This window comes from Nonomuraea sp. SYSU D8015 (genome assembly GCF_008065375.1).
GTDB lineage: Bacteria > Actinomycetota > Actinomycetes > Streptosporangiales > Streptosporangiaceae > Nonomuraea.
In genome coordinates this window covers 508,273-622,433 of record NZ_VJYI01000004.1, presented here as the reverse complement: position 1 = coordinate 622,433, position 114,161 = coordinate 508,273, and the positions used below count along the sequence as shown (strand labels likewise).

Annotated in this window: 111 protein-coding genes and 1 pseudogene (2 of these 112 only partly in view); 42 read left to right on the top strand and 70 right to left on the bottom strand. The window is 69.0% G+C overall.

What is annotated here, in order from left to right:
• On the top strand, positions 1-229 hold the 3' portion of the coding sequence (locus ID574_RS22215; RefSeq protein ID WP_188190832.1) for an AfsR/SARP family transcriptional regulator. It extends 2,591 nt beyond the left edge of the window; 229 of the gene's 2,820 nt are visible here — the last part of the coding sequence; its start codon lies off the left edge, out of view; its stop codon occupies positions 227-229.
• Between the two features lie 35 nt (positions 230-264).
• On the top strand, positions 265-1,773 hold the full coding sequence (locus ID574_RS22210) for an MFS transporter (protein ID WP_188190831.1): 1,509 nt from the start codon (positions 265-267) through the stop codon (positions 1,771-1,773).
• A gap of 30 nt (positions 1,774-1,803) precedes the next feature.
• Here ID574_RS22210 and ID574_RS22205 read toward each other — a convergent pair whose 3' ends face one another.
• Positions 1,804-2,592: a TetR/AcrR family transcriptional regulator gene (locus ID574_RS22205; RefSeq protein ID WP_188190830.1), complete on the bottom strand. Its 789-nt coding sequence runs from the start codon at positions 2,590-2,592 to the stop codon at positions 1,804-1,806.
• Between the two features lie 101 nt (positions 2,593-2,693).
• Here ID574_RS22205 and ID574_RS22200 point away from each other — a divergent pair, with 101 nt between their 5' ends.
• Both ID574_RS22200 and ID574_RS22195 read left to right on the top strand, forming a co-directional pair.
• Positions 2,694-3,869 carry a DUF418 domain-containing protein gene (locus ID574_RS22200; protein ID WP_188190829.1) on the top strand — a complete coding sequence of 392 codons (1,176 nt, stop codon included), beginning with the start codon at positions 2,694-2,696 and terminating at the stop codon, positions 3,867-3,869.
• Positions 3,870-4,362: 493 nt separating this feature from the next.
• Positions 4,363-4,695, top strand: coding sequence for a hypothetical protein (locus ID574_RS22195; RefSeq protein ID WP_188190828.1), 333 nt, complete (start codon positions 4,363-4,365; stop codon positions 4,693-4,695).
• 550 nt (positions 4,696-5,245) lie between these two features.
• Here ID574_RS22195 and ID574_RS22190 read toward each other — a convergent pair.
• Together ID574_RS22190 and ID574_RS22185 are read right to left on the bottom strand one after the other, a co-directional pair.
• Positions 5,246-5,827: a hypothetical protein gene (locus tag ID574_RS22190; protein ID WP_188190827.1), complete on the bottom strand. Its 582-nt coding sequence runs from the start codon at positions 5,825-5,827 to the stop codon at positions 5,246-5,248.
• Positions 5,828-5,888: 61 nt separating this feature from the next.
• A complete protein-coding gene (locus ID574_RS22185) occupies positions 5,889-6,839 on the bottom strand; it encodes a NucA/NucB deoxyribonuclease domain-containing protein (protein ID WP_188190826.1) in 951 nt (316 codons plus the stop codon).
• A 64-nt stretch (positions 6,840-6,903) separates the two neighbouring features.
• Here ID574_RS22185 and ID574_RS22180 point away from each other — a divergent pair, with 64 nt between their 5' ends.
• A complete protein-coding gene (locus ID574_RS22180) occupies positions 6,904-7,575 on the top strand; it encodes a hypothetical protein (protein ID WP_188190825.1) in 672 nt (223 codons plus the stop codon).
• A gap of 522 nt (positions 7,576-8,097) precedes the next feature.
• Here ID574_RS22180 and ID574_RS22175 read toward each other — a convergent pair.
• From ID574_RS22175 to ID574_RS22160, 4 genes are all read right to left on the bottom strand, one after another.
• The gene (locus tag ID574_RS22175) at positions 8,098-8,805 is read right to left on the bottom strand and encodes a GIY-YIG domain-containing protein (RefSeq protein ID WP_223166945.1); all 708 of its coding nucleotides are present in this window, start codon (positions 8,803-8,805) and stop codon (positions 8,098-8,100) included.
• On the bottom strand, positions 8,802-9,755 hold the full coding sequence (locus ID574_RS59955; RefSeq protein ID WP_223166944.1) for a DUF7662 domain-containing protein: 954 nt from the start codon (positions 9,753-9,755) through the stop codon (positions 8,802-8,804). Before ID574_RS59955 ends, ID574_RS22175 begins: the two co-directional genes overlap by 4 nt.
• A complete protein-coding gene (locus ID574_RS22165) occupies positions 9,745-10,911 on the bottom strand; it encodes a zinc ribbon domain-containing protein (RefSeq protein ID WP_188190824.1) in 1,167 nt (388 codons plus the stop codon). Before ID574_RS22165 ends, ID574_RS59955 begins: the two co-directional genes overlap by 11 nt.
• 163 nt (positions 10,912-11,074) lie before the next feature.
• A complete protein-coding gene (locus ID574_RS22160; RefSeq protein WP_188190823.1) occupies positions 11,075-12,007 on the bottom strand; it encodes an HNH endonuclease in 933 nt (310 codons plus the stop codon).
• 528 nt (positions 12,008-12,535) lie between these two features.
• Between ID574_RS22160 and ID574_RS22155 the strand changes: the two genes are divergently transcribed.
• Both ID574_RS22155 and ID574_RS22150 read left to right on the top strand, forming a co-directional pair.
• Complete coding sequence (locus ID574_RS22155) at positions 12,536-12,793, top strand: CopG family transcriptional regulator (RefSeq protein WP_223166943.1); 258 nt, start codon at positions 12,536-12,538, stop codon at positions 12,791-12,793.
• A complete protein-coding gene (locus ID574_RS22150) occupies positions 12,790-13,215 on the top strand; it encodes a type II toxin-antitoxin system VapC family toxin (RefSeq protein WP_188190821.1) in 426 nt (141 codons plus the stop codon). Before ID574_RS22155 ends, ID574_RS22150 begins: the two co-directional genes overlap by 4 nt.
• 58 nt (positions 13,216-13,273) lie before the next feature.
• Here ID574_RS22150 and ID574_RS22145 read toward each other — a convergent pair whose 3' ends face one another.
• From ID574_RS22145 to ID574_RS22115, 7 genes are read right to left on the bottom strand one after another with little or no spacing between them, the layout of a single operon-like run.
• Entirely contained in the window at positions 13,274-14,185 is a 912-nt protein-coding gene (locus tag ID574_RS22145) for a serine hydrolase (RefSeq protein WP_188190820.1), read from the bottom strand.
• A gap of 51 nt (positions 14,186-14,236) precedes the next feature.
• On the bottom strand, positions 14,237-15,631 hold the full coding sequence (locus ID574_RS22140; protein WP_188190819.1) for an NAD(P)/FAD-dependent oxidoreductase: 1,395 nt from the start codon (positions 15,629-15,631) through the stop codon (positions 14,237-14,239).
• Between the two features lie 24 nt (positions 15,632-15,655).
• On the bottom strand, positions 15,656-16,441 hold the full coding sequence (locus ID574_RS22135; protein ID WP_188190818.1) for an ABC transporter permease: 786 nt from the start codon (positions 16,439-16,441) through the stop codon (positions 15,656-15,658).
• The gene (locus tag ID574_RS22130) at positions 16,438-17,289 is read right to left on the bottom strand and encodes an ABC transporter permease (protein ID WP_188190817.1); all 852 of its coding nucleotides are present in this window, start codon (positions 17,287-17,289) and stop codon (positions 16,438-16,440) included. The genes ID574_RS22135 and ID574_RS22130 overlap by 4 nt, the downstream gene beginning before the upstream one ends.
• A 2-nt stretch (positions 17,290-17,291) precedes the next feature.
• Positions 17,292-18,491 carry an ABC transporter substrate-binding protein gene (locus ID574_RS22125; RefSeq protein ID WP_188190816.1) on the bottom strand — a complete coding sequence of 400 codons (1,200 nt, stop codon included), beginning with the start codon at positions 18,489-18,491 and terminating at the stop codon, positions 17,292-17,294.
• A 9-nt stretch (positions 18,492-18,500) separates the two neighbouring features.
• Positions 18,501-19,562 (bottom strand): ABC transporter ATP-binding protein, encoded by a 1,062-nt coding sequence (locus tag ID574_RS22120; protein WP_188190912.1) that lies wholly within the window; start codon positions 19,560-19,562, stop codon positions 18,501-18,503.
• A 7-nt stretch (positions 19,563-19,569) separates the two neighbouring features.
• Positions 19,570-21,003 (bottom strand): gamma-aminobutyraldehyde dehydrogenase, encoded by a 1,434-nt coding sequence (locus ID574_RS22115; protein ID WP_188190815.1) that lies wholly within the window; start codon positions 21,001-21,003, stop codon positions 19,570-19,572.
• A gap of 199 nt (positions 21,004-21,202) precedes the next feature.
• On the opposite strand from ID574_RS22115, the gene ID574_RS22110 reads away from it, so the two are divergent.
• A complete protein-coding gene (locus ID574_RS22110) occupies positions 21,203-21,694 on the top strand; it encodes an Lrp/AsnC family transcriptional regulator (RefSeq protein WP_188190814.1) in 492 nt (163 codons plus the stop codon).
• Positions 21,695-21,755: 61 nt separating this feature from the next.
• On the opposite strand, the gene ID574_RS22105 is transcribed toward ID574_RS22110, so the two are convergent.
• From ID574_RS22105 to ID574_RS22075, 7 genes are all read right to left on the bottom strand, one after another.
• Entirely contained in the window at positions 21,756-23,267 is a 1,512-nt protein-coding gene (locus tag ID574_RS22105) for a purine-cytosine permease family protein (protein ID WP_188190813.1), read from the bottom strand.
• Positions 23,264-24,202 (bottom strand): agmatinase, encoded by a 939-nt coding sequence (speB, locus tag ID574_RS22100; RefSeq protein ID WP_188190812.1) that lies wholly within the window; start codon positions 24,200-24,202, stop codon positions 23,264-23,266. Before speB ends, ID574_RS22105 begins: the two co-directional genes overlap by 4 nt.
• A gap of 301 nt (positions 24,203-24,503) precedes the next feature.
• Positions 24,504-24,671, bottom strand: coding sequence for a hypothetical protein (locus tag ID574_RS22095; RefSeq protein WP_188190811.1), 168 nt, complete (start codon positions 24,669-24,671; stop codon positions 24,504-24,506).
• Between the two features lie 189 nt (positions 24,672-24,860).
• Positions 24,861-27,629 (bottom strand): glycoside hydrolase family 38 N-terminal domain-containing protein, encoded by a 2,769-nt coding sequence (locus tag ID574_RS22090; RefSeq protein WP_188190810.1) that lies wholly within the window; start codon positions 27,627-27,629, stop codon positions 24,861-24,863.
• The gene (locus ID574_RS22085; protein ID WP_188190809.1) at positions 27,626-28,699 is read right to left on the bottom strand and encodes a Gfo/Idh/MocA family protein; all 1,074 of its coding nucleotides are present in this window, start codon (positions 28,697-28,699) and stop codon (positions 27,626-27,628) included. The genes ID574_RS22090 and ID574_RS22085 overlap by 4 nt, the downstream gene beginning before the upstream one ends.
• The gene (locus ID574_RS22080) at positions 28,696-29,568 is read right to left on the bottom strand and encodes a TIM barrel protein (protein ID WP_223166942.1); all 873 of its coding nucleotides are present in this window, start codon (positions 29,566-29,568) and stop codon (positions 28,696-28,698) included. The genes ID574_RS22085 and ID574_RS22080 overlap by 4 nt, the downstream gene beginning before the upstream one ends.
• The gene (locus ID574_RS22075; RefSeq protein WP_223166941.1) at positions 29,559-30,737 is read right to left on the bottom strand and encodes a CehA/McbA family metallohydrolase; all 1,179 of its coding nucleotides are present in this window, start codon (positions 30,735-30,737) and stop codon (positions 29,559-29,561) included. Before ID574_RS22075 ends, ID574_RS22080 begins: the two co-directional genes overlap by 10 nt.
• 331 nt (positions 30,738-31,068) lie before the next feature.
• Here ID574_RS22075 and iolD point away from each other — a divergent pair, with 331 nt between their 5' ends.
• The 3 genes from iolD (at position 31,069) to ID574_RS22060 (ending at position 33,963) form a co-directional block, all read left to right on the top strand.
• On the top strand, positions 31,069-32,913 hold the full coding sequence (gene iolD / locus ID574_RS22070; RefSeq protein ID WP_188190910.1) for a 3D-(3,5/4)-trihydroxycyclohexane-1,2-dione acylhydrolase (decyclizing): 1,845 nt from the start codon (positions 31,069-31,071) through the stop codon (positions 32,911-32,913).
• A 182-nt stretch (positions 32,914-33,095) separates the two neighbouring features.
• Complete coding sequence (locus tag ID574_RS22065) at positions 33,096-33,335, top strand: hypothetical protein (RefSeq protein ID WP_188190807.1); 240 nt, start codon at positions 33,096-33,098, stop codon at positions 33,333-33,335.
• Positions 33,316-33,963, top strand: coding sequence for an HAD family hydrolase (locus ID574_RS22060; RefSeq protein ID WP_223166940.1), 648 nt, complete (start codon positions 33,316-33,318; stop codon positions 33,961-33,963). The genes ID574_RS22065 and ID574_RS22060 overlap by 20 nt, the downstream gene beginning before the upstream one ends.
• On the opposite strand, the gene ID574_RS22055 is transcribed toward ID574_RS22060, so the two are convergent.
• Entirely contained in the window at positions 33,960-34,460 is a 501-nt protein-coding gene (locus tag ID574_RS22055) for a DivIVA domain-containing protein (RefSeq protein WP_188190806.1), read from the bottom strand. The two genes, ID574_RS22060 and ID574_RS22055, sit on opposite strands and share 4 nt — an antisense overlap.
• Before the next feature lie 139 nt (positions 34,461-34,599).
• On the opposite strand from ID574_RS22055, the gene ID574_RS61670 reads away from it, so the two are divergent.
• Positions 34,600-35,706 (top strand): ABC transporter ATP-binding protein, encoded by a 1,107-nt coding sequence (locus ID574_RS61670; protein ID WP_262496032.1) that lies wholly within the window; start codon positions 34,600-34,602, stop codon positions 35,704-35,706.
• Entirely contained in the window at positions 35,703-36,371 is a 669-nt protein-coding gene (locus ID574_RS22045) for a hypothetical protein (RefSeq protein ID WP_188190805.1), read from the top strand. Before ID574_RS61670 ends, ID574_RS22045 begins: the two co-directional genes overlap by 4 nt.
• A gap of 14 nt (positions 36,372-36,385) precedes the next feature.
• Here the strand turns inward: ID574_RS22045 and rlmN are convergent, their stop codons facing one another.
• Complete coding sequence (rlmN, locus tag ID574_RS22040) at positions 36,386-37,486, bottom strand: dual-specificity RNA methyltransferase RlmN (protein WP_188190804.1); 1,101 nt, start codon at positions 37,484-37,486, stop codon at positions 36,386-36,388.
• A gap of 141 nt (positions 37,487-37,627) precedes the next feature.
• Between rlmN and ID574_RS22035 the strand changes: the two genes are divergently transcribed.
• On the top strand, positions 37,628-38,650 hold the full coding sequence (locus ID574_RS22035) for a suppressor of fused domain protein (protein WP_188190803.1): 1,023 nt from the start codon (positions 37,628-37,630) through the stop codon (positions 38,648-38,650).
• Here ID574_RS22035 and ID574_RS22030 read toward each other — a convergent pair.
• From ID574_RS22030 to ID574_RS22005, 6 genes are all read right to left on the bottom strand, one after another.
• Positions 38,647-39,486, bottom strand: coding sequence for a phosphatidate cytidylyltransferase (locus ID574_RS22030; RefSeq protein ID WP_188190802.1), 840 nt, complete (start codon positions 39,484-39,486; stop codon positions 38,647-38,649). The genes ID574_RS22035 and ID574_RS22030 overlap by 4 nt on opposite strands.
• A 59-nt stretch (positions 39,487-39,545) precedes the next feature.
• The gene (gene frr, locus ID574_RS22025) at positions 39,546-40,103 is read right to left on the bottom strand and encodes a ribosome recycling factor (protein ID WP_188190801.1); all 558 of its coding nucleotides are present in this window, start codon (positions 40,101-40,103) and stop codon (positions 39,546-39,548) included.
• A gap of 46 nt (positions 40,104-40,149) precedes the next feature.
• On the bottom strand, positions 40,150-40,848 hold the full coding sequence (gene pyrH / locus ID574_RS22020) for a UMP kinase (RefSeq protein WP_223166967.1): 699 nt from the start codon (positions 40,846-40,848) through the stop codon (positions 40,150-40,152).
• A 145-nt stretch (positions 40,849-40,993) separates the two neighbouring features.
• The gene (gene tsf, locus ID574_RS22015) at positions 40,994-41,827 is read right to left on the bottom strand and encodes a translation elongation factor Ts (protein ID WP_188190800.1); all 834 of its coding nucleotides are present in this window, start codon (positions 41,825-41,827) and stop codon (positions 40,994-40,996) included.
• Between the two features lie 568 nt (positions 41,828-42,395).
• Positions 42,396-43,325: a 30S ribosomal protein S2 gene (gene rpsB / locus ID574_RS22010; protein ID WP_188190799.1), complete on the bottom strand. Its 930-nt coding sequence runs from the start codon at positions 43,323-43,325 to the stop codon at positions 42,396-42,398.
• Between the two features lie 573 nt (positions 43,326-43,898).
• Complete coding sequence (locus tag ID574_RS22005; RefSeq protein WP_188190798.1) at positions 43,899-44,516, bottom strand: helix-turn-helix domain-containing protein; 618 nt, start codon at positions 44,514-44,516, stop codon at positions 43,899-43,901.
• Positions 44,517-44,583: 67 nt separating this feature from the next.
• On the opposite strand from ID574_RS22005, the gene ID574_RS22000 reads away from it, so the two are divergent.
• The 3 genes and pseudogenes from ID574_RS22000 (at position 44,584) to ID574_RS59940 (ending at position 47,118) form a co-directional block, all read left to right on the top strand.
• The gene (locus ID574_RS22000; RefSeq protein WP_188190797.1) at positions 44,584-45,942 is read left to right on the top strand and encodes an MFS transporter; all 1,359 of its coding nucleotides are present in this window, start codon (positions 44,584-44,586) and stop codon (positions 45,940-45,942) included.
• A 100-nt stretch (positions 45,943-46,042) separates the two neighbouring features.
• A pseudogene (locus ID574_RS62850) lies at positions 46,043-46,474 on the top strand (murein hydrolase activator EnvC family protein); the annotation flags it as partial.
• A gap of 104 nt (positions 46,475-46,578) precedes the next feature.
• Positions 46,579-47,118, top strand: a complete 540-nt coding sequence (locus ID574_RS59940) for a hypothetical protein (protein WP_223166969.1) — start codon at positions 46,579-46,581, stop codon at positions 47,116-47,118.
• A 188-nt stretch (positions 47,119-47,306) separates the two neighbouring features.
• Here the strand turns inward: ID574_RS59940 and ID574_RS21990 are convergent, their stop codons facing one another.
• From ID574_RS21990 to ID574_RS21905, 18 genes are all read right to left on the bottom strand, one after another.
• Positions 47,307-48,188 carry a tyrosine recombinase XerC gene (locus ID574_RS21990; RefSeq protein ID WP_223166939.1) on the bottom strand — a complete coding sequence of 294 codons (882 nt, stop codon included), beginning with the start codon at positions 48,186-48,188 and terminating at the stop codon, positions 47,307-47,309.
• Between the two features lie 584 nt (positions 48,189-48,772).
• Positions 48,773-50,188, bottom strand: coding sequence for a DNA-processing protein DprA (gene dprA, locus ID574_RS21985; protein WP_223166938.1), 1,416 nt, complete (start codon positions 50,186-50,188; stop codon positions 48,773-48,775).
• A gap of 638 nt (positions 50,189-50,826) precedes the next feature.
• Entirely contained in the window at positions 50,827-52,362 is a 1,536-nt protein-coding gene (locus ID574_RS21980) for a YifB family Mg chelatase-like AAA ATPase (protein ID WP_188190794.1), read from the bottom strand.
• A complete protein-coding gene (locus tag ID574_RS21975; RefSeq protein WP_188190793.1) occupies positions 52,363-52,716 on the bottom strand; it encodes a YraN family protein in 354 nt (117 codons plus the stop codon).
• 829 nt (positions 52,717-53,545) lie between these two features.
• Positions 53,546-53,869 carry a DUF2469 domain-containing protein gene (locus tag ID574_RS21970; protein WP_026215037.1) on the bottom strand — a complete coding sequence of 108 codons (324 nt, stop codon included), beginning with the start codon at positions 53,867-53,869 and terminating at the stop codon, positions 53,546-53,548.
• A 39-nt stretch (positions 53,870-53,908) separates the two neighbouring features.
• Positions 53,909-54,577 (bottom strand): ribonuclease HII, encoded by a 669-nt coding sequence (locus tag ID574_RS21965; RefSeq protein WP_188190792.1) that lies wholly within the window; start codon positions 54,575-54,577, stop codon positions 53,909-53,911.
• 52 nt (positions 54,578-54,629) lie between these two features.
• Positions 54,630-55,223 carry a signal peptidase I gene (lepB, locus tag ID574_RS21960; protein ID WP_188190791.1) on the bottom strand — a complete coding sequence of 198 codons (594 nt, stop codon included), beginning with the start codon at positions 55,221-55,223 and terminating at the stop codon, positions 54,630-54,632.
• A complete protein-coding gene (lepB, locus tag ID574_RS21955; RefSeq protein WP_188190790.1) occupies positions 55,223-56,092 on the bottom strand; it encodes a signal peptidase I in 870 nt (289 codons plus the stop codon). The genes lepB (ID574_RS21960) and lepB (ID574_RS21955) overlap by 1 nt, the downstream gene beginning before the upstream one ends.
• Positions 56,093-56,233: 141 nt before the next feature.
• Positions 56,234-56,596, bottom strand: coding sequence for a 50S ribosomal protein L19 (rplS, locus tag ID574_RS21950; protein ID WP_188190789.1), 363 nt, complete (start codon positions 56,594-56,596; stop codon positions 56,234-56,236).
• Positions 56,597-56,733: 137 nt separating this feature from the next.
• Positions 56,734-57,513 (bottom strand): tRNA (guanosine(37)-N1)-methyltransferase TrmD, encoded by a 780-nt coding sequence (trmD, locus tag ID574_RS21945; protein ID WP_188190788.1) that lies wholly within the window; start codon positions 57,511-57,513, stop codon positions 56,734-56,736.
• Positions 57,513-58,013 (bottom strand): ribosome maturation factor RimM, encoded by a 501-nt coding sequence (rimM, locus tag ID574_RS21940; protein WP_188190787.1) that lies wholly within the window; start codon positions 58,011-58,013, stop codon positions 57,513-57,515. The genes trmD and rimM overlap by 1 nt, the downstream gene beginning before the upstream one ends.
• Before the next feature lie 70 nt (positions 58,014-58,083).
• A complete protein-coding gene (locus tag ID574_RS21935) occupies positions 58,084-58,329 on the bottom strand; it encodes an RNA-binding protein (RefSeq protein ID WP_043634919.1) in 246 nt (81 codons plus the stop codon).
• A gap of 1 nt (position 58,330) precedes the next feature.
• Positions 58,331-58,771 carry a 30S ribosomal protein S16 gene (gene rpsP, locus ID574_RS21930; protein ID WP_188190786.1) on the bottom strand — a complete coding sequence of 147 codons (441 nt, stop codon included), beginning with the start codon at positions 58,769-58,771 and terminating at the stop codon, positions 58,331-58,333.
• Positions 58,772-59,279: 508 nt separating this feature from the next.
• Positions 59,280-60,830 (bottom strand): signal recognition particle protein, encoded by a 1,551-nt coding sequence (gene ffh, locus ID574_RS21925; protein ID WP_188190785.1) that lies wholly within the window; start codon positions 60,828-60,830, stop codon positions 59,280-59,282.
• Positions 60,831-60,887: 57 nt separating this feature from the next.
• Positions 60,888-61,475 (bottom strand): GTP-binding protein, encoded by a 588-nt coding sequence (locus tag ID574_RS21920; protein ID WP_188190784.1) that lies wholly within the window; start codon positions 61,473-61,475, stop codon positions 60,888-60,890.
• Positions 61,456-61,881, bottom strand: a complete 426-nt coding sequence (locus tag ID574_RS21915) for a DUF742 domain-containing protein (RefSeq protein ID WP_442939316.1) — start codon at positions 61,879-61,881, stop codon at positions 61,456-61,458. Before ID574_RS21915 ends, ID574_RS21920 begins: the two co-directional genes overlap by 20 nt.
• 5 nt (positions 61,882-61,886) lie before the next feature.
• Entirely contained in the window at positions 61,887-62,309 is a 423-nt protein-coding gene (locus ID574_RS21910) for a roadblock/LC7 domain-containing protein (RefSeq protein WP_188190783.1), read from the bottom strand.
• Positions 62,306-65,167: a sensor histidine kinase gene (locus ID574_RS21905; RefSeq protein ID WP_223166937.1), complete on the bottom strand. Its 2,862-nt coding sequence runs from the start codon at positions 65,165-65,167 to the stop codon at positions 62,306-62,308. Before ID574_RS21905 ends, ID574_RS21910 begins: the two co-directional genes overlap by 4 nt.
• A 436-nt stretch (positions 65,168-65,603) precedes the next feature.
• Between ID574_RS21905 and ID574_RS21900 the strand changes: the two genes are divergently transcribed.
• The 6 genes from ID574_RS21900 to ID574_RS21875 all read left to right on the top strand — a co-directional run bounded on the left by ID574_RS21900 (position 65,604) and on the right by ID574_RS21875 (position 71,852).
• Complete coding sequence (locus ID574_RS21900; protein ID WP_223166936.1) at positions 65,604-66,593, top strand: ABC transporter substrate-binding protein; 990 nt, start codon at positions 65,604-65,606, stop codon at positions 66,591-66,593.
• A complete protein-coding gene (locus tag ID574_RS21895; protein WP_188190782.1) occupies positions 66,590-67,366 on the top strand; it encodes an ABC transporter permease in 777 nt (258 codons plus the stop codon). The genes ID574_RS21900 and ID574_RS21895 overlap by 4 nt, the downstream gene beginning before the upstream one ends.
• Positions 67,363-68,154: an ABC transporter permease gene (locus tag ID574_RS21890; protein WP_223166935.1), complete on the top strand. Its 792-nt coding sequence runs from the start codon at positions 67,363-67,365 to the stop codon at positions 68,152-68,154. The genes ID574_RS21895 and ID574_RS21890 overlap by 4 nt, the downstream gene beginning before the upstream one ends.
• A 17-nt stretch (positions 68,155-68,171) precedes the next feature.
• A complete protein-coding gene (locus ID574_RS21885) occupies positions 68,172-69,176 on the top strand; it encodes a methyltransferase (RefSeq protein WP_188190781.1) in 1,005 nt (334 codons plus the stop codon).
• Between the two features lie 200 nt (positions 69,177-69,376).
• A complete protein-coding gene (locus ID574_RS21880; RefSeq protein WP_188190780.1) occupies positions 69,377-70,825 on the top strand; it encodes a dihydroorotase in 1,449 nt (482 codons plus the stop codon).
• Positions 70,826-70,841: 16 nt separating this feature from the next.
• Positions 70,842-71,852 (top strand): ABC transporter substrate-binding protein, encoded by a 1,011-nt coding sequence (locus ID574_RS21875; RefSeq protein ID WP_188190779.1) that lies wholly within the window; start codon positions 70,842-70,844, stop codon positions 71,850-71,852.
• Here the strand turns inward: ID574_RS21875 and ID574_RS21870 are convergent.
• From ID574_RS21870 to ID574_RS21845, 6 genes are all read right to left on the bottom strand, one after another.
• The gene (locus tag ID574_RS21870) at positions 71,791-73,251 is read right to left on the bottom strand and encodes an MmgE/PrpD family protein (RefSeq protein WP_188190778.1); all 1,461 of its coding nucleotides are present in this window, start codon (positions 73,249-73,251) and stop codon (positions 71,791-71,793) included. The two genes, ID574_RS21875 and ID574_RS21870, sit on opposite strands and share 62 nt — an antisense overlap.
• A gap of 4 nt (positions 73,252-73,255) precedes the next feature.
• Entirely contained in the window at positions 73,256-74,050 is a 795-nt protein-coding gene (locus ID574_RS21865) for a cyclase family protein (protein WP_188190777.1), read from the bottom strand.
• Between the two features lie 125 nt (positions 74,051-74,175).
• Entirely contained in the window at positions 74,176-74,763 is a 588-nt protein-coding gene (locus ID574_RS21860) for a GTP-binding protein (RefSeq protein ID WP_188190776.1), read from the bottom strand.
• Entirely contained in the window at positions 74,744-75,163 is a 420-nt protein-coding gene (locus ID574_RS21855) for a DUF742 domain-containing protein (RefSeq protein ID WP_442939318.1), read from the bottom strand. The genes ID574_RS21860 and ID574_RS21855 overlap by 20 nt, the downstream gene beginning before the upstream one ends.
• Positions 75,163-75,585 (bottom strand): roadblock/LC7 domain-containing protein, encoded by a 423-nt coding sequence (locus tag ID574_RS21850; RefSeq protein WP_188190775.1) that lies wholly within the window; start codon positions 75,583-75,585, stop codon positions 75,163-75,165. Before ID574_RS21850 ends, ID574_RS21855 begins: the two co-directional genes overlap by 1 nt.
• Positions 75,582-78,362, bottom strand: coding sequence for a sensor histidine kinase (locus ID574_RS21845; protein ID WP_188190774.1), 2,781 nt, complete (start codon positions 78,360-78,362; stop codon positions 75,582-75,584). The genes ID574_RS21850 and ID574_RS21845 overlap by 4 nt, the downstream gene beginning before the upstream one ends.
• A gap of 633 nt (positions 78,363-78,995) precedes the next feature.
• Here ID574_RS21845 and ID574_RS21840 point away from each other — a divergent pair.
• From ID574_RS21840 to ID574_RS21820, 5 genes are all read left to right on the top strand, one after another.
• Positions 78,996-79,991, top strand: a complete 996-nt coding sequence (locus ID574_RS21840) for an ABC transporter substrate-binding protein (RefSeq protein WP_188190773.1) — start codon at positions 78,996-78,998, stop codon at positions 79,989-79,991.
• Complete coding sequence (locus ID574_RS21835; RefSeq protein ID WP_188190772.1) at positions 79,988-80,803, top strand: ABC transporter permease; 816 nt, start codon at positions 79,988-79,990, stop codon at positions 80,801-80,803. Before ID574_RS21840 ends, ID574_RS21835 begins: the two co-directional genes overlap by 4 nt.
• Positions 80,804-80,819: 16 nt before the next feature.
• Positions 80,820-81,659, top strand: a complete 840-nt coding sequence (locus ID574_RS21830; protein WP_188190771.1) for an ABC transporter permease — start codon at positions 80,820-80,822, stop codon at positions 81,657-81,659.
• 99 nt (positions 81,660-81,758) lie between these two features.
• Entirely contained in the window at positions 81,759-82,529 is a 771-nt protein-coding gene (locus tag ID574_RS21825; protein WP_188190770.1) for an ABC transporter ATP-binding protein, read from the top strand.
• A 183-nt stretch (positions 82,530-82,712) separates the two neighbouring features.
• Positions 82,713-83,549, top strand: a complete 837-nt coding sequence (locus ID574_RS21820; protein WP_188190769.1) for a DUF4429 domain-containing protein — start codon at positions 82,713-82,715, stop codon at positions 83,547-83,549.
• 12 nt (positions 83,550-83,561) lie between these two features.
• Here ID574_RS21820 and ID574_RS21815 read toward each other — a convergent pair whose 3' ends face one another.
• Positions 83,562-84,038 (bottom strand): NUDIX hydrolase, encoded by a 477-nt coding sequence (locus ID574_RS21815; protein ID WP_223166934.1) that lies wholly within the window; start codon positions 84,036-84,038, stop codon positions 83,562-83,564.
• Positions 84,039-84,310: 272 nt separating this feature from the next.
• Between ID574_RS21815 and ID574_RS21810 the strand changes: the two genes are divergently transcribed.
• Positions 84,311-84,925: an SAM-dependent methyltransferase gene (locus ID574_RS21810; protein ID WP_262496031.1), complete on the top strand. Its 615-nt coding sequence runs from the start codon at positions 84,311-84,313 to the stop codon at positions 84,923-84,925.
• Between the two features lie 36 nt (positions 84,926-84,961).
• On the opposite strand, the gene ID574_RS21805 is transcribed toward ID574_RS21810, so the two are convergent.
• Positions 84,962-86,569, bottom strand: coding sequence for an OmpA family protein (locus ID574_RS21805; protein WP_188190767.1), 1,608 nt, complete (start codon positions 86,567-86,569; stop codon positions 84,962-84,964).
• Positions 86,570-86,677: 108 nt separating this feature from the next.
• Here ID574_RS21805 and ID574_RS21800 point away from each other — a divergent pair, with 108 nt between their 5' ends.
• The 4 genes from ID574_RS21800 to ID574_RS21785 are packed head-to-tail and all read left to right on the top strand — an operon-like array spanning position 86,678 to position 88,440.
• On the top strand, positions 86,678-87,019 hold the full coding sequence (locus ID574_RS21800; RefSeq protein ID WP_188190766.1) for an ArsR/SmtB family transcription factor: 342 nt from the start codon (positions 86,678-86,680) through the stop codon (positions 87,017-87,019).
• The gene (locus ID574_RS21795) at positions 87,009-87,605 is read left to right on the top strand and encodes a TIGR03086 family metal-binding protein (RefSeq protein WP_188190765.1); all 597 of its coding nucleotides are present in this window, start codon (positions 87,009-87,011) and stop codon (positions 87,603-87,605) included. Before ID574_RS21800 ends, ID574_RS21795 begins: the two co-directional genes overlap by 11 nt.
• Positions 87,593-88,084 carry an SRPBCC family protein gene (locus ID574_RS21790; RefSeq protein ID WP_223166933.1) on the top strand — a complete coding sequence of 164 codons (492 nt, stop codon included), beginning with the start codon at positions 87,593-87,595 and terminating at the stop codon, positions 88,082-88,084. The genes ID574_RS21795 and ID574_RS21790 overlap by 13 nt, the downstream gene beginning before the upstream one ends.
• Positions 88,081-88,440 (top strand): YciI family protein, encoded by a 360-nt coding sequence (locus ID574_RS21785; protein WP_188190764.1) that lies wholly within the window; start codon positions 88,081-88,083, stop codon positions 88,438-88,440. The genes ID574_RS21790 and ID574_RS21785 overlap by 4 nt, the downstream gene beginning before the upstream one ends.
• 13 nt (positions 88,441-88,453) lie before the next feature.
• Here ID574_RS21785 and ID574_RS21780 read toward each other — a convergent pair whose 3' ends face one another.
• Positions 88,454-89,143, bottom strand: coding sequence for a GNAT family N-acetyltransferase (locus ID574_RS21780; RefSeq protein ID WP_223166932.1), 690 nt, complete (start codon positions 89,141-89,143; stop codon positions 88,454-88,456).
• Positions 89,144-89,225: 82 nt separating this feature from the next.
• On the opposite strand from ID574_RS21780, the gene ID574_RS21775 reads away from it, so the two are divergent.
• Positions 89,226-90,287, top strand: a complete 1,062-nt coding sequence (locus ID574_RS21775) for a protein kinase family protein (protein WP_188190762.1) — start codon at positions 89,226-89,228, stop codon at positions 90,285-90,287.
• A 27-nt stretch (positions 90,288-90,314) separates the two neighbouring features.
• Entirely contained in the window at positions 90,315-90,860 is a 546-nt protein-coding gene (locus ID574_RS21770; protein WP_188190761.1) for a GrpB family protein, read from the top strand.
• A 29-nt stretch (positions 90,861-90,889) separates the two neighbouring features.
• Here the strand turns inward: ID574_RS21770 and ID574_RS21765 are convergent, their stop codons facing one another.
• The 6 genes from ID574_RS21765 to ID574_RS21740 form a co-directional block, all read right to left on the bottom strand.
• On the bottom strand, positions 90,890-91,468 hold the full coding sequence (locus ID574_RS21765; protein WP_188190760.1) for a GTP-binding protein: 579 nt from the start codon (positions 91,466-91,468) through the stop codon (positions 90,890-90,892).
• A complete protein-coding gene (locus ID574_RS21760) occupies positions 91,449-91,853 on the bottom strand; it encodes a DUF742 domain-containing protein (protein WP_223166931.1) in 405 nt (134 codons plus the stop codon). The genes ID574_RS21765 and ID574_RS21760 overlap by 20 nt, the downstream gene beginning before the upstream one ends.
• Before the next feature lie 23 nt (positions 91,854-91,876).
• Positions 91,877-92,299, bottom strand: coding sequence for a roadblock/LC7 domain-containing protein (locus tag ID574_RS21755; protein ID WP_090935862.1), 423 nt, complete (start codon positions 92,297-92,299; stop codon positions 91,877-91,879).
• A complete protein-coding gene (locus ID574_RS21750) occupies positions 92,296-95,481 on the bottom strand; it encodes a sensor histidine kinase (RefSeq protein WP_188190759.1) in 3,186 nt (1,061 codons plus the stop codon). The genes ID574_RS21755 and ID574_RS21750 overlap by 4 nt, the downstream gene beginning before the upstream one ends.
• Positions 95,482-95,730: 249 nt before the next feature.
• Entirely contained in the window at positions 95,731-97,128 is a 1,398-nt protein-coding gene (locus ID574_RS21745; RefSeq protein ID WP_188190758.1) for an aminobutyraldehyde dehydrogenase, read from the bottom strand.
• Positions 97,129-97,142: 14 nt separating this feature from the next.
• Positions 97,143-98,414: a glycosyltransferase gene (locus ID574_RS21740; RefSeq protein WP_188190757.1), complete on the bottom strand. Its 1,272-nt coding sequence runs from the start codon at positions 98,412-98,414 to the stop codon at positions 97,143-97,145.
• A 125-nt stretch (positions 98,415-98,539) separates the two neighbouring features.
• Here ID574_RS21740 and ID574_RS21735 point away from each other — a divergent pair, with 125 nt between their 5' ends.
• On the top strand, positions 98,540-99,145 hold the full coding sequence (locus tag ID574_RS21735) for a TetR/AcrR family transcriptional regulator (protein WP_223166930.1): 606 nt from the start codon (positions 98,540-98,542) through the stop codon (positions 99,143-99,145).
• 8 nt (positions 99,146-99,153) lie between these two features.
• On the opposite strand, the gene ID574_RS21730 is transcribed toward ID574_RS21735, so the two are convergent.
• From ID574_RS21730 to ID574_RS21715, 4 genes are read right to left on the bottom strand one after another with little or no spacing between them, the layout of a single operon-like run.
• Positions 99,154-100,203 (bottom strand): ABC transporter ATP-binding protein, encoded by a 1,050-nt coding sequence (locus tag ID574_RS21730; protein WP_188190755.1) that lies wholly within the window; start codon positions 100,201-100,203, stop codon positions 99,154-99,156.
• Complete coding sequence (locus tag ID574_RS21725) at positions 100,190-100,969, bottom strand: ABC transporter permease (RefSeq protein ID WP_188190754.1); 780 nt, start codon at positions 100,967-100,969, stop codon at positions 100,190-100,192. Before ID574_RS21725 ends, ID574_RS21730 begins: the two co-directional genes overlap by 14 nt.
• Positions 100,962-101,816 (bottom strand): ABC transporter permease, encoded by an 855-nt coding sequence (locus ID574_RS21720; RefSeq protein ID WP_223166929.1) that lies wholly within the window; start codon positions 101,814-101,816, stop codon positions 100,962-100,964. The genes ID574_RS21725 and ID574_RS21720 overlap by 8 nt, the downstream gene beginning before the upstream one ends.
• 5 nt (positions 101,817-101,821) lie before the next feature.
• On the bottom strand, positions 101,822-102,943 hold the full coding sequence (locus ID574_RS21715) for a polyamine ABC transporter substrate-binding protein (protein ID WP_188190753.1): 1,122 nt from the start codon (positions 102,941-102,943) through the stop codon (positions 101,822-101,824).
• 231 nt (positions 102,944-103,174) lie between these two features.
• Between ID574_RS21715 and ID574_RS21710 the strand changes: the two genes are divergently transcribed.
• Together ID574_RS21710 and ID574_RS21705 are read left to right on the top strand one after the other, a co-directional pair.
• Positions 103,175-104,425, top strand: a complete 1,251-nt coding sequence (locus ID574_RS21710) for a hypothetical protein (RefSeq protein ID WP_188190752.1) — start codon at positions 103,175-103,177, stop codon at positions 104,423-104,425.
• Positions 104,422-105,378, top strand: coding sequence for an SIS domain-containing protein (locus tag ID574_RS21705; RefSeq protein WP_188190751.1), 957 nt, complete (start codon positions 104,422-104,424; stop codon positions 105,376-105,378). Before ID574_RS21710 ends, ID574_RS21705 begins: the two co-directional genes overlap by 4 nt.
• Here ID574_RS21705 and ID574_RS21700 read toward each other — a convergent pair.
• The 4 genes from ID574_RS21700 to ID574_RS21685 form a co-directional block, all read right to left on the bottom strand.
• Positions 105,372-105,938 carry a GTP-binding protein gene (locus tag ID574_RS21700; RefSeq protein WP_188190750.1) on the bottom strand — a complete coding sequence of 189 codons (567 nt, stop codon included), beginning with the start codon at positions 105,936-105,938 and terminating at the stop codon, positions 105,372-105,374. The genes ID574_RS21705 and ID574_RS21700 overlap by 7 nt on opposite strands.
• Positions 105,919-106,233 (bottom strand): DUF742 domain-containing protein, encoded by a 315-nt coding sequence (locus ID574_RS21695; protein WP_262496034.1) that lies wholly within the window; start codon positions 106,231-106,233, stop codon positions 105,919-105,921. The genes ID574_RS21700 and ID574_RS21695 overlap by 20 nt, the downstream gene beginning before the upstream one ends.
• A 111-nt stretch (positions 106,234-106,344) precedes the next feature.
• Positions 106,345-106,764 carry a roadblock/LC7 domain-containing protein gene (locus ID574_RS21690; RefSeq protein ID WP_188190748.1) on the bottom strand — a complete coding sequence of 140 codons (420 nt, stop codon included), beginning with the start codon at positions 106,762-106,764 and terminating at the stop codon, positions 106,345-106,347.
• Entirely contained in the window at positions 106,761-109,526 is a 2,766-nt protein-coding gene (locus ID574_RS21685; RefSeq protein WP_188190747.1) for a nitrate- and nitrite sensing domain-containing protein, read from the bottom strand. Before ID574_RS21685 ends, ID574_RS21690 begins: the two co-directional genes overlap by 4 nt.
• Before the next feature lie 416 nt (positions 109,527-109,942).
• Here ID574_RS21685 and ID574_RS21680 point away from each other — a divergent pair, with 416 nt between their 5' ends.
• From ID574_RS21680 to ID574_RS21665, 4 genes are all read left to right on the top strand, one after another.
• Positions 109,943-110,923, top strand: a complete 981-nt coding sequence (locus ID574_RS21680; RefSeq protein WP_336245531.1) for a quaternary amine ABC transporter ATP-binding protein — start codon at positions 109,943-109,945, stop codon at positions 110,921-110,923.
• 67 nt (positions 110,924-110,990) lie between these two features.
• Positions 110,991-112,907: an ABC transporter permease gene (locus tag ID574_RS21675; RefSeq protein WP_188190746.1), complete on the top strand. Its 1,917-nt coding sequence runs from the start codon at positions 110,991-110,993 to the stop codon at positions 112,905-112,907.
• A complete protein-coding gene (locus ID574_RS21670; protein ID WP_188190745.1) occupies positions 112,904-113,872 on the top strand; it encodes an ABC transporter substrate-binding protein in 969 nt (322 codons plus the stop codon). Before ID574_RS21675 ends, ID574_RS21670 begins: the two co-directional genes overlap by 4 nt.
• A gap of 79 nt (positions 113,873-113,951) precedes the next feature.
• A protein-coding gene (locus ID574_RS21665) for an ABC transporter substrate-binding protein (RefSeq protein WP_188190744.1) crosses the window boundary here: on the top strand, positions 113,952-114,161 show its 5' end (the start). It continues 723 nt past the right edge of the window; the window shows 210 of its 933 coding nt (coding positions 1-210); it begins with the start codon at positions 113,952-113,954; its stop codon lies beyond the right edge, outside the window.

Genomic DNA, 114,161 nt, shown 5'->3' with positions numbered 1-114,161 from the left:
CGAGCTCGCGGCCGATCTGTCCCGCCGGAACGGCTCCATGGAGACGCTGGCCTGGGCGCACCTCGGCATGGGCGAGGTCGCTCTGTCGCGCGGCGACGCCGAGGAGGCGCGCGACCTCGTGACCCAGGCCCGCGACGAATGCCCCGGCGACTGGTACAGCACGGAGGACACGCGAGTCCGCATCGCCGCCGCGCTGACGGAGGTCAGCCGGATGGTCAGCGAACGGTAGGCCGGCGGTCAGGCGCCCCGTGGACAGTGGGCGCCATGAAGAACAAATGGTCCTGCCTGGCCATCGCCTGCCTGGCCACCCTGCTGCTCTCCCTCGACCTCACGGTCCTGCACCTGGCCCTGCCCCGGCTGGTGACCGACCTCGGCGCGAGCTCCACGCAGCTGCTCTGGATCGGCGACATGTACGGCTTCGCGCTCGCCGGCCTGCTCATCACCATGGGCAACCTCGGCGACCGCATCGGCCGCAAGCGCCTGCTGCTGATCGGCGCGGCCGCGTTCGGGGCTGCCTCGGTCGTGACGGCGTACGCGCCCAACCCCGAGCTGCTGATCGCGGCCAGGGCGCTGCTCGGCGTGGCCGGCGCCACGATCATGCCCTCCACTCTGTCGATCGTCAGGAACGTGTTCACCGAGCCCGGCGAGCGGACCGCGGCCATCGGCATCTGGAGCGGCATGAGCGCCGCGGGCTTCGCCGTGGGCCCGGTGGTCGGCGGGCTGCTGCTCGACCACCTCTGGTGGGGGTCGGTGTTCCTGATCAACGTCCCGATCATGCTGCTGGTACTGGTCGGTGGGGTCCTGGTGCTGCCCGAGTCGCGCAACCCGGACGCGGGGCGCCTTGACCTGGCCAGCGTCGTCCTGTCGTGCGCCGGCGTGGTGTCCGTCGTCTACGCGGTCAAGGAGGCCGCGCACAAGGGCGTCGAGCACGCCGACGTGATCGTCGCCGGCGTGGCCGGAGTGGTGCTGCTGGCGGTGTTCGCGTGGCGGCAGACGCGGCTGGCCGAGCCGCTGATCGACGTGCGGCTCTTCGCGCGCAGGGCGTTCACCGCGTCCATCCTCACGAACCTGCTGGCGATCTTCGCGATGTCCGCCATGATGCTCATGTTCGCCTGGTATCTGCAGCTCGTCCTCGGCTGGTCGCCGCTCCAGGCGGGGCTGGCGCAACTGCCCGGCGGCCTCAGCGCCGCGGTCGGCGGGGTGCTGGCCGCCAAGCTGATCCGCCACATCGGCAGGAACGGCGTGGTCGCGCTGGGCCTGGCCATGAACGCGGGCTCGTTCCTCTACTACACCACGCTCGGCGCCGAGCTGAACTACCTCACGCTGCTGCCCGTCATGGTGATCGGCGGGGTCGGCATCGGGTTCACCTTCACGGTCAACAACGACAACGTGCTGGCCACCGCGCCCAGGGAGCGGGCCGGGGCGGCGGCCGCGGTGTCGGAGACGGCGTTCGAGCTGGGCGGGGCACTCGGCATCGCGATCCTCGGCACGGTGCTCAACACCGTCTACCGCGCCAACCTGGTGCTGCCGGCGGGGGTGCCCGGCGAATCCGCCACGGAGTCGATCGCCGGGGCGGTGGGCACGGCCGCGGCGCTGCCCGCCGAGCAGGCCGGGGCGCTGCTGCGGGCGGCGCAGATGGCGTTCCTGGAAGGGGTGCACCTGACGTCGCTGGTCACGGCGGTGCTGCTGGCCCTGGTCGCGGTGCTGGCGCTGGTGGGGCTGCGCGGCGTGCCGAAGGAGATCCCCGAGGAGGTCCTGGCGGCGCGGATGTGACGGCTTGAGATAATTCAGTCATCGTTGACTTCAGGGGGCGGTCCGGCCCGGCGGGTCGTGCGGTTGGGAGCGGGTGCGGGCGTCGAGGTAGGCCTGGATTCCGTCGAGCGCTCGTTGCAGGCCGAACTCGAACAGGTCGGCGCCGGCGCCGACGATCGCCTCGGCGATGGCCGGGTTGGTCAGCATCGGGTAGCGCTCCAGGTCGATGTGCCGCTCCCACAGCGGGATCTGCCTCTGCCACCACTGGTCGTCGCTGATCTGGGTGCGGCGTTCGGCCTGGGCGATGTCCACCGCCTCCCGGGCCTTGCCGCGAACGTAGGCGTCGATGAAGTCGATCACGGAGACCATCTCGGCCTCCGACAGCCCGATCCCCGTCACGGCGCGGAGCGATGAGGCGACGGCGGCCAAGGTGTTGGGCCCCATCACCGGACGGTGGCCGGCGATCTGCAGGACCCATGGGTGGCGGGTGTAGAGCGCCCAGTCATTCCGCGCGATCGCGGTGAGTTTCGCTCGCCAGTCGCCGTGATCGTCGTCGACCAGGGGGACTTCTCCGATCACGGTGTCGAGCATCACGTCGATGAGCTCGTGCTTGCCAGGCACATAGGTGTACAGCGACATGGTGCCGACCCCGAGCCGTTCGGCGACCCGGCGCATGGACAGCACCTCCAGCCCTTCGGAATCGGCGACCTCGATGGCGGCGTCGGCGATCTGCCGGACGGTCAGTTTGGGCCTGGGCCCCCGGCCGGCCGGCTCCTTGCCGCCCCACAGGAGCTCCAGGGTGCGCTCGGAGTCCCCGCTGCCCGCGTACTCGGTCGTCATCGTTCCTCACTGATCGGGGCTTGATCCCCATCCTAGAACTTCGTATGGTGTACGAAATAGCATCTCCGTACACCATACGAAGTAGCCTTCGGGAGGGATGCATGCCTGAAGTCGCCCCGTCCAAGGTCCGTGGCCCGGCACGCGCCGGCGAACGGGCCATAGCGCCCGATCTCGCCCGCGGGTGCATGCTGCTCCTGATCGTCTTGTCCAACACCGGGTTCTTCCTCCTGGCGGAGAGCCAGAGATCCACGGTGGACCGGGTCGTCACCACGGTCATGGGCGTCGTCCTGGACATGCGGGTCTACCCGATGTTCGCGTTCCTGATCGGCTACGGCATGGTGCAGCTGTACCGTCGTCAGCTCGAAGCCGGGGCCTCTCCGCGAGCGGGAGCCGCCCTGCTCCGCCGGCGGGGACTGTGGATGATGGTCTTCGGTCTCGGCCACGCAGCGCTGCTGCTGTCCACTGACGTCCTGGGCGCATGGGGGCTGCTCACCCTGGTCTTGAGCCGGCTGTTCCTGCGACGCGGCGACCGCACCCTCCTGGTGTGGTGCGGCATCGGCGTCGTGTTCCTCGCCTTGATGGTGGCCGGCGCCCAGATGGCCGCGGGAGAGCTGACCCTGCTCGCCGAGGACACCCCGCAGGACACCGTGTCAGCGGCCGGCACCGGCGAGAGGAGCTATTGGGCCTCCGTGCCGGTCCGGTTGCTCTTCTGGCTGGGCGTCATCTCCCTCACCGTCGCCCTTCTCACCGCGCCGATCGCGATGCTGGCGGGCATCTGGGCCGCACGGCGCCGGGTGCTGGAGGAGCCGGGCAACCACCTCCGTCTCCTGGGCTGGACGGCGGCCGGCGGGATCGCCATCGGTTGGCTCGGGGCGCTGCCGTTGGTCCTCACCCCGGGTGGCGCAGGCGAAGCGGCGTTATTTCTGCTGCACGCGGCGACGGGCCTGGCCGGTGGATTGGGATACGCCGCGATGTTCGGCCTGATCGCCCACCGGCTCCCGCGCCGCCTGCACCGATGCCGTCCCGTCGTCGCGCTGTGCGCGGTCGGGAAGCGTTCACTGTCGTGCTACCTCACCCACTCGCTGATCTTCGCGCCGCTGCTGGCCGCCTGGGGGCTCGGGCTCGGCGCGCTGATGACGAGCAGCACGATGGCGCTGTTCGCCACCGGGGTCTGGCTGGTGACCGTCTTCGCCGCCTACGCCCTCGAACGCGCGGGCCGGCGGGGGCCCGCCGAGGTCGTGCTGCGGCGCCTCGTCTATCGCAGACCGTCCCTGTGATTTCCTTGTGGCCGGCCACAACACACACCGCCGGACTTCAGGCGACTCTATGGCGTCGCGTACGGATCAACGACCCTGACGACCATCGTTGACACCGACGCTGCCGGCCCGGGTCACCGATCCACTCGGCGGCACCGCGACCGGGGCCCAGCTGGCAGGGTCTACAGTATCGGCCACGGCCATCACGCGATCTTCAGATGTCTTCACAAACTCCGAATGATCACGTGGTGGCCGCCCCTATGCGACCTCAGCCAGCAAGATCGCGAAGTGTCACTGGTGGTGGGTGGCCACGACCAGATCTCGGTAGTCCAGCCAGGGTCAGTGGAACAGATGCGACCACTCGCTATCCCGAAGGCCGCAACGCCGGCCACGTTGATTCGGTCGGAGCCCTTACCGCTCATCGTCACCACCGGGCGGACCGTTCCTCCCGGAAGATGATGGGTGGGGCGGCGACACACCGCCCCACCCCATACCGGAAGACTGGAGCAGAACGATGAGCCAGTATTTCGACGCCTACACAGACGCGCACTCCTACCTCCCCGAACAGGCGTGCCTCATCTGGATCAGGACCGACGACCTGGAACAGCTCATCCACGCGTTGGGTGCCGATCCGGCCGAGGCGTCGGAGGAAACCTGGACCGACCTGATCGACGAGGGATCCGCCGAGGACGTGCTCGCCGCGCGTTACGGCGACTGGACGCTCCTCATGGAGCCGTTCACCCACCATGGCACGAGCGAGCAGGGTCCTAAGCGCGGGCCAGGAGGTCTACAGCCTCCGGTGGACCGTCAACCACGACGTCGCCGTCTCCTACGCGCGCGCGGGTGAGATCGTCAGCGTCTTCGATCCTCTGGACCTCGAAGGCGCAGAACGGGCCTGGTCCACCAGGTGAGCGAGGACGAATGGCGGCGGGACTGGCTGGCCGCTGCGCTCGCCCTGGGGAGGAACTCTCAGGTCTCCGCTTGGACCGCGCCTGGCTGGCCCGACCGCATCTTGCCTTCACGCCCGCACCCGTCCAGAGGCGGCCGCCGCTCAGGCTGGACGCAGGCATGAGGGCTGCAGTGGGCGGGGATGCGCGGCTCGCGGCCATCGTCGCCGATCCCGCCGAGGGCATCCTGCCAGAAGTCATCGCCTATGCCGCCGATCTCGCGGTCGCCACGACAGGCCTCGACGGTCCCCTCGTCGACGAGGCCCTGCGCCTGATCGCCGAGCGCGAATGGAACTCCGAACGCGCCCGGGCAGCGGGCCTCGCCGAAGGGTGGCCAGGAGCCGTTACTGGGCGGGGAGCCAAGTGCTCAGCATGCTCGTTAACGGCTGCTGCGGTCGCGAACAGGTCCAACTGGTTCACCAATCCCGTGGACTCAGGTGCTTCACCTGATCAGCGCCTTGGGGAACGGTTGGTACGGCCGGGACTGGCAGAGTGGAGTCGTTCCCTGTAAGCGCGAACATTCGCACTCGTCAGGTTGGTTAGGTCCTCTGCCGCCTCGATGGCTGCATCTCGACCGAGCGCGAGCGGCCACGCGCAGACGAGGTATTCCTCGACCGGCTCGTCAGTTTCGGGGGTGCCGATACGGGGGCGAGTCGAAGCATGCAGCCGCAGCGTGTAGACCCCAGGCCCCTGTGGGGTGAGTGAAGGAAGATCTGGCGGAGGGGTGTCGCCCATGAAGCCGAACAGGCGCATGTCCCCGATGGAGGTGGGGAACACCACCTCCTCCACGTCGGCCCATTTCCGCACGCCCTCTAGACGGGGTGCGGAAGTGGTGGTCTGCACTGTGACGGTCACGTAGCCGGTATGCACCCCGGTGAAAATCGCAGCGGCGTCCAGGTGAGCAGCCACCAGTCCGTTAGGGGCATAACTGGGAGGATCGGTGTAGTCCACCTCGCCCAGGGCCTTGATGAGGATCGTGTTGTAGGAAACGAACACCTTGGCGGTGGCCGCCACCGATGCGTTGTCGCTCATGTGGGAATCCTAGGCGAGGATGTGGAGGTCGGCATCGGACGAAGCGTTGACGTCGAATAGGCTATGCTTCGACGTCGACGAGGAATGGGTCTTTCTCAATGACTCGATGGTATCGATAGAACCAGGCCAACTGTTCTCCCCCGTCTTGGTTTTCGGTTTCTGGGATGAGATCCGAGAAGGTGAGGTCAGGGTCGCCAGTGTGGGCACCTTGCCACGTTGAGCGGAATGGGTATTCGTCACACTCCTCGCCTGGGGGACGCGGAGACGGCCACATCTTGCACGCCTCTGTGCCGTTCTTCTTCTTCAGCGTCTCGTCCATAAGCCGTGTGAGAGGGGCGTCGCCTGGTGCGCCTGGCGCCCCACCGCTCTGGCCAGCCGTGATGACCTCGGCGTGCCCAGGAAGCTCTGCCCACACGACGACGTGTTCGGGCCAGAAATTCTGGAAAACGCATCCGTAGTGTGGAGCGTCTCCACCTGCGGCGAGGTAGTCACAGCGGATGTCCCACTCCCCCGGATCGAGCCACATCTGGTCTTCTTCCGGATCGTGTGCCGCGGCGGGTGTAGCCATAGCGATGTCGATGAACGGGGAAATGCCGTCCTGGACAGTTCCGGCAGGGACTCCAGTGAAACCGGTGGCATTGCCTTCGAATTGGATGGCGAGCCACTCGTCCGGCGAGGGGTCTTCCGGAAGTTCCGTCGGCGGCAACGGGGCAGTGTACATGGTGCATGGGCCATCACAGCCTGGTGCCATGGCAAGCCTAATGAACTCGGCTGCTCCCGTGACATCGAACGCGCCAGCCCACGACTGCCAGATGATCTTGTTCTGTGCGTTGTGGTTGCGCAGCATATTCCAGATGACGACATCCGCGCTGCCGATCTCAGTGGATCCCTGGCGAATAGTGTAAGTCCAGCCCCAATATGAGCAGGCAGTAAGTCGGTCGCCTCCCCAGACGCCTGCGGTGTACGCACCTCTCGTGGCAAGTGGGGAAAGTTTCCACGATTCGGTGTTCATTTCCGAGTCGCTAGCCTACAAGTTGGCATTCGAACTATGTGCTATGCAATGCCTGAAGCAGATCATGTTCAAAGCAGGAGAAATGAATTTGGTAGGGTTCTTCCCTTCGGGTTTGATCTGTGAGGATGGTGCTCGCCAGTTCATTATCGATACCCTCGTAAACACTACTGGGATACCGGAATTCCGACAGCGAGGCCTCATAGTCGCTGATGATTATTCCGAGAATGACCAGAGAGATGCATATGAAGAGGGCCAGCCCCGGATTTCCGGAAACCGTGATCACTATTTCAGGGTGAAGCGCAGAGAGGTTGAGTCTCTTGACTTTTCACGAATCGAACAATTTCTTGGAGGGTTAAGGGTGCATCCGATGGAGAACGTGCGAAGTGTCGAGCTGTCCTTCGATGATTACAGCATCGACTCTCGTGGGCTCTACGACATTCCGGAGGTGCGAACCTATCTGCGGACCTTTCAAAAACGGTTTTCCTGGTGGCTTTGGTATTTCAAGGTAGGCGTGGACTCTCGAGAATGTGCGGGATTCGTGCTACTTTTTCTTGCGGGGTTGAACGATCCGAGGAGAATAACTAGTGAGGAGCTCGTGTCCTGGTTGTGCGAAGTCACTGGGCTTCCCTTGATGGAGGAGGGGGAACGCGCTGGAGTTGACGATGCATATTTGACGGCATTTACGCTGGATGTTGGTGATGCATTATTGGGTATTTCCAATTTCATACTGGAATAGCAATAAAGGGCGATTGTCTTTATTCGGCCGTTTATGACGATGAACCTTTTGGATACACAGATAGATAGTAGAGGTCGGGGAGATAGCCGGTTGCCCTCGCGGCTCGACGCAGGCTTTTGGTATGGGCAACTGGACGGGCATACATCTGCCTGAGTAAGAGCAGTGAGATCGGGCTGCGTCAAAGATTTGGCCTCGAGTGGCAAACAGTAGGCTTGATGGCGTACAGCTCAGAAGGACGTTGCTGTCGGCGCAGAGCCGCCAGGGCTGCCTAGCACTGGAAGCGGCGTGGTGGAATGGGGAAGCCTACGCTGTAGGTGAGCATTGGCGTTATTCATGGGTCAAGATGCCCCCAACTTGGCTGCCACGCGCCCGGACAGCAGGCCCGACGAGGGAGTGGCACGGGAGGTGTGACTCCTGAAGCGGTGATCGGGAGGTCACATCGATTGTCCCGAAGCCGAAGTGCCGAATGAGACCAGAACCGAGACCACTGTTAGCCCGCGTGCGGTCATTCCGCCAGGGCGATCACCTCGGATGCGATTTCATGCAGAGGGCAATGTCGTCGAGGAAGGATGGGTCGTAGCGGTCGTCGACGTGGTTGCTGTTCCATAGTCCGGAGGTGCGTACTTTGGGGTTGGCGGCGTGCAGGCCGAGCCAGCCAGGGGAGGGTGGGTCGACCGCTCCGGTGCGCTGAGATAGGAGTGCGATGGCGTTTGCTTCGATGGTGCTGCGTTGGTCTCGGTCCGGTACGTCGAGCCAGAGCAGCGGCATGGCGGCGATCTGGGCGGTGACCGCGAGTTCGAGGGGGCGTTCGGCTTGTCGTTGCTGGGAGGTCACGTGGTTCTTCGGCCAGGATTGCGCTATCTCGGAGGGCCAGTGGCCGGTGGCAAGAAGCGCGGTGCCGACATGGCGGCGGAATATCGAGCCGCGTTGGTTGCCGCCGCGTGGATTGGTTCCGTCGATGGGGCCGCGGTGTTGAGCGAGTCTGGTCCACAGGGTGGTGCGTGAGGTCGCGGTCAGCGCGTGGGTGCCCACCCGCACGACGCGGGGCCGATTTCCGTCGGTGCGGGTCTCGCCGTTTTCGAAGAAGAAATACACGCCGCGCTGTGGCCAGCCGCTGGTCGCAGAACAGTTGAAGAGGCGGCGTGCCCCACCGATCTGCTCAGCGAGCGCGTCAAGGAGGGAGTAGAACTGGTCGGTGTCTTGTTGGCGTTGTGCTGCGACGTGGTTCATGTCAGGTGCTCCACGGTGATGCTCGCTGGATAGTGCTGGGCGGGACTCCGCATCCAAAAGCAGGCGAAAGCCTGGCCGAGCCGACGTGGTGTCTCTCGTATGGCGATCCCGCCCTGGGCCATGCCGGTGACGGTGACCAGGAGTCCGGTAAGGCCGGCGCGCTGCCAGGGCGCGTGTCGTAGCAGCCGCGCATAGTCGGTGCTGGCCGCAGCGAAGGCCACGACGGTCGGCACGCCAGCGTGGCGGGCCTCTGCGATCAAGAGGTCTTCCAGCAGGCCCCGCGGCCAATCCGCCAAATGCATGATCTTGTTGTATGTGCCGATCGGTTCGTCGACGCGCAGCAGGCCATAACCGCCGCTGAGGATGACGAGCGGCGCGTTCTCGGTTACGGCACTGGTGAGAGCATCCTGGGCGGCCGTGTAGAACTCCCCGGAGTAGCGGCGCCAGGCGGGGAGCACGTGGCGTACGTCCACGCGGGCCGCCTCCCTATTGCGTTCGCGGGCCGAGACAAGTGCAGATGGCCATTGCGGCGCACGTCCGGTCCAAGCCTCGCCGCCTTCACGTTTGCGTTTCGAGCAGGGGATCACGAGTAACGCGTCGCGGGGCATGATCTGTTGCAAGATCCGCGTGCTGCGGGTGGGCGTGGTCGCGGTCGGCGTCGCTGATTGTCGCGGCGCCGTGAGGCTGGACGGCCGGATCGGGCTGCTGCGGCGAAAGATGACCGCTCGCCCTGGCTCCACCCGTACGAGGGTGTAGCCGGCGGCACGCCAAGCACGGGTGTGGGAACGGTCGCCGTGCCACCACTGCGGATGGTGGCGGATCGCCGAGGCCGGAATCGTACCGACGATCCGGCCCAGTTCGCTCCAGGAGAGGCTCACCTCATCTTCGGATTGGGTGGACAGGAATGCGGTGAGCTTGGCCCAGTCGGCCCGCCCACCCTCAGTCGGCACGGCGGCCTGCTTGCCAGACGTGGTGGCACCTATGGCAACGGTAGACGTCCCAGTCGACGTAGTGCCATGGTGCCGAGGTGTCGTCAGCAGCGGCGTCTGGGTCGTCGTAGGCCCAGCCCTGGTAGGTGCCGATTTCGACATCCGCAGATCCGCACCGTCGGCAGGGATTTCGGGGTGTCCGCGACCAGCGATGGTCACAGGCGGTGCACACCAGGCGGATGCGTCCATCAGGCAGTCGGCTACCTCGCACGTCCTCCTCGGATCCACACACCGGGCAGTCCAGGTCCGTGCGTGGCCCTGCCAAGGGTGCCTCGCGAGGAATGAGTTGCGGCACACCGTCCTGGTCGATCTCGATATTGAAGGCGCGTCGTACGCCGGGTGCCACTGCCCAGAACACCTTGGCGCCAAGCCTCGACAGCGCGGCGATCTTCCGCTGTGTCGTGTTCGCCGGTGCCGTGACCTGGCGCGCCGTTGCGGCACGCATTTCGGCGATCATGAGGTCCAGCGACGCGGTGTCGCGCTTGGCCTCGGCCACCACCACTGGTCGTCCGCTGCTGTCAAGGGTCGCCAGATCCAGTGCGTCGTACTCGAATGCCACCCGCCGCGCTGGCCAGCGGTGCTCGACCACCAGCTCGGCGAACGCCGTGATCTGTACCAAGTATTCGCGGTTGAGTGAGGGGGCCGGGCCTTGCGAGAACAGGTTGTAGGGCCCCTTGTTCCGCGCGGCGCCTGCGAGCCGGAATACTCCATCGGGCTGTATCTCCACTAGGCCAGCGCCACGAGCGAGGGCCAGCCCGTTGGCCTCGTCCATGTTCAGTGGCGGCCGTAGCCGCAGTGCTTGGTCGGGCAGCCGGCGCTCACGGGCGAACGCAGACGCCCATGTGCTCAGCTGACTACTGCACGCCGCGAGGAGATCATTCATTTCTACTCCGATGTCCGCTCTGACCATAAACCGGTCCATCGACAAAAGCCCGGCCGTACGACCCTGCTGGGCGCTGTCGATTGGGCTCCACGGGAGTGGGCGTACCTGCCTGCCGCCCAGATCGCAGGCATTGCCACGCAGCAACTCGTGCGTGACCGGGAGGCTTCGCCATAATTCGACCTGCAGTTTCTTATCGTGCACGGAGCCGAAGCGTTCGCACCGCAGCTCGGTCAACTTGCCGGCGCTGCGCGCATTTGTAAGGGGAGAACTCGTCCTCAAGGTGCGGCTAAGTTGGACAAGCCAGCGCACGAGTCCGGAGTCAGGACCGCTTCTGGCTGGTGGGCCACGTTCCGCGTGGGTTCATCCATTCCGGGTGTTCGCATACCGTGCATTCGGCCTACGTACTGAGGAACACCTCATCGAGGTGCCACTCGAGTGCCTCGCGATTCGGCCGGTCCCGAGGTCGGTCCGGAACGTTGATCTCCTGTCCGGCCCGGCGGTAGAACTCCTCGCCGTTCCCGAACTCCTCACGCAGTCTCGGGCTGACCAGCAGTCGGTGCTTGGGATCGATCGCCAGGTAGCCGCGATCGAACAGCGTGTGCACATCCGACCGGACGAGTAGCCCGTTGTCCAGTCGATGTTCGCCGCCCGCCGCGACCGGGCGGATGTGGGCCGCCTGCAGGACCGGCCGGATCCGGTCGCCAGTGATCGCGCATCGGCGTTCGTACGCATGCAGGACCACGGCCTGGAAGGCCTGCTGGCCGAGCCTACGCGGGGCTAGCCGAGGATCGCCGTAGACGGGCCCGCCGCGATGCCACGGCTCGGACAAATCGATGTCCCCACTGATTCCGATCCTGTTCAGCAGATCATGGAAGTAGGCGGCGGCCGGGTGGACGGCCAAGTCGTAGCTCTTACCTTGCACGATATTGGGCGCGAAGTTCGGCGGCGGTCCGGCGATGCGGTCCTCATGGAAGAAGAAGACGTCGCGGATGATGACGCACCCGATGACCGGGTCCTCCTCGGGGGTCATTGGCCGGCTGCGGTACCGTCCGACCTGGTGGCGTAACTCGACACGGCTCGCAGCGCCGTTGCCCTCCCCGAAGAACTCCCATGCCTCCGAGACGCGAAGGGGCGCAAAGCCGCTGAAGAAGCCGCCACCGACCACGCGGTTGTGCGGGTGGTGGGTTTTGAAGAAGAACGGTTCGCCATGGTCGAGCGCACGGAATTCGCGACCGCTGGAGGGACGCCAGAAGTTGACCTCTGTGATTGTCGGGCGCGCGAAGAGGAACCGGTACCAACTTGCGTCAGTTATCCCGACGTACGCCTTCACGGAGGCAATTGTGCAATTTTTTGATCGACCTCGCCAGAGGGCCGATACTCGACCCTCGCAGGGACCAGGAATACCTCACGGTCCGATCAGGGGTGAGATGCCTGCCGTACCGGGCGGATGGAGGACAGGTAACCCGGGATCACCGAAGCGGGTTCGCGGGCTGCACCTCCGAGTTCGTGCGTGAGCTGGGCCGCGTCCGATGTGCTGATCTCAAGCAGCGGGCGCCGGAGGCGGATGGATCAGGTGTTCTTGTCGGGTGTCAACGCGTCCAGCCGCGGAACGAGCAGAGCCAGGTCCACGCTTCGGCGTCAGCCGTACGAGCGCGGAAGCCCATCGGGCCATCACATGGTTGCCGAGAGAGGTAGCGATGCCTATCCGGCGGAACCGACGACCGGCTGTGTCTCGCAGCGCTGGAGGGTCAATCCGAGTGGCGATCGTGGTTGGCGGACAGCGAAAGCGCACTGAAGCGCTGGTAAGGAGGCTGATACCTGGAGTATGGTCTCTAGTATGGCGACTAAGAAGGTAACGGTGACGATCCCCGAGGAACTTCTCGACGAGATCCGCGCTGAGGCGGCGGAGCGGGGCCTGTCGGCGTACGTCGCCGAGGCGTTGCGCTTCAAGCGTGACCGGGACCGGTTGCTCGAACTGGTGGACTGGCTGGAGGAAGAGTACGGGCCGGTCACCGAAGACGAGCGCGCGGCAGCGATCGAAGAGCTGGACGATCTCGACGCCGAGCACGAGCGCCGCCGCGCCGGCGGAAAGCGCAACGCAGGAGAGGCTGCGTGAGCAAGCGAACCGGTGAGCACGGGCAGCCACCGCTGCGGATCTTCGTGCTCGACTGCGAGGCCTTGTCCCTGGCTGTGCGGGGCGACCGGAAAATGATCGCCTGGCTCGACCTCGCCGCCCGGGGCCAGGCGGAGGTGGTGACGTCTCCGATGACGGTGGTCGAGGCATACGACGGCAGGATCACCGAGCAACGCTGGGACTGGGTGCTCTCCCGGCTCAACGTTGCCGACATCGGGAAGGACCATGCCCGCGAGGCCCGCCGGCTCCTGGCCGACGCCAAGCTACACGGCCACAAGTACGCGATCGACGCCGTGCTCGCCGTCATCGCGCGACAGCAGAAGGGGCAGGTCACCGTCTTCACCTCGGACGTAGACGACCTGGAGAGGCTCGTCCCGGACACGATCGTGGTCAAGAAGGTATGACCTTTCTGTGCTCGTCACCGGATGTGCGCTCGCCTTTAGGAGAGCGGGGGCCGGGTGGTCAGGCGATGGGGCTGGTGGGGCAGGGGCGGCTGATCATTGGGGACAGGGTGTGGAGGCGGGAGCCGATCATTCTGGCGATCCCTTCGATGGTCTCCATGCCGGCGCCCTCCCCCGGCTGGCGGTCCGTCTGCACCGACAGCAACAGGTCGCGGCCGGGACCCACGATCCTGCCGTAACTGGTGACGGCCCACGTGTTGTGGATGAACGGCCGCGGCGTCCAGCCGTTCTTCAGCGCCACCCGATCCCCGGGACGGGCGGCGGCGCTCACGCCCCAGGCCTGATCCCGCTGCACCCGGCCCATCAACCCCAGCACCAGCCGCCGATCGGCGGTGCTCAGGCCCTTGCCGCCCGTGATCAGCAGTTTCAGGAGGCGGATGCGGTCGGCGGGACTGGTCGTGGTGCCGCCCCAGAACTTGCTCGGCCCCGGCGTGGTCTCCCGCAGGCCCGCCCGGTCGTAGAAGGCGCTCATGCCGCCGCCACCGCCGACGCGGGACCACATCGCGTCCGCCGCGTGGTTGTCACTTTCTGTGATCATGCGGGCCGCCAGGTCCTGCTCGTCCTCGTCCAGCCCGCCGCTCCGGCGGGCCAGCAGCGCCATGACGATGTCCACCTTGGCGCCGCTGGCGGTGATCAGGTCCTGGTCGTGTTTTCCCTGTCCCAGCTCGACGCCGGTGACCAGGTCGAGGGCCGCGTAGACGATCCGGCCCGGGCGTCGGCTGAGATATTGGGAAACGTCCCGCGTCAGTCGCGCCCGCGCCACCTCCCCCGCCCTCATGTCCCGATATTTCAGGAAACATCGCGCCACTTTGACCGGCGGTTTCCCGGCAACGGGCACGACCGGAGCCTGCTCGACCCCGCACCCGGCCGCGAGCGCCAGGCCGAGCCACGACGTCAGACACTTCGCACGCATGCGCCAACCCCCGTGATCTCACTCGGGGGCTGGCAGCATCATGCCCTCAGGTCAGGAATCGAATCCCAGGCCCATCCGGTCCAGCGTGCGCAGCCACAGGTTGCGCTTGCCCTGGTGCTGATCGGCCTGGGCGATCGACCAGCGGGTGAACTGGATGACCCCCGACCGCACCGGCTCGGGCGGGAACGGGATCGGCTTCTCCTTGACCATCCGCAGCTCGGTACGCTCGGTACGCTCGCCCGACAACAGATCGAGCATGACGTTCGCCCCGAACCTGGTGGCCCCGACGCCCATGCCGGTGTAGCCGATCGCGTAGACCAGCCGCCCGCCGTGCGCCTGCCCGTAGAAGGCGCTGAACCGGCTGCAGGTGTCGATCACCCCGCCCCACCGGTGCGTGAAGCGCACCTCGGCCAGCTGCGGGAACGTGTCGTAGAAATGCCGGGCGAGCGTCACGAACGTCTCGTCGCGCTGGTCGTACTCCGGCTTGACCAGCCCCCCGTTGTAGTAGACGGCGTCGTAGCCGCCCCACAGGATCCGGTTGTCGTCGGTCAGCCGGTAGTAGTGGAACCGGTTGCCGGAGTCGCCGACGCCCTGCCGGTTGCGCCAGCCGACCTCGGCGAGCTGCGCGTCCGTCAGGGGTTCGGTCATGAGCGCGTAGTCGTACACGGGGACCACGAAGTGCTTGAGCCGCCGCAGCAGCGGCGGGAAACCCCCGGTGCCGAGCGCCACCTTGGGGGCGGTGACCGTGCCGTGCGGGGTGCGGAGCTCGATCATCGGGCCGTCGTCGCGCAGGGAGCGGACGGGGCTGCGTTCGTGGACGCGCACGCCGAGCCGCAGGCACGCCTTCCGGAGCCCCCACGCCAGCCGCGCCGGGTCGAGCATGGCGCACCCGCTGCGCTCCCAGAGCCCGCCGAGATAGGTCGGGGAGTCGACCTCGGCCCGCACCTGCTCCTGGTCCAGGGGCAGGTAGTCGAGCCCGAGCTCGGAGATCAGGTCGAGGTGCTCATGGAGCCCGTCGAGCTGCCACGGCTCGGTGGCCACGTGCAGCTCCCCGGTCCGCTCGAACGAGCAGTCGATGTCGTGGCGCTCCAGCGTGCGCTCGATCTCGTCGAGGTTGTCGACCCCCATGCGTTCCAGCCGGTCGATCTCGTCCGGCCACCGCTCCAGCCCGTTGGCCAGGCCGTGGGTGAGGGTCGCCATGCAGAACCCGCCGTTGCGGCCGGTGGCCGCCCAGCCGATCCTGCGCCCTTCGAGCAGGACGACGTCGAGCGACGGGTCGCGTTCCTTGGCCATCAGGGCGGTCCACAGCCCTGAGAATCCTCCTCCGACGACGACCAGGTCGGCGGTCGTGTTTCCGATGAGCCGCGGTCGCGGCTCGGGTCTGGCCGGGCTGTCCAGCCAGTACGGCTTGCGCTCCGCATCAGCAAGAGCCTTCAGCGGATCCACAAATCCCACTTCCCTACAAGTGTTTTAGGTTCGGCGCCGCGCCGCGACCGCGTTCCCGATCGCGATCAGCACCCCAATGCCGAAGATCAGCGTACCCATGACGTTGACCTGCGGTGGGATTCCCGTTTTAACCGCGCCCACGATCCACAGCGGGAAGGTGACCGTGGACCCGTTGACGAAGCTGGTGACCACGTAGTCGTCGACGGACAGCGCGAACGACAGCATGGCCCCGGCCATCACGCCCGGCATGATCGACGGCAGCGTGACCTGCCGGAACGTGCCCCACGCCGTGGCGCCGAGGTCCCTGGCGGCCTCCTCCAGCGACGGGTCGAGGGTGACCACCCGCGCCCGCACCGTGACCACCACGAACGACAGCGAGAACAGCACGTGGGAGATGATGATCGTGTTGGCGTCGCGCGGCACGTTCCCGGAGACGAACAACGACAGCAACGACGCGCCCATGACCAGCTCGGGCGTGGAGATGGCGGCGAAGACCAGGAAGTTCGTGACGCCCTTGCCGCGGAAGCGGTGCCGGCCGAGCGCCAGCCCGAGCATGGTGCCGATCACGACCGTGATGATCGTGCTGACCGCGGCGATGACGAGCGAGTTGCGCAGCGCCACGGTCAGGTCGGAGATGTCGAAGAGCTCGGCGTACCACCGCAGCGTGAAGCCCTGCCACGAGGTGTTGGACTTGCTCTTCTTGTCGTTGAAGCCGAACAGGATCATCACGGCGATCGGCGACGACAGCCAGACGATGATCAGCCAGGTGTAGATGTGCAGCAGCTTGTCGCCGAGCCTCGTCCCCCTCATCGCGCGGCCGCCTCGAGGACGTTCTCGGTGCCGAGCGCCCGGGCGTAGACGAAGATGCCCACGAGCAGCACCGCCATCAGCGTGAACGACAGCGCCGAGGCGGTCGGGTAGTTGAGGTTGGTGAGGTATTCGGTCTGGATGATGTTGCCGATCATGGTGTTGGCGGTCCCGCCGAGGATCGCCGCGTTGATCGGGTCCGCCGTGGCCGGGACGAACGTCATCAGCACCCCGGCGAAAACCCCCGGCAGCGACAGCGGCAGCACCACGCGGCGGAAGGCCGCCGCGCGGGTGGCGTACAGGTCCTGCGCGGCCTCCACCACCCGCGGGTCCACCCGCTCCAGCGCCACGTAGATCGGCAGGATCATGAACGGCAGGAAGTTGTACGTGAGCCCGCCTACTACGGCGAACGCGGTGGCGAGCACGTGGAAGTCGTCAGGCAGCAGCCCCCAGCCCTTCAGCGTGCCGAACAGGATCCCGTTGTCCGACAGCAGGAAGTTCCACGAGATCGTCCGCAGCACGAACGACACGAAGAACGGCAGCAGGATCAGGAACAGGTACATCGACTTGCGCCGGCCGCCCTTGAAGGCGATCCAGTACGCCACCGGGTACCCGATCACCAGCATGGCCGCGGTCGCCATCCCGCCGTACAGCAGAGAGCGCAACAGCTGGGTGCTGTACCTGCCGAGCGCGTCCGAGTAGTTGGAGAAGCTGAAGGTCATGGCGAAGCCGTCGATGGCGTTGCCGGTCTGCAGCGACACCGACGCCATCGCGACCATGGGCACGACCAGGAAGATCGCCAGCCACATCCAGCTCGGCAGCGCCAGCAGGTAGGGGGTGAGCCGCCGCATCGTTATGCCTGGGTGACGGACTGGAAGATCGGGTTGAAGATCTGCTGCTGCTTGTTGTCCAGCGGCGTGTAGCCGCGCAGCTTGGCGTAGTCGGCCTCGGTCGGGAACATGAGCGGGCTGTTGACCATGTCCTCGAGCGCCTTCTTGTCCTCGCCCTCGGCGGTCTTGGCCTTCTCCTTGAGCAGGTCCTGGACGGCCGGGACGGGGGTGACGTACTGGATGAACTCATCCAGCTCGGCGGCCACGGCCGGCTGGTAGAGGTAGTCCATCAGCATGAGCGCGTCCAACGGGTTGGCGGCACCCTTGGGGATGAGCATGTTGTCGGTCCAGATCGTGCCGCCCTCCTCGGGCACCACGAACTTGACGGGCTCGCCGGCGAGCTGGCGCTGGAAGACGTCGCCCGACCAGGCCATGGTCAGCCAGACGTCGCCCTTGGACACGGCGTCGATATAGCTCTGGTCGTAATATTTCCGGACAAGTCCGGCGTCGCGCTGCTCCTTGAGCTTGTCCCCGGCCTTGCGCCAGTCCGCCTCGGTCGACTTCTCCGGGTCGATGCCCAGCGCGAACATGCCGAAGTTGGCGATCTCCTGCGCGTCGGCCATCATGCCGACCCGCCCCTTGTACTTGGAGTCGAACAACGACTGGATGCTGGTGATGTCTTCCTTGACGTGCTCGGTGTTGTACGCGATCCCGGTCACACCAGAGGTGTACGGGATCGTGTACTTGTTGCCCGGGTCGTAGGCGCGCTCCTTGTACTTCTGCCCGGCGTTGGCCGCGAAGTTCGGCAGCTTGGAGTGGTCGAGGGGCACCGCGTAGCCCAGCTGGATCATGTTCTGGAGGTGGATGCCGTTGGTCATGACGACGATGTCGTAGCCCAGCGACTGCCCGGCGCGCAGCACGGGCTCGGCCTTGCCGAAGAACTCGGCGTTCTCCTGGATGACCTCTTTGTACTCGTACGAGATGCCGGTGGCCTCCTGGAACTTCTTCAGCGGGGCCTGGTCCTCCGGCATGTACTCGGGCCAGTTGGCGAAGACGACCTTGCCGTGCTTGGTCTGCTTGGACCAGAAGTCCTGGACGGCGTCGGCCTTGGGCGGCGCGGCCTTCTGCCCCTGCACGCCGCAGGCGGCGAGCGCGAGCCCGGCGGCGGAGAGCCCGGCGATCCTGAAGGCGTCACGGCGAGGGAGGTGAGGACGGGGGTTCATGAGGTGCTATCAACTTCCAATCACGTACGAGTGCTGCGCCTGCCAGGACAGCCACACGGAGTCTCCCCGCTCCGCCGTGGCCGTGGCGTCATGCGCGTTCTGCTGGAACACCGTGATCTCGGCCCCGTCAGCGAGAGACACGGCGTAGCTGTTGTAGGTGCCCAGGTAGACCACCTCGGCGACGGTCCCGCGGACGGCGCTCAGCCCGGCCGCAGGCTCCTCCGTGCCGATCGTGATCTTCTCGGGGCGGACGGTGACGGTCACGTCGCCGTCCTGGCCCGGCACCATCACCCGGCCACCGCTGATCTTGAGCGTGCCGCCGGTCGCGGCGCCCGTGAGCAGGTTGGAGGTGCCGATGAAGCCGGCCACGAACGCGGTCGCGGGCCGCTCGTAGATCTCGCGCGGCCCGGCGAGCTGCTCGACCAGGCCGTCGTTCATGACGGCGATGCGGTCGCTCATGGTGAGCGCCTCGTTCTGGTCGTGCGTGACGTACACGAACGTGATGCCGACCTCGCGCTGGATGCGCTTGAGCTCGATCTGCATGGCCTGGCGCAGCTTGAGGTCGAGCGCCCCGAGCGGCTCGTCGAGCAGCAGCGCGCGCGGCCGGTTGACCAGGGCCCTGGCCAGGGCCACGCGCTGCTGCTGGCCGCCGGACATCTCGCGCGGCCGGCGCTTCTCCCTGCCGGCGAGGTCGACGATCTCCAGCATCTCGCCGACCCGCCGCCGGATCTCGTCCTGCGGTGTCTTGCGTTGCTTCAGCCCGAAGGCCACATTGTCCCAGACGCTCATGTGCGGGAAGAGCGCGTAGGACTGGAAGACCATGTTGACGTCGCGCTTGTTCGGCGGGACGTTCGTCACGTCTTGGCCGTGCAGCTTCACCAGGCCCTTCGTCGGGGCCTCGAAGCCGGCGATCATCCTCATGGTCGTGGTCTTGCCGCAGCCGGACGGGCCGAGGAGGGAGAAGAACTCCCCCTCGGCGATGTCCAGCGAAACGCCTTTGACGGCCTGGACCACCTCGCCGTGCGAGAGGTATTCCTTGACGACGTCGTCAAGCTCGATGGCACTGGTCATTCGCGTGCTATTCACCGATGTAGTGCATGACGTGCTTGACGCGCGTGTAGTCGTGCAGGCCGAACACCGACAGGTCCTTGCCGTACCCGGAGTGCTTGAAGCCGCCGTGCGGCATCTCCGACACGAACGGGATGTGCGTGTTGACCCAGACCACGCCGAAGTCGAGGCGGTTGGACATGCGCATCGCGCGGCCGTGGTCGGAGGTCCAGACCGAGCCGCTCAGGCCGTACTTGACGTCGTTGGCCTTGGCGAGGGCGTCGGCCTCGTCGGTGAACGTCTGGACGGTGATCACCGGGCCGAAGACCTCGTTCTGCACCATTTCGTCGTCCTGCTTGAGCCCGTCCACGACGGTCGGCGCGAAGAAGTAGCCCTTGTCGCCGACGCGGTGACCGCCGGTGAGGACCTTGGCGTGGGCGGGGGCGCGCTCGATGAAGCCCTGCACCCTGGCGAGCTGGTTCTCGTTGTTGAGCGGCCCGTAGAGCGCGTCCTCGTTGTCCAGGCCGCCGGTCACGGTGCCGGCGGCGGCCTCGGTCAGCGCCGCCACGAACTCGTCGTGCACGCTCTCCTGCACGAGCACCCGGCACGCGGCGGTGCAGTCCTGGCCGGCGTTGTAGAGGCCCGCGGTGGCGATGTCGGCGGCGGCCTTGCGCAGGTCCTTGACGTCCTCGAAGACCACGACCGGCGCCTTGCCGCCGAGCTCCAGGTGCACCCGCTTGAGGTCGTCGGCGGCGCTCTTGGCGACCGACATGCCCGCGCCGACCGAGCCGGTGATCGCGACCATGGAGGCCGTCGGATGGCTCACCACGAGCGCGCCGGTCTCGCGGTCGCCGGTGACGACGTTGAAGACGCCCGGGGGCAGCACCTCACCGAGGATCTCGGCGAGCTTGAGCGTGGAGACCGGGGTGGTGTCGGACGGCTTGAGCACGACGGTGTTGCCGGCCGCGAGCGCCGGGGCGATCTTCCACACCGCCATCATCATCGGGTAGTTCCACGGCGTGACCTGCCCGATCACGCCGATCGGCTCGTGCCTGATGACGCTGGTGTGCTCGGCGAGGAACTCGCCGGCCGTGGGGCCCTCGAGCGTGCGCGCCGCGCCCGCGAAGAAGCGGAAGTGGTCGGCGGCGACCGGGGTCTCGTCCTCGGCCATGCGGGCGCGCGGCTTGCCCGTGTTGCGGCACTCGGCCTCGTTGATCTCATCGGCCCGCGCGTCGATCGCGTCGGCGACCTTGAGCAGCAGGTTGGCCCGCTCCCCCGGGGTGGTGCTGCCCCACGAGTCGAACGCGGCGGCCGCGGCTGCGAAGGCGGCGTCGACATCCTCCGGGCCGGAGATCGGGGCCTGGACGTAGGCCTCGCCCGTGCACGGGTCGATGATGTCGGAGAATCGGCCGCTCTTGGCGTCCACGAACTCACCGTTGATGAAGTTCTGCAGACGGGTGGTCAAGGTGACCTCCTCGTGAGGTGGCTGAGATGCCGCGACTCTTACAGAGTGGAAGCATATGGACAAGGGATTTCGTGGCGAAGATATCAAATTGCTACGAATTCGCTTGACAGACCGCCAAGAACTGACAACATGTCGCACCAGGACGGCAACCGAGCGGGAACGCCCCCGTAATGCCGTACCGCTAGGAGGAATCGTCTCGATGACCACGCCGCCGCGCGTTCGCCGCAGCAACCCCGACGCCGCCCCCGTCGTGCTCGACGAGCTCTCGAAGCAGATCATCGAGCAGCTCCAGCGTGACGGGCGCATGCCGTACGCGGCGATCGGCAAGGCGGTGGGCCTGTCCGAGGCCGCGGTACGCCAGCGCGTGCAGCGACTCCAGGAGGCCGGCGTCATGCAGATCGTCGCGGTCACCGACCCTCTCATGCTGGGCTTCCCCCGGCAGGCGATGATCGGGATCAACGTCGAGGGCGATCTGGAGTCGGTGGCCGACGAGCTGGCGGCCATCGAAGAGATCGACTACGTGGTGCTGACGGCGGGCTCGTTCGACATCATCGTCGAGGTGGTGTGCGAGGGCGACGGGCACCTGCTGGAGATCCTCAGCAAGATCCGCGCCATCCCCGCCGTACGGGCGACGGAGTCGTTCGTGTACCTGAAGCTCCGCAAGCAGACGTACTCCTGGGGCACCCGCTAACCCACCCTCGCGACCGCGCGCACCGGCGCCCCGCACAGCACCCGGTGCGCCGCCGGCTCCATCACGTGACCGGCTCGGCCGCGGCGTCGACGATGGGCAGGACGGGGGTGTCGGCCGCCCGGACCAGCCGCGGCCCCTCGGGACCGTAGACCTCCCGCGGCTCGGGGAAGGCGGCCAACAGCGCCAGATAGAGCAGACCCGCGGCGGCCAAGCCCAGCGGCAGCGAGATGTCCACGCCGCCGGCCAGGTCGCCGAGCGGCCCCACGAACTGCCCCGGCAGGTTGACGAACATCAGCGCCAGCCCTGCCGACGCCAGCCAGGCGCTCACCCCCCGCCAGTTCCAGCCGTGCGTGAACCAGTAGCGGCCGCCGCGCTGACGCCGGTTGAAGACCTGCAGGGCCTCCGGGTCGTACCAGCCGCGCCGGGTCACGTAGCCGAGCATCATGATCACCATCCACGGTGCGGTGCACGTGATGATCAGCGTCGCGAACGTCGAGATGCTCTGGGTGAGGTTCGCGGCGAAACGGCCCACGAAGATGAACGCGATCGACAGGGTGCCGATGAAGACGGTCGCCTGCACGCGCGAGAAGCGGGGGAAGACGCTGGAGAAGTCGAGCCCGGTGCCGTAGAGGGAGGTGGTTCCCGTGGACATGCCGCCGATGAGCGCGATGAGACAGACCGGCACGAAGTACCAGCCCGGCGAGACGGCCAGCAGCCCGCCGACGTAGTTGGGCGCCGCCGGGTCCACGTACTCGGCGGCCTTGGCCGCGATGATCGAAGCGGTGGCCAGGCCGAAGAAGAACGGCAGGATGGTGGCGATCTGCGACAGGAAGGCGGCGGCCATCACGCGGGAGCGCGGCGTGCTCGCCGAGATGTAACGGGACCAGTCGCCCAGGAACGCCCCGAACGACACCGGGTTCGACAACACGATCAGCGCCGCCCCGATGAACGACGGCCAGAACAGCGGATCGCCCACCGGCAGCGTCCCCGGATAGGACGGGTCGAAGTCGCCCGCGAAGGCGAACACCCCCAGCACGAACAGCAGCGACGCCGCCACCACCGCGATCTTGTTGACGAACAGCATGAACCTGAACCCGTACACGCAGACGATCAGCACGAGCACCGCGAAGATCCCGTACGCGACGCCATAGGACAGGTCGGTGTCGGGCAGCCCCACCAACCGGTGAGCGCCGCCGACCAGCGCGTCCCCCGACGACCACACCGAGATCGAGAAGAACGCGATCGCGGTGAGCAGCGACAGGAAGGAGCCGACGATCCGTCCGTGCACGCCCAGATGAGCCGACGACGAGACGGCGTTGTTGGTGCCGTTGAGCGGCCCGAACAACGACAGCGGCGCCAGGATCAGCGCCCCCACCACCAGCCCGAGCACCGTGGCGGCCAAGCCCTGCCAGAACGACAGGCCGAACAGGATGGGGAAGGCTCCGAGCACGCAGGTGGCGAAGGTGTTCGCCCCGCCGAACGCCACCCTGAACAGGTCGACCGGGCGCGCGGTGCGGTCGGCGTCGGGGATGCGCTCGACCCCGTACGTCTCGATTTCGGTGATGCCGTTCATGTCTGCTTCTTCTCCTGCATCGCGAGCAAGCTGACGAGGTCGTACGCCACGTGGGAGGCGGCGATGGAGGTGATCTCCGCATGGTCGTAGGCCGGCGCGACCTCGACCACGTCGGCCCCGACCAGGTTGCACCCGGCCAGGCCCCGCAGGATCTCCAGCAGTTCCCGGCTGGTGAGCCCGCCCGCCTCCGGTGTCCCGGTGCCGGGGGCATGCGCGGGATCGAGCACGTCGATGTCGACGGAGACGTACAGCGGCCGGTCACCGATCCGCTGCCGCAGCACGTCGATCACCTCGTCCAGCCCGCGCCGCAGCACGTCGGCCGCGGTCAGGATGCCGAAACCGAGCCGCCGGTCGTCCTCCAGGTCCCGCTTGCCGTACAGCGGCCCCCGGATGCCGACGTGGCTGACGGCCTCGGTGTCCAGCAGCCCCTCCTCGACCGCCCGCCGGAACGGCGTCCCGTGCGTGTACTCGGCCCCGAAGTACGTGTCCCAGGTGTCGAGATGCGCGTCGAAGTGCAGCAACGCGACGGGCCCGTGCTTCCTGGCGGCCGCGCGGAGCAGCGGCAGGGCGATGGTGTGATCCCCGCCGATGGTGACGAGCCTGGCCTGGAGCGAGCCGGCGGCCTCCTCGATGCTCTCGATGGCCGCCCCGATGTCGAACGGATTGGCCGCGATGTCCCCGGCGTCGGCCACCTGCACCCGCTCGAACGGCGACACGTCCAGCGCGGGGTGGTACGGCCGCAACAGCCGCGACGCCTCGCGGACCGCGGCGGGCCCGAACCTGGCGCCGGGCCTGTAGGAGACACCGGCGTCGAAGGGCACCCCCACGACGGCGACGTCTGCCCGCTCCACCTCATCGAGGCGGGGAAGGCGGGCGAAGGTGGCGGGCCCGGCGAAACGCGGGACCTTGGAGGAGTCGACGGGGCCGATGTTCATGTCGGCCAGTGTTCGTCATGCCCTTGACCTGCGGCAATTGTCGGCCACCTGAAGTCCCGCGGTGTGTGTTGTGGCCGGCCACAAGGTGTTCCAGGCAGTTGAGGGGTGAGGATGCAGGATCAGAGGTGTCGGCCACCGGTCGCTGAAGCCCGGCTATGCGTCCGTGCCGCCCACCGACTCGGCCTTCTCGGGCTTGGGGCGAGAGCAGTCTTTCTGAAGGCAAACGGCGATAGGCCGGAAGATCTGCTCCTCACAATCGGCCCATACGGCTCTCTTGGGCCCCCTCAGCACGGACCTGGCCTCACCCCGGGCCTCGTCTTGTCCTTGCAGTGACAGGCTCCGCGGCGATGATGGCGTTGATCCGGGGGTCTTCGCTCTTCGTGACGGTCGAGATGACTGCTAGGCCGATGTTGTCCAGGGCCTCGGCGACGTCGGCGATGGCAGGGGTGTTGTCGGGATGGATGACCAACGGGATCAGCCTCAGCCCAGGATGACCAGTTTCGATGGCCTCCGCTGGGTCTCGACGATGACCCCGAATTTCTCGTCTCCCTTTCCGTACAGTATTGCGCCGTCGGCCCGGCATACACCCGGGTTCAGGCTCTCGTGCTGAGACGTGACTTTCACGCCGCAACATTACTGTCTGCGTTCGACGCATTACCTAGTGTTGACGAAATTGGATGGTCGAGAGTTCCCACGCTCGCAGGGGAAGCCTTACCACACCATGCGCGACCTGCACAGACGCCCCTGGACGCCCACGCAAATCCGCATATCGCGCCTCCGTGAGGCTGCCCGAAATCACGGCTTCTGTGTCGTTAGGGGTGAGGGCTACGACGCGGAGCTCCCGCCATCCGTCCCGGTCCCTGAGCGAGGTCATCACCACGCCGTCCCCCGTCACCGACAGCCCGGTCCCGGGTGCGGGCAGGTCCAGGGAGCGGTTGCCGAGGCCGGGCGCCACCACCAGGTCGTGGCGGAAGCTCTCCGCGGCCGCGGGGACCTCCTGCCACGACGCGCACGGCATCAGCGCCAGGCTCACGGACCGCAGCCCGCGTGACTGCGCCGCCGGAGTGGGCAGCTGCGGCCCGGCCGGTTCGGGGCGGAGGGCGTTGCGGTTACGGGACAGGTAGCCCACGGAGCGGAGCAGGGTCAGGGCCAGTTCGCCACCCGTCGGCTCACCGTCCGCCGATCCCTCGACGCTCACCAGCTCGTACTCCGTCACGTGTTCCAGCAGCGCAGCCACGCCGCCGGCCGCCACCCACGACGAGGCGGGGAAGGTCGGCATTGGCATCTCGCCGCAGCCGGGCTCGGCGGTCAGCCCGCGGGCCACGACGGCGAACTGGCCTTCCGCGTACGACTCCGTGGCCACGGCGGGGAGCGGGACGTGGAGGCGGACGCGGTGGTCGACGCAGCGGTTGTCGAACTCGACGTGCAGGCGGACGTACGGCTCGCCGGCCCGCAACTCCACCCGGGTCGTGACGACGATCTCCTCGGTCCGAGAGATCCTCGAAAGAGCCGGGACCTCGGGCGTGCCCTCCAGTCCGGCGCCCGCCGCCGGCCACCGGTACGTGCGCCGCACGTCCACCGCCGCCACCAGCGGCCCCGAGCAGACGAGCTCGGCCTCCACGGACTCCGGCTCGGACACGATCCGGTCGTCCAGCGGCGGCGCGTAGTTGTAGGTGTCGCCGACGTCGCCGCCGTCCACGATGCGGCCGGCTCCCGTCACGGTCGTGCCGTCCCGGCCGACGAGCGTGAGCGTGCCGTCGCCGGCGATCGTCACCCGCAGCAGCCCGTTGTCGATCACCTGCTCGTCGCCGCGCACCGGCAGGGTCGCCGAGTCGGAGCCGAGCCAGCAGGACGCGTGGTGCTGGACGTTGGGCAGCCCGCCGGAGGGCACGGGCGGGGTGAACACCCGCTCGTGCGGCACCGGCCGCAGGCTGGTGTGGCCCAGCGGCGGCACCTCGACCATGGCCGCGACCGTGCGCCTGGGCTCGGCGACGATGCGCACGCGGGTCACGCCGTCCAGCGCCCCGCGCAGGTCGGCGACGTCGAAGGCGGCCGTGGTCTCGCGGGCGACCGTGAACGTCAGCACGCCGTGGTCGACTGACCAGCCGGTGATGTGCTGTCCGTACAGCTCGGTGCCGTGGATGAACGTCAGCGCCGTGGCGGGGTCCATCTCCTCGTCGAGCAGCAGCGTGGGCGCGTATTCGAGCGGCTGCGTCGGCACGGGCGCGCCCGAGGGGTCCACGAGCGGGTCGATCCCGGCGACGTCCACGACGACGATGCCGGCGCGTACGTCAGGCGTGGGGTTGACGACGAGCACCCCGTCCGAGGGCACGGTGGCGGCCAGGCGGGCGGTCACCATGTCGCGTACGGCCTGCCCGAGGTGCTCGGCCTCGGCGATGCGGGCGGCGACCTGCTGGGCGGTCTCGTCCACGCCGCACCCGGTCACCGAGTCGTGCCCGCTGGCGTCCACCAGCCGCCACCACGCCATGTCGAGAAACCGGCCTGGCCACTCGCCGCCCCAGAGCGTGGCCAGCGGCTCGGCGTAGCGTTCGACCATGCGCTCGGCGCGGCTCATGGCCTGCTTGAGGTGGGGGCGGATCGAGATGACGCCGGGGAGGATGTTGGCCCGGGCGTGCGACCGCAGCCCCCCCTCGACACGGGGCAGCCCCGCCACATCGCCCGAATATTGCCCGATATAGCCGGACAAGGTGTCCATGCGGGCGCCGATGGCCGCCACCATCTCCGGCAGGCCGCGTACGGGCGCCGAGTGGTCTGTGCCGTACATCGCCAGCAGCGGCCCCTCGGGCCCGTGCCACTCCCGCATGGTCGCGACGAACGCGGCCGCGCGCTCCGCCAGTCCCTCGGGGTCGTGGAAGAGGTGGGCGCCGTTGCCGTAGCCGCCGGCCGGCAGGTACTGGGTCCGCAACGCCGTGCCGTCGGGGGCGACCCAGGCGAAGGCGTCGCTGGTGACGGAGGACGGCACGCCCCGGTAGACGCAGGCGTGCAGCAGCCCGGCCTTGCGCAGGATCTGCGGCATCTGCGCGGTGTGCCCGAACATGTCGGGCAGGTAGCCGACCGGCATGGCGCCGCCGAGCTTGTCGGCCCGGTCCATGCCGAGCTCCAGGTTGCGGACGATGTTCTCGCCCGAGCACAGGAACTCGTCCAGCAGGATCTGCCACGGCCCCACCGCCAGCCGCCCGGCCTCGACCAGCGCGGCCACGCGGTCGCGGTTCTCCGGCCGGACCTCGAGGTAGTCGTCCACGCAGGCCAGCTGACCGTCGAGGGTGAAGTGGTAGCCGGGCTCGCGCTCCATCGTGTCGAGCACCTCGTCCAACAGCGCCACCAGGCGCAGCCGGAAGCGCTGGAACGGTTCGTACCACTCCCGATCCCAGTGCGTGTGCGGCACGACGACGATCTCCGTGCTCACCCTGCCTCCCCTCCGATGGGCAGATCGTGCTGTGCGGCGTAGCGGGCGGCGATCCGCTGAGCCGTCACGATGTCCTCCAGCGCGCCGCCCGTGTCGGTGAGCGGCGGCTTGTCATCGTTCACGAAAGCATGGAAGGCGGCCAGTTGTACTTCGAACGCCTCGGTCACGTCCCGCCATTCGGCCCGGGTCTCGCCGCCGGACACGACGGTGAGCGTGGTCGGCGCGTTCATGAGGTAGGGCGAGGGGAAGACCAGTTCGAGCGTGCCCTTGTCGTGGTGGATGGCCACGGTCTCGCGATAGGCGGGGTAGTCCTCCAGGTAGTGCCAGCGGATGGTGAACCTGCCCTGGACGGGCAGCGTGCCGGAGATCTCGACGGAGCCGGGCGCGGTTCCCCATGTCTCGACGTACGAAATTTCAGCAGGCGACCCGGTGAAGCTCCTCAAGAGCGACAAGTCATGACATATGGAGCCGAGTGCGATCCCGTACAGGTTCTGCACCGGCGCCGAGTCCCCCACCGCCCGCGAGACCAGCTCGCTCTCCGCGGCCCGCAGCGAGGCCAGCAGCCCGGCGTCCACGTCCCGCGCCTGCGTCAGGTTCGCGAAGGCCAGCTGCGACTCCCCGCTCGGGTGGAGCACGGTCACCTCGACCGACCTGATCACGCCCGGACCGCCGAGCTCGGACAGCAGCTCCTCGGCCCGCCGCACGGCCGGGTCGTACTGCTTCATGTAGCCGACCATCAGCCGCCCCTCGCGCAGCGCCGCCACCTCGGCCCTGGTCAGGGCGAGCGGCTTCTCGCAGAACACGGCGTAGCCCGCGGCGAGCGCCCGGCGCACGGTCTCGCCGTGGGAGCCGGAGGCCAGCACGAGGACGGCGTCGAAGCCGCCGGCGTCGAGCATCTCCTCCAGAACCGTGTAGCAACGGGCAGCGCCGAGCCGGTGGCCGACGGCGTCGGCGAGCGCGCGCGACAGGTCGCAGACGGCCGTCACCTCGAACAGCTCCCGGCGCCTGGACAGCAGCGGCACGTAGACCGCCTGCGTGACCGCGCCGCATCCGATGAGGGCGATTCTCACAGTCCCAGCTCCTCCAGCTTGCGGCGGTTGGCGGCCTGATCGGCGATGATCTCCGCGACGGTGCGGCGGCCCGGCAGGGTGTCCTGCTCGATGACGATCCAGCCGGAGTAGCCGATCTCGTCCAGCGTGCGCACCACGGCGGGCAGGTCCAGCTCTCCCTCGCCGAGCGGGGCGAACCCGCCGCGGCCCATGAGCTCGTGCAGGTCGGCGCCGTCGGACAGGGCGTGGGCGAGGATCGCGGTGTCGCCGTCCTTGACGTGCACGTGCCCGACGCGATCGGCCCACGCGCGCAGCGCCTCGACCGGGTCCCCCCCGGCCAGCAGCAGGTGCCCGGTGTCGAGGCAGAGCTGCACGTCGGTCAGCTCCAGCAGCCGCTCCACGTCCTGCGGCGTCTCGACGTACGTGCCGAGGTGGTGGTGGAAGGCGGGCTCGAAGCCGCGGTCTCGGCAGCGGTTCACGGCCTCCTGGACGCGCGCGGCGTAGGCCGGCCATTCGGAGGCCGTCAGCCCTGGAACGCTCCCGCCGGGGCGGGCGAACCTCTCGGGCGAGCCGGAGCAGCCCAGCGTGGGCCGGGGCGGCAACGGAGAGGCCGGGGCGGCGTCGAACACGTCAAGGGTGGCCTCCAGCGCGGGCACCCCTCGCTTGAACTCGCCGGCGTCGTCGTAACGCAGGTCCGCCCAGCCGCCCGCGAGCAGCAGCCCGCCGAGCCGGTCCATGGACAGGTAGCCGATCGGGCCCAGGTCGATGCCGTCGTACCCGGCCTCGGACAGGGCGTGGACCATCTCGTCGGCGCTCAGCGGCGGCGGCACGTCGGCCAGCCCGAACACGCCGAAGCTCACAGGAGCGTTCGCGACCTTCCTCAGCCGCACAGTGCCATCACCTCGTTCTCGTACGTTTCCAGCCGGTGCGGGCCCGCGTCCGCCGGCACGAACACCCGCTCGCCGCGGATCACCTGCCGGGCGCCGCCGGGGCGGACCAGCACCAGGCCCTCGGCGTCCAGGGCGAGCAGCTCGTCACCCAGTCTGAGCAGCAGCGGCGCGTCCGGCCCCGCGGAGACGGCGGTGCGCCCGTCGCGTACGCCGTCCAGCACCGTGCCGGTGTCCTCGGCCAGCACCCAGGTCGTGGGCGCGCCGGGCAGGCCGTCGGCCCCGTGGCGGTGGAAGTCGCTGCCGCCGATCGCGATCACGTCCTCGCGCCAGGCATCCGCCCAGGCCAGCGGGGCGCCCCAGCGGCGGTCCCACCAGCCGGAGCTCCACACCTCGGCGATCCGGGGGCGGCGGCTGATCGGCAGCAGCCAGGCGCAGTCGCCGCCGAGCGGGTGGTTGACGGAGATCAGGCCACCCTCGCGTTCGGCGTGCTCCACCCAGGCGTCGGCCGGCTGCCGGAAGTCCACCCAGCCGACGTCGCCGAACACGTTCGCGTGGCCGCGGTCGGTGGTGACCTCCTGGCCGGGGATCAGCGCGATGTCGCGGTCGATCTTGGCGAGCCAGGGGTGGTGGCTGACGGTGTTGTGGTCGGTGACGGCCAGGAAGTCGAGCCCGCGGCCGCGGGCGAGCTCGGCCAGCTCGGCGATCGTGAGACTGCCGTCGCTGTGCACGGTGTGGGCGTGGAAGTCCCCGGCGAACCACCGCATGCCGTCGACATCGGGAATGTCCCTCCGCGGCGGACGCTCCCCCTGCGGCGGCTCCTCCGCCGAGGGCTCAGGCGGCGCGACGGACTCGGCCGAGATCTCCAGAGTGTAGTCGAGCCCTTGGGGCGGGATCCGGTGCAGCCGCAGCCACACGTGCCACGTCCCCGCCTCCGGCGCGCCGGGCAGGTATCCGGGCGTCGCCCAGTCGGCGGTGATCGTGTACTCGTCGCGCGCTCCCCCCGACCAGCCGCGGAAGCCGCCGGGCGAGCCGCACCCGAGATCGATCACGCCCTGCGAACGGTCGTAGCCGAGCCGGACGGTCACGGCGGCCGTCCCCGGCGGGACCTCGAAGGGCACCTCACGCTGGATCCGCTCCAGCCGGTCGTCCAGGCTCCAGTGTCCCCGCACAATGAACTCCCCATTCCGGACGCCGACGCGCGGCCGGAGAGTGACCGTCAGGCTACCAATTTCCCGAGCGCTTACTCGATGACGCGCACCCGAGGAGGCAAGCCACGCCCAATATGTCATGACATGCAGATGACGTAAAGGCCTGCCCATATCCCAGAAAAGGGCCGTCTCGAACGAGCCGGGCGGCGTGGCCTGCAGCACTCGAGGAGAGCTGCTGGAAGCCGGGGGTCCGGATCGCCGTCGGGAAAATGGGCGCAGAGGGCGTTTTCGCGCGTACTTCCGAGGAGAGCTGTCTGGAGAAGCCGCCGTTCGGGAGGACGTCATGAACCGGATGACCGTCGCGCAAGCCGTCGTACGCTTCCTCGCCCACCAGTGGAGCGAGCGCGACGGCGTGGAGCGGAGGTTCTTCGGCGGCTGCGCCGGGATCTTCGGCCACGGCAACGTCGCCGGGCTCGGCCAGGCGCTGGCTACCACCACCGAGGACCTGCCCTACCACTTGAGCCGCAACGAGCAGGCCATGGTCCACACGGCCGCCGCCTACGCCCGCGCGAGCAACCGGCTGGCGACCCTGGCCTGCACCACGTCTATCGGCCCCGGCGCCACCAACATGATCACCGGTGCGGCGGGTGCGACGATCAACCGGCTGCCCGTGCTCCTGCTGCCCGGCGACATCTTCTCCACCCGCGTGGCCGGCCCGGTGCTGCAGGAGCTGGAGGACCAGCGCTCCTACGACATCTCGGTCAACGACTGCTTCAAGCCCGTCTCCCGCTACTGGGACCGGATCAACCGCCCCGAGCAGCTGCCGTCCGCGCTGCTGGCGGCCATGCGGGTGCTCACCGACCCGGCCGAGACCGGCGCGGTGACCCTCGCCCTGCCACAGGACGTGCAGGCGGAGGCGTACGACTGGCCGGAGGAGCTGTTCGCCCACCGGGTCTGGCACATCCCCCGGCCTCGGCCCGAGCGGGCCGCCTTGGCGCGCGCGGCGAAGAAGATCACATCAGCCAGGCGCCCGCTGATCGTCGCGGGCGGCGGCGCTATCTACAGCGAGGCCACGGAGCAGCTGCGGATCTTCGCCGAGACGTACGGCGTCCCGGTGGCCGAGACCCAGGCCGGCAAGGGCGCGCTCCCGTACGGACATCCGCTGGCCGTCGGCGCGATCGGCGCCACCGGCACCACGGCCGCCAACACGCTGGCCCGCGAGGCCGACCTGATCATCGGCGTCGGCACTCGCTACAGCGATTTCACCACGGCGTCGAGGAGCATCTTCGCCCCGGAGACCGCTTTCGTGAACCTCAACGTCACCGGCTTCGACGCCGCCAAGCTCTCCGGCCTGCAACTCGTCTGCGACGCCCGCGAGGGCCTGGCGGACCTGACCGAGGCGTGCGCGGGCTGGAGCGTCCCCACGTCGCGCCGGGAGCAGGTCGCCGAGCTGACGCGGGCGTGGGACGCGGCCGTGGACGCCGCGTACGCACTGGAGGGCTCCCCGCTGCCGCAGTCCGCGGTGATCGGCGCGGTCAACACGGCCGCCGGCGACGACGGCGTGGTGGTGTGCGCGGCCGGGTCGATGCCCGGCGACCTGCACAAGCTGTGGCGGCCGAGCGGTCCCGGCAGCTATCACGTCGAGTACGGCTACTCGTGCATGGGCTACGAGATCGCGGGCGGGCTGGGCGTCAAGATGGCGGTCCCGGAGCGGGAGGTGTTCGTGCTGGTGGGCGACGGCTCGTACCTGATGATGGCCCAGGAGCTCGTCACGGCGATCTCCGAGGGCATCAAACTGACCGTGATCCTGGTGGACAACTCCGGCTTCGCCTCGATCGGACGGCTGTCGGAGAGCGTCGGCGCCCAGCGGTTCGGCACCTGGTACGCCTACCGCGGCAGCGGCCGCTTCGACGGCGGCCCGCTGCCGGTCGACCTGGCCGCGAACGCGGCGAGCCTGGGCGCGTCCGTGCTGCGCGCGGAGTCGGTCTCCGACCTGCGCAAAGCCCTCGACACGACCCGCTCCGCGACCGAGACCACGGTCATCTACGTCCGCACCGACCCGCTGGCGGACGACGCGCCCTCCTCCGAGGCGTGGTGGGACGTGCCCGTGGCCCAGGTGGGGACGCCGAGCGCCGTCCGGGACGACTACGAGGCGAACAAACGCTCCCAGCACCCGCATCTCGCGCCGCCCGGGTGACCAGGGCGGGTGAGCGTCAAAGCCGCAGCTCCAGCTCCAACTCGTGCTTGATCGGGATGCCGTCCGACTCCGCCGGGATGCTCGGCTTGAGTGCTCTCGCCCGGTCCACGCCGTTCCGGTGCAGGGCCACCAGATCGAAGCCGTAGCGCTGGTAGAAGCGCAGGGCGTGGGTGTTGTCGCGCGTGGTGACCGTCGCGGTCGCCGTAGGTGATCACGCCGGCCGGTTCGCCGTCGATCTCCGCGATGAAGCCGGGCTGGGCGGTGGCGTCGATGAGCTCGCCGCGTCCCAGGGCCACCACTGTGGTCCCGCCCCAGCTGTCTTTCAGCACCTGGGACACCATGTCGAGATCATGCGGCTCGATGGGTCGTACGGAGAGCGTCATGACCACCATTATGTGACTTATGCGATGGGTGACATTTGACTGCTTCGGAACACTTGTCGACTGGCGGCACGGCATCCTCACCAGTGCCGAGCTGATCGCGCCCGGCCAGGGGGCGCGACTGCTGGAGGCGTACAACCGGCACGAGCACGCCGTGCAGGCCGAGTCGCCGACGCTCCGCTACCGCGACGTCCTGGCGGAGACGCTGCGCCGGGCGTGCGCCGAGGAGAAGGTGGAGCTCAATGCGGACGACGCGGACGTGTTGGCCGCGACGTTGCCGTACTGGCCGGTGTTCCCCGAGGTCGGCGCCGAGCTCGGGGCGGTGCGGGCGGCCGGCTGGAACCTGGGGCTGCTCACCAACTGCGACCGCGACCTCGTCGCCGGGACGTTGCGGCGGCTGCCCGTGCCGTTCGACGCGGTGGTCACGGCCGAGGACGCCCGCGACTACAAGCCGTCCAACGCGCACTTCGAGGTGTTCAGGCGCGCGCACGAGCCGTCGGCCTGGGTGCACGTGGCGCAGGGCTATTTCCACGACATGGTGCCCGCGCACCGGCTGGGCGTCCGCCGCGTGTGGATCAACCGGCTGGGCGAGCGGGCCCCGGACGAGACGATCATCCAGCGCGTGCTTCCCGACCTCCACGGCCTCCTCTCGGCCGTGCAGAACCTCTAGGCGCGCTGCTCCAGCACGTCCGCGATGCCCGCGAGGAACTTGTCCACTTCCGTGATCAAGTAGCCGGACCGGAACAGCACGGTGGAGAACTTCGCCTCCCGCACCTCCTTCGCCGTCAGCGGGAACTCGGTCGTGCCGCGTAACGTGGCCACGACGCGGTCGAGGAAGGCGTCGACCTCGTCCTCGTTGTAACCGGTCCCCATCCGGCCCGGGCGGAAGGCCACCCGTTCGACGCGGGCCGCCTGGGTCTCGAACCACTCCTCGCGCAGCAGCTCGCCGGTGGGCTCGGCCATGGCCAGCCGCACCGGCCGCTTGGCCTGGGTCTCCAGGGCCACCACGAAGGCCTCCAGGGCGAAGTCGACCGCGGTCTCCTGGTAGCCGCCGCGCTTGGCGCGGAACGTGGCCGCCCGCACCTCGTCCGCGGTGACGGGCTCCAAGGTGTGCGGGCCCCTGCCCAAGGTCGATTCGATGCGGCCTATCAGAGCGTCGACTTCCACGGGGTCATAGCCTGAACGCATACCCATGACGCGCGGAAAGCGGTTCAAGCTCACACTCCTCTTGGTTCCTGCTGGGGGTGCCTCCATTGTGAGGCTCTTTATCCCGGCAACGCGACCCGACATATACCGTTACACCACCATGCGTCTGTCCAAGATCTCATTTCGCTACCGAAGGCGTGGTCCCTTCGTCATCGAGGACGCTGACACCGAGCTCTCACCCGGTGACGTGATCGAGCTGACCGGTGTCAACGGGGCCGGCAAGTCGACCCTGTTACGGCTGCTGGCGGGGCTCGCCCGGCCGACGCAGGGCACGATCACCGGGCGTCCCGAGGTCGTCGGGTTCGCGCCGGACCGGTTCCCCACCGGCCAGCCGTTCACGGTCACGGCGTACCTGCGGCATATGTCCCGCATCCGGGGCGGCGCCCGCTGGGAGCCGTGGGCCGAGCGGCTCACCATGGGGCATCTCCTGGCCCTGCCGCTGGGCGAGCTGTCGAAGGGGAGCGCCCACAAGGTCGGCCTGGTGCAGGCGCTGATGGCCGAGCCGGGGCTGCTCATCCTGGACGAGCCGTTCGCCGGGCTGGACGCCGACACGCGGGACGTGCTGCCCTCGATCGCCGCCGAGGTGGCGGGGCGCGGCGGCATCGTCGTCGCCAGCGACCACCAGGGCGGCCTGCGCGGCCTGACGGCGCTGCGCCGCTGGTCCCTGATCGACGGCCACCTCAAGGAAGGCACGACAGCCCCGGCACCCGCCTCCCCCGCCGTCCCCACACAGACCGCAGGCCCCGCACAGACGCCCGCCACGATGACCCCGCACACGTCCGCCACCGTGCCCACCACCGGCACGCCACACACGCCCACCCTCACACCCGCCACGGGCAGGCCACACACGCCCGACCCCGCAGGCGCCACGTGCACGCCACCAACGCCGACCCTCACGCCCGCCACAGGCGCCGCCCACCCGGCGGCCGCTGGATCCGTACAGGCACCCGTCCCCACGCCCGCCACAGGCACTACACAGACATCCGCACACCCGCCCGCCGCCGGTTCCATGCAGACGCCCGCTCACGCGCGGGCGGTGAATGCCGCGCAGACGCCCGCCTCCGCCACTTCTTCTGCCGAGGGCGGTGCGGCCGGGCGGTCGCTGACCACTGTCGCCGTCACCCTGCCCGCCGACGACCTCCCGGAGTTCCTCGCGAGGATGCGCGACGAGGGCTACCGGACCCACGAGATCGAGGAGACCGGATGATCGCCCTGGCCACGTTCCGCCTGGCGGCGTACGTCCGCTCCCACCGGGTCTACCAGGCCGCCCTGCTCGCCCTGGCCATGCTGGCGATCCTGCACGGCAGCCGGGCCCCGCGCGGCGAGGAGGCCGGGGTGCTCACCGACACCGCCGTGCTGATCATCCCCATCCTGGCCTGGGCCGCGCGAAGCCTGCTCGACACCGAGCCCGACCAGCAGCGCGAGCTGTCCGCGGTGACCACGGGCGGCCGAGGCAGGGAACTGGCGGCCGGGCTGATGGCGGCGTTCACGACGTGCGCGGGGTTCGCCGGGATGGGGCTGGCCGCGTCGCTCCTGCTCGGAGTGAGCGCCACCCCCGAGCCCGCGGTGCTGGTCGCCGGGATCGCTCTGCACGCCCTTGCGGCGCTGACGGGAACCGCGCTCGGCGCGCTCACCAGCCGCGCGATCCTGCCTTCCCCGGCTCTGTCGATCATGAGCCTGGTGCTCGGCTTCCTGCTGATGCTGCTGCTGAGCGCCTCACCGCTCTACTGGCTCACGGTCCCGGTCGTGGTCTGGATGCGGGCCGCCAACGACGGCGAGCTGATCGGCCGCTTCCCCGAGCTGGCGGCCGTCTCACTGGCCTGGTGCCTGCTGGCCCTGACCCTCTACGCCTGGCGACGCCTCAGGCGGTGACCTGCTGCTCGGACCTACTCGGCCGCGGCGAGCTGCCCGCAGGCCCCGTCGATCTCGCGCCCGCGCGTGTCGCGTACGGTCACCGGCACGCCGTGGAACTGCAGCCGCCGTACGAACGCCCGCTCGTCCTCCGGCCGCGAGGCCGTCCACTTGGACCCGGGCGTCGGGTTGAGTGGGATCAGGTTGACGTGCACCAGTTTGTTCTTGACCAGCTTCCCGAGCAGGTCGGCCCGCCACTCGTGGTCGTTGATGTCCTTGATCAGGGCGTATTCGATCGAGACCCGCCGCTTGGTCTTCGCCGCGTACGCCCACGCGGCGTCGAGCACCTCGGCCACCTTCCACCGCGTGTTGATCGGCACCAGCGTGTCACGCAGCTCGTCGTCCGGCGCGTGCAGGGACAGCGCCAGCGTGACCGGCAGCCCCTCGTCGGCGAGCTTGCCGATGGCCGGCACCAGGCCGACGGTGGAGACCGTGACGCCGCGCGCGGAGATGCCCAGCCCGTGAGGGGCGGGCTCGACCAGGCGGCGGACGGCGCCGATCACCTGCTTGTAGTTGGCCAGCGGCTCGCCCATGCCCATGAACACGACGTTGCTGACCCGCCCGGGCCCGCCGGGCACCTCGCCGGCCGCCAGCGCCCGCGCCCCTGCCACGACCTGCTCGACGATCTCGGCGGTGGACATGTTGCGGGTGAGCCCGGCCTGGCCGGTGGCGCAGAACGGGCAGTTCATGCCGCAGCCCGCCTGCGACGACACGCACATCGTGACGCGGTCGGGGTAGCGCATGAGCACCGACTCCACCAGCGCGCCGTCGAACAACCGCCACAACGTCTTGCGCGTGGTGCCACCGTCGGTGGTCAGCTCTCTGACCGGGGTGAGCAGGGTCGGCAGGAGCGCGCCGAGCTTCTCGCGGGCGGACGCGGGCAGGTCAGTCATCGCGCCCACGTCGGTGGTGAGGCGCTCGAAGTAGTGGCGCGAGAGCTGGTCGGCGCGGAAGGCCTTCTCACCCAGCTCGGTCACCGCGGCCCGCCGGTCGGCCATCGACAGGTCGGCCAGGTGGCGGGCGGGCTTGGCCCGGCGCGGCGCGACGAAGGTGAGCTGACCTGGGGGCTGGGACACGTTACTGCCTTTGCTTGGAGTGTTGTCGACCAGGGTAGTGAACGTTCGGATCAGAGGTGGCATTCCTGGATGCGGGAGGTGGCGTCCCTGCTTGAGGTACCGCTCGCGTCAGGGTCGCCGCCGGATCTACAGTGCTCACGTATGGCGATTTTTCGGTCGGCATCTGGCGAGGGTGGCGCCGAGGTCGTCCTTGCCGCCGGCAACCCGTACGGGAGCCGGACGCTCGTGGTCGAGCGGGACGAGGACTCCTCGGTAGCTTACCTGTGCTCGCCCGACGGAACGGTCCACGGCGCCGTCTGGCTGGCCAACCACCGCCCGGCCCCCGCCGTCGTCGACCTGGCCAGGCTCAACGCCGGCCTGCCGCCGCTCATGCCCCGCGTCAACACCCTGCACCCGGACGGCCGCCGCCCGCTCGGGCAGCTCACCGCGCTGTGGTTCGAGGAGGGCGACGGGGTCGCACTTTACGAGGACGACGACCTGCTCGCGGTCATCCCCGGCTGGGCCGACATGAGCAGGGGCATGCCGGGGTACGCGCGTGACGCGGTGGGCGAGTCGCCGTTCGCCTGGGCGCTGTCGGAGGCGCTCGAGGGGCTGGAGCCCCGCATCGCCAACGCCGAGTCCTACTGGCGATGGCGGCACAGCGAGGGTTCGTGGCCGTCGTTCCAGCAGTTCGTGATGGGGCACCTCGACCGGGCGCTGGGTCCCGCCGGCAGATACTGGGACGCCAGCGGCGAGCGGCTGCCGACCGTCGGCATCACCGAGCGCCCGCCGCACGGCAAGCGCGACTTCACCGTGCTGTCCACGGTGGGCATGAGCTGCCAGCGCATGCCGACGGTGGAGCAGTGGATCGACAAGCCCGGCGCGTACGCCAGGATCGAGCTGGCCGTGGCCACCCGCGAGGACCCGCGGGACGCGGCGCTGCTGCTGGTGTGGCTGGCGCAATATCCGTGGCATTCGGTCACGTGGCTCGGCCACGGGCACACGGCGAAGTGGTATCACGAGCCCTCGACGTTCCCGCTGGGGCCGCAGTACTCAGGTGTGCTGATGCTGGCCGACGCCTCCCACATGCCTGACATGTCGGGATTCGCGTTCGGCGGCGAGATCGTCCGGTGGCTCTGGCTGACCCCCGTCACCCGGGAGGCGCTCGAAGCGCAACACCGCTAGAAGAACAGGGTCATCAGCAGCCAGACCGGAACCAGCGTGGTCACCAGCGAGTCGAGCCGGTCCATCAACCCGCCGTGGCCCGGCAGGATCGTGCCGAGGTCCTTGATGCCGAGATCCCGCTTGATCATCGACTCGATCAGGTCGCCCACGGTCGCCAGCAGCGCGGCCAGCGCGCCGATCAGCGCACCCTGCCAGAGCGCGCCCCCGAGGAGCCACGTCACCAGCCAGGCCCCGACCGCCGTGCACGCGACGAGCGACCCGGCGAAACCCTCCCAGGTCTTCTTCGGGCTGATGGCCGTCATCTGGTGCCTGCCGAACAGCACGCCCGCGACGTACCCGCCGATGTCGCTGGCCACAGTCACCGCGAGGAAGATCACCACCCGGTGGTCGCCGTCCTCGGCCCGCAGCAGCATGGCCGCGAACCCGGCCAGCAGCGTGGGATAGAACAGGATGAACACCGACGCCGCGGCGTCGCGTACGAAGCCTTCCGTGCCATCGCCGAACATCCGCCAGATCAGCAGCACGAACGCGAACACGGCGAACGCGGCCAGCAGCCAGAGCGGCCCGCCCCAGTACGCCGCCGCCTGCATCGCCACCAGGCCCGCCAGCACGGGCACGGCGGGCACCTTGATGTCCCGCGTGGCGAATGCCTTGGTCAGCTCCAGCACGCCGACACCCACGGCGCCCACGATCACCAGGAGGAACAGCTCCTTGATCGTGTAGAGCGAGCCCAGCGCGAGTGCGCCCATTGCCACGCCGACGGCGATCGCGGCAGGCAGGTTCCTTCCGGTACGGCTGCCGCCGCTCGAGCTGGTGCCAGCCGTACGTTCTTCCACAGAGTTCTCCAAGAGAGCCACGGCCCCCGCCGCCGGGGCGAGGGCCGGGCGCGTGCCGCTCAGACCTCGAGCAGCTCGGCTTCCTTGTGCTTGAGCAGCTCGTCGACCTTGGCGACGTGCTTCTGGGTGATGTCGTCGAGCTCCTTCTCGGCCCGCCTCACCTCGTCCTCACCAGCGTCGCCATCCTTGATCATCTTGTCGAGGATCTCCTTGGCGGACCGGCGGATGTTGCGGATCGAGACCTTGGCGTGCTCGCCCTTGTTCCTGGCGACCTTGATGTATTCCTTGCGGCGCTCCTCGGACAGCTCCGGGAACGTCACGCGGATCACCTGGCCGTCGTCGGTCGGGTTGACGCCTAGGTCGGAGTCGCGGATGGCCTTCTCGATGGCGCCCATCGAACTCTTGTCGTAGGGCTGGATCAACACCATGCGGGCCTCGGGCACGTGGAACGACGCCAGCTGCTGGATCGGCGTCGGCGTGCCGTAGTATTCGGCGTTGATCTTGTTGAACATCGATGGCGTGACCCTGCCCGTCCGGATGCTCGCGAAGTCCTCCTTCGCGACCGAGACGGCCTTGTCCATCTTTTCCTCGGCTTCGAGGAGGGTTTCGTCGATCACAGCGGCTCCCTGTCGTCTTCTAGCTGGCGGTGTCGGGCTCGCTCCGTCATTTCCCTGCGGGACTCACCAGCGTGCCGATTTTCTCACCGCGGACCGCTCGCAGGATGTTGCCCTCGCCCATGAGGTCGAAGACCACGATCGGCAGATCGTTGTCCTTGCACAGGCTGATCGCGGTGGCGTCCATGACCGCGAGGTCGCGCAGCAGCACCTCGCCGTAGTCGAGGTGGTCGAATCTGACCGCGTCCGGGTTTTTCCGCGGGTCCGAGTCGTAGATGCCGTCCACCTGCGTGCCCTTGAGCAGCGCCTCGGCGCCGATCTCCAGGGCGCGCTGGGACGCCGCGGTGTCGGTGGAGAAGAACGGCGAGCCGAGCCCGGCGCCGAAGATCACCACGCGACCCTTCTCCAGGTGCCTGATGGCACGGCGCGGCAGGAACGGCTCGGCGACCTGCTGCATGGTGATGGCGGTCTGCACGCGTGTCTCGACGCCCCGCCGTTCGAGGAAGTCCTGAAGGGCCAGGCAGTTGATGACCGTGCCCAGCATGCCCATGTAGTCGGCCCTGGCACGGTCGATGCCGCCCTGCGACAACGTGGCGCCGCGGAACATGTTGCCGCCGCCGACCACGACGGCGACCTGTACGCCCTCCCTGACCGCCTCGGCGATCGAGTCGGCCAGGTGATCGACGACCACCGGGTCGATGCCCAGTGGCTCTCTGCCGGCGAACGCCTCGCCCGACAGCTTCAGCATCACCCGCTTCCACCTCAGGTGGTTGAGCGGATTTTGGGACGAGGAAGCCGCCGTCCGCGTGGATTCGTGGGCTGACTCCCGATGGTCCTGCACGGCGGCGGCCTCCTTCATTCGGTGGATCGTTGGGCTGGTGGCTTGCCTAAGCCTAAGCCTGACCGACCTTGAAGCGGACAAAGGCGAGGACCTCGACGCCGTTCTCCTCGGCGTACTTGCCGACGCTCTTCTTGTTGTCCTTGACGAACGCCTGCTGGAGCAGCGTGAAGTCCTTGTACCAGCCGTTGACCCGGCCCTCGACGATCTTGCCGATGGCGGCCTCGGGCTTGCCCTCCTCGCGGGTCATCTCCTCGAAGAGCTTGCGCTCCTTCTCGACGACCTCGGCCGGCACGGAGTCGGCCTTGAGGTACTGCGGCGCCATGGCCGCGGCGTGCTGCGCGATGTCCTTGGCGACGTCGGCGTTCGGCTTGTCCAGCTGGACCAGCACGCCGACCGCAGGGGGCAGCGCGGGGTCGGTCTTGTGCATGTACGCACCGATGTAGCCGCCCTCGAGCACCGCGAAGCGGCGGATCTCGATCTTCTCGCCCAGCGCGGCGTTGGCCTCGTCGAGGTGCTGCTTGACGGACTTGCCGTCGAAGGAGGACTCCAGCAGCGCCGCCACGTCGGCGGGCTTGGTCTCCAGGACGTGCGCGACCACCTGGCCGGCCAGCTCCTGGAAGCGCTCGCCCTTGGCGACGAAGTCGGTCTCGCAGTTGAGCTCCAGCAGCGCGGCGGAGGAGTCGCCGTCCTGCTTGAGCGCGACGAGGCCGTTGGAGGCGGTGCGGGCCTCGCGCTTGCCCACGTCCTTGGCGCCCTTGAGGCGCAGCAGCTCGATGGCGCGGTCGAAGTCGCCCTCGGCCTCCTCGAGCGCCTTCTTGCAGTCCATCATGCCGGCAGCGGTGATCTCGCGAAGCCGCTTGACGTCGGCCATGTTCACGGAAGCCATTGCTCTTTTTCCTCGTGGGATTTCGTCGTCGTCGTGGATCGGGTGGGCGTCCGGGGATCCGGTCGCCCACCCTTGGTCGGTACGGCAGGCGTGTGCCGTACAGGAGCCTTGTCGTGCTCGGGGCTCGGGTGGGCTTGCCGCTGCTCCGCTGGCATACTGCCCAGCCTCGCCGCGGCCTACCATCCAACCTCGGCCACCACCTCACGGCCTACCGGCCCGATCGCCACCCGGCCTACCGGCCGCCTGACCTTGATCGCCGCCTAGCCCCGGTCGCCGCCCGGGCTCGGGTCGCCGCCCGGTTCGGGTCGCCGTCTCGCCCCGGTCACCCGCCCCGCCTCAGCGGGGCACGGTCACCCTTGGCTCGGCCGCCGCCACACCGCCTTGGCCTGGCTTACCGCCTGACCGTGGCGCCGGATGGCCCGGCTCGCCGTGCCCGGCACGGTCGTTTGCCCAGTCCGGACGCGTACCTTGCCCGTCACTGCGCCGACCGGCCAGGCCGTCGGTGATGCGCCTCTGTTCAGATGTCGTCCCGAGCAGTGGCGACGGCGGGGTCGCCGTCGCCGTGGGGTCAGGCCTGCTGCTCGGTCTCGCCCTCGGCGGCGGCCTCGACCGGAGCAGTCTCCTCGGCGGCGGCCTCAGCCGGAGCGGAAGCCTCAGCCGGAGCGGCGGCCTCGGCGGGAGCGGCGGCCTCGGCGGGAGCGGCCTCGTCAGCCGCACGCTCGCCGGTGCCCTGCTCGATGAGCTCGCGCTCCCACTCGGCCAGCGGCTCGGCGGCGGCCGGCTTCTCGTCGCCGCGGGCGGCGCCGGAGCGAGCCATCAGACCGGCGGCGACACCGTCGGCGACGACCCTGGTGAGCAGGCCGACGGCGCGGATGGCGTCGTCGTTGCCCGGGATCGGGTAGTCGACCTCGTCGGGGTCGCAGTTGGTGTCGAGGATCGCGACGACAGGGATGCCGAGCTTCTTGGCCTCGCTGATCGCGATGTGCTCCTTCTTGGTGTCGACGACCCACACCGCGCTGGGCACGCGGCCCATGTCACGGATGCCGCCGAGCGTGCGCTCGAGCTTGTCCTTCTCGCGACGGCGCATGAGGAGCTCCTTCTTGGTGAGCCCCGAGCCCGCGACGTTGTCGAAGTCGAGCTCCTCGAGCTCCTTCAGCCGCTGAAGCCTCTTGTGCACGGTGGAGAAGTTGGTGAGCATGCCACCCAGCCAGCGCTGGTTGACGTAGGGCATGCCGACTCGGGCGGCCTGCTCGGAGATGGCCTCCTGAGCCTGCTTCTTCGTGCCGATGAACAGGATCGTGCCGCCGTGGGCGACGGTCTCCTTCACGAAGTCGTAGGCGCGGTCGATGTAGGAGAGCGACTTCTGCAGGTCGATGATGTAGATGCCGTTGCGCTCGGTGAAGATGAAGCGCTTCATCTTCGGGTTCCAGCGCCGGGTCTGGTGACCGAAGTGAACGCCGCTCTCGAGCAGCTGTCGCATGGTGACGACGGGGGCCATCTGCTGGTCCTCCAGGTCTGGGCGCCCTGCGGATGGGCGCGGTTCTCGGTTGTGCCGCGGCAGCACGCGGGCTGCCGCCCTGATGCCCCGAACCCGCTCCAGCCGGGCGATGAGCCCGGACCGATGGTGCGGTCCGCAGTGGGGCATGCGAAGTCGGCCAGTGGTCACAGGCCATCGAAAAGTCTACCTCCCACACCGCCCCAGCCTGACCGTCTGAGGTCAAACGGACATCCAGTCCCGCCCGTCACCACGCCAGGATCATCGGAGCTCCGCCCTGAGGCCGTTCCCTCCCAACCCCAGCCCCCGCCCGGAGACCTTGGCCACGCACCCGCACGACGCCATAAGCGCGCCATCCCCACCACTGCTACGCCCACAAACATCACCGTCAGGACCACTGCACAGGACCGAGGACATCACCGCCACGACCCACCGCACAAGACCGGAGACACCATCGCCACGACCCACTGCACGAGATGGGCGACGCCACCATCACCACCCACCCGCACGGCCACAGACACCCACCGTCACCGCTCCCGCAAAGGCGCCGAAAACACCACGCTCACGATTCGAGGGTCACCCCGGTGGATCATGGTCCTCGGTCGGCAACCCCGGCACCGGCCGCTTCGCGACCGGGAACAGGTTGACCTGCGCCTCGGCGATCCTGGCCCCGTTCGGCGCGTCCTCCTCGCTACGACGCCGGGCGACGTACGGCTCGATCAACTCCCTGATCGCCTCGTTGAGCCGGGCCATCTCCTCGGCGTCGACCCTGATCCGGACACGGTTGAAGACGGTCGCATCGCGCCACTCCTCCGGCTCCCTGTCGAGCTCGGTCAGCGCCCGCTCGGCCTCCTCGTTGGCCTCCCGCCGGAACGCCAGCATGAGCGACACCTTGGCATCCCGGACCTCGGGCCGGTCGTCGGCCCGGATCCCGACGCTGAGCGGCCGGTCCACGGGTCGCCACAGCCGCTCCCTGCCGTCGCCCCGGGGCGGCGCGTCCTCGACGAAGCCGTACTTCGCCAGCATCCGCAGGTGGTAGCTGGCGGCACTGGGGGTGATGCCGGCGATCTCCGCCACCTCCGTGGCGGTGGCGCTGCCCTCGACGCCCAGCCTGTTCAGGATCATCAGCCGCGCCGGGTGGGCCAGCGCCCGCATCGCCTTGGGGTCACTCAGCCCGTCGCTGTCCCGAGTCATGCGCCAAAGGTACCGCCCAGATGTGAAACATTGCCTTCAGAACTATGAAGGGATACCTTCATAATTTATGAAGCATTTCCTTCATAACTACTCCCCTGTCGCCGTCGCCGAGCCCCCTCCGTCGTCCCCCCTCCACAAGCAGCGCGACTACCGCCTGCTGTGGACGGCCCGCACGATCTCGATCACCGGCTCGGAGGTGTCCAAGCTCGCCATCCCCCTGACCGCGGTGACCATGCTGACCGCTTCTCCCTCCGAGATGGGAATGCTGACGGCTGCCGCATCGGTGCCCGCCCTCCTGTTCGGCCTGCAGTCGGGCGCGATAGCGGACCGGCTCACGCGGCACCGCCCACTGATGATCGCGTGCGAGCTCGTCTCCTGCGCGGCCGCCGTCCTGGTCCCCGTGGCCTGGCTCCTCGGGATCCTCAACGTCATATGGCTGATCATCGTGGCCCTGGTGATCGGCTCGGCCGGAGTGCTCTTCAGGGCGGCGAACTTCCCGCACCTGGCGGCAGTCGTACCACCGGCGCAGCGCACCGAGGCGATGGCCGGATTCCACGCCTCCCACTCGGTCGCCTCGGTCGGCGGCCCCAGCCTGGCTGGCCTCCTGGTGCAGATCCTCACGGCCCCGCTGGCCGTCCTGGCGCAGGCGCTGACGTTCCTGACGTCCGCCCTGCTCCTGCGCGCCATCCGCACCCCTGAGAGGAACGAGCCTGCCCCTTCCCGGGGCATGTGGCGCGACATCATGACGGGCCTGCGAGCCTGCATCACTCACCCGGTGCTCCGCGCACTCCTGGCCGCGGGCGTCACGATCAACTTCTTCGCCATGGCGTACACGGCGGTCTACATGCTGTACATGGTGAACACCCTCGGCATCCCCAAGGGCATGATCGGCCTCCTCATCGCCCTGGGCGGCATCGGCGGCGTCCTGGGCGCCTGGGTGACGGCCCGCCTGGCGAAGCGCTACGGCGAGAACCGCATCCTGCTGGTGGCGGTGTTGTTCTTCCCCATCGAAATCTTGGCGGTAGGCCTCGTGAGCGGCCCTCTTTGGTGGAAGCTCTCCGTCCTGTCGATCACGGGTGCCGTCACAGGCGGCATCGTGGTGGCCTTCGCCACCTGCATGGGTACGATCACCCTCCGCGAGACGCCCCCAGAGCTCCGCGCCCGCGTGGACTCCACCACGACCTTCGCGGTCCAGGGCGTCCTGGCCTTGGGCGGCCTGGCGGGAGGTGTGGCCGCCGACTTCCTGGGCCTCCGCCCTGTGATCCTCATCTGCGCCGCCGGCATGGCTCTGAGCACCCTCTGGATCTGGACCTCTCCCCTACGCCCTCACCGTCTGCGCCCCCAACTCCACCATCGTCCCCCAGCCCCATCGTCCCTCCCACTTGTGGACCATCTCCTGATCTCGAAACGCAACCGCTGGCCCTGACGGACTCACTGTCCACAGGGCACCCCCCCACAGCGCGCCCCTATCAACAGAACGGCGCTCGGCCCAACACCGACCCGGTCGCCCCGGCCAGACTCCGCTCATGGAATCCCGGACCGCCCTGCTGGCCCTCGTCCTCGCGATCGCCCTCGTCCCCCTCACTGCTCCTTCAGCAAGGGCCTCCCCTGACGAGTGGCGCTGGCCGCTGGACGGCCACCCCCGGATCCTCCGCCGCTTCACCCCACCGCCAGAGCCCTGGCTAGCCGGTCACCGCGGCGTCGACCTGGCGGCTCCTGCATCCGCCCGGGTTCTGGCGGCAGGCGCCGGCACGGTGCGCTTCGCCGGCCTTGTGGCGGGGAAGGGCGTGGTCACCGTCGACCACGAGGGCGGCCTGCGGACGACCTACATGCCGGTCACCGCATCGGTGAAACGAGGCCAGCAGGTCATCCCAGGAGCCGAACTAGGCGTCCTGGAGCCATCAGCCCACCATTGCCAGGAGTCCTGCCTGCACTGGGGCCTCCTACGCGAGAGGCGCTACCTGAACCCCCTACTCCTCCTGGGCCACGCCCCCATCCGCCTGCTCCCTTTCTGGCCACCCGCCCCAGTACCGGCAATCCCTCCATCACCGCCGCACAATCCATGGCCAGCACCAGCGGCAGCGGCGGCTCCAGCAGCAGCGGCGCCGCTGGAGGCAGCAGCAACAGTGCCAGCGCCGGCATCATCAGCGGCGCCAGCTCCGCCGCTGGCGACATCAGCAACGGCAGCCCCGCTGCCAACATCACTGGCAATCGCAAAGGCAACCACAACCGCAATCGCATGGGCATGGACAACGGCACCCGCGCCCACACCAGCACCAGCACCCATAACGTCACCGGCAACGGCACCCTCAACTGCACCCGCAACGGCAGCCGCAACGGCACCCGCAACGGCAACGGCAACGGCAACGGCAACGGCAACGGCAACGGCAACGGCGGGACCCCATCTCACGGCAGCCATGGGACGCAAGCCAGCCTCCCCCACCACCTCGTCCAGCCCTCTGAGCGGCTACCTCACGACCGCCTCAACCTCGCCCCTTCCAGCACCCACAATCGGCCTGGCCATCGCTCTGCTGGGAACGCTCCTCCTGCTCACCGCCCTGCACCAACGACGACGCCGCCACCGTCGATCCCAACGGCATGAGGATCGCCCACGAAGAGGCCAGCACCGCAAACAGCGGGGACGACGCCGCAGCCGCCGCGGCTCAGATCCCCGCAGGGGGCAACGCTCCGCACCCTGAGCCTCCGCCCCCGGGACGGCCTGAACCCGCGATGACCCAACCCGACCCAACCCCGCCATGGAGGCGCCTGTCCCAGAAGAACGGAGGAGCTTCAAGCCCTCGGATGAGCCTGCTTGTACGCGGCGCGCAGTCGTTCGATCGAGACATGGGTGTAGATCTGTGTGCTGTTCAAGGACGCGTGCCCAAGAAGCTCCTGAACACTTCGAAGATCCGCGCCGCCCTCGAGCAGATGGGTGGCCGCGGTGTGCCGCAATCCATGCGGCCCCATGTCGGGTGTCCCTTCCACCTGCGCCAACCGAGCATGGACCACCCGTCGTACGGTCCCCGCATCAATGCGCCCACCACGCACCCCGAGGAAGAGCGCCGGCCCCGACCCCGCCCGCACCCACAGCGGCCGACCGAAGATGCACCACCTGTCCAGCGCACGGAGGGCAGGCAGCCCGAACGGCACCGACCGTTCTTTGCGCCCCTTGCCCATCACCCTGATGACGTGCCGGTCGCGGTCCACGTCATCGACATCAAGCGCGCACAGCTCGCTCACCCGCACGCCGGTCGCGTACAGCAGCTCGATGAGAGCCTGATCCCGCAGTTCCTTGGGCTCCGCGGTGGCGGGCGCGTCCAGGACGGCCTGCGCCTGCTCCTGATCGAGTACGGAGGGCAGGGTACGAGGCGCCTTGGCGCTCCCGAACAGCAGTCCGGGGTCCACCGGCAGCCAGCCTCGCCGATGGCAGAAGGCGGTGAACGTACGAGCGCAGGCGGCCCTGCGCGCCAGAGTGGCCCGGGCCTTCCCCGCCCCGTGCTGATCGGCCAGCCACTCTCTGAGCGTCCTGATGTCCAGCCCTTCGATCGGCCCGTTCAGGTGATCGAGAAGAGAGGCGACATCGGTCAAATAGGCCCTAACCGTGTGCGGGGAAAGATCGCGTTCGACCCGGAGATGCCGCCCGAACTCGGCCACCACCTCATCCCTGCCCACAAGTCCTCCCGTCCTGCACCTCCACCCACCACGATCGTGCCACCCCGGCCCAAACCCAAACACCTCAGCGGAAACAACTCTGTCCTGACGGCCCCCGGCAAACAAGCCGAATCCCGCAACCTCCCAGCCGACGCCCGCCGGAAATGGTGACGGCCACCGCATGGTCCTCCGAGGGCCTGAAGTGATTCGAAGGAACATCGAGCGGTGGCCGCGGACACAGTCTGTCCTGTGCGCGAGGTTCCGACGAGCCGATCGAAAACCAGTGACCCCTACTTTGCCGCGCCACCCTCCCGTACTGACGCCCCTCCGTAACGCCGTCCACCACCACAGGCCCTCGAGCGTGGCGCGTGGACGGGGAACACCGCCGCCATAGCTCCCCACCACAGCACCACAGCACGCCCCCACACAGGTGCCCTACCACTCCGGAGCTCGCACTCGCCCGACCAGTCAGCCGCATACTCTTCCGGGCCGTGTTTTCGCCCGCGCAGGCGACGCTCACCCACACTTCATTCCCGGCCGCGCCGGCCGTGCTGCGGGCGGTGCTGGAGCCGGGCGAGGGGACCCATGCGCCGGCTAAAGAACCGTCATCTGACCCCCTCCTCTGGGTCGGGGAGACCGTCCTCTCGGCGTGCGAGGTCGTCCTCGTCCGGGAACGGCGGTTCCTGTGTCGGGTCCGTGTCGTCGGCAATGGATGGACATTCCAGGGCGGTGGATTCCGATGCCTTCCGATACGTGGTCGTTTGTTTGCGGAGGCGCCAGCCGTCCGGAGAGCGCTCGATGTAGCCTGCGGCCGCGAGGGCGCCCAGTGCGCTCAGGGTCGTGTCCAGGCCCAGGCCAGCCGCGACCGCTATGGACGCGGGGCCGGCGCCGCCCCGGGCGGGGACCGCGTCCAGAACTCTCTTCGTTGAGTCGTTGAGCCTGTCCCTCGGGACCGCAGGGGCTCGGGACTGCGGGGCCAGGTCGTCGCCTATGATACCGACGAGCTCGATCATCTCTTCGGGCGATGTGACGCATACCGCCTTGCGTTCGCGGAGGAGCCGATGGCAGCCGGCCGACATGCGCGAGGTGATCGGACCCGGGATGGCGGCCAGGTGCCTGTTGAGCGACAACGTGTGGCCGGCTGTATTGAGGGCGCCGCTGCGCAGCGCGGCCTCGACGACGACCGTGCCTCTCGCCAGGGCGGCTATCAGGCGGTTCCGTATGAGGAAGCGCGCCCGGGTGGGATGAACTCCTGGCGGGCATTCGCTGACCACCACGCCTTGGCCTCTGACGGCTGCGTAGAGGGTGTCGTGGCTGCTCGGGTAGCAGACGTCCACGCCGCATGCGAGGACCACGACCGTCGGTGAGTCGGACGCGAGTGCTCCCCGGTGGGCCGCGCTGTCCACCCCGAAGGCACCGCCCGACACCACGGTCCAGCCAGCCTCGCTGAGACCGACGCCGAACTCGGCAGCGATGTGCACGCCGTACGCGGTCGCGGACCGGGCGCCCACCACTGCCACCGATTTGAGGCAGGAGAAGCGGAGGTCCGCCGTGCCGTGAAGCCATAGGCCAAGGGGACGGCTGGGGCCCAGTTGGTCCAGTTGGGTGGGCCATTCCGGGCTGCCTGGGATGATCAGGCGCGCGCCGGACTTCTCTCCGGTCTCGAGGTCGGCGGCGGGGTTCGCCGCTGCCAGGCGGGCATGCCAGGCCTTCAGGCGGGCGGTCAGGTCGGGGGGACGCTCTTGCTGTGCCTCCTGGGCCACGAATTCCTCTGGAAGGGTGCGGGCGCGGATCGCTTCGACCGTGCCCACGGCTCCGTACTGGGCCACCAGGCGGCCCATGATCGCGTCGCCGACGTCCGCGGCCCGCATGAGCGCGGCTCTCGCCTCATGCTCAGGCCCGATCGCCCATGCTGTAGTCGGAGACGATCGCGGCACCGCCTCCTCTCCTGCCAGCCCTGCTGATCCCCTCGCCCCCGGCTCTGACTCCCCAGCCCTCGTCACCTGGAGCCTGGGCTTCATCGTTCCCGTCGCCTCGGGCCTGGACCTCATCGGTTCTGTCCCTCGGGCCAGGCCTTCATCGGTTCTCACCGAGGGCCGGGGCTTCATCGGCTCCCTCTCGCTGGGTCTGGGCCACGAGGGTTCCTCCTCCACCGATTCCGTCGCCACGGGCCCAGGCGCGATTGGCCCGACCACCGCAGGCTCCTCTACCGCAGGGCCCGCCACCACAACCCGTCCCACCGCAGGTTCCGCCACCGCAGGCCCTGCCGCCGCAGACCCCGTCACCGCAGGCCCCACCAGCGCACGTTCCTCTAGCGCAGGCCCCACCACCGCCTGCTCCGCCACCGCAGGCCCTGTCGCCGCAGGCCCTGTCGCCGCAGGCCCTGTCGCCGCAGGCCCTGTCATCGCTGCCCTCGGTGCCGTCGGGGGTGTCGGTGAGGAAGAAGGCACGACTGAGGGTGGGCTACGTCGAGCTGATTCGGCGTTGGGCGGTGGGGCCGGAGGTGTGCTTGGTGTGGTCTCCTGCGGCGAGCCGTCTGATGGCGATGGTGTGGGCGGCTGTGTGGCTCGCTCCCGGCGTGAGGGCATGGGGTGTCCGGTCATGGTGCCTTCAGGGTGATGGAGGTGCTTGGGCAGGGCTGTGGAAGGGGTGGCGGGGATCACGACGTCACCCCTAGCCAGAAGTGAAGGGCGGCGGTTGTTTCGTCCTCCTCGGGGCGGTCCTTGTCGGCGAGATCGGCCAACGTCCAGGACACGCGTACCGCGCGGTCCAGGCCGCGGGCCGTGAGCGTGCCTGAGTCCAGGCAGGACGTCATGGGTTTCATCGCTTCGGGGGACGGGCGGTAGTCGCTGTGGAGGAAGGATGAGGGGATTTCGGCGTTTGTTCGCCATGGGGTGCCGGCCAGGCGTTTGGCGGCTCGTTCGCGTGCGGCGAGGACGCGTTCGGCCACCGTCGCGCTGGATTCCGTGAACTGGCGGTCGGCCATGAGTTCGCGTCTCGAGGCGCGTACCACGGTGACCTTCATGTCGACGCGGTCGAGGAGCGGGCCCGAGAGCCTGCCGAGGTAGCGGCGCCTGACCGTGGGGGAACACCTGCAGTTTTCGCCCTGGTCCTCGGCTTGGGCGCACGGGCAGGGGTTCGCTGCCAGGACCAGCATGAATCTGGCCGGGAACGTGACCGAGCCGGCGGACCTGGACACGGTCACCCGGCCGGACTCGAGCGGCTGCCGCAGCGCGTCGAGGACGTGGCGGGGGAATTCTGGGGCTTCGTCCATGAACAAGACGCCTCGGTGGGCGAGTGAGACCGCACCCGGACGCACGATCGTGCTGCCTCCGCCGATGATCGCGGCGGCTGTCGCCGTGTGGTGCGGGCTGACGAACGGCGGCCGGCTCATCATGGGCGCGTTGGGCGGCAGGACGCCGGCGACCGAATGAATGGCCGTGACCTCCAGGGCGTGGTCGAGTTCGAGGTCCGGCAGGAGGGTGGGGAGGCGCTCCGCCAGCATGGTCTTGCCGGTGCCGGGTGGACCCAGCATCCACAGGTTGTGACCGCCTGCCGCGCACACCTCGAGCGCTCGGCGGGCGACCGGCTGGCCGACGACGTCCGCCAGGTCGACCGCGGGGTCGGTGGTGACCGTGGACGCCTCCAGCCCCTCGTCGACCTGCGGCTCGGGCACCTCGTCGCCCTTGCGGAGCCACTCGACCAGTTGGCGCAGGCTTCCCACCGGGATCACCTTCACGTCGGGAACCAGGGCCGCCTCCGCCGAGTTGGCCGAGGGGACGATGACCGTGGCGTCTCCGTGCTTCGCCGCGCCGAGGACGGAGGGCAGCACTCCGCGCACCGGCCTTATGCGCCCGTCGAGACCGAGCTCCCCCAGGAAGAACGGCTCCGCGATGCGCTCGGCGGGCACCACCCCGGCGGCACCCAGGATCGCCACCGCTATGGCCAGGTCGAACTGGGATCCGCGTTTGGGGAGGCTGGCCGGGAAGAGGCTGACGATGATGCGGGCGTCGGGCCATGGGTATGTGCTGTTGACCACGGCGGATCTGACGCGGTCGCGGGCCTCGCTGAGCGCCGTGTCGGGGAGGCCGATGAGGTGGATGCCCGCCAGGCCGTTGCCCACATCGGCCTCGATCTCGACACTGCGACCGGTGACGCCGACGAGGGCCACGCTGCGGGTGCGGGCCACCGCCATTCAGATCGCCCCCCGTACGTGGCGTAGCGCGAAGTCACCCGCGAAGCGCTCCAAGGCGATCACGTCCACCCGTACGGCGTCGAACGTGCGCGGTTGCGTGGACAGCCACGTGGCGGCGAGCATCCGGAGTCTGGCCAGCTTGGTGCGGCTCACCGACTCCAGGGCCGTGCCGTGGGATCTGCCCGATCGGGTTTTGACCTCGACGACGACCAGGTTGGGGCCTTCTTCGGCGATGATGTCGATCTCACCGTGGCGACAGCGCCAGTTTCGGTCGATGATTCTCATCCCCTCGGCCTCCAGGTATGTCACGGCGACTTGCTCGCCCTGTTTGCCGAGCTCGTCTTTCGCGGCCATGTGCCACCTCCGTCAGGTCCAGGTCGGGGTCCGGGTGCGAGTCCAGGTCCGATGCGATCCGGGAACCGACCTTTCCGCATGCGGGTGGCGGACATTGAGCCGAACGGGGTTCTGGGGATAGCGAGAACAGGGGGATGCGGATTGTGGATGAAGGACGCCATCAATGTGGCGGCACCGATGCCGATGGCGTCGCGGTAACGGCAGCGCATGGTGGCGGAGAAAGGCGGAGGCAGGCGGTCATCTGGCGGAAGGTCGGAGTGCTGGTGAACAGTCAGCTTCTCAGCGGAAGAGGGACGCAGGTGCAGACGGGGGCTGATGTGGGTCATGCCGCGTCGGGGCAGCACCTCATGGGAGGTGACGAGACCCGACCTGGGCGGGAGTGGCGGCGGGCAGCGGCCACGAGGGTGGTGTCCGTACGGAGCCCGTGGTCAACGCCGGGGCGAGCGCAAGCGGCGCGCCTACCACCTGACCCAGGCGGCGCCGGCGCGCCGATGGCTAGCCTGGCCGGCGACCGATCTGAGCCGGGGACCGGCCCGAACGGAGGCCAACCCGAACGCAGGCTGAAACGGGCGGAGACCAAAACACGCGGAGGCCGAAACGCACGGAGGCCGGCCCGAACGGAGGCCGAAGCGGGCGGAGGCCAACCAGAACGGAGGCCGAAACGGGCGGCGCCGCCTGACGGCCGCCCAAATGAGAAAACCATGCGAAGTGAGGCGAACCCACCGAAAAACTGCGAGCCGCGAAGCACGCTCCAGGTCTCCAACCCCCGAGCCCAGACGCGCCACCCCAGCCCGCGACCGTCCGCCGACCGATCGACAGACGGACCCGTCTACCCGGAGAACCCTTCCTTGGGCATCTCGAGATCGGCCTTGGCCAGCTCCTCCACGTTTACATCCTTAAACGTGACCACGCGTACGTTCTTCACGAATCGCGCCGGCCGATACATGTCCCACACCCAGGCGTCCTGCATCTTCACATCGAAGAAGACGTCGCCGTTCTCCGCGGTACGGACGTCGAGATCGACCGAGTTGGTCAGATAGAACCGCCGCTCAGTCTCCACGACGTATGTGAACAAACCGACGACATCACGGTATTCGCGGTAAAGCTGCAGCTCCATCTCGGTTTCGTACTTTTCGAGATCCTCTGCGCTCATCGCGGTCCTCCTGTCGTACCGGTCCCCCGGCTTGCCTGCTCAGGCAACCCCGGCCCCCATTTCATTCTCACCCATCTCCCTGGCCACCGTGACGAAGGAGTAACGGTGGTCGGGACACGGGCCATGCGTTTCCAGCGCCAGCCGGTGCCCCGGGGTGACATACCCCTTGTGGTCGGCGAAGCCGTACTGAGGGAAGCGCTCGTCGAGCGCGACCATCAGGCGGTCCCTCGTCACCTTGGCCACGATGGACGCGGCCGCCACGCACGCGGCCACCTGGTCCCCCTTCCACACGGCGAGCGACGGCGCGGGCAGCCCCGGCACCGGGAAGCCATCGGTCAAGATGTACTCCGGGTCACATGGCAACTGTGCGACAGCGCGCCGCATTCCTGAAACGTTGCACTTGTGAAGACCTTTGGCGTCGATCTCCCCCGGCGGGATGATCACGATACCTATGTGGGAGACACGCGTGATCTTGTCGTAGAGGATCTCGCGCACCGCCGGGGTGAGCAGCTTCGAGTCGCCGAGGCCGTCGATCTCCTTGCGCAGGATGACGGCCGCGACCACCAGCGGCCCCGCGCAGGCGCCGCGGCCGGCCTCGTCGACGCCGGCGATCGGGGTGAGGCCGCGGCGCGCCAGCGCCCGCTCATAGGCGTAGAGTCCGGAATCGCGCCGGACGACGCTCGGTCGAGGGCGGAACGCAACTGTCATGACAGAGGCAGCGTACGCCCCATTTGCCGCAGCCCGCGACCGAAACCCTCCTCTACTTGACCTTGTCGAAAGTGTCGGGACGGGAGAACAGATAGCCGCGGTTCAGCGGCCAGTAACGCACAACGGCCTTGCCGATCACCGCGTCTTCCGAGATGAAGCCCTTACCGGGCTCCTCCATGTGGGCCCGGGAGTCGGCCGAGGCGCTGCGGTGGTCGCCCATCAGCCACAGCTTCCCCGCGGGCACCGTGACGTCGAAATTATCGCCCGAAGCGAAATCGCCGGGGTAGAGGTAGGACTTCTCATCCAGCGGCGTGCCGTTGACGGTGATGCGCTTCTGGGCGTCGCAGCACTTGACGCGGTCGCCCCCGACGCCGATGACCCGCTTGATGGTGTCCTCGCCGTTCCAGCCCTTGAACACCACGATGTCGCCGCGCTCGGGCTTGCCCGCGAGCTTGTTGACGAACACGCGGTCGTTGATCAACAGGGTGTTCTCCATCGACTCCGACGGAATGTAGAACGAGCCGACCACGAACGCCTGCAGCAGCAGCGCGATGCCCACGCCCATGACGAGCAGCAGCACCGTCTCGCGGAAGCCGCCCTTCTTCTTCTCTTTCCCCACGCCCTCCGCCTTCTTGGTGACGGCCATCAACGCCTCCTTTTCAGCCAGCGCCGACGGACCAGGACCAAGGGTACGGCCAGCCCGAACCCGGCGACCAACGGCACCGACCCCCCGAGCGCCTGGAGCGCGGGCTGGGCGAACGTCGCGGGGATGTCGATGACATCGGCCCTGTCGAACGGCCAGACGATCACGAACGCCCGCCCGATGACCTGGCCTTCGGGTATGGAGCCACCGCCCGGGTCACCGGTATGGGAGCGCGAGTCGAGCGAGACCGACCGGTGGTCGCCCATCACCCACAACCGCCCGGGCGGCACGGTGATGTCGAAGAACCTGTCGGAGGGCACGTTGCCCGGATAGAGATAGCTCTCCTCGTCGATGGGCGTGCCGTTGACCGTGATGCGCCCCTTCGAGTCGCAGCACTTGACGTGGTCGCCGCCCACGCCGATGACCCGCTTGATGTAGTCCTTCTCGCCGGGCACGATGCCGAACGCCGTGCCGACCCACCGGAAGAACGCCGCGACCGGGTTGGACGGCTCCTCCAGCTGGAACTCACCGTCCCAGGAATCGACGCCGGAGAACACCACCACGTCGCCCCGCTCGATGTCGCGCGTGTGGTAGACGAGCTTGTTGACCAGGACCCTGTCGTTTTTGAGCAGGGTGTTCTCCATCGACTCCGACGGGATGTAGAACGCCTGGACCACGAACGTCTTGATGATCAGTGCCAGCACCAGGGCCACAACAATGAGAACGGGAAGCTCTTTCCAGAACGACCCCTTCTTCTCCTTGTTGTCTTTCTTCGCACCCTTGGCCGGCTTCTGAGTCTCTTCCGCGACCACGTCCACCTCGTCCTCGACAGGGCGGCGCGCCGCGCCGTGCTCCTGGCTCTCGCTAGTCATCGCTGACGAGCCTAGATGATGGATCGGCTCGACAAGCCTGGACCGACGTTACACCCACGCACGAGTCGCTCCACATAAAGGAAACGCCGCCGTAAAACCGAATGGCCCGTGCGGGGCACGGGCCACAGGTGAGAACGAAGGCTACTTCGCGGCGGTCGTCTCGCGCTTCTCGCGGATGCGGGCGGCCTTGCCGCGCAGGTCGCGCATGTAGTAGAGCTTGGCCCGGCGCACGTCGCCGCGGGTCGCGAGCACGATCTTCTCGATGACCGGGCTGTGCACGGGGAAGGTGCGCTCGACGCCGACGCCGTAGCTCACCTTGCGGACGGTGAAGGTCTCGCGGGCGCCGCTGCCCTGACGGCGCAGCACGAAGCCCTTGAAGACCTGGATACGGGAGCGGTTGCCTTCGACGACTCGTACGTGAACCTCGAGCGTGTCACCGGGGCGGAAATCCGGCACGTCGCTGCGCAGGGTCGCCTTCTCGAGCTCCTGGATCTTCGTGTGCATGAGAGCTGTCCTCAAGTCCTCGTGAGCACGCGGAGGTCCACCCGGCCGAAGCTCGCGGCGGACGCGCTTGCTGATGTGATGAACCCGGAACCGTTTCCCGGGCATGACAGACCAACCAAATCATGGTTGGCAGCGATTCAGTTTGCCATATCTTCGGGAGCGATGCGAAACGACAGCTCCTCCAGGAGCTTCTTGTCGTGCTTGTCGAGCGTCTCGGGGTCGATCGCCGCCACCAGCTCGGGCCGGTTACGCAGGGTGCGGCGCAGCGCCTCGTCCCGCCGCCACCTGGCGACCTTCCCGTGGTGCCCGGACAGCAGCACCGCGGGCACCTCGTGGCCCCGCCAGACGGGCGGCTTGGTGTAGACGGGGCCCTCGACCAGGTTGCGCATGGACCCGGGCGCGAACGAGTCGTCCACGGCCGACTGGGCGTTGCCCAGCACGCCGGGCAGCAGCCTGCCGATGGCCTCCACCATGACCAGCACCGCGACCTCGCCGCCGGCCAGCACGTAGTCGCCGATGCTGACCTCGTCCACCCGCAGCCGCGTGGAGTATTCGGCCATGACCCGCGAGTCGATGCCCTCGTAGCGCCCGCACGCGAACAGCAGCCACGGCTCACCCGCGAGCTCCTGCGCGAGCTCCTGGGTGAAGGGCCGGCCGCTGGGCGTCGGCACGATCATCCGCGGCGTGCCGTCACCGATCACCTCGTCGATGGCCTCGCCCCACACCTCGGGCTTCATGACCATGCCGGGACCTCCGCCGTACGGCGTGTCGTCCACGGTCTTGTGCACGTCGTGGGTCCAGTCGCGCAGCTGGTGCACCCGTACGTCGAGCGTGCCGCGCTCACGTGCCTTGCCGATCAGCGACACGTCGAGGGGCGCGAAGTACTCCGGGAAGATGGAGATGATGTCGAGCCGCATCACAGCAGGCCCTCCGGCGGATCGACGACCAGCCGGCCTCCCGCCAGGTCGACCTCGGGCACCAGGGCCTTGACGAACGGGATGAGAGCCTCTTCCTGGCCCTTGCGGCGCACCACGAGCAGGTCCTGGCCGTGGTGGAGAACGTCCTCCACCTCGCCGACCGGGTCGCCGGAGACCGTCTCCACCGCCAGGCCGATGAGCTGGTGGTCGTGGAACTCGTCGGGGTCGTCGGGCGGCTCGACGTCGGCCGAGTCGATGACCAGCATGGTGCCCCGCAGGTCCCCGGCCACGTCGCGATCGCTCACGCCCTCGAACGCCACCAGCAGCATGCCCTTGTGCCAGCGGCGGCCGGCGACGACGAGCGGCCCCCTGCCGGCGGGGTCCGTCGCGATCGACGTGCCGACGGCGAAGCGCCGCTCGGGCTCGTCGGTGCGCACCTCCACGGTCACTTCACCGCGTACCCCGTGCGGACGGCCGATCCGGCCGACGACCAACTGCACGTGAATGTGCCCTTTCTAACGCAAGCGCCCCCATCGGTCAGCGAACCGATGAGGGCGCGGAAACCTGACGCTAACGGACTGCCTCATGCAGGTCGAGCAGGTCGACCCGCACGTACTTCCCGTCGGCCAGGGCGTTCACGACCGTGCGCAGCGCCTTGGCGGTGCGCCCGCCGCGTCCGATGACCTTGCCCAGGTCCTCGGGGTGCACCCGGACCTCCAGGACGCGCCCGCTGCGAATGCGGCGTGCGCGGACCCGGACATCGTCTGGATGTTCGACGATGCCCTTCACGAGGTGCTCGAGAGCCTCCTCGAGCACGTCAGGCCTCGCCCTCGGTCGGGGTCTCGGCGGGGGCCTCGGCCTCTTCCTTCTTCTTCGACCGCTTCGGCGTGGTGGCGGCCGTGCCGGTGTCGCCACCGGACAGCGCCTCCTTGGCCGCGGTCTCGTAGAGGGCGTGACGGTCGGGCTTGGGCTCGGCGACCTTGAGCGGCGCCGGAGCCGGCTCGCCCTTGAACTTCTGCCAGTCGCCGGTGAGCTTCAGCAGCTTCAGCACCGGCTCGGTCGGCTGCGCGCCGACCCCCAGCCAGTAGGCCGCACGCTCAGCGTTGACCTCGATGCGCGAAGGCTCTTCCTTCGGGTGGTACAGGCCGATCTCCTCGATCGCCCGGCCGTCACGCTTGGTGCGGCTGTCGGCGACGACGATACGGTATTGAGCGTTGCGGATCATGCCGAGCCGCTTGAGCTTGATCTTGACTGCCACGGGTGTGGTCTCTCCTGCATTCGAGCGTGGGTGAGCGGCGTCTCGCCGAGTGGGGCACGGCTGAACGACGCTCCAGGGACAGACGCGGCCGGCGGGAGATGAGAGGGCACCCGCCGGGTCACGGTGTTCCAACATGCCATTGTGCCAGATCGACGCCACTGCCTTCGACCTCACGCGGAAGCCCGCTGCAAAGCCTCGGCAACGATCCGGCGCACACGCCTCGCCAGGGGCGTCCGGCACATGCGGCCGGGCAATACGGTGACAGCCGACAGATCCACTGGACGCGGGCAGCACGCCCCACCGGGGCAGGCCATCGAAGCGGCGGCGTGCTACGCGAGCGAGCGCGAGCCGACGAGCGCGAGCCGACGAGCGCGGCCTGCCGGAGCACGGACTGTCGCCGCACAAAGCCGCAGAGCACGCACGCCGAAACGGCGGGCCCGGGCGAGGCCCCGCACGGCCCTGCAGAGCGCGGCCCGTCCCAGCAGGAGCAGGTGCGGGGCGGGGCGGTCTACTTCTGGCCGGGCAGCTTCAGCTTGGAGGGGTCGAAGCCGGGCGGCAGCTCCATGCCCGGAGGCAGCTTGCCGTGCAGGTTGCCCAGCATCCCGCCCTGCTTGGGCTGCTGCCCCGAGCCGTCGGCGGACGCCGTCTTCTCCAGGGCCGCCTTGCGCGGGTCGCCGCTGACGCGCCGCCCCTTCTTGTTCTTCTTCTGGGCCTTGGCCGCCTTGCCCCGGCCACCCGGCATGCCGGGGATGCCCATCCCACCGGCCATCCGCTTCATCATCTTCTGTGCCTCGAAGAAGCGGGTGACCAGGTTGCTGACGGCGCTGACGGTGACGCCGGAGCCGGCGGCGATGCGCGCCCGCCGCGACCCGTTGATGATCTTCGGGTCCTGGCGCTCGGCCGGCGTCATGGAGCGGATGATCGCGGCGATGCGGTCGAGGTCGCGGTCGTCGATCGCGTTGAGCTGGTCGCGCATCTGCCCCATGCCGGGCATCATGCCGAGCAGGTTCTTGATGGGCCCCATCTTCTGGACCATCATCATCTGCTCGAGGAAGTCTTCCAGCGTGAAGCTCTCGCCCGAGGTGAGCTTGCCCGCCATCTTGGCGGCCTGCTCCTCGTCGAACGTCTTCTGCGCCTGCTCGATCAGGGTGAGGATGTCACCCATGTCGAGGATGCGGGACGCCATCCGGTCGGGGTGGAAGGCGTCGAAGTCTTCCAGCTTCTCGCCCGTCGACGCGAACATGATCGGCCGGCCGGTGATGTGCCTGACCGACAGCGCGGCGCCGCCCCGGGCGTCGCCGTCGAGCTTGGTCAGCACGACGCCGTCAAAGCCGACGCCCTCCATGAACGCCTGCGCCGTGGTGACGGCGTCCTGGCCGATCATGGCGTCGACCACGAACAGGACCTCGTCGGGCTGGACCGCGTCGCGGATGTCGGCGGCCTGCTTCATCATCTCCTGGTCGATGCCCAGGCGGCCGGCGGTGTCGATGACGACGATGTCGTGATTCAGGCGCTTGGCCTCGTCGATCGACGTGCGGGCGACCCCGATCGGGTCGCCCACGCCGTTGCCCGGCTCGGGCGCGTAGACGGCGACCTGGGCGCGCTCGCCCACGACCTGGAGCTGCTGGACGGCGTTGGGGCGCTGGAGGTCGGCGGCGACCAGCATGGGCGCGTGCCCCTGCTCGCGCAGCCACTTGGCCAGCTTGCCGGCCAGCGTGGTCTTACCGGCGCCCTGCAGACCCGCGAGCATGATGACGGTCGGCGGCGTCTTGGCGAAGCGGAGCCTGCGGGTCTCGCCGCCGAGGATCTCGATCAGCTCGTCATTGACGATCTTGACGACCTGCTGCGCCGGGTTGAGCGCCTGGGAGACCTCGGCGCCGCGGGCGCGCTCCTTGACCTGGGCGACGAACGCCTTGACCACCGGGAGCGCGACATCGGCCTCCAGCAGGGCGATGCGGATCTCCCGGGTGGTGGCGTCGATGTCGGCATCGGACAGCCGGCCCTTGGATCGGAGGGAGGAGAAAACCGATGTGAGGCGGTCGGAAAGCGTCTCGAACACGTGGTTGGCCAGTCCTCGAAGCGAATGAACGTCTAAGACTCCAGCCTATCCGCTCTCCTAGCCGCTCCAGCCTGGCACGGCCATCCGGACTGTGAGCGCGTGCTCGACGAGGTTGATGAGCGCGCCCTTGACCGAGTCCTTCGAGCGGGCGTCGAGCCGCACCATCGGGATGTGCGGCGCCAAGGTCAGAGCGTCGCGGACCTCGGCGTCGCTGTGCGGGTACTGCCCGTCCCATCCGTTGACGCCCACGATGAACGGCAGCTGGGCCTCCTCGAAATAGTCGATGGCCGGGAAGCTGTCGGCCAGGCGCCGGGTGTCGACGAGGACGACGGCCCCGATGGCGCCACGCACCAGGTCGTCCCACATGAACCAGAAGCGGTGCTGCCCGGGCGTGCCGAACAAGTACAGGATCAGGTCGCGGTCCAGCGACACGCGGCCGAAGTCCATGGCCACGGTCGTGGTCGACTTCAGCGGCGTCATGCCCAGGTCGTCGATGCCGGCGGAGGCGTCGGTCATGACGGCCTCCGTGGTCAACGGCATGATCTCCGACACCGCGCCGACGAACGTCGTCTTGCCGACGCCGAACCCCCCGGCCACGACGATCTTCGTCGAGGTGAGGCCGGGGCTAGAGCCTGCGAAGTCCACTGAGCACCCTTTCCAGCAGGTTGACGTCCGGCCTACCCGCATCCAGCTGCGGCTGGTGCACTCGTACGAGGCCCTCCGCCGCCATGTCCGCGATCAGAACGCGCACCACGCCGAGCGGGATCCGCAGCAGCGCCGACACTTCCGCCACCGATCTGACCTGGAGGCAGAGCTGGCTGATCGCCTTGTACTCGGGCGTGATGTGTGAGAACTCCCTGTGCTCGGCGGTCGCGGACGAGACCAGGGCCTCCATCGCCAGCTTGACCTTGGGCGCGGTGCGCCCGCCCGTGACGGCGTAGGGCCGCACCGGCGAGGCCGGCTCCGAGGTGGGGGGCGGAGACGGTGGCGGCTCCCATCCACCGCTGTTCCAACCGCCGCTGTTCCAGCCCCCGCTGTTCCAGTTCGTCACCTGAATCACCTGGTCTGGCTGGCGCGCAGCTCCGCGCGCACAGCCGGGGTCAGCACCTGACCGGCGCGGTCCACCATCAGCGTCATCTGGTACGCGACCAGACCCATGTCGCAGTCCGGCGCCGCCAGGACCGCCAGGCACGAGCCGTCGCTGATCGCCATGATCAGCATGAGCCCGCGCTGCATCTCCACGATCGTCTGGTTGACCGCACCGCCCTCGAACACCCGGGCGGCCCCCTGCGTCAGGCTCACCAGACCCGACGCGATGGCGGCCAGTTGGTCGGCCCGGTCGGCCGGGAAGCCGGCCGACGCCGCCAGCGGCAGCCCGTCGGACGAGACGACCACCGCGTGCGCGACCCCTGGAACGGTACTGACGAAGTCGGTGATTAACCAGTCAACCCCGCGTGCCGCGTGGCTCAGGTCATTCACGCGCCCCCCTCCCTACTGTTATTCCTGGGGCCGGACCCGTAGGTCCTGCCCTCGCTGATGTCGTCGCGTGCGGCTCTGAAGCCCTGCTGGAAGCTCGAGAGCCGGCTGCGCACCCGGTCGGGCGAGATCGCCGGCATGGGCGCGACACCCTTCGGGGCCGAGACGGCTTCGGCGGAGCCGGGCACCAGGTTGGCCTTGGGCACCCGCTTGGGCAGCCCCGAGGCGGTGGCCCCGTCCCGCACCGGCTCCACGACGGCCTCGGCGGCGCTCCAGCCGGCGTCGGCCTTGGCCGATCCCCACGTGGCGCCGTTGTCGGTGTTGTGGTCGAACCAGGCGGACTCCACCGAGGCGAAGATCGGCAGGTACTCGTCGCCGGCCGAGGCGGGCTTGACCGCGGGAATGGGCCCCGTCGCCGCGGACTCGGTCTCGGGGAAGTCGTAACGCTGCGACGAGGCGGCCGGCTGCTGCGGCTCGGGGCCGCGCGTCCCGGTGCCCGGCTCCTCGGGCGGAGCGCCCCGCCGGGGCAGGACGGCGTCTCCCGTCATGGGCCCGCGCGAGGACACCCACACGTCGGAGGAGGGGGCGGCGTTGTCGGCCATCCAGTTGCGGCCGCCGAGCTCGGCGTTGCGGCCGCCGAGCTCGGCGGGGCGCTGCGGCACCGAGGACCAGGGGGCGCTCGGCGCCGGCTCCGACGGGTACGACTCGTAGGACGGGTGCCCGGGGCCCGGCTGGTAGCCCGTGGCCGGCCACGCGGCTGCGGCGGTCGCGGGCTGCGGCGCGGCGAACGACTCCTGCCGGGCGGCGCCGGTGTTCGCGGCGGGCGCGGAGCCCGCGAACGACGGGGTCTGCGCGCCGAGCAGGGATTCGGGGATGAGCACCATGGCGGTCAGGCCGCCGGAGCCGTGCGGCCGCAGCTGCACCCGGATGCCGTGCCGGTGGGCCAGCCTCGCGACCACGAACAGGCCCATGCGGCGCGAGACCGAGACGTCGACGGTGGGCGCCTCCATCAGGCGCTGGTTGGCCTGGGCCAGCTCCTCGGCGGTCATGCCGATGCCGGAGTCGCTGATGGACAGCATGATGCCGCCGCCGTCGATCCTGCTGCCGGAGACCGGGACGCGGGTCTCGCGCGGGGAGAACGACAGGGCGTTCTCGATCAGCTCGGCGAGCAGGTGGATGATGTCGTTGACGGCCTGGCCGGCGATGGAGACGCCCTCGGGCACCTCCAGCACGACGCGCTCGTAGTTCTCGACCTCCGACAGCGAGGCGCGGGCGACGTCCACGAGCTTGACGGGCTGGCTCCAGCGGCGCGGCGGCTCCTGCCCGGCGAGGACCAGCAGGTTCTCGCTGTTGCGGCGCATACGGGTGGCCAGGTGGTCGAGCTTGAACAGGTTGCCGAGCCGCTGCTCGTCCTGCTCGCCCTGCTCGAGGCCGTCGATGAGGGTGATCTGCCGTTCGACCAGGGTCTGGCTGCGACGGGACAGGTTCACGAACATCGCGTTGACGTTGCTCCGGAGCCTGGACTCCTCACCGGCCAGGCGTACGGCCTCGCGGTGGACCTCGTCGAAGGCGCGGGCCACTTCACCGATCTCGTCCTTGGAGTTGATCTCGATGGGCGGCACGTGGAGCTGTTCGGGGGTGACGTCGGTGTTGCGCAGCTGGCGGACCAGATCGGGCAGGGTGTGACCGGCGATCTTGAGTGCGTCACCGCGCAGGCGCCGGAGCGGCCGGACGAGGGAGCTCGCCATGACGGCGGTGATCGCGAGGACCAGGAGCAGCAGGGCGGCGACGATGCCGATGTTGACCGCGGCGAGCTGCCGGTCGGCGCTGGCGAGGTCGGCGCTGCGGGTGGCCACCTGGTCCCCGAGCGACTTCTGGACCTGGTGGAGCCGGTCGACGGTCTCGCTGCTGGCCTCGAACCAGGTGTCGGCGTCCTTGTTGTCGGCGGGGTCGAGCCTGCGCAGGTACTGCTCCCTGGCGGCGTTCGACGCGGCGCCGGCGGCGGTGTTGTGCAGCAGCACGGCGCGGGCGATGAAGAGCTCGGCGCGGGCGATCTTGCCGCTGGTGACGGTGTTGTCGAACGCCTGCCGCTGAGTCAGCGAGGCGACGGCGTAGAAGGAGTCCCGCTCACTGACGCGCCGGGAGGTGGCGTCGAGGAACGCCTGGAACTCGTTCTGGTCGAAGGACCCTTTGACGAGGCCGATCGTCAGGAGCGCGCGCTGCTTGGACGCCTCTTCCTCGGCCCGGGCGACGGCGCGCAGGCCGGCGCTGGTGGCGATCAGCTCCTCGTCCGTGGCGCCCTGGGCGACCTCGTCGAACAGCTGGAGCATCTCGGCGATGGTCTCGGTGTACTTCTCCATCGTCGGCAGGGGCGGCAGCTGCGAGCCCGCCCCCGACACCGTCTGGCGCAGCGAGCCCAGCTGGTTGAGCCGGACCCTGATGCGGTCGAGGTTCCTGCGGCCGATGTCGGACAGCGACGGCTGGACCGTCTGCGCGGTCGCCAGGACGCGCTTGGCGTTGACGTCGACGATCTCCTGCTGCTCGGTGTACCGCTCTCTGTCGGCCGCCGACCGGTTGGAGGCGGCGTAGCGGGCGGCCAGGTCGCGCTCCAGGCCCAGGTCGCGGGCGAGTTCGCCGAACTGGCCGACCAGCCTGCCGACCTCGCCGATGACCTGGTACTGCTCCGCGCTGCCGATCGAGCTGGTGACGCGCAGGCCTCCGAAGACGACTGCCACGATCGTGGGAACGGCGATGAGAGCGATGAGGCGGGTGCGTACACGCCAGTTACGCAACGCGAGCGGACTGCCCGCCTTGGGCAGCGTCACCTCCGGCACCGCGCCGTCCACCGGCTTTTCGGGCACGTCCGGAGCCCTACCACGACCGGGGTCGGTCGTTGTTGTCCTCACTGGTGGCAACCTCTCGCCATGGCCTGCTTCAGGGGGTCTCAGCGGCTTCGTCCAAGGGACGAGTGATCGCAGGCAAGTTCGAGGCCCAATTTGAGCACAAACCTCATAGTTCAGCCAACGCCTCGACCGTATTCAACCGTTCCAACCCACACATTGTTCACCTTGCAAACCCGCGAACACGGAGCGCAACCGGACCACCAAGTCAGACATATAGCAGTAAACCACTCTTTGTCCACATATTTACGTCTATAGTCGTTATCTGTCATCTTCATCAGCTAAACCCCCTATACACGGCGCAGTGCTGCCGATCGGATCCCCCCTTCCGGTACGCTTCACGCCCGGCAACCTGTGCCGATCTCCAGAACTTCCCCCTGGTAGGAGAACCCCCCCGATGACACCCAAACTGCGCCGCACCGCCGTCGCACTCGGCGTTGCAGTCGCTCTAGCGGTTACCGGCTGCAGCGGCTCCGACAGCACCACGAGCGCCTCGGCCGGCGCCAATGGCTTGGAGAAGACCACCATCAAGGTCGGGGCGATCCCGATCCCTGACTCCGTATCGGTCTACATCGCCATCAACAAGGGCTACTTCAAGCAGGAGGGCCTGACGGTCGAGCCGGTGGTCATCCAAGGCGGCGCCGCCGCGATGCCCCAGCTGATGAGCGGCGCCCTCGACGTCACGCTCCAGAACTACGTGTCGGGGTTGGTGGCCTTCAGCAAGGGCCAGAAGATCAAGCTGGTCGCGGAGGCCTCCCAGGGCGCCCCGAACACGTTCAACATCATGGTCCCGAAGGACTCCCCCATCAAGACGGTGGCGGACCTGAAGAACAAGACCGTCGCGGTCAACACCTTCAACAACATCGGCACGCTCGCCGTGGAGACGCAGCTCAAGGTGGCCGGGCTCACCAAGGACGACATCAAGTACAAGGAAGTCCCGTTCCCCGAGATGGGCAACGCGCTCACCAATGGCGTGGCCGACGCGGGCTGGATGGTCGAGCCCTTCATCACGAGCACTCAGACCAATCAGGGCTTCCGCAAGCTGGCCGACACGATGACCGGCCAGACCGAGAACTTCCCCATCTCCGGCTGGTCGGTCACCGAGGAATGGGCGAAGAAGCACCCGAAGACGCTGGCCGCGTTCCAGCGAGCGGTCGCCAAAGCGCTGAAGGACGTCTCGACCGACCGTAAGGAGCTCGAGAAGGCCCTGCCGACGTACACGAAGATCGACGCGAAGACCGCGTCCGTGATCACGCCGCTCACCTACCCGACCGAGCTGACCGCGAACCGCCTGCAGAAGGTGGCCGACCTCCTGCTCGAATACAAGTACATCGCGAGCGCGATCGACGTGAAGTCCATCATCGTCCCGGCCCCCCCGGCCGGATGACCGGTGCTCGAGTGCTCCGCGGCGTCGCCGGCGCCGCGGGGCTCGTTGCCGTCGGGGAGCTGCTCATCCGCTTCGTCATGAGCGATGACGTGATCTTCCCGGCTCCCTCGACCATCCTGTACGAAGCCGCGCTCCTCCTGGTCGACACCGAGTTCCTGACCGGACTCGGCACGACCCTGACCAACTGGGCGCTCGGCCTGCTGATCGCGATCGGGATCGCCGTCCCCCTGGGCGTGCTGCTCGGCGCGCTGCCGCCGGTGGAGCGGGCCATCAGGCCCGTGCTGGAGTTCATGCGCCCGATCCCCTCCGTCGCGATCATCCCGCTCGCCATCCTGCTGATCCCGGTGGACGGGCTGATGAAGGTCTCGGTCATCGTGTACGCCTGCATGTGGCCGATCCTGATCAACACCCTCTACGGCATGCACGACGTGGACCCGCAGGCCAAGGAGTCCCTGCGCAGCTTCGGCTTCGGCCCGCTGGCCGTGCTGGTCCGGGTGAGCCTGCCCAGCGCCGCCCCGTTCGTCGCGACCGGGGTCAGGATCGCCGCGGGCATCGCGCTGATCCTGGCGGTCAGCGCCGAGCTGATTGCCGGCGGCACCGCCGGCGTCGGCGTCTTCGTGTTGCAGGCCGGCAGCGGCAACCGGATGGACCTCATGATGGCGGCGACGTTCTGGGCCGGGATGTTCGGCGTGTTCGCGAACCTGGCGCTGCTGGCCGGGGAGCGCCGCCTGTTCCACTGGCACCGCATGCGGACGGGAGCGCAGCAGTCGTGAAAACCCTCGTGAAGGTCGGCGCCAGGCTCTGGGTCGTCCCCGTGGTGCTCCTCGTCTGGGAGTTCATCGCGCGTGGGCTGGAGGACATCGACTTCCCCCCGCCCACGACGATCATCGTCCGCATGTACGAGCTGTGGTTCTCCGGGCCCGTCTCGCGGATCTTCCTCACCGACGACGCGGTGGACAACCTGCTGCCGAGCCTCGGCCGCATGTTCAGCGGCTGGATCCTGGCCGCCGTGCTCGGCGTCGTGCTCGGCATGCTGATCGGGCGCTCGCGCACGGCGGCCGACTACGTGGACCCGCTGATCGAGTTCGGCCGGGCCATCCCGCCGCCGCTGCTGCTGCCGGTGTTCCTCGTGCTGTTCCAGGCCGGGCTGAAAATGCAGCTGGCCGCGATCGCGTTCGGCGTGATCTGGCCCGTGCTGCTCAATACGATCGACGGGGTGAGGGCCGTGGACCGCACCTACACCGAGACGGCCAGGGTCTTCAACCTGTCGAAGGCGCAGTACCTGCGCGTGGTGGTCCTCCCGGCCGCCTCACCGAAGATCTTCGCCGGGTTGCGGCTGAGCCTGTCGCTGGCGCTGATCCTCATGGTCATCTCGGAGTTGTTCGGCAGCACCGACGGCATCGGCTACCAGCTGCTGCAGGCGCAGCGCAGCTTCGACGGCGCCGGGGTCTGGGCCACCATCGCCCTGCTCGGCGTGCTCGGCTATCTCGTGAACTCCCTGTTCGTGGTGGTCGAGCGGCGTCTGCTCGTCTGGCACCGGCAGGCCACTCGCAACGCGTGACCGTTCTGGAAGGACTTATGTCGCACTCCGACGACCTCCTCTGGGGAGCCACGAGCGACCTGTCACGTTTCGCGGCGCTGCTGACCATGGCGGAGCTGGGCTTGGCCGACCACCTGGCGCAGGGCCCGCTAGACACGGCCGAACTGGCCGGGCGGGCCGGCGCGGACGCGCCCTCACTGCGCCGGGTCCTGCGAGAGCTGGCCGGCATGGGCCTGGTGCGCCTGGCGAGGCCGGACGTCTACGACCTCACCCCCAAAGGCACCGCACTGCGCTCGGACGTGCCCGACTCGGTCCGTTCCTCGATCCGCATGCTCGGAGAGGAGGGCTTCTGGTACGCCATGGGCATGCTCCCCGCAACGGTGCGGGAGGGCAGCTCGGCCTTCGTGAAACGGTACGGCCACCTCTACGATCACCTCGCGAAGAACCCCACGTCGAGCAGCCTGTTCGACGACTACATGACGCGCCGGGCGCTCACCTTCACCGAGGGCCTGGCCAAGCGGTACACCTTCCCCGCCGCCGCGACCATGGTCGACGTGGCCGGCGGCAAGGGACACATCCTGGCCGCCGTGCTGCACGCCAACCCGCAGATGCGAGGCATCCTGTTCGACCTGGAGCACGTGACCGCGCACGCCGCGCAGACGCTGGCCGCTGAGGGACTGTCCGACCGGACGGAGGTCGTCTCCGGCGACTTCTTCGACTCGGTCCCCGCCGTCGGCGACGTCTACCTGCTGGCCAGCGTCCTGCACAACTGGGACGACGAGGACGCCGTCAAGATCCTGCGCAACGTCCGACGAGCCATGAACCCCGGCAGCCGTGTCCTCGTGCTGGAGGTCGTGCTCCCCGACGACGAGGCGCCGCACCTGGGCAAGGACATCGACATGCGGATGCTGGCGATCTTCAACGGCGCCGTCGAGCGTAGCCGCGGGGAGTACGCGGCCCTGCTCGACCGGGCGGATCTGACGCTCACCGACGTCGTCGAGCTGGGCTACGGCGCGAACCTCATCGAGGCCGTCCCCCGCTGACCGCCGCCGGCGATCGACGACTCGGGCGCTGCCCTCCCGCACGGCGGGGAGGTCGCGCCCGACGTCGTCTCCCGTAACGGCCGGCGTCCTGCTGCTCGGCGTGCTGGGCTTCGCGTTCAATTCCCCGTTCCTCATGGTGGAGCGGCGGGTGCCGGCCTGGCACCGCTACGCCCACCGCCTCGCTTAGGAAGACCACTCCTGTGACCGACCTGCTGCTGAAGAACGTGAAGGTTGTGACCCACGACCGGGACGACCCCGTCGAGGCCGACATCGCGATCGCCGACGGGCGCGTCGAACGGGTCGGACCCGGGCTGTCCGGCGCCGCCCAGGTGATCGACGGAGGCGGGCGGCTGGCCTTCCCCGGGGTCGTGGACGCCCATCAGCACTGGGGGATCTACAACCCGCTGCCCGCGGACACCGAGTCGGAGAGCCGGGCGAGCGCCCAGGGCGGCGTGACGACCGCGCTCACGTACATGCGGACCGGACAGTACTACCTCAACAGGGGCGGCCCCTACGCGGAGTTCTTCCCCGAGGTGCTGGCTCAGGCCGAGGGCAGGGCCTACGTCGACTACGGGTTCCACCTGGCGCCCATGTCGAGCGGTCACATCGCCGAGCTCCCCGACCTGGTCGAGCGGTTCGGGGTCACGTCGTTCAAGATCTTCATGTTCTACGGGGGCCACGGGTTGCACGGGCGCTCCGACGACCAGCGGGCCTTCCTCATGCTGCCCGACGGCGAGCGTTACGACTACGCGCATTTCGAGTTCGTGATGCGCGGGGTTCAGGCGGTCAGGGAGCGCATGCCCGAGCTGGCGGGCGAGATCTCGCTGTCGCTGCACTGCGAGACGGCTGAGATCATGACCGCGTACACCAAGATCGTCGAGGAGTCGCGCGAGCTGAGCGGGCTGGCGGCCTACAGCGCCTCCCGCCCGCCGCACTCCGAGGGGCTGGCCGTCTTCGTCGCCTCCTACCTGGCCCACGAGACGGGCCTGGCCACCGTCAACCTGCTCCATCTGTCCTCCGCCAAGGCCATGGACGCCGCCGTGCGCATGGCGGCGACGTTCCCGCACATCGACTTCCGGCGCGAGGTCACGATCGGTCACCTGCTCGCCGACATCGACACGGCGAGCGGCATCGGCGGCAAGGTCAACCCGCCGATCAGGCCGCGCGAGGACGTCGAGGCGCTGTGGCGGCACGTGCTCGACGGCACGGTGGACTGGGTGGTCAGCGACCACGCGTGCTGCCGCGACGAGCTGAAGTTCGGCGACCCGCGCGACGACGTATTCCTGGCCAAGGCGGGGTTCGGCGGCGCCGAGTACCTCCTGCCCGGACTGATCACCGAAGGGCGCCGCAGGGGTCTTCCGTACGGCCGCATCGCCGCCTTGACCTCGTGGAACCCGGCCAGGCGGTTCGGCCTGCGCGCCAAGGGCACGATCGCGCCCGGGTACGACGCCGACATCTGCCTGGTCGACCCCGGGCGCACCTGGACGGTGCGCGCGCAGGACTCGGAGTCGGCGCAGGAGTACACGCCGTTCGAGGGGTTCGAGCTGACCGCCAAGGTCACCGACACGTTCGTGCGCGGCCACCGCGTGCTGGAGGCCGAGAAGATCGTGGGTCGTCCCGTCGGCCGGTACGTTCGCCGGCCCGCCTGAACACGCCTTACCGCCGATGAACCGCATATCACGCCGCCGCCTCGCGCTCGTCCTGTCCGCCGCCGCTCTGGTGCTCGCCGGATGCGGCGGGGGCGAGGCGCCGATCCCGCCCCCCACCGGCCTCGAGAAGTCCACGATCCTGGTGGGCGCCCAGCCCACCTCCTATCCCGTGGCGTTGTACATCGCCCAGGCCGAGGGTTTCTTCAGGGAAGAAGGACTGACGGTCCAGCCCGTCTCGATCACGGGCGCGGACGCGCTGTCGCATGTCGAGAGCGGTGTCCTGGACCTCACGCAGGCCAACTACGTCTCCACGTTCCGGGCCGTGACCCGGGGCAGGGAGGTCAAGGTCGTCGCCGACATGTACCAGGCGGCTCCCGGCACCTTCGCCCTCATGGTCCCGCAGGACTCCCCGATCAGGACGGTGGCCAATCTGAAGGGCAGGACCATCCTGGTCAACGACCTCAGGAACATCGCCACGCTGGGCGTGACGGCGCAGCTCAGGGCGGCCGGCCTCAGCGAGGCCGACGTCACGTTCGCAGAGATGCCGTCCCCCGACATCGGGGAGGCGGTCAACGCGGGGCAGGCCGACGCCGGCTTGGTCGTCGAGCCCCACATCACGGCCAACAAGGGCGCGCTCGGCTTCCGTGTGCTCGCCGACACGATGACGGGCCGGACGGCGGACCTGCCCATCGCCGGGTGGGTGGCCACCGACGATTGGGTGCTGAGGCATCCGAAGACGATGGCCGCCTTCCAGCGGGCGATCTCCAAGGCGCAGCGGCTCGCCTCCGGCGACCGCAAGGTGATCGAGGCCACGCTTCCGACGTACACGGTGATCGACGCCAAGATGGCCGCGGAGATCGCCCTCGGGGCCTATCCGAGCCGGCTCGACCCTGCCCGCCTGCAGAAGCTGGCGGATCTCATGCTCGAGTACAAGTACCTCCGCCGGCCGATCGACGTCACGTCGATCATCGCCCCGGACGCCGGGGTCCCGTCGGGTACGGGGCCCGACGGCCTGGCGGACGGGTGACGGACAGGCCGAGCAGCGGCGCCGCCGAAGGGGCGGAGGGGAGGTCGCCCACCGCGGCCAGGAGGGCGTCCACCCGGTCCGCCGGCAACGCCCGCCCCGCGTTGGAGCGGAACTTGACCGCCAGCTCATCCCGTGTCAGAGGGTGCTCCGGTCCGCCGCGCGAGGAGTCGACGCGGTGTTCCAGCGTCGAGCCGTCGCACAGCCGCACCCGCAGGGCGGCCGCGAACGCGCGTGGGAAGATCTCCGACGCCCGCTCGTCCGCCACGCAACGCACCCGCTTGGCGAGTGCGAGGCATTCCGGGGACAGAGCGGCGAAGTCGTCCAGCGCCAGCCCGAGCCCGCCGCCTCCGTACAGCGCCGCGGCCACCGTGTAGGGGCCGGAGAACTTCGCGTGGTACGGCGAGCTGGGGGCGATCTTGTCCTCGCGGGGCTCCGCGATCGTCCGCAGCACCGGGCCGGCCACTCCGACCTCGATGTCCTCGACCTCGTCAGGGGTCAGGCCGCCGGCCCGGAGCGCCAGGGCGCAGTCGACGGCCGGGTGGGTGAAATGGTTCGTCGGGTACGGCTTGTAGACCGTACGCAGGAGCTCCCACCTGTCGCCCAGGTCCGAGAGCAGCGCCGAGGCGTCGAAGCGGCCGTCGAGCCAGGCCTGGAAGAAACCGAACCGGCCCTCCAGCACGGTGGGCGGCCCGGTCACACCCTCCAGGGCGAGCACGGCGGCCGAGACGCCCGCGTGAGCGGCCCAGCCGCAGTGGACCCGCTTGACCGTCCCGCCCGTGCGGTTGGCCTCGATCACGCCCGCGCCCATGCTGGCCGCCACCCCTACCGCGTGGGCGAGGCCGTCCGCCGTCAGGCCGTACAGGAGCCCGGCCGCGACCGCGGCGCCGAGCGTGCCGCAGATGGACGTCGCGTGCTGGCCCTTCTCGAAGAACAGCGAGTTGCGCGCCTCCGGCAGGTAGGAGGCCATCCCCAGGCGGTTGCACACCTCGACGCCGGCCGCGACGGCCGCGACGAGAGCCGCCCCGCTCGCGCCCACGGCCTCGGCGACGGCCAGCGCGGCCGGCACCACGGGAGCGCTGGGATGCAGCACCGACGGCAGGTGGGTGTCGTCGTAGTCGAGCGCGTGCGCCAGCGTGCCGTTGACCAGCGCCGCCGACGGCGCGGGAAGCCGGAGGCCGCTGCCGATCGCGGTCGCCTCCTCGCTGCCGCCCCATCGGCGCGCGGCCCGCAGCACGGCCGGGGCCGCGTCGCCGTCCGGCTCGGCGTAGGCGGCGAGGCAGTTGCCCAGCACGTCGAGCACCCGTCCGGTGACGTCGTCGCGCACCCGGGCGGGGACGCCCTCGTCACGGCAGGCGGCCGCGAACTCGGCGAGCCGCTGGACATGAGTCGTCCTCGTCATGGCGTCAGCCGACCACCGCGAGCGGGCGGACCGGCGCGCCGGTGGCGCCGGCGATCGGCAGCGGGTTGAGCACCAGCAGGAACTCGCGTGTCCCCGAGTCGAGCAGCTCGGTCAGCCGCATGGTCTCCACGATGTTGATGCCCGACTCCACCAGCATGATCCGGTGCACGGGCAGCGTGGCGTGCCCGCGGTCGGCCGCGATGTGCTCGAAGGCGATGGTCTCGCCGCCCACCACGCGCGGGCGGTGCGCGGCCAGCCAGCGTGCCGCCTCGGCGCCGGGCCCGGGGACGCCGTCCCGCAGGCCGACGAACTGCTCCCCGGACGACCACAGCCGGGACCAGCCGGTGCCGACGAGCACCGCGTCACCGGCGCGGATCTCCAGGTCGCCCAGGGCCAGCGAGAGGTCGTCGGGGGTGATCTCGTAGCCCGGCGGCAGCGTCTCCACGCCCTGCACGGCGGCCACGTCGAGCAGCACGCACCGGCCGACGTACGGCTCGAACCCGTCGATCGCCAGCGAGCTGAAGCCCTCGTGCGACATCACCTCGGCCGCGGGCCGCCCGCCGTACAGGAGTCCGTCCTGGGAGACGTGCGCGAGGGCGTCCACGTGGGTGCCGACGTGCCCGCCCGTGACGATGATCTCGTTGGCGGCGGAGCCGCCGTCGGGCCTGACCAGGTCACCGTGCCGGCGCTCCAAGGTCATCCGGAACGGAGGATGGTTGGGGGACTGCGGCATGCCTTCGCGCATCGGCTGGGCGAGATCCAGGACCCGCGCCCCTTCCAGGGCCTTCCACAGGGACATCTCGGATGACTCCCCCGTTCCCGTCGTCACCACACCCCGTCGGGACCCTTCCCCGGAAGGACCCCGCCGAGGGCGGCGGGGCGGGGGAACGCGGGCCCACCGTGATGATCGTGCGGCCTACGAGGCTAGCCACTCCAGCCGGGCACGGCCATCCGGACCGTGAGCGCGTGCTCGACGAGGTTGATCAGCGTGCTCTTCACCGAATCCTTCTTGCGGGCGTCCAGCCGCACCAGCGGGATGTGGGGCGCGAGCGTCAGGGCGTCGCGCACTTCCGAGTCGCTGTGCGGATATTGCCCGTCCCATCCGTTGACGCCCACGATGAACGGCAGCTGCGCCTCCTCGAAATAGTCGATGGCCGGGAAGCTGTCGGCAAGACGGCGCGTGTCCACCAGCACGACGGCGCCGATCGCCCCTCGTACCAGGTCATCCCACATGAACCAGAACCTGTGCTGCCCGGGCGTGCCGAACAAGTACAGGATCAGGTCGCGGTCCAGCGACACGCGGCCGAAGTCCATGGCCACGGTCGTGGTCGACTTCAGCGGCGTCATGCCCAGGTCGTCGATCCCCGCGGAGGCGTCGGTCATGACCGCCTCCGTGGTCAACGGCATGATCTCCGACACCGCGCCGACGAACGTCGTCTTGCCCACCCCGAACCCTCCAGCCACCACGATCTTCGTCGAGGTGAGGCCGGGGCTAGAGCCTGCGAAGTCCACTGAGCACCCTTTCGAGCAGATTTACGTCCGGCCGGCCGGCGTCCAGCTGTGGCTGGTGCACGCGGACCAGGCCTTCGGCCGCCATGTCGGCGATCAGCACACGAGCCACGCCGAGAGGGATCCGCAGCAGTGCCGACACCTCGGCCACGGACCGGACCTGCCGGCACAGCTCACTGATCGCCCGGTACTCCGGCGTGATATGCGAGAACTCGCGGTGCTCGGCCGTGGCCGAGGACACGAGAGCCTCCATCGCCAGCTTGACCCGCGGCGCCGTCCGTCCACCTGTCACCGCGTACGGACGGACGGGCGAAGCGGGGTCTGGGTTCAGCTGCGACTGGGACTGTGGCTGTGGCGGGGGCGCCCAACCGCCGCTGGTCCATGTGGGGTCTGACACGTACATCACCTGGTCTGGCTGGCACGCAGCTCCGCGCGCACAGCCGGAGTCAGCACCTGACCGGCGCGATCGACCATCAGCGTCATCTGGTACGCCACCAGACCCATGTCGCAGTCTGGAGCGGCCAGCACCGCCAGGCACGAGCCGTCGCTGATCGACATGATCAGCATGAGCCCGCGCTGCATCTCCACGATCGTCTGGTTGACCGCACCGCCCTCGAACACCCTTGCCGCGCCCTGCGTCAGGCTCACCAGACCCGACGCGATGGCGGCAAGCTGATCAGCCCGGTCCGCCGGGAATCCCGACGAGGCCGCCAATGGCAGCCCGTCCGATGAGACGACCACCGCGTGCGCGACACCCGGGACCGTGCTGACGAAATCGGTGATCAGCCAGTCGACCCCGCGTGCCGCGTGGCTCAGCTCATTCACACGCCCTCCTCTCTATCGTTACGCGGGCCAGAGGAAAACGCCCTGCCCTCGCTGATGTCGTCACGTGCCGCTCTGAAGCCCTGCTGGAAGCTCGAAAGACGGCTGCGCACCCGGTCCGGCGACACCGACGGCATCGGCGTCACGCCCTTGGGCGAGGCCGCCGTGGCGGCCGAGCCGGGCACCAGGTTGGCCTTGGGCACCCGTTTGGGGAGCCCGGCCGCGGTCGATTCGCCGCGTTTCGGCTCGACGACCGCCTCCGCGGCGCTCCAGCCCTCGTCCGCCTTGGTCGAGTTCCAGCTCTTGTCGCGCCCGAACCAGGCGGACTCCACGGCGGCGAAGATCGGCAGATAGTCGTCCCCGCCGGAGGCCGGTGCGGCCGACGGCATGGAGCCCGGCCCTGAGGACTCGGAGTTGGGGAAGTCGAACCCCGGCCGCTGCGGCGGCATGGTGTCGCCGTTCCAGCCGCCGCGCGGCGGCTCGCCGGGCGTGGGGCGTTTGGGCAGGGTGCCGCCGTTCCAGGACGCGCCGCGCGGCGTGGACCAGACGTCGGAGTCGTCGAAGCCGCCGCGCGGCTCGGAGTGCCACGCGGTGGGGTCGGGCTGCCACTGGGGCGACGCCGGCCAGCCGCCGCCCGCCTCCGGGTTGGACGGGAAGGACGGGTGTCCCGGCCCCATCTGGTACGTCGGCCGCGGCGGCCAGTCCGTGGCGGGCGGCGCGGGATGCGGCCCCGAGTACGGCTCGCCGCCGCCGCTCCCGGCCCCGGAGAAGGCCAGCGGCTGGTCGCCCACGGGGGCGGGCGGCTGGTTGAACGGCGAGGGCTCGTCACCGGCGAGGGCCGGCGGCGGGTTGTACGACGGGGGCTGGTTGCCGGAGTAGGACGGTGTGCCGGTGTAGGCGGGGGCCTGGGAGCCCAGCATGTTCTCCGGGATGAGCACCATCGCGGTCAGGCCGCCGGAGCTGTGCGGGCGCAGCTGCACCCGGATGCCGTGCCGGTGCGCCAGCCTGGCCACCACGAACAGGCCCATCCGCCGCGACACCGACACGTCCACCGTCGGCGAGTCCGTCAGCCGCTCGTTGGCCTGGGCCAGCTCCTCCTGCGTCATGCCGATGCCGGAGTCGCTGATCGACAGCATCACGCCGCCGCCGTCGATCCTGCTGCCCGACACCGTCACCCGCGTCTCCCGCGGAGAGAACGACAGGGCGTTCTCCACCAGCTCCGCCAGCAGGTGGATCACGTCGTTGACGGCCTGCCCCGCCACCGACACGCCGTCGGGCACCTGGAGCACCACCCGCTCGTAGTTCTCCACCTCCGACAGTGAGGCCCGCGCCACGTCGACCAGCTTCACCGGCTGGCTCCACCGGCGCGGCGGGTCCTGGCCAGCCAACACCAGCAGGTTCTCGCTGTTGCGCCGCATGCGCGTGGCCAGGTGGTCGAGCTTGAACAGGTTGCCGAGCCGCTGCTCGTCCTGCTCGCCCTGCTCCAGCCCGTCGATGAGGGTGATCTGCCGCTCCACCAGCGTCTGGCTGCGCCGCGACAGGTTCACGAACATGGCGTTGACGTTGCTGCGCAGCCGGGCCTCCTCGCCCGCCAGCCGGACCGCCTCGCGGTGCACCTCGTCGAACGCCCGCGCCACCTCGCCGATCTCGTCGTGCGTGTCCACGCCGATCGGGACGACCGGGCCGACCGCGCCGTCGCCGCTCTCGCGCAGCTGCTGCACGGTCTCGGGCAGCCGCTGCTCGGCGATGTCGAGCGCCTCGCGGCGCAGCCTGCGCAGCGGCCTGATGAGCGAGCGGGCGATGAGCGAGATGATGGCGAGCACCGCGAGCAGGAGCAGCAGGATGAGACCGCCGGAGATCAGCGCCGAGCGGTTGGCGCCCTCCTCCAGGGCCTTGGCCCGCAGGATCACCGAGGAGGCCAGGTCCTTCTCGACGCTGCGCATCGCGTCGATCTTGCCGGTGCTGACCTCGAACCACGTGGTCACGTCCCTGTTGGCCGGCGCGCCGATGCTCAGCTCCTTGCCCTCGGCCGACTGCGCCATGGCCCGCAGCCGGAAGAGGTCCGTCTGGTCCACGTCCCTGCCGACGACCGTGTTGCGGTAGAGCTCCAGCTGGTCGAGGTTGGCCAGCGTGGCGAACAGCGTCTCCTCGCTCTCCTCGCGCGACTTGGCGTCGGTGAGCGCGTCGAGCTCGCCGCTGTCGAAGCCCTTCTTGTCCAGCGCGCTGGCCAGGATGCCCCGCTGTTTGGACCCCTGCTCCTTGGCGCGGGCGATCGCCGCCATCGAGCTCGCGCTTCGGGAGACCTCGTCGTCGACGGCGACCTGGCCGACCTGGTCGTGGAACTGCAGGAGGGCCGCGATGATCTCCGAGTACTTCCTGATCATCGGCAGCGGCTGGATCTTCCCGTTGACCGCCGTGTCGCGCAGTGTCGGGATCTCCTCCAGGCGCCGCAGCACCGGTCGCACGGCCTCGGCGTGGGTGTCCGTGATCGCCCGTGCCCGCCCCTTGGCCTCCTCGATGAGGCCGTTCACGCCGCTGTACGTGGTGCGCAGCTGGGCCTCGCGGTTCTCGGGGCGGCCCTGGGCGATGTAGAGCGCGGTCTGGTCGCGTTCGAAGGACAGCTCATGGGTGACGGCCCCGAGCTGCTCGCTGAGCTCGGCGACCTCGCGGAGGGTCTGGTAGGTGTTGGCGTCGTTGAGCGAGGTGATCACGTTCAGCCCGCCGAGCCCCACGGCCACGGCCGTGGGAACGACGATCAGCGCGACGAGGCGTGACCGCACGTGCCAGTTGCCCAGTCCGAACCTGCCAGAGGACCTGCCAGAGGAAGGTTTGGACAGCCGGCGCTTCTCGTGCGCGTGCGGCTCGCGGTCGCTTGAAGCTTCAGCGCTCTGCGTTCTCACTGCCTTCGCAACCTCTCGCCCCGGAGGGGAATTCTCGGTGACATGCAGGTAAATGCACCTGGGGCAATATGTACGTCGAGATAAGCGCCATTTGAGCACACGGGTTAGCAAGGGCCAACCACCAATAGTGCCCCGATGAGGTGTTTATCCCTGATTGTCCGAAAAATACGACAGAATCGGTAGACCGCCTTCTATCTGCGAAAACAGGCAACGAGAGCCCGGCCCACCGTCCACATCGAGACCAGTGTGCGAGTTCGAAAGACCTGTACCATCAGCAACCGACGTCCCGCCGCCACCACCTTTCCCAAAAAGGACAAACACTCCGATTCTTACGGACCGTCAAAATTTACGATATAGCGGCAAACGGACATTGCAACCACAAGTGTTATCTTCGCGATAATGACCACCAATTTGGTGCTACGGTCGATCCCTGTTGTGCGTCAGGCACACAGCCCCCGGCAGCAGAACCCGCCGCCCGGTCCCCCCTGGCTCCATATGAAGGGAGTCCCTGACATGAGGCTTGGCCGTCCCGCCAGGGCCGCCATCATCGGATTAGCTTTGACACTCGGCGCCGTCGCGTGCAGCGCGGGCGGCTCCACGACCGCCAGCGCACCACCGGCCTCCGCCGGCGGCCTGGAGAAGACCAAGATCAAGATCGCTACCCTGCCGGCCATCGACAACGCCGCCCTCTACGTCGCGATCGACCAGAAGCTCTTCGAGAAGGAGGGGCTGGAGGTCACCCCGCAGGTCGTCCAGGCCTCACCCGAGGCCATCCCCATGCTGCTCAACGGCGAGATCGACGCCATGTTCGGCAACTACGTGTCGATGTTCCAGGCCCACGACAAGGGCGCGCTCAAGCTGCGCATCCTCGCCGAGGGCTCGCGCGCCGCCCCCGACTCGCTGAGCATCATGGCGCTGCCCAACTCGCCCATCAAGACGGCCAAAGACCTCGAAGGCAAGACGATCAACGTCAACGTCCTGCGCAACTTCCAGGAGCTGGCCCTCATGCAGGTGCTGAAGGCCAACAACGTCGACCCCGCCTCGATCAAATACGTCCCCGTGACGTTCCAGAACATCATGGCCTCCTGGAAGAGCGGCCAGATCGACGCCGCCTACCTCGGCGAGCCGATGGTCACGGCGGCCACGTCCAGGGAGGGCGCCCGCAAGATCCTCGACCCGGCCTCCGGCCCCGCCAAGGAGTTCCCGATCTCCGGGTACGTCAGCACCCAAGACTGGTACGACAAGAACCCGAAGGTCGCGGCGGCGTTCCAGCGGGCCATCCACAACGCGGCCAAGCTGATGGAGACCAACCGCGAGTCGGTGGCCAAGGTGCTGCCGACCTTCACGCAGATCGACGCGGCCACCGCGGCCACCGTCACGTTCCCGTACTTCTCCAGCAACGACAACCCGGCCCGGCTGCAGCGCGTGGCCGACTGGATGCTGGAGGCCAAGTGGCTCTCCAAGTCGATCGACGTCAAGGCGCTCATGTCGCCGACCACGTCGGGGTGAGCGCTCAGACCCTGACCCGCGCCCGCCCGGCCGGCGCCGCCACGCGGTGGTCGCGCCGGGCGGCCGGGGCCGTCGCCTTCGCGGCGCTGATCGAGCTGCTGAGCCGGTCGGGCCTGGCCGATCGCGAGTTCCTGCCGCCGGCGACGGAGATCGTCGCGCGGGCGGTGGAGCTCGTGTCCGACCCGGCCTTCGGCACCCACGCCCTGACGAGCCTGCTCGCCTGGGCCGCCGGGCTCGGCCTCGCGACGTTGATCGCGGTGCCGCTCGGCCTGCTGCTCGGCAGCGTGCCCGTCATCGACGCGGCCACCCGCTCGGTCGTGGAGTTCCTGCGGCCGATCCCGTCGGTGGCGCTGATCCCGCTGGTGGCGCTCGTGATCGGCACGGGCCTGCAGCTGCGGATCACGCTGGTGGTCTACGCCTCCCTGTGGCCGATCCTCTACAACACGATGTACGGCCTGCGCGGCGTCGACCCGCTGGCCAAGGAGTCGCTCCGGTCGTACGGCTTCGGCCCTCTGTCCGTGCTGCTGCGGGTCTCGCTGCCGTCGTCGGCGCCCTTCATCACGACCGGCGTGCGGCTGGCCGCCGGGGTGGCGCTGATCCTGACCGTCAGCACCGAGATCGTGGCCGGGCGGGGCGAGGGCATCGGCGTGTTCATCTTCTTCGCCGGCATCGCCGTGCCCGCGCGGATGACCGACATCCTGGCCGGGGTCTGCTGGGTGGGGCTGTTCGGGGTCGCGGTCAACGCGCTGCTGGTCGCCTTCGAGCGGCGGGCGTTCCGCTGGCATCACGCGCGGTTGGGAGAGCAGCGATGAACGCGGGGAGGCAGGGATGAAGGCCGCCGCGGAGGTCTCCGCGAGGGCCGGGTTCGTCAGGAGGGCCCGGGTCGCGCGGCGGAGAGGCATGCGGACGGCCGCCTTCCGCTGGCTGGTGCTCGCCGTGCTGCTCCTCCTGTGGGAGGTGGCCACCAGGGCGGCCGGCAGCGCGTTCTTCCCCACACCGAGCACGATCGTGGCACGCATGCACGCGATGTGGTTCTCCGGGCCGCCGAGCCGGCTGTTCCTGACCGACCTGGCCATCGACAACGTCCTGCCCAGCCTCGGCCGGATGGCCGCCGGGTTCGCCGGGGGCGCGCTGGCCGGGGTCGTGCTCGGGCTGGCGGTCGGGCTGTCGGCCCGGGTCTACGACTACCTGGACGGGGTGTTGCAGTTCCTGCGCGCCATCCCTCCGCCCGCGCTGATCACCGTGTTCCTGGTGCTGTTCGGGTTCGGGCTGCGGATGCAGCTGGCGTTCATCATGTTCAGCATCCTGTGGCCGGTGCTGCTCAACACCGCCGACGGCGCCCGCTCGGTCGAGCCGCTGCACCTGCAGACGTGCCAGGTGTTCCGGCTGTCGCGGACCGAGCGGCTGCGCCGGGTGATCATCCCGTCGGCGCTGCCCAAGATGTTCGCCGGGCTGCGGCTGGCGCTGTCCCTGTCCCTGATCGTCATGGTGTTCTCCGAGCTGCTGCCCGGCACCACGAACGGCATCGGATTCCAGCTGACAGACGCGTACTCGATGTTCGACCTGCCCGCCATGTGGGCCGGGATCGTCCTGCTCGGCGTGCTCGGCTATCTGCTGAACGAGCTGTTCCTCCTCGTGGAGCGCCGGGTGCTGGCCTGGCATGCGTGAAAGACGTTTACGCGACGGACATGTCCAACTTTCCCCGCTCCGATAGAGTTCTGTGCTAACTCTCCACTCGTCCGCGGTCTCGCCCCCTAGGAACCCCCATTGCTCGAGATAGACAACCTCTCTCACGTCTACGGTCCCGGCACCCCTAACGAGCACCGCGCCATCGACGGACTCAACCTCAGCGTCGCCGCGGGCGAGCTGCTGTGCATCGTGGGGCCGTCGGGCTGCGGGAAATCCACGCTCCTGCGGTCGATCGCCGGCCTGATCAGCCCCACGGGCGGGCAGGTCACGGTCGAGGGCAACGTGGTGCGCCAGACGCCGGACAACCTGGCCGTGGTCTTCCAGGACTACAGCCGCTCGCTGTTCCCGTGGATGACCGTGGCCGACAACGTCGCACTGCCGCTGCGCCGCAAGAACATGGACAAGAAGGCGCGGCGCGAGGCCGCCCAGGAGGCGCTGGAGTCGGTCGGCCTGGCGGATGCGGGGCGCAAATACCCCTTCCAGCTGTCGGGCGGCATGCAGCAGCGCGTGGCGATCGCGCGGGCGCTGGCGTACCGGCCGTCGCTGATGCTCATGGACGAGCCGTTCGGGTCGGTGGACGCGCAGACCAGGGAAGACCTCGAGGACCTGGTGCTCAAGGTGCGCGGCCACCACCAGATGACGATCGTGCTCATCACGCACGACATCGACGAGAGCGTGTACGTGGGCGACCGCGTGGTCGTCCTGTCCAAGGCCCCCGCGCACGTGGTCGGCGACCTCAAGGTCGACCTGCCCGCGCCCCGCGACCAGATCAGCACCCGCGAGCACCCCGACTTCGTGCACCTCCGCGCCGAGGTTGGCCGCCTGGTCCGCGGCCACGCCACGGTCTGACCGCCCCGGGTCCCGCAGGACGCCGACGACGTTCGCCGTCGGCGTCCTCCACAACGGCCGTCAGTGGGGCACGGACGGCATCTTCTTGATTCCGGTCCGCTGGAATATCCCTTTACTGTGACGACGCATGCCGGTGCCGAAGTATGACGGCCGAAAAGGCAACCCGGCGCTTATTCTGAGGGCGTGGAGGATGTTCTCGCGGGCCGCGACTGCACGTGGGTGTTCGAGACGGATTCGCTGCGCGTCAGGCCCGGCCCCAAGGCTTCCAAACTCCTTTCCGAGCTCGGCGAGCGGGTCGTCCCCTATGCGGCGATCGCTGATGCCGCGATCGTTCCGGGCAAACGCGACACCGTGACGCTGCAGGTGACGCCGCGGCGGGGCGCGGACCCCGTCATGAGCGTCGCGGCAGGTCAACTCAGGGATTCGGCGGATCCGTACCGGCTGGTGCTGCCCGCGGAGAAGGAGACGCTGGCTGATTACTACGCCGAAGAGCTGCGTTCGGCCATCACCGATCCCGGGCCCGCCGAGCGATTCCTCGTCGCCGCTCCCCCGGTGCCGCGGAGTTTCAAGGCATATGACGGGGCGGCGACTTTCGATGGTGAGACCGTCACTTTCACCTGGTTCTGGTCGGGAGCGTCGTGGGCCAAATACCGAGCCGGTGACCAGCGTTTTTCGATTTCGGAGCTGGAAGGCGTGGAATGGCACGCGCCGGAGGTCGCGAGCGGCTCGCTCCGGCTGAAGGTGCGCGGCCGCCCGGCGCCGTCCGACCCGAACAAGGACCCCGCGTCCGTGGTCTTCGGCCTCGGCTGGGGCGCCGCCCACAAGTCCCTCCCCTTCGCCGCCGCCGTCCTGGCCGCGATCCCGGCCCCGGCGCCGTCCCCGGCCGAGCTCGCGCCCCCCGCTCCCTCGGGGGCGGAGGTGGCCGACCTGATCACCAAGCTGGGCGAGCTGCGCGATGCCGGCCTGCTGTCCGAGGAGGAGTTCCAGGCGAAGAAGACGGAGCTGCTGTCCCGGATGTGAGCCGGTCCCGGCTCACTGGGATCCGCCGCCGTGCCGCAGCAACGCCGTCAGCGGCTCACGGATGTCGGACGGATGCAGGTTGAGCCGGTCGAACTCGTCGGCCGTCACCCACATGAGCTCGAAGGTGTTGTCCGGCCCCTGCACCTCGGCCTCCACCCCGGAGAGGACCGGCGTGCCCTTGACGTCCGCCACGAGGAAATAGGAGGCCGGGCGGCGGTTGTGCCGTCCCGTCCACAACAGCCGATCGATGCTGCCCTCCAACGTCGTCTCCTCGTTGAGCTCGCGCAACGCCGCCGTCTCCGCGCTCTCGCCCTCCTCGACGTGGCCACCGGGCAGGACGGCGTAGTGGTGCCCCGGGCACATCGGCCCGCGCCAACCGTCCGCGTCGCACATGGCGCATCCCTCGGAGCGGCCCTGTCGGAGAAAGCGCTTGATGATCAGCACTCGGGGCCCGTCGACGACCACGGCGACGGCTCTGGGAATCGGCATGCGACCGATCATGACACCGTCCTCCGACAGTCTGATCTCGGAGGGAAGGAGGCCGGTACATCTGGCCCTCTCTGGGATCCGGGCAGGACCGGTGATGGCCGCCGGCGGTTAATCCGTCGACCCGGCCCGGGAGGTGTGCGGAAGGATGATCGGCATGGATCGAGAGCAGCTCAGCGCCATCGCACACCGCGACCACCCGATCGCCGCCCCCCGTCTCGGCGACGACCCTCGACCGGCTGCTGCGCCGGGCGGCCCTTCCCGAGGGCGCCCGCGTGCTCGATCTGGGGTGCGGCGAGGCCGTCTGGTCGCTGCGGGCGCTGGAGCTCGTCCCCTCGGCCGTGGCCGACGGGGTGGACATCTCCTCGCACGCCCTCTCGGCGGCGGAGCAGGCGGCCGCCGCCCGCGGCCTGACCGGCCGCCTGTCGCTGCACCAGACGCCGGCCACCGAGTTCTCCGCCACGAAGCCGTACGACCTGGTGCTCTGCGTGGGCGCCACCCACGCCTTCGGCGGGCTGAAGGAGACCATGGACGCGATCTCCGCGTTCGTCCGTCCGGGCGGGCTGGCGCTGGTCGGTGAAGGTTTCTGGGAACGGCCTCCCACTCCGGACCTCGTCGAGGCCATCGGCGCGTTCCCGGATCTGGCGGGCACGGTGGCGGCCGAGTCCGGCGGCTGGCTGACCGTCCACGGCCACGTGAGCGATCCGGCCGAATGGCACGAGTACGTGTTCTCGTGGACCGGCACGCTGGCCCGCTGGGCCGCCGCCAACCCCGGCCCCGACGGCGACCAGGCGCTCGCGGTCATGAGGGAGCACCGGGACCTGTGGCTCAATGGCTACCGGGGCGTGCTCGGCTTCGTGTCCCTCCTGCTTCAGCGCGTCGTCAAGTGAGCAGTCGATTGGGGGCCGGCGCGTTGGCCCGGGCGGTTAGCCGACGATGGGCACGTTCTTCACCGTGCCCAGGTCCTTGACCTCGAACGTCATCGACTTCGTCCCCTCCGGCGGCGCCGGGAAGTAGACGAAGCCCCGCTGGGTGGCGCCCTCGGGGATCGTGGTGACCTGGTTCTGCACCCAGAACCGGTCGCTCACCCGCGTGCCGTAGTACCGCGCCTTGGTGCCCTCGTCGACCAGGGTGATCCCGCTGTAGGCGGCCCCGGCGGCGAACTCGTGGGCGAAAACCGCGCTGAACGGCTGCGGCACCGGCACGACGAAGGAGTCGTCGTTGTTCGTGATCGCGAACGGCGCCACGAGGAAGGCCCCGTCCCGGTAGAGGGGGTGGACGTCCAGGCGGAGGTCGCCCCGGGTGATGCTGCCCACCACCGGGCCCAGGTCGTTGCGGAGCGGCGCGGGCTCGGCCATGCCCCCGGGCTGCGTCGACGGCGACACGGTGGTCGTGACGTCCGGGGTCCGGTTCTTCACCTTGTACGAGATCTCCACCCGCCGGTTGCGGGCCCGCCCCTCCGGGTTGTCGGCGCCGTCCGGCGTGGTGTTCTTGGCGATCGGCTCGCTCTCGCCCTTGCCCGCGACCTCGTAGGTGTAGTCGTCGCCGAGCTCGCGCGCCAGGTGGTCCCGCACGACCTGCGCCCGCCGCACCGAGAGGTCCCGGTTGTAGGCGTCCTCGCCCTTGCTGTCGGTGTGGCCCTCGATGACGACCGGCGGCTTGGCCGGGTCGGCGCGCTCACGCGTCTCGCGCGCCACCTCGTCCAGCACCGCGGCCGCCTTCGGCGACAGCGTGGCCTTGTCGAAGGCGAACAACACGTCGGTACGCAGGGCGACGGTCTCCTCCTCGCCCTTCTGGGTGACCGAGCGCTCTGGACGCTCCACGTACTCCTGGATGTCGTCCGTGTAGGCCCAGTGGTCCCCGGTCGGGAGCATCACCGGCCACTGGAAGGGCGGGCCGCCCGGCTCCGGGGCGCCCTCCTGCCTCGGCTTGGCGACCGGCGCGGGCGCGCCGTCGGTGACCGGGATCCCGGTCAGCTCGCCGAGCCCCTCGGCGGCGATCACGGTGACCGTCTTGACGTCGGGCGGCAGCGGCGGGAAGTACACCTCGACCGGATAGCGCACGCCTTTGCGGAACGACTCGATGTTGCCGTACGCGTTCACGCTCCTGGTCCCGAACGCCTTCTCCTTGTCGCTCTCCCGCAAGGTGAAGTAGATCTTCTTGTTGACCGGGTCCACGAGCCAGAACTTGGCGAAGTCCGTGGGAATCACGACGGAGTACCCGAACTCCGGGGTCCGGTAATCGTGCGAGACGCTGACGATCTCCATCTTGAGCGCGGTCAGGTCGCGGTGGCGTTCGACGGCCTTGACCTCGAGATCGATCTCGGTCTGACCGACGACCCCCTTGCGGGTGAAGCCCCCGGGCGTGGCCGTCGCCGTCGTCGGCGGGGGTGACTGGGACGTCGGCTCCTTCGCCGCGGTGGGCGGCGGCGACTGCTGCTGGGCGGCGGCGCACCCGCTGAGCAGGGCGATGACGAGGCACAGCCGGTCGTGCCGGAAGCGCGCAAGGTGAAACCTCCCCGAGAAGATCAGCAATGCGCTCCGCCATCGTGGGAATGCCGGTTGCAATCCGCTGAAGAACGCCCAAAGGCATCGGAGCCGGCACTGTTTGACAACCAGTCGGTTATATTAATACTTGGTTATGTGACTGCCGAAAGCCTGGATGCCGTCTTCGCAGCGCTCGCCGACCCGACCCGCCGCGCGATCCTGGCGCGGCTCAAGTCAGGTGAGGCCACCGTGACGGAGTTGGCGGAGCCGTTCGCCATGACCCAGCCGGCGATCTCCAAGCACCTGAAGGTCCTGGAGCGGGCCGGGCTGATCTCCCGGGGCCGGGACCGGCAGCGGCGGCCCTGCCGTCTGGAGGCCGGCGCGCTCCAGGAGGCCACCGACTGGCTGGAGGACTACCGGGACCTCTGGGAGAGCCGCTACCGGAACCTCGACACCCTCCTCGACGAGCTGAAGGAAAGGGACAATCGTGAGCAGTGAAGCAGCCGACCGCTACCGGCGCCGGGCCGACGCGTTCGAACGCAAGGTCGTGTCGGTCCGCCCGGACCAGTGGTCGAACCCGTCGCCGTGCGAGAAGTGGACGGCCAGGGACGTCGTACGGCACATCGTGGACATGCACGAGGCGATGGTGCGGCCCTTCGGCCGTTCCCTGAGCCCGGCGCCGTCGGTGGACGACGACCCGGTGGCGGCCTTCCGCGCCGCCCGCGCGGACGTCGAGGCGATCCTGGCCGACCCGTCGCTCGCCGGCCAGGAGTGCGACACGCCCACCGGCAGGATGACGGCGGAGCAGCACATCGATCAGGTCGTCAGCGAGGACCTCCCGCTGCACGGCTGGGATCTCGCCAGGGCCACCTCCCAGGACGACACCATGGAGCCGGAGGACGTCGAGCGGGCCTGGGCGGCCATGCGGGCGCTCCCCGGCGAGCTGCTGGAGAAGTTCCGCACGCCGGGCGCGTTCGGGCCGGGGATCGAGGTGTTCGGCCCGGAGGTGAAGGTCGAGGATGACGCCCCCGCCCAGGACAAGCTGCTGGCCTTCATCGGCAGGGATCCGCGGTGGCGGCCGTGACCACGTCGGTGACGGTGGCGACGCCGTCGGATCGCGCGATCGTCATGACGCGGTCGTTCGACGCGCCCCGCCGCCTGGTCTTCGCCGCGTGGACCCGGCCGGAGCTGATCGCCCGCTGGTACGGCGCGAAGGGCTGGGACATCGTCGAGGCCCGGATCGACCTGCGGGTGGGCGGCGCCTGGCGGTTCGTCTGGCATGGTCCCGGCGGCGCCACCATGGCCTCGGGCGGCCTCTACCGCGAGATCGCCGACCCGTCGCGGCTTTCCTACACCGAGTCGTTCGACGACCACTGGTATCCCGGCGAGTCGCTGGTCAGCCACGACTTCAACGAGCAGGACGGCACGACCACGCTCACCACGACCCACCTGTTCGCCTCGAGGCAGGTGCGTGACCTGGTGATCGCCTCCCCCATGGCCCGCGGCGTCGCCGAGGGATACGAGCGGCTCGACGCCGTGCTGACCGAGAAGGGAATCTCATGAGATACATGCTGATGCAGTTCGGCGACGAGTCCGCCCTGAGCACCAGGTCTCAGGAATGGGTCCAGCAGATGATCAAGTTCATGATCGAGTTCACCGCCGGGCTGAGGGAGTCCGGTGAGCTGGTGGCTGAGGAGGGGCTGGTGCTCGCGCCGAACGCGAAGGTCGTCAGTTTGGAGGACGGCGCGGTGACCACGCGGGACGGCACGATCGCCGAGCCCGCCCAGTCGCTGGCCGGGTGGTGGCTGGTGGACGTCGCCGACGAGGCGCGAGCGCTCGAGCTCGCCCGTCAGATCGTCGCCGGCGCGGGCGAGCCCGTGGAGGTGCGCCGCTGCCACGAACTCCCGTCTCCGGGCTGAGACCGGCGGCGGGTCAGGTCGTCAAGTGGACGCTGATCTGCTCGCCGTACTCCTGGAAACCCAGGGCTCGGGCGACTCGTCGTGACGCCTCCGGGCGTGCTCTCCACTGCGGCAGCAAACCCTTGCCCAGCGCGTGCGCCACCGCCGCCGAGGCCACCATACGAGCCAGCCCACGCCCCCGATGCCCCGAAGCGGTCAGGACGGAAAGGTGCGCCGCCGTGTCCAGCCACGTCCGATGGCCGGACGCGGCGATCACCTCACGCCCTTCCCGAAGCACGAAGACCGGCGAGTCGACCTCCTCCAGGCCGCACTCGGCGGCGTCCCGTTCGTCCACCGAGGCGATCAGGGCCAGGACGTCCGGATGTCCCGCAGGAAGGATCTCGACCTCGCCATGGGCGGCGACGAAGTCGTCGTCATCGAGGTACGCCAGCGCAGCCGGCCCCAAGACCTCCCGCACCGGCAGCCGCCGCGCCAGCCGGGCGAGATCGAGGTCGAGGTGCCGGAGCAGCGCCCCGCGCAACGGCTCGACCATGCCCGGCTCGGGCACGGTGGCCAGGAGCGCGCCGTCCAGGGCGACGATGCCGGCCCATCCCGGCGGGCACATCCACGAGCCGGGCGAGGCGACGACGCTCGCCTCGCCGCGCTCGGGGAACACGACGGGGACCCGCGCCAGGTCCGCCCACAACCGACGGGCCCGATCCAAGGAGCTCCGCGACACCCACCCAGGATCCTCGGCCGACCGCGGCCATGACCAACCGTTTACGTGACGATCTAGAGTGCACGGAATGGACGACACATCGACGCCGCGTCTGTCCGCCTACAGCGCGGTGGCCACCTCCCTCGCCCTCCACAGCGATCAGGAGGTGTCCGAGCTGATCGACAAGGCGACTCCGCTCGGCTCGGGCATCGGCGGGAGGTCGGCGCTGCTGGAGGTCGCCGGGACACAGGTCTTCGTGAAACGGGTGCCCGTCACCGAACGGGAGCTCCTGCCGGAGAACGTCCGATCCACGGCGGACGTCTTCGGCCTCCCGTCCTCATTCCACTACGGCATCGGCAGCCCGGGATTCGGCGCCTGGCGGGAGCTGGCGGCGCACGTCATGACCACGAACTGGGTGCTCGCCGGCCAGTACTCCGGCTTCCCCCTGATGTACCACTGGCGGGTGCTGCCGGACACCGCGCCGCCGCTCCCGCCGGAGCTGGCCGACGTGAACGGAGCCGTCGCGTACTGGGGAGGCGGCCCGGAGATCCGCGACCGCATCGAGGCACGCCGCCGCTCCCCCGCCAGCCTCGTCCTGTTCCTGGAACACTTCCCGCACAACCTCTTCGAGTGGCTGGGCCCGCAGTTGCGGGCAGCCGGCGAGGCCGCGGGTGCGGTCTGCGATCTTGTGGAAGGGGAGCTGGAGGCGGGAGTCTCCTTCATGAACGCCCAGGGTCTGCTGCACTTCGACGCCCACTTCGAGAACATCCTCACCGACGGCCGCCGCCTCTACTTCACCGACTTCGGCCTGGCGCTCTCATCACGCTTCGCCCTGTCATCGGAGCAGTCGGACTTCTACGACCGCCACCGCACCTACGACCGTTGCTACACGAGCACGCACCTGGTGCACCGGCTGGCGTCCGAGCTGTACCCCGGCCTCGGCTGGGACGACCGCGTCGCGCTCATCGGCGACTGGGCCGCGGGCGCGCCCCCGACGGGAGTCCCGGAGGCCATCGCGGCGATCTTCGCCCGCCACAGCCCGCCGGCCGCGCTGATGACCGCCTTCTACACCAAGCTCCGGCACGAGAGCAGGCTTACGCCGTATCCGCTGGAGGAGATCCGAAAGCTCCGGCTCACGTGTACGGCGTGAGTGACGCCGCACGCCACAATCGGAGGCATGGGAGATCGCATCGAGATCGCCGGCTACGACCCGGCCTGGCCGAGGGAGTTCGCCGCGTTGGGCAGGACGCTACGCGAGGCGCTCGGCGACGTCGCGGTGCGGATCGACCACATCGGCTCGACATCCGTCCCCGGCCTGGCCGCCAAGCCGGTGCTCGACGTGCAGATCTCCGTGCGCTCGTTCGAGCCGCTGGAGGCCTTCAAGGCGCCGCTGGAAGCCCTCGGCCTGGTGCATCGGGCGGACAACCCGGAGCTGACCAAGCGCTACTTCCGCGAGGCCCCGGGAAGCCGCCGAACCCACGTCCACGTGCGCGAGCTCGGCAGCTTCTCCCAGCAGCTTCCCTTGTTGTTCCGCGACTACCTGCGTGCCCACCCCGCCGCAGCCGACGAGTTCGCGAGTGCGAAGCGGCGGTGTGCGGCGGAGTTCGGCGACGAGCGGCAAAAGTATGTCGCGGCCAAAGAGCCGTACGTCTGGGAGATCCTGCGCCAGGCGGACACCTGGGCCCAGAGCGTCGGCTGGAGGCCGGGCCCGAGCGACGCCTAGCCCCCGAGCAGCGGCGTCGCGGTCAGTGTCTATACGGGCGTGTGCATGTGGCGCGTCAGCGCATGCTCCACCAAGGTGATCAAGGTCCCCTTGACGGACTCGCGCTGCCGCGCGTCCAACCGCACGATCGGGATGTGGCCGCCGATCGACAGCGCCTCGCGGATCTCCTCCTCGTCGTGCGCGAACTGCCCGTCCCAGCCGTTCACCCCGATCACGAACGGCAGTTTCGCCTCTTCGAAGTAGTCGATGGCGGGGAAGCTGTCGGCCAGGCGGCGGGTGTCGACGAGGACGACGGCCCCGATGGCGCCGCGTACCAGGTCGTCCCACATGAACCAGAAGCGGTGCTGTCCGGGCGTGCCGAACAGGTACAGGATCAGGTCACGGTCGAGCGAGACGCGGCCGAAGTCCATGGCGACGGTCGTGGTCGTCTTGTTCGGCGTGAGGGAGACGTCGTCCACGCCCGCGGACGCGTCCGTCATGACGGCTTCCGTGGTCAGCGGGAGGATCTCCGAGACCGCACCCACGAACGTCGTCTTCCCCACGCCGAAGCCCCCGGCCACGACGATCTTCGTCGAGGTGAGGCCGGGGCTAGAGCCTGCGAAGTCCACTGAGCACCCTTTCGAGCAAGTTCAGGTCCGGCTTTCCGGCGTCCAGCGCAGGCTGGTGCACACGGATCAGGCCCTCCGACGCCATATCGGCGATCAGCACCCGGACCACGCCTAGGGGCTGCTTTAAAAGGGCGGAGATCTCAGCAACCGACCGGACGTTCCGAGTCAGTTGGATGATCGCCTGATACTCCGGACTGAGTAGTGAGATGTCTTGGTATTCCGACGTCACGGAGGACACCAGTGCCTCCATGGCGAACTTCATCCGCGGCGCGGTGCGCCCCCCGGTCACGGCATAGGGCCGTACCAGGGAGCTCTGCTTCTGCGGACGGGGAGCCGCCGGATGCGGCGGAGTGCTATCACCAGCCCAACCCTGACCTGTCACCATGATCTCCTGTCACCCGCACCCGCCTAGCGGGGGCGTGCCGCTTGCAGCTCTGCGCGTACGGCCGGAGTGAGCACCTGCCCCGCCCGCTCGACCAGCAGGGTCATCTGGTAGGCCACCAGACCCATGTCACAGTCGGGGGCAGCCAGGACCGCCAAACAGGATCCATCACTGATGGACATGATCATAAGGAGTCCGCGTTGCATTTCGATGACGGTCTGCGTGACCATACCGCCTTCGAAGACCCGCGCGGCGCCCTGGGTCAAGCTGATCACACCAGAGGCGACCGCCGCGAGCTGGTCGGCCCTGTCCTTGGGGAAGCCCTCGGAGAACGCCAGTGGCAAGCCGTCGGACGACACCACGACCGTGTGCGCGACGCCTGGCACATTGTTCACGAAGTCCGTGATCAGCCAGCTAATACCGCGCGCTCCCTGGCTCATTTCTCTCATTTGTCCTCCTCATTCTCTTCTCCGCGGGTGAACGCTCGGCCCTGGCGGACACCCTGCTGGAAGCTGGAGAGCCGGCTGCGCAGCCGCTCAGGCGAGATCTGCGGCGCCGGTGACATGGGCTGGGGCTCGGCCAGGCTGGCCGTGCCTGGCACCAGGTTGGCCTTGGGGACGCGGCGGGGCAGGCCCGAGGCGGTCGTGCCGCCCTGCGCGGGCTGCGCCGCGGCCTGCGCGGCCTGGAAGCCGGAGTCCGCTGGCGAGGACCAGGACGCGCTCACACCCGACGCCCCGGGCGTGCGCTGCGGTAGCGGCGACTTGCCTGGGGTTCCTCCGGCGGGCTGAGCCGGGAGCGGATCGGCGGGCACGGCCGGATGCACCGCGGTGGTCTCCTCCTCGGAGGGGGGCTCCGGCTCGAGACGCTGCTTCAGGACCTCCGGGTCCGGCCGGCGGAACCAGTCGGAGCCGACCGACGAGAAGATCGGCAGGAACTCCTCGCCCTGATCCTCCATGGGAGAGTTGCGCACCGCGGGGAGCGGCCCGGTCATGTCCTGCGACGCATAGTCGCCCCGCCCGAACGGCCCGTAGTCGGAGTGGCCGTTCTGGTCGAACCTGTCGGCGGGCTTGGGCTCCTCCGCGAAGTCCGCGAACGGCGAGCGCCGGTCGGAGCCGAACGCCGACTGCGGCGGGTCCACCGACTCGAACAGCGACCTGCGCGGCAGAGGGTCGGCGAAGGACGCCCACCGGGACGGCTCCTCCTGGTCCTTCGGCGGCTCCGTGGCGAACGACGGCCAGCGCGGCTCTTCCTCCTGCAGGGGCGGCGGCTGCTCGGCGAACGACGGCCACCGGTTGTCCGCGAACGACTGAGGCTGCGCCGGCGCGGGCGGGGGCTCCTCCGCGAACGACGGCCACCGGTTGTCCTCGGCGAACCAGCGGTGCTCCTCCTGCGGCCGCGCGCCGGGCGCCGGCGGCTCCTCGGCGAAGGACGGCCAGCGCGGCTCCTCCGCCACCCCGCCGGCGGGCGGCTGCTCACCGAACATCGCCGGTTGCTGCTCGCCAAAAGCCGGCTGATCACCGAAGGAGGGGTGATCGCCGAAGGACGGGTGATCCCCGAAGGACGGCCAGTTGCCGGTCCCCGGCGCGGGGACCGAGCCCGGCCACTCGGTGTTGACCACCTGCTCGGCCGGATCCACGGGCCGCCCGTGGCGCGGGCCCGACCCGTTCGCCGACGGCTCGCCGAACATGCTGGGGTCGAACGAGGTGAACGCCTCGTACTGCCCACCCTGCTGGGGCACCCCGGCCCCGGTGGTGAGGAGCACGTCGGGCAGCATGACCAGCGCGCTCAGGCCGCCCGTCTCGCGCTGGCTGAGCTGGACCCTGATGCCGTGCCGCAGGGCCAGCCGGCCGACCACGAACAGGCCCATGCGCCGCGCCACGGACACGTCCACGACCGGCGGGTTGGCCAGCCGCCAGTTCGCCTCCGCCAGCTCCTCCTGGCTCATGCCGATGCCCAGGTCGTTGATCGCCACCAGCACTCCGCCCTCGGCGGGCGTGCTGGTGACCGTGACCTTGCTCTCGCGCGGGGAGAACGAGATCGCGTTCTCGATCAGCTCGGCGAGCAGGTGGACGGCGTCGGTGACGGCCGGGCCGAGGACCATCGTGCCGGACGGGATCTGGATCTGGACGCGCTCGTAGTTCTCGACCTCGGACAGCGAGGCACGGGCGATGTCGACCAGCGGCACCGGCTCGCTCCACCTGCGCGCGGCCTCCTGGCCGGCGAGGACCAGGAGGTTCTCGCTGTTGCGGCGCATACGGGTGGCGAGGTGGTCGAGGCGGAACAGGTTCGCGAGCCGCTGCTCGTCCTCCTCACCCTGCTCCAGACCCTCGATGAGCTGCAGCTGCCGCTCGACCAGCGTCTGGCTGCGGCGGGAGAGGTTGACGAACATGGCGTTGACGTTGGCCCGCAGCTTGGCCTCGTCGCCGGCCAGCCTGATCGCCTCGCGGTGGACCTCGTCGAACGCCTGGGCCACTTCACCGATCTCGTCACGCGAGTTGATGCCGACCGAGGGCACCTCGGGAATCTGCGCGTGCTCGCCGGACTCGCGCAGCACGCGGACGGTCTCGGGCAGCCGGGTGGTCGCGACCTGGAGCGCCTCGGCACGCAGCCTGCGCAGGGGGCGGACGAGCGAGCCGGCCACGCGGGTGGTGATGATCAGGACGAGGAGCAGCAGGACGAGGATCATCGCGCCGGAGATGATCGCGCTGCGCTGCTCGGCGTCGCTCAGGTCGCGGGTCCTGGACACGAACTCGGTCGCCAGGTCGTCCTCGGCCTCACGCATGGCGGTGGCGGTCACGGACATGCCGTCGTGCCAGAGGGCCAGGTCACGGTTGGTGGTGACGTCGAGGTCCCGGATCCGGTTGTACTCGCGCATCTGGGCCAGCGCGCGCTGCCGCATGGCGTCGACGCGGTCGATCGACCTTCCCCTGACGACCTGCCGGTACTCCTGCACATGCTGGGGGTCGGCGACCTGCTCGAAGGTGGCCTCCTCGGCCTGCTGCCTCTCCCAGGAACCCAGGAAGGCGGTGAGCGCCTCGTTGTCCAGCTGACGCTGGACGAGCGCGACGAGGAGGATGACCTGCTGGCGCGCGACCTCTTCCTTCATGCGCCCCAGCGCGCCGAGGGCGGCCGTGTCCCGCTGCAGGTGATCGTCCTTGATGCCGTCGCCCATGGAGGCGTCGATCGCCAGGAAGACGTCGATCATCCTGCTGTACGTGTTGATGGCCGCGCGCGGCGGCACGTTGCCCGCCACCACGGAGGCACGCAGGCTTTCGAGACCGTCGAGCCAGCGGCGGGCCTCGTCCACGCTTTCGCGGACGCGCTCCGAGTACGACTCGTCGATGTTGGACGCGGAGTTCAGCACCAGCGTCTTGACCTCGTCCGTGGCCTGTCGCTGAGTCTTCAGCTGGGCGAGGCGAGTGGCCCGGCGGTCGGCGGCGTACCACGCGGTGAGCGTGCGTTCCTTGGCGAGCTCGTGGTTGAGCCCGCCGACGCGCTGGACCAGCTCGGCCACCCGGGTCAGGCGCTGATACTCGGCGCTGGTGCCGATGGCATTGGCCAGCTGGATGCCGGCGAGCAGCACGCCCACCACGGTGGGGATGAGGATGAGCGCGACCAGCCTCGAGCGCACACGCCAGTTAGCCAGCCGGAATCTTCCGCCTGTGTACTCCCCAGACCGCTTGTGCCTGGGGTCTTTCGTCCTCACTGAGTCTCGCAACCTCTCGCCGGTACGTGCTCGAAAATCAGTCACGTGTGTGGCGCATGGGAGTTAGTCCGGCTGGGTAATTTGAGCACAACCCGTACCAGATAGGCCAGCCGAACATATCCCATCACACACGCCCAACGCATCACACCTGGGCGTATTTCGCCGTACACGATCTCAGGCGGGCCGGAAAGATTCCCGCTCGGCCGGTGCTGCGTGCTTCACCATGAGATGCCGCGTCACCGAGTACTCCAGAACCGCTTCCTGGCTCATGTCCTTGCCGAACCCACTGCCCTTCACCCCGCCGTGCGGCGCCTCGCTGGCGATGGGCAGATGGTCGTTCACCCAGGTCACCCCCACATCGAGCCGGTGGGAGACGCGCATCGCCCTGGACACCTCACGCGTCCACACCGAGGACGCCAGGCCGTAGGTTATGTCATTGGCCAACCGGACGGCGTCGTCCTCGCCGTCGAACGGCAGCGCGACCAGCACCGGGCCGAACAGCTCGCCCTGCACGATCTCACTTTCCTGTGAGACATCCGTCACCAGCGTGGGCGGGTAGAAGAACCCGGGCCCGTCGCCGGGGACGCCGCCGTGCAGCACCCGCCCGCCGGAGCGGGAGACGAAGCCGTGCACCCGCTCCCGGTGCGCGGCCGAGATCAGCGGCCCGATGTCCGTCGCCGGGTCCCAAGGGTCGCCGAAGGATATTTCGGCAAGAGTTGCCCGGAGCGCCTCCACCGCGTCGGCGAAGACCTCCCTGGCGACGTAGACGCGGGTGGCGGCGGTGCAGTCCTGCCCGGTGTTGTACGTCGCCCCCATGGCCACGCCCCGGGCCATCTCGGCCAGGTCGGCGTCCTCGAAGACCAGCGCCGGCGCCTTGCCGCCGAGCTCCAGGTGCACCCGCTTGAGCGTGGCGGCCGCGCCGGACATCACGGCCCGGCCGGTCCCCGTGGAGCCCGTGACGCTCACCATGTCGACGCCGGGGTCCGTGACCAGCGCCTGGCCGACCTCGGCGTCGCCCGTGACCGCCTGCACCAGCGCGGAAGGGGCGCCTGCCTTGGCGAACAGCTCGGCCAGCCGCAGCGTCGTGCGCGGCGTGTGCGGAGCCGGCTTGATCACCACGGCGTTGCCCGCGGCCACCGCCGGGCCGATCTTCCAGACGGCCATGACGAACGGGAAGTTCCACGGTGCGATCGACCCCACCACCCCGACGGGACGGCGCAGCATGACCGAGGTGTAGCCGGGGCTGAACACCCCGGCGCCCGAGCCATCCAGCGAACGGGCGGCACCGGCGAAGAAGCGCAGGTTGTCCACGGCGAACGGCAGCTCGCCGTCCCTGAACACCGCCGCCGGCTTGCCGGTCTCCTCCACTTCGAGCCTGGTCAGCTCCTCGGCGTCGGCCTCGACGAGGTCGGCCACCCGCAGCAGCAGCCGCGCGCGCTCGGCCGGGGTGGTCTGGGACCACTCCTCGTACGCGGCCCGCGCCGCCCGTACGGCCGACGCCACGCCTTCCACCGGCGTGTCCGGAATTTCGGCACACGGGAGCCCGGTGGCGGGGTTGATCAGTTCACGCATGGAATGTCATGTCCTCACTGGCCGAGCTGCTCGATCAGGTCGGCGGCCTTGCGCAGGCCGTCGCGGCGCCGGATCTCCTCGCCCGCGGCGGCGAGCCGCGCCCGCAGCTCGGTGTCGCCGAGCAGCCGCGCGATCGCGCCCGTCAGTTCCTCGTCGGTGAAGGAATAGGTCGAAAGTCTGACACCATAGCCCATTTCATCGACCCGCTGGGCGTTGTCGTACTGGTCCCAGAAGAGCGGCAGCAGGATCATCGGCTTGCCGAAGTGCAGCGACTCGGTGGTCGTGTTGTTGCCGCCATGGGTGATGACCAGGTCGCACTGCGGGATGATCTTGGTCTGCGGGAGGAACTCCGCGCCCCACATGTTGTCGGCGAGCTTGATCTCCTCGTGCAGCGGGCCCTTGGAGACGATGTACTGGTGCGGCGTGGTGGCCAGCACGTCGATCACCCGCTGCATGAGCTCCACGTCGGAGGAGCCGAGGGAGCCGAGCGAGAAGTAGATCAGCGAGCCGTCGTTGCGCTCGAAGGGCAGCGTGAACTCCTCGTCGGTCTCGCGGACCGAGGAGTCGAGCCGGTGCCAGCTCGGGCCGAGCGGGCGGGCGTCGGTGTAGTCGAGGATCTCCGGGTAGACGTAGAGGTTCAGGTCGCCCTGGTGGATGAAGTCGAGGTCGGGCAGCGGCTCGGTGCCCTGCTCGACACACCACTCATTGAAGGCGGTCCACAGCTCGCGGTGGGTGCGGTCGTACTCGGCGCGGAAGGCGTCCCACTCGGAGCGGTCGTCCGCGGGCAGGCCGGAGAAGACCGGCGCGATGTTCTCGCCGCGCACCTCCAGCGGGTTGCACGAGACGATGCGGACGAACTTCTTGCCGGCCGTCAGCAGCGCCGGGAACGTGATCACGTTGTCCTCGACGATCACGTCCGGGTTCACCCGCTCGATGATGGCCTTGAGCTGCGGCTCGCAGTATTTGGCGCCGTCGATCAGCTCGGCCCAGATGGGCGCGGTGACGGTCTCGAGCTGCTCCAGCGTGCTCTTGCGGTATTCGGGCGCGGTCTCCCTGATGAAGTCCTTCCAGAACTGGCCCGGGTCCTGCTCCTCGGCGTTCTCGGGCGGTGGCGCCAGATTGACGAGGTCCTCCTCGAAACCGAGCGCCTCCAGCTTGCCCTTCCACGACGCCTCCGCGGCGAAGACGACGCGGTGGCCGCGGCGGCGGAGGATGTCGCCGATGCCGATGGAGTTGTTGGTCGGGCCGTACGCGCTTTCCGGCATGAACAGGATCGTGAGAGACATCGAGACTCCGGGGGATCTCAGCGAGTTGAAGGGTAATTCAAAAACGTGTCTAGCGTGATGGTCAAGTAACGGGCACTATGGTCACGGTTAACTGAACGGTAATCGAACACATGAAGGTGGTGAGGGTGGCTAAGCGCAAGAGCCGGAGCGACCGCCGCCTCGACTTGATCGAGGCCGCACGCAAGGCCATCGTCCGCCACGGCGTCGACGGCGTACAGCTCTCGCACGTGGCCGAGGAAGCGGGCCTGACCTCCGGCGCCGTCCTCTACCACTACCCCGACCTCACGGAGCTGCTGGTCGAGGCCCAGCACGCCGGCATGGAGCGCTTCTACGAGCAGCGCGTGCGCCGGTTGGCCGACTTCACCGACCCGGCCGAGAAGCTGGTCGTCACGATCAGGTCGGGGCTGCCCACCGGGCCGCTCGACCCGGACGTGCGCCTGCTCAACGAGCTGGGCGGGGCCGCCGGACGCAACCGCGTCTACGGCGTCCTGCTCACCTCGCTCTACGACCGCCAGGTGTCGATGTACCAGGCGATCCTGGACACGGGGGCCGCGCTGGGCGTGTTCCGGCTGAGCTCCGACTCGTTGACGATCGCGCGCAACCTGGTGGCCCTGGAGGACGCCTACGGCTACCGCATCACGGCCAGGCACCCGGTGATCGGACCGGACGAGGCCGTCGAACTGATCCTGTCGTACGCCCGCGTCGCCACGGGCCACGACCTGACGCTCTGACGCATTCGTCATCGATCGACCGCCATGATGACCGCGTCCTTGGCGTTCCAGCGCACCTTCACCTTGGCGCCGGCCTGCACCGACGCCGCCCCCTGCACGGCCGCCAGCACCGGCTTGGGATGATCGGGGACGTCCACGGAGATGTGCGACACACCGCCGTAGAAGCTGACGTCCAGGACGCTGCCCGCCAGGCCCCTGGCGGCGTTCTCGTCGGCGAGCTCGACGTTTTCCGGGCGTACCGCCAGAAGAGCCGCAGAGTCCGCCTCCAGCTCTGTGAGAGGCGTGCCGGGCAACATGCCGAACTTCTCGCTCCTGAGCGCCTCCAGGCCGCTCGCGACGCCGTGGAAGAGGTTGTTGGCGCCGACGAAGTCGGCCACGAACGGCGACCTCGGCCGCTCGTAGAGCGCGACGGGCTCGTCGACCTGGCACACCCGGCCGCTGTCGAAGACCGCGATGCGGTCGGCCAGCGACATGGCCTCCTCCTGGTCGTGGGTGACGACCACGAACGTGATGCCGACCTCGTGCTGCAGCCGCTTGAGCTCCAGCTGCATGTCGGCGCGCACCTTCTTGTCCAGCGCCGACAGCGGCTCGTCGAGCAGCAGCAGGCGGGGCCGCTTGACGATGGAACGCGCCAGGGCGACCCGCTGCCGCTGACCGCCCGACAGCTGTGCGGGCTTGCGTGAGGCGTGCTGCGACAACCCGACGGTCTCCAGCACCTCGCCGACGCGCTGCTTGATCTCCTGGCGGGGCAGCCGCTCCCGCTCCAGCCCGTACGCCACGTTCTTGGCCACGGTCATGTGGGGGAACAACGCGTACGACTGGAACATGAGGCTGATCGGCCGCCGGTTCGGCGCCTTGGACAACAGGTCCTCGCCGTCGAGCGTCACCCTGCCGCTGTCGGGCGTCTCGAACCCGGCGACGATGCGCAGCAGCGTGGTCTTGCCGCAGCCGGAGGGCCCCAGCAGCGCGAAGAACTCGCCCTGCTCGATCTGCAACGAGACGTCGTCGAGCGCGGTGACGTTCCCGAACCTGCGGGTGACGCCGTCAATCTTGAGCACGTGACTCCCCGATCTTGGTCAGTCGCTGCCCGGCGATCACCGCCGTGAAGCTCACCAGGAGCAGGATCGCGGCCAGCGCGTTGATCTTCGGGGTCACCCCGAAACGGATCATTGAGTAGATGACGATCGGCAGCGTCGGCTCGGCGTTCCCGATCGTGAAGAAGGCGATCACGAACTCGTCCAGCGACAGCGTGAACGCCAGCAGCGCCCCCGCGACGATGCCCGGCGTGAGCTGCGGCAGCGTGATCCGCACGAACGTGGACACCGGCCCGGCGCCCAGATCGCGCGAGGCCTCCTCCAGCGAGGAGTCGGCGCCGACGAGCCTGGTGCGCACCACCGCCGCGACGAACGCCATCGAGAACAGCGCGTGCGACAGCATCACCGAGTACAGGCCGAGCGTCATCTGGATCAGGCCGTAGAAGAGCAGCAGCCCGATGGCCAGGACCAGGTCGGGCAGCACGGCGGGCATCAGCGCGAGCGCGTCCAGGGCCTTCGACCTGGTGTGCCGGACCAGGCCGACGGCCAGCAGGGTGCCGAGCACGGTGGCGATCGCCGTCGAGCCCGCCGCCACGATCAGGGTGTTGACCACGCCGGTCTGGACCCGCTCGTCGGCGGCCAGCTCGCCGTACCACTTGAGGCTGAACCCCTCGTAGGTGTAGGCCGACTTGCCGGAGTTGAACGACATGACGACCAGCACGACGATCGGAAGGTAGAGGAAGACGTACGTGGCCCAGAAGGGGACGTACAGGATCTTGGACCTACGCACGGCGGGCCGCCCATGCCTGTGCGAGCAGCAGCACCACGAGCACCGCGATGAGCGCCAGCGTCACCGTCGAGGCGAACGGCCAGTCGCGCGCCTTCAGGAACTCGTTGCGGATCACGTTGCCGGCCATCAGCGTCTTGCTGCCGCCGAGCAGCTCCGGAATGACGAAGTTGCCGAAGCTGGGCACGAAGACGAACATGCTCCCGGTCAGAACGCCCGGCAGCGTGAGCGGCAGCGTCACCTTGCGGAACGTGGTGAACCCGGAGGCCCCGAGGTTGGCCGACGCCTCGCGCAGCTGCGGGTCGAGCCGCTCGATGGCGGCGTACAACGGCAGCACCATCAGCGGCAGGTACGAGTAGAGCAGGCCGACCACGATCGTGCTCTCTTTGTAGAGCAGCTCCAGCTCGGTGCCGAGCACCGAGTTCACCAGGCCGGGCCCGCTGAGCAGGATGATCCAGGCGTAGATCCGGATGATGAAGTTCGTCCAGAACGGCAGCACGACCGCCACCAGCGCGACGGTCTTCCACTTCCTGGGCAGCTGGGCGATCAGGTAGGCCGTGGGATAGCCGAGCAGCAGCGCGAGCACCGTCGTGAGCGCCGCGATCTTCAGCGATCCGCCGAGCACGTCCAGGTAGAGCGGGTCGACCAGGCGGGCGAAGTTCTCGGTCGTGAACTCGTACACCACGCCGCCGAAGCGCCCGCGCCGGAACACCGTGTAGCTCAGCACCAGCGCCAGCGGCACCAGCAGCAGCACGACCAGGTACGTCAGCCCGGGCGAGAGCAAGACGAACGCGCCCAGCCGGCGCCCGATGGATCGGGACGCCGGCCGGGTCTTGACCTCAGACTTCACCGCGACTACGACTGCGTGACTTCGCTCGACAGACGGGTGTACTTGGTCGACGACGGGCCCAGGTCGACGATCACCTCACCGTTGAGCAGCTCGGCGGGCTTGATGCCGAGCAGCGAGCCCTCGGGCACCTGCACCCGCTCCATGGCGGCCTTGTTGGGCACCTTGTAGTTGATGTTCTCGGCGGCCCAGCTGTGGATCTCGGGGTCGAGGATGAAGTTGATCAGGGCGTGCGCCGCCTCCTTGTTCTTGGAGGACTTCATGATCACCATGGTGTCCACCCAGAGGTCGCTGCCCTCCTTCGGGAGCGCGAACTTGATGTTCTTCTCCGAGGTGGGGCACCAGCCGTCCCAGGCCTCCACCATGACGGCCTCGCCGGACTTCAGCAGGTCGCCGAACGTGGTGTCGTCGTACTTGAGCAGGTGCGGCTTGGCGGCCAGCAGCAGCTCCCTGGCCTTGGCGATCTCCTTGTCGTCGTCGGTGTTGACCGAGTAGCCGAGCGACTTGAGCGCGGGCAGGGCCAGCCAGCGCTCGGTGGTCATCATGGTGACCTTCTTGTCGGCCCAGGCCGGGGGCTTGAGGATGGCGTTCCAGCTCTTGGGGACTTCCTCGTCCTTCACCAGGTCCGTGCGGTAGCAGATGCCGGTGGTGCCCCAGGTGTAGGGCACGGAGTACTTGTTGCCCTTGTCGTAGGCGAGCTGAGTGGCCTCCGGGTAGAGGTTGGCCAGGTTGGGGATCAGCTCGGGGTGGATCGGCTCGAGCAGGCCCTGCTCGTTGAGCGCCTGGGCGTACTGGCCGGACACGAACGCCACGTCGATGCCGCTGTCGCCGGGGGCGGTGAGCTTGGTCATCGCCTCCTCGTTGGTGGCGTGCAGGGTGATCCTCATGTCCTTGACCTTGAGCTTCTCCTTGACCTTCTGGGGAAGCTCCTTGGGCGTGTAGCCGTCCCAAACCGTGATCTGGAGCTCTTGCTGCGTCAGGTCCGCGTTTGGCTTGAGTTCGTCGGCCTGCGCCGCGGTCGTGCCTTGTGAGCTGGTCGACGACTCACCGCCGCACGCCGCGACGGCGAGCGCGAGGCCGGCCGCCGCGACGGCGGCCGGAAGACGACGGGTGAACCGGGTACGGGACACGGCCGCTACTCCTTCTGAATGTGCGATGTACGAGGGGTCGCGCGACCTTACCGGACACAGCAGACCAGACCAGGAGTGTTGCAGCAGAAATCAACATGAGCAAGACTTTTGCCTACATTGCTACCAGGAAGTTCGCTCTTCGTGTTGAATTGGCCTTCAATTGCTCAGCGATTGATCTCTCAGGGTGAGAAACCCCTTACCGCCCGGGACCGCGGGCTCACCGCCGCCCTCTTGAGGGTGTTGTCGGAGGGGGAGGTGCCGCCGCCGTTCGCCGTACGCCGCTTCCTCCCGTTGCCCAGCCTCTCGTACGGCCTCGCGGACCATGACACCGGGGTCCCGGCTGAGCGCGATTTCGGCGCCCACGTGGATCAGACCAACTACTCGGTCGTGGTGGCCGAGAAGATCGTCGTGAAGTGGCTGACCCCGCCGCAGCCCCTCCCCCATCCCACCCCGGAGCTCCTCGCCCACCTCGTTGAGGCAGGCTTCAACGACACGGCTCCTCCTTACGCGGCCCTGACAGGGCCGGTGGACGGCCGCGAGTGCCTCCTGGCGCTGATCACCGGCTACCTGCCGGAGGCGCGGGACGGCTGGGAGTGGTGCGTCGACGAGGCCGTGGCCGGCCGCACCGCCTTCGCCACCGCCCTCGGCCACCTCGCCGCCGACCTCCACCTCGCCCTCTCCACCTTCCCCACCCCAGCCCGATCGACGTCCCCCGACACCGACACATCCACACTGGCGGCGTCCCCGGGCGTCGAGGCATCCGCACTGGCGGCGCCCCCCGGCGTCGACACACCCGCCCGAGCGGGGTCCCCCGGCGCCGGTACGGCGAGCACCGACACGGCCGCATCCGGCGCAACGAGGACGGCGCCCAAGTCGGCAGGGCCAGGCGACGCGGCGGAGCCCGACGGTGCGATGGCGGAGGCGGTCAGGGCGGAGGCGGCGCTCGGCGAGGCGCTCGCGCTCACGGACGGCGAGGACGGACGCTGGCTGGCCGACCACGCCGACCAGCTCAGACACGAACTCATCCCCCTGGACGCCCCCATCACCACACCGCGGATCAGGATCCACGGCGACCTCCACGTGGGCCAGATCCTCCAATGGCAGGACGGCTACGCGGTCATCGACTTCGACGGCAACCCCACCGTCACGGACGCCGACCCGTACCAGCCCGCCGCCAGGGACGTGGCCCAGCTGACGACGAGCCTGGAGCACGTGGCCCAGGTGGCGATCAAGAGAAGGTCCACCCCACCACACAAGGCGGCGAGTTGGGCGGCCGAGGCCCGCAAAGCGCTCCTGACCGCGTACAAGGCCCGCCTGGCGGCGAGGAACCGCCAGGACCTCCTGGACGAGACCTTGATCCGCCCGTTCGAGATCGAACAGGAGTGCCGCGAGCTGATCTACGCCGCCCGCCACCTCCCCCGCTGGCGCTATGCCCCCATGGGCGTCCTGCGCACCTGGTACCCCGAGGAGAACATCACGTGAATTCCGAGCTCTACCTCTCCGACCTGGAGTCCAAGCCGGACGCCCTGGCGACCCTGGCCGACGCCCTGACGGCGGAGGACCCGTTCGAGAAGCTCCCCGAGCACCCGGATCGGATCCTGTTCCTCGGCATGGGCAGCTCCCGGTACGCCGCCGGAGTGGCCGCCCTGCGCCTGCGCGCCGCCGGCGTCGACGCGTACGCCGACTACGCCTCCGCCGCGGCCACCTACCCGGCCGACCCCGGCACCCTGGTCGTCCCGATCTCGGCCACGGGCGGCAGCCGGGAGACCCTGGACGCCGTCGCACGCTACGCGGGCGGCCCGGCCTTCGTGGCCGCGCTCACGAACGCGCCCGGATCGCCCCTCACCGAGGGAGCCGACGCCGTGATCCCGATGCGGGCGGGCGAGGAGCGCGGCGGCGTGGCCTGCCGGACGTTCCAGCACACACTGGCGCTCCTCCTGGCCCTGGAGAGCCGCCTCACCGGCGCGGATCGCGACGTCCCGGCCCTCGTCAGGCGGAGCGCAGAGGCCACGGCGGACCTCCTTGACCGCAGGGACGAGTGGCTCCCCCTGGTCATGGAGCTCCTGGACGGCCCCCACGGCGTGTACGCGGTCGCCCCCGCCGAGCGCCTGTCGTCGGCGGAGCAGTCGGCGCTCATGGTGCGGGAGGGCCCGCGCCGCCCCGCCGACGCCTGCGAGACGGGCGACTGGGCCCACGTGGACGTGTACCTGACCAAGACCCTCGACTACCGCGCCCTGCTCTTCCCGGGATCCCGCTACGACGCCCAGGCCATGGACTGGGTACGCGAGCGCGGCTCCACCGTGGTAGCCGTGGGCGCGGAGGTGAAGGACGCCGCGGCCGCCGTCCGGTACGTCCACGACGGCGATCCGGACGTGGCCCTGCTGACCGAGACGCTGGTGGCGGAGCTGGTGGCCGCGTACTGGTGGAGTCAGTGAGCGCGGGCGGCGAGCGCGTGCTCCACGAGCGTGATCAGCGTGTTCTTGACCGCCTGCCGTTCCCGGGCGTCCGTCCGGACGATCGGCACGTGCGGCGAGAGCGTGAGCGCCTCCCGCACCTCGCTCTCGACGTGCGGGAACTGGCCGTCCCAGCCGTTCAGGCCGACGATGAAGGGGATCCCCGAGTCCTCGAAGTAGTCGACGGCGGGGAAGCTGTCGGCCAGCCGCAGCGAGTCGACGAGCACGACGGCCCCGATGGCCCCGCGGACGAGGTCGTCCCACATGAACCAGAAGCGGTGCTGTCCGGGCGTGCCGAACAGGTAGAGGATCAGATCGCTGTCGAGCGAGAGCCGCCCGAAGTCCATCGCCACCGTGGTGGTGGTCTTGCCCGGCGTGTGCCCGAGGTCGTCGATGCCCTGAGATGCCTCGGTCATCACCGCTTCGGTGGTCAGCGGCATGATCTCCGACACCGAGCCCACGAACGTGGTCTTCCCCACGCCGAACCCACCGGCCACGACGATCTTCGTGGAGGTGAGCCGGCTAGAGCCTGCGAAGTCCACTCAAAACCCTTTCGAGCAGGCCCCTGTCCGGCAGGCCTGCCTCCAACTGCGGCTGGTAAACCCTGACCAGCCCGTCCGCCTCCATGTCGGCGACCAGGACCCGCGCCACGCCGAGCGGGACGCCCAGCAGCGCGGAGATCTCCGCCACGGATCTCACCTGACGACACAGCTCGCTGATCGCACGGTATTCGCGGGCGTAGGTCGGGCCGAGCTGTGCCGAGGTGGCCGACGATACCAGCGCCTCCATCGCGAGGTTGGTGCGCGGCGTGGTCCTGCCGCCCGTGACGGCGTACATCCGGACCAACGAGCTGCGCTCGGGCTCCGCCTCGCCGTTGTGCCACGATGCCACGTCTGCTCCTCTAACCGTCGCTCTGTCCGTCTGGCCCCGCTCGCCGTGCGTCCTCGTTCAGCGTCGCCCGGCCGACAGCTCGGCCCGTACGGCGGGCGTGAGAACCTGTCCCGCGCGTTCGACCAGGATCGTCATCTGGTAGGCCACCAGGCCCATGTCGCAGTCCGGCGCGGCCAGCACCGCCAGGGACGATCCGTCGCTGATCGACATCACCAGCAGCAGGCCGCGTTCCATCTCGACGAGGGTCTGGGTGACCCCTCCGCCCTCGAAGACCCGCGCGGAGCCCTGCGTGAGGCTGACCAGCCCGGCCGCGATGGCGGCCAGCTGGTCGGCGCGGTCTTTGGGGAAGTCCCGGGAGAACGCCATGGGAAGGCCGTCAGCGGAGACCACCACGGCGTGCGCGACGCCGGGGACCTGCTCGACGAAGCTGCTGACCAGCCAGTTCATGTCCTTGGCGGCTTGGCTCAGCTCCTTCATGAGTCCTCCTCGAGCTCTGAGCGACCCTTGCGCACACCCTGCTGGTAGCTGGCCAGCCTGCTGCGCAGGCGATCGGGGGACAGCGGAGGAGCTGGGGAGGGCGATGGCTTCGGGTTGGCGGTGCCCGGTACCAGATTCGCTCTCGGCGTCCGTTTCGGCAAGCCTGAGCTGGTGGTCTCGCTCTTCGCGGGCTCCGCGGCCGCGCCGGCGGCCTGCCAGCCCTGGTCGGCGGGCGACGACCAACCGGCCTGCTCACGGTGGTCGGCCGTGGGCGCCGCCTTGGTGAACCAGCTGCTCTCCTCCATGGAGGCGTAGATCGGCAGGAACTCGTCCTTCGCCGGGCCCGGGCCCGGTGCGGTGTACGACTGGGCGGGCGTGGCGAACGAGGGGTACGACGGCCCCGGAGCGGCCGGCTCGGGCGGATCCAGGGACGCGGAGCCCGACTTCGTGTACGGCGAGCTGAACCAGGACGAGGGCTCGGCCGCCGACGGCGCGACGTCGAACGACGGGTGCTCGAAAGCCGGACGCTCGAAGGACGACGGGCTCTCGAAAGCCGGGCGTTCGAAGGAGGAGCCCTCGAACGACGGGCGTTCGAACGAAGAGCTCTCGAACGACGGGCGTTCGAACGAAGAACTGTCGAAGGACGTGCTCTCGAAGGACGGGTGGTCGAAGGAGGAGCTCTCGAACGACGGATGCCCGAAGGGCGGCATGGCCGCGGCCGCCTGCCTGGGGACCTGCAGGTCCGGCCGCGCCTGCGGCGGGGACTGGAGTTGCGAGAGGGCCGACGGCATGACCGGTGTGCCGGACACCGCGGTGAGCAGCATGGGCGGGATCAGCACCATGGCGGTCAGCCCGCCGGTGTCCTGGCGGCGCAGCTGGACCCGGATGTTGTGCCGCAGGGCCAGCCGGCCGACCACGAACAGGCCCATGCGCCGCGACACCGACACGTCCACGACCGGCGGATTGGCCAGCCGCCAGTTCGTCTCCTCCAGCTCCTCCTGGGTCATGCCGATGCCGTGGTCGGTGACCGACAACATCAGCGAGCCGCCGTCGATGCGGCTGCTGGAGATGATCACCTTGGTGTCCTGGGGCGAGAACGAGACCGCGTTCTCGATCAGCTCGGCGAGCAGGTGCACGACGTCGGTGACGGCCTGCCCGGCGATGGCGACGTCCGACTGGACCTGGATGCTGACCCGGTCGTAGCTCTCGACCTCGCCGAGCGCGGCCCGCACGATGTCCATGAGCTCGACCGGCTCGCTCCACTTGCGCGCGGCCTCCTGCCCGGCGAGGACCAGCAGGTTCTCGCTGTTGCGGCGCATGCGGGTGGCCAGGTGGTCGAGCTTGAACAGGTCGCCGAGCCGGGTGTCGTCGCGCTCGCCCCGCTCCAGTTTCTCGATCAGCGTGAGCTGCCGTTCGACCAGCGTCTGGCTGCGGCGGGACAGGTTGACGAACATGGCGTTGACGTTGGAGCGCAGCCGCGCCTCGTCGCCGGCCAGCCGCACGGCCTCGCGGTGCACCTCGTCGAAGGCGCGGGCGACCTCGCCGACCTCGTCCCTGGTGAAGATGCCGATGGGCGGGACCTCGGCGTCGGCCGCGCCGTCGCGGGACTCGCGCAGGTGCTGGACGAAGGCGGGCAGCCGCTTGCCGGCGATCTCCAGCGCCTCCCCGCGCAGGCGGCGCAGCGGCCGCACGAGCGACCTGGCCACCCCGGTGGTGACCAGCAGCACGGCCACCATCAGCGCGAGGATGGCGCCCGCGGTCACGAACGCCCGCTGCCGCTCGTCCGCGCTGAGCGCCTCACTGCGGGCCACGATGCCCTGGGCCTGGCGCTCCTCGACCTTGCGCATGGAGTCGACGACGACCTTGGAGGCCGTGAACCACTCCTTGGCGTCGTCGGGCTTCTTCTGGTCGAGGCCGCGCAGCGGCAGCCCGTCCGTGGCCCTGATCAGCACCAGCTCGCGCAGGAAGAGCATGCGCTCGGCGGAGTTGCCGTTGACGGTCTGGTCGAAGAACCGGCGCTCCTCGGCGGTGGCCTCGGCCTCGAAGGCCTTGGTCTCGTTGGCCTCCTTGGACTGCTCGCCGAGGAAGCGCTTGAGCTGGTCCCGGTCGAAGGTCTGGGCGACCAGCACGATCGTGACCAGCGCCTGCTGGTAGGAGACGCTCTCCTTGGCACGGGCGAGCGCTTCCAGCATGCGGGTCTGGCGGAACAGCTCGTCGTCGGCGCTGCCCTTGATCACTTCGTTGTGGACGGAGAGCAGGTCGTTGATCACGGTCGTGTAGAGCTCGATGGCGGGGTCGGCCAGGAGGTTGGCCTCGAGCGCCTGCTTGCGCAGGCCGGTCAGGTCGTCCAGGCGGCTGAGCAGCTGTTCGAGCTGGTCGGCGGTACGGCCGGTGACCTCGGACTGCAGCTGCCTGGCGATGCTCCGCACGTCCTTGGCAGCCTGGTCGACCTCGTTCATCTGGCTGCGCACGTCGATCAGCATGTTCTGGGGCCGGTTGCGCGCGAGGAACCAGGCGGTCCTGGCGCGCTCGCCGGCGATGGCGTGGGTGAGCTCGCCCAGTTCGCTGGAGAGCTGGGCGAACTGGTTCGTCCGGGCGAAATCGCCGGCGGCGGACGTCGAGGTGAGCACCTGAATGCCGCCCAGCAGCACCGCTGCGGCCGTCGGGATCAGAATGAGGGCGACGAGCCGCGCGCGGACACGCCAATTACGTAGGCGCCATTTGCCCTCGCTGGCCTGCCTCTGGCCCAGCTCTGTACTCACCGAACGCACCTCGCCCGAATCCGGCGTATATGAGGGGGTGCTGTGTCCCCGGATGAAATCTGCAATGCCGGTAATTGGAACACATCACACGGCTGGTGGCCAAGCGAACATAACGCGACAAAACTTGAGAAGTGTGACTCCTGAGAACAGAACCTGGAGCCCCACGTGCGAACCCATACGGCCGGAAATGGACCATTAGATCACCTTATGTCATACAATGGGTGATTTGAACGTTTCAAAGGAATAACACACCGGAAGCACCCCGGTCTCCGGAAGGTCACAGCGTTGAGATTGGCGTTATTCACCACATATGTTGAGCGACGTCAATCGAGGAGGCGAGTGTGGGGGATTCTCCCGACAGCGCGGCAATCACCGTTGAGGGCCTTTGGAAGATCTTCGGGTCCAGGGCACAAAAAGTGCTGGACAGCGAGGACCGGCATCTCGAACCAGCCGCACTGAGAGAGAAGACCGGCTGCACCGCCGCCGTCAGGAACGTGAGCTTCGCGGTGCGCCCGGGCGAGGTCTTCGTGGTCATGGGCCTGTCGGGCAGCGGCAAGTCCACGCTCGTCCGCTGCCTCACCCGGCTCATCGAGCCCACCGCGGGCGAGATCAGGATCGGCGGAGAAGACATCGGCCGCGCCTCCCCCGCCCGGCTCCGCGAGATCCGCCGCCATCAGGTCAGCATGGTGTTCCAGCACTTCGGCCTGCTACCGCACCGCAAGGTGATCGACAACGTGGCGTACGGCCTGGAGATCCAGGGCACCCCCAAGGCGGCCAGGCACGCGCGGGCGGCGGAGATCCTCTCGCTCGTCGGCCTCGACGGGTACGCCGACGCCTACCCCGACCAGCTCTCCGGCGGCATGCAGCAGCGCGTCGGCCTGGCCCGCGCGCTGGCGGTGGACCCCCAGGTGATGCTGTTCGACGAGCCGTTCAGCGCGCTGGACCCGCTGATCAGGCGGGACATGCAGGCCGAGGTGATCCGGCTGCACCGCGAGGTCGGCAAGACGATGGTGTTCATCACGCACGACCTGTCCGAGGCGCTCAAGCTGGGCGAGCGCATCGCGATCATGCGGGCGGGCTCGATCGTGCAGCTCGGCACCGCCGAGGAGCTGGTGGGCGCGCCGGCCGACGACTACGTGGCCGACTTCGTCCGCGACGTGCCCAGGAGCCACGTGCTGACCCTGCGCTGGATCAGCCGCGCCCCGGAGCCCGGCGAGCCGCTGGACGGTCCCGAAATAGCGGCCGGCACGGTCATCAAGGACGCCATCGCCGTGGCCTCGGCCTCGTCCCGCCCGATCAAGGTCGTGGACGACGGCGAGCTGGTGGGCGTCGTGGACCGCGTGGACCTGCTGACCTTCCTCTCGGGCCAGGACATCGCCGTCAAGGCGGGCGCATGAGCGAGCGTAGCGAGCGAACAATCAGACACGTCACCATGGTGCTCATGCGGCCGACGAAGGAGGCCGCATGAGCACGACAACCGCGGTCGGCACCCCGTCCCGGCTGGGGTTGCCGAAGTGGGCGGCGCCCGCGGGGGTGGCGGTCGTGTTCGTGGCGGCGTACCTCGTCTTCCGCGGCACGGGGACGCTGCCGCACGACAAGGAGGCGCCGCAGTTCCTGGCCGTCACCGACCTGCGTGAGTGGATCGACGACCACCGGAACGACAACCCGCTCTTCCTGTACTTCCTCAACTACATCAGGCTCTTCGTCGGGGCGCTCTACGACCTGTTCCAAACCGTCCTGCACGCCCTCGGCTGGCCCGGCATCACCGGCGTCATGGGCGCGCTGGCCTGGCTCGCCGGCGGCTGGCGCATCGGGCTGCTCGCGGTCGCGGGCGTGAGCGCGTTCGGCTTCCTCGGGCTCTGGCAGCACAGCGTCGACACGCTGGCCCTGGTCGCGGTGGCGGTGCTGCTGTCGCTGGCGATCGGGATCCCGATCGGCGTGTGGGCCGGGCTGTCGGGCCGCGTGCGCCGGGCCGTCACGCCGGTGCTGGACGTCATGCAGATCATGCCGACGTTCGCGTACCTGGCGCCGCTCGCGCTGTTCTTCCACATCGGCGCACCGGCCGGCGCCATCGCGACGATGATCTACTCGATCCCGCCGGCCATCCGCATCACCGCGCTGGCCATCTCCGGGGTCTCCCCCACGGCCGTCGAGGCGTCGTCCTCGCTCGGCGCCACGCGCTGGCAGACGCTGTTCAAGGTCTATCTGCCGCTGGCCAGGTCCACGATGGCGCTGGCGATCAACCAGACGATCATGATGGCCCTGTCCATGGTCGTCATCGCCAACCTGATCTCCGCACCCGGGCTGGGCGAAGAGATCATCCGCGGCCTGTCGCGAGCCCAGGTCGGCATCATGCTCCCGGCGGGCGTGGCCATCGTGATCATGGCCGTGATGCTCGACCGGATGATGATGGCGATCGCCAGACGCGGCCCGCACACGAAGCCAAGCAAGATCGACCTGGTGGGGGCCGGTGTGCTGGGCGCGGGCGGCCTCGTCCTCATCCCCGTGCTGCCCGGCGAGTGGCCGGAGAGCTGGACGGTCAACGTCGTGGCCGAGGTCAACGACGCCGTCCTCTGGGCCGAGACCACCTGGTACCCCGTCACGACGTTCATCAAGGACTTCACCACCTACGCCCTGCTCAACCCGCTGGAGGGCCTGCTCACCAGCGCCCCGTGGTGGCTGGTCGCGCTCGCGGTGCTGGCCGTCGCCTGGCGGGTGAGCGGCGTGCGCCCGGCGCTCATCGCACTCGGCTGCCTGCTGGCGATCGCGCTGCTCGGCACGTGGGAGCACGCCATGCAGACGATGACCACGGTCGCCGTCGCGGTGCTGGCGACCCTCGTCATCGGCCTGCTGCTCGGGGTGGCCGCGGCCCGCTCGCCGCGCTTCTCCGCCGTGCAGCGGCCCCTGCTCGACGCCGCCCAGACCATGCCGGCCTTCGTGTACCTGCTGCCGGCGCTGGCCCTGTTCGAGACCACCAGGTTCACCGCGATCTTCGCCTCGATCATCTACGCGGTGCCGCCGGTGGTGCGCCTGGTCGAGGACGGCATCAAGGCCGTGCCCGCCGAGGTCGTCGAGGCGGCCACGTCGGCCGGCTCGACGCCCGGCCAGCTCCTGTGGAAGGTGCAGCTGCCGATGGCCAGGCGCGCCATCCTGCTGGCCGCCAACCAGGGCATCGTGATGACGCTGGCCATGGTGGTCGTCGGCGGCCTCGTCGGGGCGGGCGCACTGGGTTACGACGTGGTCCTCGGCTTCTCCCAGCGGACCGACTTCGGTCTGGGCTTCGTGGCCGGCATCGCGACCGTGCTGCTCGGAGTCATGCTCGACCGCATCACGCAGGGCGCGGACCGGCGCCCTTCCCCCCGAAAGAGGATGTCCACATGAAGATTCGCCTGCTCGCAGGCCTCCTCGCGCTTGGACTCGCCGCCGTGGGCTGCGGCGGGGCCAAGGTCGAGACCTCTCCCAGTGCTTCGGCCGCGCCGCAGGGCGGCTCCTCCAGTGCCCCCGGCACAGTGAAGATCGCGATCAACCCGTGGGTCGGGTACGAGGCCAGCGCGAACGTGGTCGCGTACCTGCTCAAGAACGAGCTCGGCTACAACGTCGAGATGCCCGAGATCAAGGAGCAGCTGGCCTGGGAGGGCTTCGAGACCGGCGACGTCGACGTCATCATCGAGAACTGGGGTCACCCGGACCTGAAGAAGAAGTTCATCGAGGAGAAGAAGGTCGCGGTCGAGGCCGGATCCACCGGCAACAAGGGCGTCATCGGCTGGTACATCCCCAAGTGGATGGCCGACAAGTACCCGGACATCACCGACTACAAGAATCTCAACAAGTACGCCGAGCTGTTCAAGACCTCCGAGTCGGGCGACAAGGGCCAGCTCCTTTTCGGCGACCCGTCGTACGTCAGCAACGAGGAAGCCCTGATCAAGAACCTCAAGCTGAACTTCAAGGTCGTGGTCGGCGGCAGCGAGGCGGCCCTGATCAAGGGTGCCCAGCAGGCGCAGGCGCAGCAGAAGCCGCTGCTGTTCTACTTCTGGGACCCGCACTGGCTGTTCAGCAAGACCGAGCTGGTCCGGGTCAACCTGCCCGCCTACACCGAGGGTTGCGACGCCGACCCCAAGAAGGTCGCCTGCGACTACCCGGAGATGGATCTCGACAAGATCGTGAGCAAGAAGTTCGCCGACAGCGGCGGCAAGGCGTACGAGCTGGTCAAGAACTTCAGCTGGACCAACGAGGACCAGAACGCCGTCGCCGACGACATGACCAACAACGGCATGACCGGCGAGCAGGCCGCCAAGAAGTGGGTCGAGGCCAACACCGCCAAGTGGCAGGCCTGGATCCCCAAGTGACCCCCTCATGACCGCGGCCCTCGCAGGCGGGGGCCGCGGTCGCGGAGATGACGACGGACTCCCCGGACGAAGGATCGAGATGAAGAGGCTCGTCGGGCCGCTGGTGGCGGCCTCCCTGCTGCTGGCGGCATGCTCCGGCGAGGAGCCCCAGACCGCTGCCGCGGCCAAGCGCACCGTCAACATCGACATCCACGCCTGGGTGGGGTACGAGGCTCAGGCCGCCGTGCTGAAGCACCTGCTGGAGAAGGAACTGGGGTACCAGGTCAAAACGCGGAAGATGAAAGAGGAC

Bases quoted from the DNA above. Each gene is read 5' to 3' on its own strand.
- ID574_RS22210 (WP_188190831.1), top strand. From the start codon at position 265: ATGAAGAACAAATGGTCCTGCCTGGCCATCGCCTGCCTGGCCACCCTG.
- ID574_RS22205 (WP_188190830.1), bottom strand. From the start codon at position 2,592: ATGACGACCGAGTACGCGGGCAGCGGGGACTCCGAGCGCACCCTGGAG.
- ID574_RS22200 (WP_188190829.1), top strand. From the start codon at position 2,694: ATGCCTGAAGTCGCCCCGTCCAAGGTCCGTGGCCCGGCACGCGCCGGC.
- ID574_RS22195 (WP_188190828.1), top strand. From the start codon at position 4,363: ATGAGCCAGTATTTCGACGCCTACACAGACGCGCACTCCTACCTCCCC.
- ID574_RS22190 (WP_188190827.1), bottom strand. From the start codon at position 5,827: ATGAGCGACAACGCATCGGTGGCGGCCACCGCCAAGGTGTTCGTTTCC.
- ID574_RS22185 (WP_188190826.1), bottom strand. From the start codon at position 6,839: ATGAACACCGAATCGTGGAAACTTTCCCCACTTGCCACGAGAGGTGCG.
- ID574_RS22180 (WP_188190825.1), top strand. From the start codon at position 6,904: ATGTTCAAAGCAGGAGAAATGAATTTGGTAGGGTTCTTCCCTTCGGGT.
- ID574_RS22175 (WP_223166945.1), bottom strand. From the start codon at position 8,805: ATGAACCACGTCGCAGCACAACGCCAACAAGACACCGACCAGTTCTAC.
- ID574_RS22145 (WP_188190820.1), bottom strand. From the start codon at position 14,185: ATGCGTGCGAAGTGTCTGACGTCGTGGCTCGGCCTGGCGCTCGCGGCC.
- ID574_RS22135 (WP_188190818.1), bottom strand. From the start codon at position 16,441: ATGAGGGGGACGAGGCTCGGCGACAAGCTGCTGCACATCTACACCTGG.
- ID574_RS22130 (WP_188190817.1), bottom strand. From the start codon at position 17,289: ATGCGGCGGCTCACCCCCTACCTGCTGGCGCTGCCGAGCTGGATGTGG.
- ID574_RS22125 (WP_188190816.1), bottom strand. From the start codon at position 18,491: ATGAACCCCCGTCCTCACCTCCCTCGCCGTGACGCCTTCAGGATCGCC.
- ID574_RS22120 (WP_188190912.1), bottom strand. From the start codon at position 19,562: ATGACCAGTGCCATCGAGCTTGACGACGTCGTCAAGGAATACCTCTCG.
- ID574_RS22110 (WP_188190814.1), top strand. From the start codon at position 21,203: ATGACCACGCCGCCGCGCGTTCGCCGCAGCAACCCCGACGCCGCCCCC.
- ID574_RS22105 (WP_188190813.1), bottom strand. From the start codon at position 23,267: ATGAACGGCATCACCGAAATCGAGACGTACGGGGTCGAGCGCATCCCC.
- speB (WP_188190812.1), bottom strand. From the start codon at position 24,202: ATGAACATCGGCCCCGTCGACTCCTCCAAGGTCCCGCGTTTCGCCGGG.
- iolD (WP_188190910.1), top strand. From the start codon at position 31,069: ATGACCGTCGCGCAAGCCGTCGTACGCTTCCTCGCCCACCAGTGGAGC.
- ID574_RS22060 (WP_223166940.1), top strand. From the start codon at position 33,316: ATGCGATGGGTGACATTTGACTGCTTCGGAACACTTGTCGACTGGCGG.
- ID574_RS61670 (WP_262496032.1), top strand. From the start codon at position 34,600: ATGCGTCTGTCCAAGATCTCATTTCGCTACCGAAGGCGTGGTCCCTTC.
- ID574_RS22045 (WP_188190805.1), top strand. From the start codon at position 35,703: ATGATCGCCCTGGCCACGTTCCGCCTGGCGGCGTACGTCCGCTCCCAC.
- ID574_RS22035 (WP_188190803.1), top strand. From the start codon at position 37,628: ATGGCGATTTTTCGGTCGGCATCTGGCGAGGGTGGCGCCGAGGTCGTC.
- pyrH (WP_223166967.1), bottom strand. From the start codon at position 40,848: ATGCTGAAGCTGTCGGGCGAGGCGTTCGCCGGCAGAGAGCCACTGGGC.
- tsf (WP_188190800.1), bottom strand. From the start codon at position 41,827: ATGGCTTCCGTGAACATGGCCGACGTCAAGCGGCTTCGCGAGATCACC.
- rpsB (WP_188190799.1), bottom strand. From the start codon at position 43,325: ATGGCCCCCGTCGTCACCATGCGACAGCTGCTCGAGAGCGGCGTTCAC.
- ID574_RS22005 (WP_188190798.1), bottom strand. From the start codon at position 44,516: ATGACTCGGGACAGCGACGGGCTGAGTGACCCCAAGGCGATGCGGGCG.
- ID574_RS22000 (WP_188190797.1), top strand. From the start codon at position 44,584: ATGAAGCATTTCCTTCATAACTACTCCCCTGTCGCCGTCGCCGAGCCC.
- ID574_RS59940 (WP_223166969.1), top strand. From the start codon at position 46,579: ATGGCCAGCACCAGCGGCAGCGGCGGCTCCAGCAGCAGCGGCGCCGCT.
- dprA (WP_223166938.1), bottom strand. From the start codon at position 50,188: ATGAAGCCCAGGCTCCAGGTGACGAGGGCTGGGGAGTCAGAGCCGGGG.
- ID574_RS21980 (WP_188190794.1), bottom strand. From the start codon at position 52,362: ATGGCGGTGGCCCGCACCCGCAGCGTGGCCCTCGTCGGCGTCACCGGT.
- ID574_RS21975 (WP_188190793.1), bottom strand. From the start codon at position 52,716: ATGGCCGCGAAAGACGAGCTCGGCAAACAGGGCGAGCAAGTCGCCGTG.
- ID574_RS21970 (WP_026215037.1), bottom strand. From the start codon at position 53,869: ATGAGCGCAGAGGATCTCGAAAAGTACGAAACCGAGATGGAGCTGCAG.
- ID574_RS21965 (WP_188190792.1), bottom strand. From the start codon at position 54,577: ATGACAGTTGCGTTCCGCCCTCGACCGAGCGTCGTCCGGCGCGATTCC.
- lepB (WP_188190791.1), bottom strand. From the start codon at position 55,223: ATGGCCGTCACCAAGAAGGCGGAGGGCGTGGGGAAAGAGAAGAAGAAG.
- lepB (WP_188190790.1), bottom strand. From the start codon at position 56,092: ATGACTAGCGAGAGCCAGGAGCACGGCGCGGCGCGCCGCCCTGTCGAG.
- rplS (WP_188190789.1), bottom strand. From the start codon at position 56,596: ATGCACACGAAGATCCAGGAGCTCGAGAAGGCGACCCTGCGCAGCGAC.
- trmD (WP_188190788.1), bottom strand. From the start codon at position 57,513: ATGCGGCTCGACATCATCTCCATCTTCCCGGAGTACTTCGCGCCCCTC.
- ID574_RS21900 (WP_223166936.1), top strand. From the start codon at position 65,604: ATGACACCCAAACTGCGCCGCACCGCCGTCGCACTCGGCGTTGCAGTC.
- ID574_RS21895 (WP_188190782.1), top strand. From the start codon at position 66,590: ATGACCGGTGCTCGAGTGCTCCGCGGCGTCGCCGGCGCCGCGGGGCTC.
- ID574_RS21885 (WP_188190781.1), top strand. From the start codon at position 68,172: ATGTCGCACTCCGACGACCTCCTCTGGGGAGCCACGAGCGACCTGTCA.
- ID574_RS21875 (WP_188190779.1), top strand. From the start codon at position 70,842: ATGAACCGCATATCACGCCGCCGCCTCGCGCTCGTCCTGTCCGCCGCC.
- ID574_RS21870 (WP_188190778.1), bottom strand. From the start codon at position 73,251: ATGACGAGGACGACTCATGTCCAGCGGCTCGCCGAGTTCGCGGCCGCC.
- ID574_RS21865 (WP_188190777.1), bottom strand. From the start codon at position 74,050: ATGTCCCTGTGGAAGGCCCTGGAAGGGGCGCGGGTCCTGGATCTCGCC.
- ID574_RS21855 (WP_442939318.1), bottom strand. From the start codon at position 75,163: ATGTACGTGTCAGACCCCACATGGACCAGCGGCGGTTGGGCGCCCCCG.
- ID574_RS21840 (WP_188190773.1), top strand. From the start codon at position 78,996: ATGAGGCTTGGCCGTCCCGCCAGGGCCGCCATCATCGGATTAGCTTTG.
- ID574_RS21830 (WP_188190771.1), top strand. From the start codon at position 80,820: ATGAAGGCCGCCGCGGAGGTCTCCGCGAGGGCCGGGTTCGTCAGGAGG.
- ID574_RS21815 (WP_223166934.1), bottom strand. From the start codon at position 84,038: ATGCCGATTCCCAGAGCCGTCGCCGTGGTCGTCGACGGGCCCCGAGTG.
- ID574_RS21785 (WP_188190764.1), top strand. From the start codon at position 88,081: ATGAGATACATGCTGATGCAGTTCGGCGACGAGTCCGCCCTGAGCACC.
- ID574_RS21775 (WP_188190762.1), top strand. From the start codon at position 89,226: ATGGACGACACATCGACGCCGCGTCTGTCCGCCTACAGCGCGGTGGCC.
- ID574_RS21770 (WP_188190761.1), top strand. From the start codon at position 90,315: ATGGGAGATCGCATCGAGATCGCCGGCTACGACCCGGCCTGGCCGAGG.
- ID574_RS21760 (WP_223166931.1), bottom strand. From the start codon at position 91,853: ATGGTGACAGGTCAGGGTTGGGCTGGTGATAGCACTCCGCCGCATCCG.
- ID574_RS21755 (WP_090935862.1), bottom strand. From the start codon at position 92,299: ATGAGAGAAATGAGCCAGGGAGCGCGCGGTATTAGCTGGCTGATCACG.
- ID574_RS21745 (WP_188190758.1), bottom strand. From the start codon at position 97,128: ATGCGTGAACTGATCAACCCCGCCACCGGGCTCCCGTGTGCCGAAATT.
- ID574_RS21740 (WP_188190757.1), bottom strand. From the start codon at position 98,414: ATGTCTCTCACGATCCTGTTCATGCCGGAAAGCGCGTACGGCCCGACC.
- ID574_RS21695 (WP_262496034.1), bottom strand. From the start codon at position 106,233: ATGTACGCCGTCACGGGCGGCAGGACCACGCCGCGCACCAACCTCGCG.
- ID574_RS21690 (WP_188190748.1), bottom strand. From the start codon at position 106,764: ATGAAGGAGCTGAGCCAAGCCGCCAAGGACATGAACTGGCTGGTCAGC.
- ID574_RS21675 (WP_188190746.1), top strand. From the start codon at position 110,991: ATGAGCACGACAACCGCGGTCGGCACCCCGTCCCGGCTGGGGTTGCCG.
- ID574_RS21670 (WP_188190745.1), top strand. From the start codon at position 112,904: ATGAAGATTCGCCTGCTCGCAGGCCTCCTCGCGCTTGGACTCGCCGCC.